The sequence below is a fragment of the Methylobacterium oryzae genome (assembly GCF_021398735.1).
GTDB lineage: Bacteria > Pseudomonadota > Alphaproteobacteria > Rhizobiales > Beijerinckiaceae > Methylobacterium.
In genome coordinates this window covers 57,672-168,718 of record NZ_CP090350.1, presented here as the reverse complement: position 1 = coordinate 168,718, position 111,047 = coordinate 57,672, and the positions used below count along the sequence as shown (strand labels likewise).

General features: G+C 71.7%; 112 protein-coding genes and 1 other RNA gene (1 of these 113 only partly in view). 63 read left to right on the top strand and 50 right to left on the bottom strand.

The features are described 5' to 3' along the window. Positions 1–250: 250 nt before the first annotated feature. Positions 251–1,948, top strand: a complete 1,698-nt coding sequence (locus tag LXM90_RS29205) for a methyl-accepting chemotaxis protein (protein ID WP_234083301.1) — start codon at positions 251–253, stop codon at positions 1,946–1,948. Between the two features lie 130 nt (positions 1,949–2,078). Next, entirely contained in the window at positions 2,079–2,381 is a 303-nt protein-coding gene (locus LXM90_RS29200) for a hypothetical protein (RefSeq protein ID WP_234083300.1), read from the top strand. A 126-nt stretch (positions 2,382–2,507) separates the two neighbouring features. Here LXM90_RS29200 and LXM90_RS29195 read toward each other — a convergent pair whose 3' ends face one another. Next, positions 2,508–2,747: a hypothetical protein gene (locus LXM90_RS29195; protein ID WP_042674370.1), complete on the bottom strand. Its 240-nt coding sequence runs from the start codon at positions 2,745–2,747 to the stop codon at positions 2,508–2,510. A gap of 104 nt (positions 2,748–2,851) precedes the next feature. After that, positions 2,852–4,774 (bottom strand): hypothetical protein, encoded by a 1,923-nt coding sequence (locus tag LXM90_RS29190; RefSeq protein ID WP_234083298.1) that lies wholly within the window; start codon positions 4,772–4,774, stop codon positions 2,852–2,854. A gap of 884 nt (positions 4,775–5,658) precedes the next feature. Between LXM90_RS29190 and LXM90_RS29185 the strand changes: the two genes are divergently transcribed. Then, a complete protein-coding gene (locus LXM90_RS29185; protein WP_091978554.1) occupies positions 5,659–6,072 on the top strand; it encodes a hypothetical protein in 414 nt (137 codons plus the stop codon). Between the two features lie 212 nt (positions 6,073–6,284). Here the strand turns inward: LXM90_RS29185 and LXM90_RS29180 are convergent, their stop codons facing one another. Next, complete coding sequence (locus LXM90_RS29180) at positions 6,285–6,986, bottom strand: TetR/AcrR family transcriptional regulator (protein WP_419149875.1); 702 nt, start codon at positions 6,984–6,986, stop codon at positions 6,285–6,287. Positions 6,987–7,067: 81 nt separating this feature from the next. Here LXM90_RS29180 and LXM90_RS29175 point away from each other — a divergent pair, with 81 nt between their 5' ends. Further along, positions 7,068–7,808: a glucose 1-dehydrogenase gene (locus LXM90_RS29175; RefSeq protein ID WP_020094818.1), complete on the top strand. Its 741-nt coding sequence runs from the start codon at positions 7,068–7,070 to the stop codon at positions 7,806–7,808. Positions 7,809–7,953: 145 nt separating this feature from the next. Here the strand turns inward: LXM90_RS29175 and LXM90_RS29170 are convergent, their stop codons facing one another. Both LXM90_RS29170 and LXM90_RS29165 read right to left on the bottom strand, forming a co-directional pair. Continuing rightward, a complete protein-coding gene (locus LXM90_RS29170) occupies positions 7,954–8,463 on the bottom strand; it encodes a lipocalin-like domain-containing protein (protein WP_042675022.1) in 510 nt (169 codons plus the stop codon). A 173-nt stretch (positions 8,464–8,636) separates the two neighbouring features. Then, on the bottom strand, positions 8,637–9,383 hold the full coding sequence (locus LXM90_RS29165; protein WP_020094820.1) for a glucose 1-dehydrogenase: 747 nt from the start codon (positions 9,381–9,383) through the stop codon (positions 8,637–8,639). 106 nt (positions 9,384–9,489) lie between these two features. Here LXM90_RS29165 and LXM90_RS29160 point away from each other — a divergent pair, with 106 nt between their 5' ends. Next, positions 9,490–9,846: an ArsR/SmtB family transcription factor gene (locus tag LXM90_RS29160; protein WP_020094821.1), complete on the top strand. Its 357-nt coding sequence runs from the start codon at positions 9,490–9,492 to the stop codon at positions 9,844–9,846. A 108-nt stretch (positions 9,847–9,954) separates the two neighbouring features. On the opposite strand, the gene LXM90_RS29155 is transcribed toward LXM90_RS29160, so the two are convergent. Together LXM90_RS29155 and LXM90_RS29150 are read right to left on the bottom strand one after the other, a co-directional pair. After that, positions 9,955–10,914 carry a UDP-glucuronic acid decarboxylase family protein gene (locus tag LXM90_RS29155; protein WP_234083296.1) on the bottom strand — a complete coding sequence of 320 codons (960 nt, stop codon included), beginning with the start codon at positions 10,912–10,914 and terminating at the stop codon, positions 9,955–9,957. Positions 10,915–10,932: 18 nt separating this feature from the next. Beyond that, positions 10,933–12,807, bottom strand: a complete 1,875-nt coding sequence (locus LXM90_RS29150) for a hypothetical protein (protein WP_020094823.1) — start codon at positions 12,805–12,807, stop codon at positions 10,933–10,935. A gap of 470 nt (positions 12,808–13,277) precedes the next feature. Here LXM90_RS29150 and LXM90_RS29145 point away from each other — a divergent pair, with 470 nt between their 5' ends. Next, positions 13,278–13,829, top strand: a complete 552-nt coding sequence (locus tag LXM90_RS29145; protein WP_234083295.1) for a PAS domain-containing protein — start codon at positions 13,278–13,280, stop codon at positions 13,827–13,829. Between the two features lie 158 nt (positions 13,830–13,987). Further along, entirely contained in the window at positions 13,988–14,194 is a 207-nt protein-coding gene (locus LXM90_RS29140; protein ID WP_020094825.1) for a hypothetical protein, read from the top strand. Positions 14,195–14,313: 119 nt separating this feature from the next. Here LXM90_RS29140 and LXM90_RS29135 read toward each other — a convergent pair whose 3' ends face one another. Together LXM90_RS29135 and LXM90_RS29130 are read right to left on the bottom strand one after the other, a co-directional pair. Continuing rightward, entirely contained in the window at positions 14,314–14,682 is a 369-nt protein-coding gene (locus tag LXM90_RS29135; RefSeq protein ID WP_020094826.1) for a response regulator, read from the bottom strand. A gap of 635 nt (positions 14,683–15,317) precedes the next feature. Continuing rightward, positions 15,318–15,536 carry a DUF6894 family protein gene (locus LXM90_RS29130; RefSeq protein ID WP_020094827.1) on the bottom strand — a complete coding sequence of 73 codons (219 nt, stop codon included), beginning with the start codon at positions 15,534–15,536 and terminating at the stop codon, positions 15,318–15,320. Positions 15,537–15,806: 270 nt separating this feature from the next. Between LXM90_RS29130 and LXM90_RS29125 the strand changes: the two genes are divergently transcribed. Then, positions 15,807–16,004 (top strand): hypothetical protein, encoded by a 198-nt coding sequence (locus LXM90_RS29125; protein WP_020094828.1) that lies wholly within the window; start codon positions 15,807–15,809, stop codon positions 16,002–16,004. A 30-nt stretch (positions 16,005–16,034) separates the two neighbouring features. Here LXM90_RS29125 and LXM90_RS29120 read toward each other — a convergent pair whose 3' ends face one another. Then, a complete protein-coding gene (locus tag LXM90_RS29120; RefSeq protein WP_020094829.1) occupies positions 16,035–16,637 on the bottom strand; it encodes a TetR/AcrR family transcriptional regulator in 603 nt (200 codons plus the stop codon). A 172-nt stretch (positions 16,638–16,809) separates the two neighbouring features. On the opposite strand from LXM90_RS29120, the gene LXM90_RS29115 reads away from it, so the two are divergent. The 8 genes from LXM90_RS29115 (at position 16,810) to LXM90_RS29080 (ending at position 28,890) form a co-directional block, all read left to right on the top strand. Then, a complete protein-coding gene (locus LXM90_RS29115) occupies positions 16,810–17,979 on the top strand; it encodes an isovaleryl-CoA dehydrogenase (RefSeq protein ID WP_234083294.1) in 1,170 nt (389 codons plus the stop codon). A gap of 16 nt (positions 17,980–17,995) precedes the next feature. Continuing rightward, positions 17,996–19,603, top strand: a complete 1,608-nt coding sequence (locus LXM90_RS29110) for a carboxyl transferase domain-containing protein (protein ID WP_132368266.1) — start codon at positions 17,996–17,998, stop codon at positions 19,601–19,603. A 10-nt stretch (positions 19,604–19,613) separates the two neighbouring features. Then, positions 19,614–20,402, top strand: a complete 789-nt coding sequence (locus LXM90_RS29105) for an enoyl-CoA hydratase-related protein (protein ID WP_091927628.1) — start codon at positions 19,614–19,616, stop codon at positions 20,400–20,402. A gap of 10 nt (positions 20,403–20,412) precedes the next feature. Continuing rightward, on the top strand, positions 20,413–22,431 hold the full coding sequence (locus LXM90_RS29100) for an acetyl/propionyl/methylcrotonyl-CoA carboxylase subunit alpha (RefSeq protein ID WP_234083293.1): 2,019 nt from the start codon (positions 20,413–20,415) through the stop codon (positions 22,429–22,431). Next, on the top strand, positions 22,428–23,342 hold the full coding sequence (locus LXM90_RS29095) for a hydroxymethylglutaryl-CoA lyase (protein ID WP_234083290.1): 915 nt from the start codon (positions 22,428–22,430) through the stop codon (positions 23,340–23,342). Before LXM90_RS29100 ends, LXM90_RS29095 begins: the two co-directional genes overlap by 4 nt. Positions 23,343–23,406: 64 nt before the next feature. Continuing rightward, complete coding sequence (locus tag LXM90_RS29090; protein ID WP_234083289.1) at positions 23,407–25,101, top strand: AMP-binding protein; 1,695 nt, start codon at positions 23,407–23,409, stop codon at positions 25,099–25,101. Positions 25,102–25,258: 157 nt separating this feature from the next. Continuing rightward, on the top strand, positions 25,259–27,412 hold the full coding sequence (locus LXM90_RS29085; RefSeq protein ID WP_234083288.1) for a PAS domain-containing sensor histidine kinase: 2,154 nt from the start codon (positions 25,259–25,261) through the stop codon (positions 27,410–27,412). A 266-nt stretch (positions 27,413–27,678) separates the two neighbouring features. Next, positions 27,679–28,890, top strand: a complete 1,212-nt coding sequence (locus LXM90_RS29080; protein WP_020094836.1) for an acyl-CoA dehydrogenase family protein — start codon at positions 27,679–27,681, stop codon at positions 28,888–28,890. Between the two features lie 93 nt (positions 28,891–28,983). On the opposite strand, the gene LXM90_RS29075 is transcribed toward LXM90_RS29080, so the two are convergent. From LXM90_RS29075 to mobB, 3 genes are all read right to left on the bottom strand, one after another. After that, a complete protein-coding gene (locus LXM90_RS29075; RefSeq protein WP_020094837.1) occupies positions 28,984–29,337 on the bottom strand; it encodes an avidin/streptavidin family protein in 354 nt (117 codons plus the stop codon). A gap of 138 nt (positions 29,338–29,475) precedes the next feature. Beyond that, positions 29,476–30,732: a gephyrin-like molybdotransferase Glp gene (glp, locus tag LXM90_RS29070; RefSeq protein ID WP_020094838.1), complete on the bottom strand. Its 1,257-nt coding sequence runs from the start codon at positions 30,730–30,732 to the stop codon at positions 29,476–29,478. Positions 30,733–30,736: 4 nt separating this feature from the next. Then, a complete protein-coding gene (gene mobB, locus LXM90_RS29065; RefSeq protein ID WP_042675035.1) occupies positions 30,737–31,255 on the bottom strand; it encodes a molybdopterin-guanine dinucleotide biosynthesis protein B in 519 nt (172 codons plus the stop codon). Between the two features lie 250 nt (positions 31,256–31,505). On the opposite strand from mobB, the gene LXM90_RS29060 reads away from it, so the two are divergent. The 3 genes from LXM90_RS29060 to fdhF all read left to right on the top strand — a co-directional run bounded on the left by LXM90_RS29060 (position 31,506) and on the right by fdhF (position 36,626). Further along, a complete protein-coding gene (locus tag LXM90_RS29060; RefSeq protein ID WP_020094840.1) occupies positions 31,506–31,820 on the top strand; it encodes a hypothetical protein in 315 nt (104 codons plus the stop codon). A 62-nt stretch (positions 31,821–31,882) separates the two neighbouring features. Beyond that, a complete protein-coding gene (locus LXM90_RS29055) occupies positions 31,883–33,601 on the top strand; it encodes an NAD(P)H-dependent oxidoreductase subunit E (RefSeq protein WP_020094841.1) in 1,719 nt (572 codons plus the stop codon). Between the two features lie 55 nt (positions 33,602–33,656). Further along, entirely contained in the window at positions 33,657–36,626 is a 2,970-nt protein-coding gene (gene fdhF, locus LXM90_RS29050) for a formate dehydrogenase subunit alpha (RefSeq protein WP_020094842.1), read from the top strand. Positions 36,627–37,023: 397 nt separating this feature from the next. Here fdhF and LXM90_RS29045 read toward each other — a convergent pair whose 3' ends face one another. The 3 genes from LXM90_RS29045 to LXM90_RS29035 all read right to left on the bottom strand — a co-directional run bounded on the left by LXM90_RS29045 (position 37,024) and on the right by LXM90_RS29035 (position 40,585). Further along, positions 37,024–37,353, bottom strand: coding sequence for a winged helix-turn-helix domain-containing protein (locus LXM90_RS29045; protein ID WP_020094843.1), 330 nt, complete (start codon positions 37,351–37,353; stop codon positions 37,024–37,026). A gap of 164 nt (positions 37,354–37,517) precedes the next feature. Next, positions 37,518–39,497: a molybdopterin biosynthesis protein gene (locus tag LXM90_RS29040; protein ID WP_020094844.1), complete on the bottom strand. Its 1,980-nt coding sequence runs from the start codon at positions 39,495–39,497 to the stop codon at positions 37,518–37,520. After that, positions 39,494–40,585, bottom strand: a complete 1,092-nt coding sequence (locus LXM90_RS29035) for a molybdopterin-binding protein (protein WP_020094845.1) — start codon at positions 40,583–40,585, stop codon at positions 39,494–39,496. The genes LXM90_RS29040 and LXM90_RS29035 overlap by 4 nt, the downstream gene beginning before the upstream one ends. A 224-nt stretch (positions 40,586–40,809) precedes the next feature. On the opposite strand from LXM90_RS29035, the gene LXM90_RS29030 reads away from it, so the two are divergent. The 5 genes from LXM90_RS29030 to LXM90_RS29010 all read left to right on the top strand — a co-directional run bounded on the left by LXM90_RS29030 (position 40,810) and on the right by LXM90_RS29010 (position 44,466). Beyond that, positions 40,810–41,505 (top strand): ABC transporter permease, encoded by a 696-nt coding sequence (locus tag LXM90_RS29030; RefSeq protein ID WP_020094847.1) that lies wholly within the window; start codon positions 40,810–40,812, stop codon positions 41,503–41,505. Then, positions 41,502–42,212, top strand: coding sequence for an ATP-binding cassette domain-containing protein (locus tag LXM90_RS29025; protein ID WP_020094848.1), 711 nt, complete (start codon positions 41,502–41,504; stop codon positions 42,210–42,212). Before LXM90_RS29030 ends, LXM90_RS29025 begins: the two co-directional genes overlap by 4 nt. Next, the gene (locus LXM90_RS29020; RefSeq protein ID WP_020094849.1) at positions 42,185–43,030 is read left to right on the top strand and encodes a substrate-binding domain-containing protein; all 846 of its coding nucleotides are present in this window, start codon (positions 42,185–42,187) and stop codon (positions 43,028–43,030) included. Before LXM90_RS29025 ends, LXM90_RS29020 begins: the two co-directional genes overlap by 28 nt. 353 nt (positions 43,031–43,383) lie before the next feature. Beyond that, on the top strand, positions 43,384–44,049 hold the full coding sequence (locus LXM90_RS29015; protein ID WP_085986774.1) for a 5-formyltetrahydrofolate cyclo-ligase: 666 nt from the start codon (positions 43,384–43,386) through the stop codon (positions 44,047–44,049). A gap of 207 nt (positions 44,050–44,256) precedes the next feature. Continuing rightward, positions 44,257–44,466, top strand: a complete 210-nt coding sequence (locus tag LXM90_RS29010; protein ID WP_020094851.1) for a cold-shock protein — start codon at positions 44,257–44,259, stop codon at positions 44,464–44,466. A 37-nt stretch (positions 44,467–44,503) separates the two neighbouring features. Here LXM90_RS29010 and LXM90_RS29005 read toward each other — a convergent pair whose 3' ends face one another. Beyond that, positions 44,504–44,755: a hypothetical protein gene (locus tag LXM90_RS29005; protein WP_020094852.1), complete on the bottom strand. Its 252-nt coding sequence runs from the start codon at positions 44,753–44,755 to the stop codon at positions 44,504–44,506. A gap of 206 nt (positions 44,756–44,961) precedes the next feature. On the opposite strand from LXM90_RS29005, the gene LXM90_RS29000 reads away from it, so the two are divergent. The 3 genes from LXM90_RS29000 (at position 44,962) to LXM90_RS28990 (ending at position 46,396) form a co-directional block, all read left to right on the top strand. Then, positions 44,962–45,582, top strand: coding sequence for a spermidine synthase (locus LXM90_RS29000; protein ID WP_020094853.1), 621 nt, complete (start codon positions 44,962–44,964; stop codon positions 45,580–45,582). Between the two features lie 190 nt (positions 45,583–45,772). Further along, the gene (locus LXM90_RS28995) at positions 45,773–46,033 is read left to right on the top strand and encodes a hypothetical protein (protein WP_020094854.1); all 261 of its coding nucleotides are present in this window, start codon (positions 45,773–45,775) and stop codon (positions 46,031–46,033) included. 87 nt (positions 46,034–46,120) lie between these two features. Further along, positions 46,121–46,396: a hypothetical protein gene (locus LXM90_RS28990; protein ID WP_020094855.1), complete on the top strand. Its 276-nt coding sequence runs from the start codon at positions 46,121–46,123 to the stop codon at positions 46,394–46,396. A 52-nt stretch (positions 46,397–46,448) separates the two neighbouring features. Here the strand turns inward: LXM90_RS28990 and LXM90_RS28985 are convergent, their stop codons facing one another. After that, positions 46,449–46,844, bottom strand: a complete 396-nt coding sequence (locus LXM90_RS28985; RefSeq protein WP_020094856.1) for a TIGR02300 family protein — start codon at positions 46,842–46,844, stop codon at positions 46,449–46,451. A gap of 373 nt (positions 46,845–47,217) precedes the next feature. Between LXM90_RS28985 and LXM90_RS28980 the strand changes: the two genes are divergently transcribed. The 6 genes from LXM90_RS28980 to LXM90_RS28955 all read left to right on the top strand — a co-directional run bounded on the left by LXM90_RS28980 (position 47,218) and on the right by LXM90_RS28955 (position 54,172). Continuing rightward, on the top strand, positions 47,218–47,601 hold the full coding sequence (locus LXM90_RS28980) for a hypothetical protein (RefSeq protein WP_042672250.1): 384 nt from the start codon (positions 47,218–47,220) through the stop codon (positions 47,599–47,601). A 796-nt stretch (positions 47,602–48,397) separates the two neighbouring features. Next, positions 48,398–48,664, top strand: coding sequence for a hypothetical protein (locus LXM90_RS28975; protein ID WP_042672249.1), 267 nt, complete (start codon positions 48,398–48,400; stop codon positions 48,662–48,664). 511 nt (positions 48,665–49,175) lie between these two features. After that, entirely contained in the window at positions 49,176–50,792 is a 1,617-nt protein-coding gene (locus LXM90_RS28970; protein ID WP_020094861.1) for a GMC family oxidoreductase, read from the top strand. A gap of 333 nt (positions 50,793–51,125) precedes the next feature. After that, entirely contained in the window at positions 51,126–52,022 is an 897-nt protein-coding gene (locus LXM90_RS28965; protein WP_043712993.1) for a class I SAM-dependent methyltransferase, read from the top strand. Between the two features lie 219 nt (positions 52,023–52,241). Next, on the top strand, positions 52,242–52,586 hold the full coding sequence (locus LXM90_RS28960; protein WP_020094863.1) for a hypothetical protein: 345 nt from the start codon (positions 52,242–52,244) through the stop codon (positions 52,584–52,586). 353 nt (positions 52,587–52,939) lie between these two features. Then, positions 52,940–54,172 (top strand): DUF3095 domain-containing protein, encoded by a 1,233-nt coding sequence (locus tag LXM90_RS28955; RefSeq protein WP_020094864.1) that lies wholly within the window; start codon positions 52,940–52,942, stop codon positions 54,170–54,172. Here the strand turns inward: LXM90_RS28955 and LXM90_RS28950 are convergent. The 9 genes from LXM90_RS28950 to LXM90_RS28910 all read right to left on the bottom strand — a co-directional run bounded on the left by LXM90_RS28950 (position 54,157) and on the right by LXM90_RS28910 (position 64,085). Further along, positions 54,157–55,983 (bottom strand): SDR family oxidoreductase, encoded by a 1,827-nt coding sequence (locus LXM90_RS28950; RefSeq protein ID WP_020094865.1) that lies wholly within the window; start codon positions 55,981–55,983, stop codon positions 54,157–54,159. The two genes, LXM90_RS28955 and LXM90_RS28950, sit on opposite strands and share 16 nt — an antisense overlap. Continuing rightward, positions 55,980–56,699, bottom strand: coding sequence for a DUF4166 domain-containing protein (locus LXM90_RS28945; protein WP_083916192.1), 720 nt, complete (start codon positions 56,697–56,699; stop codon positions 55,980–55,982). Before LXM90_RS28945 ends, LXM90_RS28950 begins: the two co-directional genes overlap by 4 nt. A gap of 56 nt (positions 56,700–56,755) precedes the next feature. Then, on the bottom strand, positions 56,756–57,313 hold the full coding sequence (locus tag LXM90_RS28940; protein ID WP_026605207.1) for a GbsR/MarR family transcriptional regulator: 558 nt from the start codon (positions 57,311–57,313) through the stop codon (positions 56,756–56,758). A 237-nt stretch (positions 57,314–57,550) separates the two neighbouring features. After that, positions 57,551–57,943, bottom strand: coding sequence for a DUF305 domain-containing protein (locus tag LXM90_RS28935; RefSeq protein ID WP_020094868.1), 393 nt, complete (start codon positions 57,941–57,943; stop codon positions 57,551–57,553). Between the two features lie 22 nt (positions 57,944–57,965). Further along, positions 57,966–58,331 carry a hypothetical protein gene (locus tag LXM90_RS28930; RefSeq protein WP_020094869.1) on the bottom strand — a complete coding sequence of 122 codons (366 nt, stop codon included), beginning with the start codon at positions 58,329–58,331 and terminating at the stop codon, positions 57,966–57,968. Between the two features lie 60 nt (positions 58,332–58,391). After that, positions 58,392–61,541, bottom strand: coding sequence for an efflux RND transporter permease subunit (locus LXM90_RS28925; RefSeq protein WP_103985129.1), 3,150 nt, complete (start codon positions 61,539–61,541; stop codon positions 58,392–58,394). A gap of 11 nt (positions 61,542–61,552) precedes the next feature. Continuing rightward, positions 61,553–63,280 carry an efflux RND transporter periplasmic adaptor subunit gene (locus LXM90_RS28920; protein WP_103985130.1) on the bottom strand — a complete coding sequence of 576 codons (1,728 nt, stop codon included), beginning with the start codon at positions 63,278–63,280 and terminating at the stop codon, positions 61,553–61,555. An 86-nt stretch (positions 63,281–63,366) separates the two neighbouring features. Next, positions 63,367–63,816: a hypothetical protein gene (locus LXM90_RS28915; protein ID WP_020094872.1), complete on the bottom strand. Its 450-nt coding sequence runs from the start codon at positions 63,814–63,816 to the stop codon at positions 63,367–63,369. After that, entirely contained in the window at positions 63,813–64,085 is a 273-nt protein-coding gene (locus LXM90_RS28910) for a hypothetical protein (protein WP_234083287.1), read from the bottom strand. Before LXM90_RS28910 ends, LXM90_RS28915 begins: the two co-directional genes overlap by 4 nt. A 442-nt stretch (positions 64,086–64,527) precedes the next feature. Between LXM90_RS28910 and chrA the strand changes: the two genes are divergently transcribed. Next, positions 64,528–65,772, top strand: coding sequence for a chromate efflux transporter (gene chrA / locus LXM90_RS28905; protein WP_419149874.1), 1,245 nt, complete (start codon positions 64,528–64,530; stop codon positions 65,770–65,772). Positions 65,773–66,179: 407 nt separating this feature from the next. On the opposite strand, the gene LXM90_RS28900 is transcribed toward chrA, so the two are convergent. Continuing rightward, complete coding sequence (locus LXM90_RS28900; protein ID WP_234083284.1) at positions 66,180–66,485, bottom strand: hypothetical protein; 306 nt, start codon at positions 66,483–66,485, stop codon at positions 66,180–66,182. A gap of 313 nt (positions 66,486–66,798) precedes the next feature. Between LXM90_RS28900 and LXM90_RS28895 the strand changes: the two genes are divergently transcribed. Then, on the top strand, positions 66,799–68,238 hold the full coding sequence (locus LXM90_RS28895; RefSeq protein WP_234083283.1) for a carotenoid oxygenase family protein: 1,440 nt from the start codon (positions 66,799–66,801) through the stop codon (positions 68,236–68,238). 41 nt (positions 68,239–68,279) lie between these two features. Here LXM90_RS28895 and LXM90_RS28890 read toward each other — a convergent pair whose 3' ends face one another. Then, on the bottom strand, positions 68,280–68,915 hold the full coding sequence (locus tag LXM90_RS28890) for a class I SAM-dependent methyltransferase (RefSeq protein WP_020094876.1): 636 nt from the start codon (positions 68,913–68,915) through the stop codon (positions 68,280–68,282). Positions 68,916–69,465: 550 nt separating this feature from the next. On the opposite strand from LXM90_RS28890, the gene LXM90_RS28885 reads away from it, so the two are divergent. The 7 genes from LXM90_RS28885 to LXM90_RS28855 all read left to right on the top strand — a co-directional run bounded on the left by LXM90_RS28885 (position 69,466) and on the right by LXM90_RS28855 (position 72,550). Next, on the top strand, positions 69,466–69,675 hold the full coding sequence (locus LXM90_RS28885) for a cold-shock protein (protein WP_012329763.1): 210 nt from the start codon (positions 69,466–69,468) through the stop codon (positions 69,673–69,675). 116 nt (positions 69,676–69,791) lie between these two features. Then, positions 69,792–70,145 (top strand): DUF6481 family protein, encoded by a 354-nt coding sequence (locus LXM90_RS28880; protein WP_234083281.1) that lies wholly within the window; start codon positions 69,792–69,794, stop codon positions 70,143–70,145. Positions 70,146–70,199: 54 nt separating this feature from the next. Beyond that, positions 70,200–70,394, top strand: coding sequence for a hypothetical protein (locus LXM90_RS28875; RefSeq protein ID WP_020094878.1), 195 nt, complete (start codon positions 70,200–70,202; stop codon positions 70,392–70,394). Positions 70,395–70,512: 118 nt separating this feature from the next. Then, positions 70,513–70,788: a hypothetical protein gene (locus LXM90_RS28870; protein WP_020094879.1), complete on the top strand. Its 276-nt coding sequence runs from the start codon at positions 70,513–70,515 to the stop codon at positions 70,786–70,788. Between the two features lie 196 nt (positions 70,789–70,984). Then, positions 70,985–71,203, top strand: coding sequence for a hypothetical protein (locus LXM90_RS28865; protein ID WP_020094880.1), 219 nt, complete (start codon positions 70,985–70,987; stop codon positions 71,201–71,203). A 430-nt stretch (positions 71,204–71,633) separates the two neighbouring features. Next, entirely contained in the window at positions 71,634–71,978 is a 345-nt protein-coding gene (locus LXM90_RS28860; protein ID WP_132368237.1) for a hypothetical protein, read from the top strand. Positions 71,979–72,181: 203 nt separating this feature from the next. After that, a complete protein-coding gene (locus tag LXM90_RS28855) occupies positions 72,182–72,550 on the top strand; it encodes a hypothetical protein (protein WP_020094882.1) in 369 nt (122 codons plus the stop codon). Positions 72,551–72,623: 73 nt separating this feature from the next. On the opposite strand, the gene LXM90_RS28850 is transcribed toward LXM90_RS28855, so the two are convergent. From LXM90_RS28850 to LXM90_RS28815, 9 genes are all read right to left on the bottom strand, one after another. Beyond that, the gene (locus LXM90_RS28850) at positions 72,624–72,896 is read right to left on the bottom strand and encodes a hypothetical protein (protein ID WP_146073997.1); all 273 of its coding nucleotides are present in this window, start codon (positions 72,894–72,896) and stop codon (positions 72,624–72,626) included. 11 nt (positions 72,897–72,907) lie between these two features. After that, positions 72,908–73,117 (bottom strand): hypothetical protein, encoded by a 210-nt coding sequence (locus LXM90_RS28845; protein WP_020094884.1) that lies wholly within the window; start codon positions 73,115–73,117, stop codon positions 72,908–72,910. A gap of 66 nt (positions 73,118–73,183) precedes the next feature. Beyond that, positions 73,184–73,315 carry a hypothetical protein gene (locus LXM90_RS31955; RefSeq protein ID WP_267965807.1) on the bottom strand — a complete coding sequence of 44 codons (132 nt, stop codon included), beginning with the start codon at positions 73,313–73,315 and terminating at the stop codon, positions 73,184–73,186. 43 nt (positions 73,316–73,358) lie between these two features. After that, positions 73,359–73,637: a hypothetical protein gene (locus tag LXM90_RS28840; RefSeq protein WP_091681675.1), complete on the bottom strand. Its 279-nt coding sequence runs from the start codon at positions 73,635–73,637 to the stop codon at positions 73,359–73,361. 278 nt (positions 73,638–73,915) lie between these two features. After that, positions 73,916–75,172 carry an alpha/beta hydrolase family esterase gene (locus LXM90_RS28835; protein WP_103985135.1) on the bottom strand — a complete coding sequence of 419 codons (1,257 nt, stop codon included), beginning with the start codon at positions 75,170–75,172 and terminating at the stop codon, positions 73,916–73,918. 72 nt (positions 75,173–75,244) lie between these two features. Continuing rightward, positions 75,245–75,664 carry a CopG family transcriptional regulator gene (locus LXM90_RS28830; RefSeq protein ID WP_020094887.1) on the bottom strand — a complete coding sequence of 140 codons (420 nt, stop codon included), beginning with the start codon at positions 75,662–75,664 and terminating at the stop codon, positions 75,245–75,247. A 229-nt stretch (positions 75,665–75,893) separates the two neighbouring features. After that, positions 75,894–76,583: a hypothetical protein gene (locus LXM90_RS28825; protein ID WP_234083280.1), complete on the bottom strand. Its 690-nt coding sequence runs from the start codon at positions 76,581–76,583 to the stop codon at positions 75,894–75,896. A gap of 154 nt (positions 76,584–76,737) precedes the next feature. Further along, entirely contained in the window at positions 76,738–76,959 is a 222-nt protein-coding gene (locus LXM90_RS28820) for a hypothetical protein (RefSeq protein WP_020094889.1), read from the bottom strand. Positions 76,960–77,063: 104 nt separating this feature from the next. Beyond that, positions 77,064–77,888, bottom strand: coding sequence for a cobalamin B12-binding domain-containing protein (locus LXM90_RS28815; protein WP_020094890.1), 825 nt, complete (start codon positions 77,886–77,888; stop codon positions 77,064–77,066). Between the two features lie 389 nt (positions 77,889–78,277). On the opposite strand from LXM90_RS28815, the gene LXM90_RS28810 reads away from it, so the two are divergent. Then, the gene (locus LXM90_RS28810) at positions 78,278–78,508 is read left to right on the top strand and encodes a DUF6894 family protein (protein WP_020094891.1); all 231 of its coding nucleotides are present in this window, start codon (positions 78,278–78,280) and stop codon (positions 78,506–78,508) included. Positions 78,509–78,807: 299 nt separating this feature from the next. Here LXM90_RS28810 and LXM90_RS28805 read toward each other — a convergent pair whose 3' ends face one another. Both LXM90_RS28805 and ssrA read right to left on the bottom strand, forming a co-directional pair. Beyond that, positions 78,808–79,101, bottom strand: a complete 294-nt coding sequence (locus tag LXM90_RS28805; RefSeq protein ID WP_020094892.1) for a hypothetical protein — start codon at positions 79,099–79,101, stop codon at positions 78,808–78,810. Positions 79,102–79,185: 84 nt separating this feature from the next. After that, positions 79,186–79,564, bottom strand: a transfer-messenger RNA (tmRNA) gene (ssrA, locus tag LXM90_RS28800). Positions 79,565–79,701: 137 nt separating this feature from the next. On the opposite strand from ssrA, the gene LXM90_RS28795 reads away from it, so the two are divergent. Together LXM90_RS28795 and msrA are read left to right on the top strand one after the other, a co-directional pair. Beyond that, positions 79,702–79,857 (top strand): hypothetical protein, encoded by a 156-nt coding sequence (locus LXM90_RS28795; protein WP_020094893.1) that lies wholly within the window; start codon positions 79,702–79,704, stop codon positions 79,855–79,857. Between the two features lie 162 nt (positions 79,858–80,019). Continuing rightward, positions 80,020–80,538 (top strand): peptide-methionine (S)-S-oxide reductase MsrA, encoded by a 519-nt coding sequence (gene msrA / locus LXM90_RS28790; protein WP_026605211.1) that lies wholly within the window; start codon positions 80,020–80,022, stop codon positions 80,536–80,538. Positions 80,539–80,759: 221 nt separating this feature from the next. Here msrA and LXM90_RS28785 read toward each other — a convergent pair whose 3' ends face one another. The 4 genes from LXM90_RS28785 to LXM90_RS28770 all read right to left on the bottom strand — a co-directional run bounded on the left by LXM90_RS28785 (position 80,760) and on the right by LXM90_RS28770 (position 85,458). Next, positions 80,760–81,515: an ABC transporter ATP-binding protein gene (locus LXM90_RS28785; protein WP_020094895.1), complete on the bottom strand. Its 756-nt coding sequence runs from the start codon at positions 81,513–81,515 to the stop codon at positions 80,760–80,762. 8 nt (positions 81,516–81,523) lie between these two features. Then, positions 81,524–83,359: an ABC transporter permease subunit gene (locus LXM90_RS28780; protein WP_020094896.1), complete on the bottom strand. Its 1,836-nt coding sequence runs from the start codon at positions 83,357–83,359 to the stop codon at positions 81,524–81,526. After that, positions 83,356–84,231 (bottom strand): branched-chain amino acid ABC transporter permease, encoded by an 876-nt coding sequence (locus tag LXM90_RS28775; protein WP_012329745.1) that lies wholly within the window; start codon positions 84,229–84,231, stop codon positions 83,356–83,358. Before LXM90_RS28775 ends, LXM90_RS28780 begins: the two co-directional genes overlap by 4 nt. Before the next feature lie 63 nt (positions 84,232–84,294). After that, the gene (locus tag LXM90_RS28770; RefSeq protein WP_020094897.1) at positions 84,295–85,458 is read right to left on the bottom strand and encodes an ABC transporter substrate-binding protein; all 1,164 of its coding nucleotides are present in this window, start codon (positions 85,456–85,458) and stop codon (positions 84,295–84,297) included. Positions 85,459–85,968: 510 nt separating this feature from the next. Here LXM90_RS28770 and LXM90_RS28765 point away from each other — a divergent pair. Continuing rightward, entirely contained in the window at positions 85,969–87,162 is a 1,194-nt protein-coding gene (locus LXM90_RS28765; protein WP_042672201.1) for an alpha-hydroxy acid oxidase, read from the top strand. 629 nt (positions 87,163–87,791) lie between these two features. On the opposite strand, the gene LXM90_RS28760 is transcribed toward LXM90_RS28765, so the two are convergent. Continuing rightward, on the bottom strand, positions 87,792–88,328 hold the full coding sequence (locus LXM90_RS28760; protein ID WP_026605212.1) for a DUF2059 domain-containing protein: 537 nt from the start codon (positions 88,326–88,328) through the stop codon (positions 87,792–87,794). 207 nt (positions 88,329–88,535) lie between these two features. On the opposite strand from LXM90_RS28760, the gene LXM90_RS28755 reads away from it, so the two are divergent. Then, on the top strand, positions 88,536–88,829 hold the full coding sequence (locus LXM90_RS28755) for a hypothetical protein (RefSeq protein ID WP_026605213.1): 294 nt from the start codon (positions 88,536–88,538) through the stop codon (positions 88,827–88,829). Between the two features lie 63 nt (positions 88,830–88,892). Here the strand turns inward: LXM90_RS28755 and LXM90_RS28750 are convergent, their stop codons facing one another. Next, entirely contained in the window at positions 88,893–89,555 is a 663-nt protein-coding gene (locus LXM90_RS28750; protein WP_020094902.1) for a ribonuclease H family protein, read from the bottom strand. 275 nt (positions 89,556–89,830) lie between these two features. On the opposite strand from LXM90_RS28750, the gene LXM90_RS28745 reads away from it, so the two are divergent. Then, on the top strand, positions 89,831–91,042 hold the full coding sequence (locus LXM90_RS28745; protein ID WP_234083279.1) for an MFS transporter: 1,212 nt from the start codon (positions 89,831–89,833) through the stop codon (positions 91,040–91,042). An 87-nt stretch (positions 91,043–91,129) separates the two neighbouring features. On the opposite strand, the gene LXM90_RS28740 is transcribed toward LXM90_RS28745, so the two are convergent. Next, a complete protein-coding gene (locus LXM90_RS28740; protein ID WP_103985139.1) occupies positions 91,130–91,540 on the bottom strand; it encodes a group III truncated hemoglobin in 411 nt (136 codons plus the stop codon). Positions 91,541–91,729: 189 nt separating this feature from the next. Between LXM90_RS28740 and LXM90_RS28735 the strand changes: the two genes are divergently transcribed. From LXM90_RS28735 to LXM90_RS28725, 3 genes are all read left to right on the top strand, one after another. Next, on the top strand, positions 91,730–92,815 hold the full coding sequence (locus tag LXM90_RS28735) for an efflux RND transporter periplasmic adaptor subunit (RefSeq protein ID WP_091978509.1): 1,086 nt from the start codon (positions 91,730–91,732) through the stop codon (positions 92,813–92,815). Then, positions 92,812–95,925: an efflux RND transporter permease subunit gene (locus tag LXM90_RS28730; protein ID WP_103985140.1), complete on the top strand. Its 3,114-nt coding sequence runs from the start codon at positions 92,812–92,814 to the stop codon at positions 95,923–95,925. The genes LXM90_RS28735 and LXM90_RS28730 overlap by 4 nt, the downstream gene beginning before the upstream one ends. A 246-nt stretch (positions 95,926–96,171) precedes the next feature. Beyond that, positions 96,172–96,714 (top strand): TetR/AcrR family transcriptional regulator, encoded by a 543-nt coding sequence (locus tag LXM90_RS28725; protein WP_020094907.1) that lies wholly within the window; start codon positions 96,172–96,174, stop codon positions 96,712–96,714. Positions 96,715–96,890: 176 nt separating this feature from the next. Here LXM90_RS28725 and LXM90_RS28720 read toward each other — a convergent pair whose 3' ends face one another. Together LXM90_RS28720 and LXM90_RS28715 are read right to left on the bottom strand one after the other, a co-directional pair. Further along, positions 96,891–98,588: an IlvD/Edd family dehydratase gene (locus LXM90_RS28720; RefSeq protein ID WP_103985141.1), complete on the bottom strand. Its 1,698-nt coding sequence runs from the start codon at positions 98,586–98,588 to the stop codon at positions 96,891–96,893. A gap of 51 nt (positions 98,589–98,639) precedes the next feature. Then, positions 98,640–98,939 carry a hypothetical protein gene (locus LXM90_RS28715; RefSeq protein WP_020094909.1) on the bottom strand — a complete coding sequence of 100 codons (300 nt, stop codon included), beginning with the start codon at positions 98,937–98,939 and terminating at the stop codon, positions 98,640–98,642. 120 nt (positions 98,940–99,059) lie between these two features. Between LXM90_RS28715 and LXM90_RS28710 the strand changes: the two genes are divergently transcribed. The 10 genes from LXM90_RS28710 (at position 99,060) to LXM90_RS28665 (ending at position 109,038) form a co-directional block, all read left to right on the top strand. Beyond that, on the top strand, positions 99,060–99,983 hold the full coding sequence (locus LXM90_RS28710) for a CDP-diacylglycerol diphosphatase (RefSeq protein WP_049961883.1): 924 nt from the start codon (positions 99,060–99,062) through the stop codon (positions 99,981–99,983). Positions 99,984–100,417: 434 nt separating this feature from the next. Next, entirely contained in the window at positions 100,418–101,440 is a 1,023-nt protein-coding gene (locus LXM90_RS28705; RefSeq protein ID WP_020094911.1) for an ABC transporter substrate-binding protein, read from the top strand. Then, a complete protein-coding gene (locus tag LXM90_RS28700; protein ID WP_020094912.1) occupies positions 101,437–102,189 on the top strand; it encodes a succinate dehydrogenase/fumarate reductase iron-sulfur subunit in 753 nt (250 codons plus the stop codon). Before LXM90_RS28705 ends, LXM90_RS28700 begins: the two co-directional genes overlap by 4 nt. Then, positions 102,186–102,515: a succinate dehydrogenase membrane anchor gene (locus LXM90_RS28695; RefSeq protein ID WP_020094913.1), complete on the top strand. Its 330-nt coding sequence runs from the start codon at positions 102,186–102,188 to the stop codon at positions 102,513–102,515. The genes LXM90_RS28700 and LXM90_RS28695 overlap by 4 nt, the downstream gene beginning before the upstream one ends. After that, on the top strand, positions 102,512–102,889 hold the full coding sequence (locus LXM90_RS28690; protein ID WP_020094914.1) for a succinate dehydrogenase, cytochrome b556 subunit: 378 nt from the start codon (positions 102,512–102,514) through the stop codon (positions 102,887–102,889). The genes LXM90_RS28695 and LXM90_RS28690 overlap by 4 nt, the downstream gene beginning before the upstream one ends. A gap of 30 nt (positions 102,890–102,919) precedes the next feature. Then, the gene (locus tag LXM90_RS28685; RefSeq protein WP_042672195.1) at positions 102,920–103,792 is read left to right on the top strand and encodes a fumarate hydratase; all 873 of its coding nucleotides are present in this window, start codon (positions 102,920–102,922) and stop codon (positions 103,790–103,792) included. Positions 103,793–103,802: 10 nt separating this feature from the next. Beyond that, positions 103,803–104,414, top strand: a complete 612-nt coding sequence (locus LXM90_RS28680; RefSeq protein ID WP_234083278.1) for a fumarate hydratase C-terminal domain-containing protein — start codon at positions 103,803–103,805, stop codon at positions 104,412–104,414. Beyond that, complete coding sequence (locus tag LXM90_RS28675) at positions 104,411–106,135, top strand: L-aspartate oxidase (RefSeq protein ID WP_234083277.1); 1,725 nt, start codon at positions 104,411–104,413, stop codon at positions 106,133–106,135. The genes LXM90_RS28680 and LXM90_RS28675 overlap by 4 nt, the downstream gene beginning before the upstream one ends. Before the next feature lie 13 nt (positions 106,136–106,148). Next, positions 106,149–107,774, top strand: coding sequence for a thiamine pyrophosphate-binding protein (locus LXM90_RS28670; RefSeq protein WP_234083275.1), 1,626 nt, complete (start codon positions 106,149–106,151; stop codon positions 107,772–107,774). A 259-nt stretch (positions 107,775–108,033) separates the two neighbouring features. Then, a complete protein-coding gene (locus LXM90_RS28665; RefSeq protein ID WP_103985144.1) occupies positions 108,034–109,038 on the top strand; it encodes an ABC transporter substrate-binding protein in 1,005 nt (334 codons plus the stop codon). A 17-nt stretch (positions 109,039–109,055) separates the two neighbouring features. Here the strand turns inward: LXM90_RS28665 and LXM90_RS28660 are convergent, their stop codons facing one another. Next, complete coding sequence (locus LXM90_RS28660) at positions 109,056–109,802, bottom strand: sulfite exporter TauE/SafE family protein (protein WP_103985145.1); 747 nt, start codon at positions 109,800–109,802, stop codon at positions 109,056–109,058. Between the two features lie 337 nt (positions 109,803–110,139). On the opposite strand from LXM90_RS28660, the gene LXM90_RS28655 reads away from it, so the two are divergent. Together LXM90_RS28655 and LXM90_RS28650 are read left to right on the top strand one after the other, a co-directional pair. After that, positions 110,140–110,457: a UxaA family hydrolase gene (locus LXM90_RS28655; RefSeq protein WP_020094921.1), complete on the top strand. Its 318-nt coding sequence runs from the start codon at positions 110,140–110,142 to the stop codon at positions 110,455–110,457. Between the two features lie 7 nt (positions 110,458–110,464). Then, positions 110,465–111,047, top strand: partial view of a UxaA family hydrolase gene (locus tag LXM90_RS28650; protein ID WP_326491911.1) — the start only. Its footprint extends 698 nt past the window's final position; only the first 583 of its 1,281 coding nucleotides appear in the window; it begins with the start codon at positions 110,465–110,467; its stop codon lies off the right edge, out of view.

The following is a 111,047-nucleotide window of genomic DNA, read 5'->3' as shown; positions in this document are numbered from 1 at the left end:
CACGCGCTCGACGGAAGTTCATCCAGTGGTTGTGAAGCACGCCGCGGAACTTTAATCCCGGACGATCGCGGTTTTTATTGATCAGACTCTGACGCCGAGCGCGCAACCTCAAATCACTATTGGATATCCCTGGCAAGAAGACCGCGATCATTAACCTGCATTTAGTTTCGCACCCGCATCTTGGCTCAACGCCTTCCGCATCGAGCAAGCTGCGGAGCTCTCTGCGATCCTGAACACTGGAGGGGATGTCATGGGTCGGTTTCGCAATTTGCGATTGGGCACCAAGATCGCGATACCGGCCGCCCTACTGCTCGCGACCGCCGTCGGCATCGTCTTCTTCGCGCGGTCGGCGATCGACGAGCTCGAGAAGAACACCCAGCAGATCGTCGACGTGGCCGCCGTTCGCGCCGTCACAGCGCTGCAGATGGCGCTGGCCATGAGCAACGCGACGATCTCCGAGAAGAACATCATCATACAGACCGATGCGGCCACGATGGCTGCCGAGCGTCAGCACTTCCAGCGCGAGCGGACGCTCGCCTACGAGGCGATCGACCGCCTCATCGCCCTCGCGGACACCCCGGCTCGGCATTCGGCGAACGCAGCCATCAAGGTCGATATGGGCGCGTATTTCGCGGCGGCCGACCGCGCCATCGCCCTGGGCATGAAGAACGATGCCGAAGGGGCCCGGACGATCTCGGTCGACGAGGGCCGCCCCGCGCGGGCCAAAGTGCTGGAAGGCGTCCAGATGCGGACCGAGACGAACGCCAGGGAGCTCAGAGCCTCCAGGGACCACGCCGTCGCCGTCGCCGAGCAGATCAAGCTGACGCTCACGGTCATCGCCGCGTCGGGCCTTCTCGTCGCATTCGGGATTCTCGGCGGGATCGTGCTGTTCGGGATCAACCGGCCGCTGGCCAGCCTCGTCGGCGTGCTGCAGCGGATGGCCAGGGGCGAGGTCGACGCCGAGATCGAGGAGGCCGCCCGCGGCGACGAGATCGGTGCCGTCGGCAAGGCGGTCGAGGGCATCAAGGCCATGGTGGCCCAGAAGGCCGCCGAGCAGGCCGAGATCCGGCGCATTGCCGACGCGGCGGCGGCCGTCGAACGCAAGCGGACGATGGTCGAGCTCGCCGACGGTTTCGAGCGCGCGGTCGGCGGGATCATCGGCATGGTCTCGTCCTCGGCCACCGAACTCCAGGCCACGGCGCAGACGATGACGGCGACGGCCACCGAGACGGCTGGCCGGTCGACCACCGTGGCGGCCGCAGCCGAGGAAGCCGCCAGCAACGTCAACACGGTCGCCGCCGCCGCCGAGGAACTCGGCTCCTCGGTTCAGGAGATCGGCCGGCAGGTCGACGGCTCCGCCGACATGGCGCGGGTGGCGGTCAACGAGGCCGACCAGACCGGCGCGCTGGTGCAGGAACTGAGCGCGTCGGTCGCGCGCATCGGCGACGTCGTCGGCATGATCTCGACCATCGCGGGACAGACCAACCTGCTCGCCCTGAATGCTACCATCGAGGCGGCCCGCGCGGGTGCCGCCGGCCGCGGCTTCGCGGTCGTGGCAACGGAGGTGAAGGCTCTGGCCGAGCAGACCGCCAAGGCCACCGAGGAGATCACCGGGCAGATCGCCCGGGTTCAGGCCTCCACCGGTCAGGCCGTATCGGCCATCGGGTCGATCACCGTGCGGATCCAGGAGATCAGCCACGTGGCCACCTCGATCGCCGCGGCCGTGGAGCAGCAGGGCGCGGCGACGCAGGAGATCGTCCGCAACGTCAGCCAGGCCGCGATGGGCACCGGCGAAGTGACCAGCAACATCGCCGGCGTGGCCGGCGCGGCCGAGGAGACGGGCGCGGCGGCGAGCCAGGTTCTGGGAGCGGCTTCCGAGCTGTCGCGCCAATCCGAGCATCTCGCTGCCGAGGTGGGGCGCTTCATGGCCACCGTCCGAGCCGCCTGATCCGGGGGCGACCCGCGAGCCCCCGTCCGGCTCATCGCCGGACGGGGCCGTTTCAGGACCGAGATCCGCGAAGGCGGCTCTCGTCCGCCCTGAACCTTCTTCCCGCATCCGGCGTTGAAGACTTCAATCCATGATTGAGGTCCCGATGAAACACCGTACTCTCTTGCGTACTCTCTCGGCCGCTGCGCCGCTGGCGGCCGTCCTCGCCGGGACGGCCTACGCGCAGGCGCCGGCCACCGCGCCGGGCGCGCCGCCGACCTCCTCGGGCGTCGTCACGCCTCAATCGGGCGCGACCGGCGCGCCGGGCGCGGTGACGGGGTCGCCGACCGGGCAAGCCGCCGACACGCGTTCCAACAGCTCCTCAGCCGCGGGCAACGCCAACCAGCCGGAGCGCCCGTCGCCGCAGGGCGGCAGCGGTGGCAGCAGCCGATAGCCGTCGACGATCAGCCGGCACGGCCCCGGTTACGGCCCCGTTGCCGGCGGCCTCTCCCTGAACCGCTCGCGCCGCGCGGCGGCTGCGACACCGGCCATCGCGCTCGGGTCGCGCCGTCGCCGCGCGTCAGGCCTCGTCCTCGGCCGAGCCGGGCCAGGCCGGACCGTGACGCTCCTCGAGTTCGGCTCGGCCGGCTTCGGTGATGCGGTACTCGACGGTCTTCGTGTCCGGATCCGTCCGACCCGTCGCGAGAACCAGTCCCAGGACCTCCATGCGCCGCATGTAGCCGCTGACCTGATAGAAGCGGGCGCCGGTCTGCGCGAGGGTGCGGAGCCGGTAGAGGCTGCCGGGCGGGAGCTTGTACATCGCCCGCCACCGTATCGGTTGTCGGCCCGGACGTCAGTGGGGACAGGTCGGTTCGGCCGGCAGCCCCGCGGGTGCTGGACCGCCGCGCGATGCGCGCGGGTCGTTCACGCGAGGCGGGACGGCGCGGCGGATCGGGCCGCGAGCGCCGGCAGGACCGTCCGCCCGTAAGCGGTGGTCGCGAGGCTCGCGCGGAGCTCGCGGTAGAGGTCGTCCCTCCCGAGGCGACAGTCGAGATCGGGGCGCGCCGCGAACCCGTCGAGTTCCTCGAGGATGAGCGCGGCGAAGTCGGCGGGCTCCAGCAGACTCTCGGCGGCATCGAGGACGCCGTACTCCTCCAGGAATCCGCCACTTAGGGTGATCAGGCCATCCCTGTACCGGATCAGCGCGAAATAGACGCCGAACCGGATCATGGCCCGGTCGCGCCAGCCCGCCTCGGCGATGTAGGTCCTCATCATCACGTCGGTGGAGTAGACCTCGTGCTCCCCGTCGCGCTGGGCGAGGTAGTCGCGGAAGACGTCGTGGGCCGTCGGATCGAGGTGGAGCAGCGCCTGCATGGCCGGTGCCAGCGCACCCTGATCGTCCTCGGGCCCCCAGAGCTGGCGATACAGCTTCCTGGCCTCCACCACCCCCGGCTGGACCGCGAGATAAGTCGTGAGGAGTGCGCGCAGCGCCGGGACCACGGCAACGCGCTCGCGGGCGATGCGCGCGAAGAAGGCCGATTCCGTCATCGCCCGCCCGCCGACCTCGAAGGTCAACGCGAGCACGTCGCCCCGCAGGAGTCCCCCCAGATCCGCTCGGATCCGGCCGGTGAGCGCGTCCAGGGCTTCGGCGATGGCGGCAGCCGAGAACGCCGCGACGGTGACCACCGGCTGCGAGCGCGCCAGGAAGCGCCGGACCGCCGACGCGCTCGGGCCTGCCGACGGCCGGGATCGATAGCCGTCCTCCTCCGGGGTGATCGTCCGGGCGGGCGCCGCGTCGGCGCACCGAGCGCGCGGGATGTAGACGGAGTCGCTGAAGAAGCGGATCTCGACCCGCTCCGCATCCGCCACGTCGGCGAAGGCGGAGACGGCCTTCGCGCCGTCGTAGCGCGCGAAGGAGAAGACGGGCGAGCGCGTGCCGTCCAGGCCGATGCGCTGGAAGTCCGTAGTCCGATCCCAGAAATACCCCGACTTGATCCAGAACGCCCGCTCGTCGGGCTCCCAGGCCACCTCGGTGATCGCGTGCGGAGGCTCGGAGCCGGGCCGCGCGACGAGCGTCGCCGCGCGGGCGACGGGCCCGGTCGTCCAGAGTTCGACGGCCTGTCCGAGGCGGGGAGGGCCGGCGTCACCCGTATCGGCTGCTGCCTCCGGTACGCCCCCGCGCGCGGGATCGGAGTGCGGCGTGACGGCGTAGCGGCCGCTGGGGCTGAACCAGTAGGGCTTCACCGCGTCCGGCAGCGGGTCGTAGCGCAGCGTCGCGCCGGCCCGTTCGAGCCGACACAGCCCGTAGGCCGACCCGCCCGGCCCGCACCGGAAGCCGATGAAGGCCAGTCGCCCTCCGGGATCCTCGAACAGGTCGCCGTGAATGGTCAGGATGGCCGGCCCGTCCGGGCGCGGCGGATAGGCCTCCTCGGGCGACAGGGACCCGACAGGGCCATCGGCATGCCAGACGAGTCCGCGCCCGTGCTGCAGGATCTCGAGATCCGACGCCCGCAGGACGACGATGTCGTCGAAGTACTGCTCGTCGTTCTTCGGGCCATGGCTCCGATAGACCGCGATCCGGTCGGCATCGCGGGTGACGAACAGTTTGTGATTGAAGGGTCCCTCGCCCGGCAGGCGGCGCCGCACGCGATCCCGGCCCGCCCGCCAGTCGATCAGGCAGAGTTCCCCGTCATCGGACAGGCAGACCAGCCCCGCAGCGCCGACCAGGGCGGCGGCCCGGATCGAGTCCTGCGGAAAAGGCAGGATCATGCGCCACCGCCCGCCGTCTTCGACGGCCGCGACCGTGTTGTATCGCTGCTCAGTGCCGGTGATCGCCAAACGGGGCATGCACGATCCTCGTCAGCGCCGGAAGGTTCGGTCGACGGGCCCGCCGCCCTCCGGGGACGCCCGATGGCCGCGGAGAGGGGAGGGCGCTGTGACCCGTATCTCCCCGTGCCTCGCACGGATCGAGGGGCGGGCGGTCGAGCCGGTCCTGCACCGTTGTCGAGATCCTGCCGACGCGTCCCGGACTCTTCCCAAAGACTTCATCCATCTCGCGCAGCGCGCCGGCAGCATCCGTGCCGTCGGCTCCGGGTCCGGCCGGTGTTGCGCCGGAAGAGCACGGAGCTCGTCCATGTCTAGCGCCCTCGTATGGTACCCCGCGCTGCAGCGAACGTCACGGCGCGGCGATGAGCTAGTCCTCTGGACAGGGCCGCCGGCTCCGACGATGCCATCGGACAGGTTTGGGCACCGTGGCTCTGTTCTGCTGGCTGCGGTTCGCATGACAGAGGGAGCGCCACCGTGAGGCAACGCCGGCGCGCAGCCGTACGGCCGCAGGGCGCGTGTGACAGGAATGAGGACGGGTTCGGCGCATTCCCGGACGCGATCGTGACGGCTCTGGCGCTCCGCGCGACCGACGGCGGCCCCCGGATCGCCCGAGGCACACGTCTTCGACCATGCGGACAAGGGCTGGCGCTCGACCCGGCGTCGACGAAGACGGTCACATGTCGGGCGACGACAGGCCGCCCGACAGCGCCGGGGGCTTCCACGGCTTCCCGGCCTGGCACGCAGCATCATCGAGCACGCGCCACCGGCCGGATACACGCACGGAACAGAATCCACCCATCATGCAGCAACTCCATGGACGAAGCGTGAGGACATCGAAGGCCATGCGTCGTGAGATCACTTTTCTTACCGTGGCAATTCTAGGGTCTTGTCTTGGAGTACCGGCGATGGCGCAGGAGATGCGCTGGCAGAAGCGGGAAGGGGACGGTCGCGTCCATCTTGCCTACGAGATTCCGGACAGCGGCGCGCAGAGCCTCGCGCTCACCTGCGACACGCGGGGCGGACAGCTGAGTGTCGACTACTACGACGACAGAGACCGCGCTCGGGACGGCACCCGGGCCGAGGTCGAGTTCGCCTCGGAGGGCGGCACGCTCTCGCTGCCGATGCGGGCGAAACAGCTGGAACTCGACGACCAGATCGTGCTCCAGACCACGACAACGTTGACGCAAGACTGGGTGCGGATCCTGTCCGGCAAGACCCTTCGCGTGACGCTCTCTGGCGACACGCAGCGGATTCCTCTGGCCGGCGCCCGGACCGGTCTCGCTGCCCTGGTCGCGGGCTGCAGCCGCCCTTCGCGATGACTTCGCGATGACGCCGGGGGTCAGATCGTAGTATAAGTGCCGATCATGCGGAATTCGTCACCGCATTCCATAATGTTTGTTATGCGAATAACTTTCAGCGGCTCGAAGCTTCTCATCGAAGACGGCATCGCCGACTTCCCGCCGGACGCCTGAGGACGCCGCGCGCCCTCCCCAGACGATCGGGCCGCCGGCGGGCCGCGCGTGCCGAACCGTCACCGGAGGGGTCGATCGCCCTCACCCCCGACCCGCGCGTCCCACCCCGCCATCGTCAGCCGGGCGACGGCCTCGAGCTCCTCCCGGGTCGCGCCGTCGCGGGCCTGGAGCGACATGCCGTTCTGCACCGTGAGCACGAAGCGGGTCAGTGCGGAGACGTCGACGGCGGCCCCGATCTCGCCCGCCGCGACCGCGCGCGCGAGCCGCTCCGCGACCCGTCGGCGTCCCTCGGCGCGGGCCGCGCGCAGCAACGCGCCGAGTTCCGCCTGTCCCTCGCTGCCGGCAGCCGAGAGCGTCACCATGCAGCCGAGCGGCTCGATGCGGCCGCAGGCGCCGGTGAGCGCGGCGGCCGAATCCATCAGGAGCGCCTCGACGGCCTCGCGCGCCGATGCGGCAGCGTCGAAGTTGGCCCAGACCATCCCGCCGTACCGGTCGCCGTAGTGGCGCAGCGCCTCGGCGTAGAGCGCCTCCTTCGAGCCGAACGCCGCGTAGAGGCTCGGCGACCCGATCCCCATGGCCGCGGTGAGATCCGAGATGGATGTCGCGGCGAAGCCGCGGCGCCAGAACAGCTGCATCGCCTGATCGAGCGCCGCCTCCCGGTCGAAGGCGCGGGGCCGGCCGCGACCGCGGGCGGGCGCGGCCTGATCCCCTGCCTGGTCCCCTGCCTGGTCCCCTGCCTGGATCGAAGCGGATTTTTGCATCGATCGTTATATAAACCGCTTGACCCGGGCCGGCAACGCATCTAGCCATTTCTGTGTTGTTCATTACAGAAAGAGGCGGACGTGAGTGAGCTGGCAGGCAAGCGCGCCCTGGTGACGGGCGCATCACGCGGCATCGGTGCGGCCATCGCCCTGGCGCTCGCGGACCGGGGCGCGGACGTCGCCATCACGTACGAGCGGTCCGCCGAGCGGGCGGCCGAGATCGTCCGCGCCATCGAGGCGAAGGGCCGCCGCGGGCGCGCCATCCAGGCCGACAGCGCCGACGCCGCGGCGGTGAAGCGCTCGGTCGACGAGGCGGCCGAGAGCCTCGGCGGGCTCGACATCCTCGTCAACAACGCCGGCATCGCCCGCGGCGGCCCCGTCGCGGAGATGAGCCTCGCCGACATCGACGCCATCCTGGACGTCAACGTCCGCTCCGTCGTGCTGGCGTCGCAGGCGGCCATCCCGCACCTGAAGGAGGGCGGCCGGATCATCTCCATCGGCTCCTGCCTCGGGGAGCGGGTCCCGTTCCCCGGGGTGACGGTCTACTCCATGTCGAAATCCGCCCTGCTCTCGTTCACGCGGGGTCTGGCGCGCGAACTCGGGCCGCGCGCCGTCACGGTGAACCTCGTGCAGCCGGGATCGACCGACACCGACATGAACCCGTCCGACGGGGCGCAGGCGGACATGCAGCGGGCGATGACCGCCCTCGGCCATTACGGAACGCCGGACGATATCGCGGCCGCGGTGGCCTTCCTGGCGAGCCCGGCCGCGCGCCAGATCACCGGCACCACCCTCACGGTCGACGGCGGCGCCAACGCGTGAACCTCCGCGGCGGATCGCCGGACGCGGGCTCCGTCGCGTCGATCCGCCGATGGCCGCCCCGCCCCCGGTCGGGGCGGCCCTCCTGCGCGGCCCTACTGCGCGGCCCTCCCGGGCCGAAGCCCCGGGTCGCGCGCACGGCTTCGGCTCAGCGGACGCGCTCCCACGTGATGGCGATCCGCGTACCGTCCGGGCGCCGGAAGCTCTCGCTCAGCCGGTCCCCCTCGACGGTCAGGCGAAGCTGCTCGGTCGTGCGCACGTCGCCGACCCAGTTCGGGAAGGTCGAGCCCTCGACGCGGTTGCCGCTGAACGCGCCGTCGGCGTCCACCGTGTAGGTGCCGAAGAACCCGATGCTGCCGGCCATGGCCGCCCGGTTCTCCTCCGCTGTCCCCTGACCGCGCGCGCTCGAGGCGAACCGGGGAATGTCGGCGTCCGTGAGCACCTCGACGAAGTGCATGTCGCGCGTGAACACCAGCAGCCCGCTCGGGCGCGCGCCGTAGGCCGGCGCGTTGCGCCCCTCCGGATCGAGCCGCGCGGACACCATGCGCCACGTCCCCAGCACTTGGTTGGCGGGCTCGGCTCTGGCGGTCGATGCCGCCGCGAGCGCTGTCACGAGCGCCGCCGCGAGCACGGCCAGTCCCCATCTCGATCGGATCATCCCTCCCCTCCCCTTCTGCCTGCGGCAGGCACCGCGACCGACATGGACGGCGCGGCGCTCCACCCTAGCCGCCCCCGTGGACGAAGGCGCCGTCGTCGTCGCGTCGTTGTCTCCGCGACGCTGCCCCGGCACGCGGTCGGGCACCGACACGCGCGCAGGGGCAGCATCGTGGATCAGCGGATGCCGCCGCTGGCCGTGATGTTCTCGCCGGTGAGCCAGCGCGCGTCGTCGGAGGCGAGGAAGGCCACGACGGTGGCGATGTCGTCCGGCTCGCCGGCCCGGCCGAGGGGCGTCTGCGCGACCATCCCGGCCTCCATCTCCGAGCCGGAGATCCCGGCCGCGTGCGTGCCCTCGGTCACCACGTAGCCCGGGCTGACGACGTTCACGCGGATCTTGCGCGGGGCCAGCTCGTTGGCGAGCACCCCCGATATGGCGTTCACCGCCCCCTTGGTCCCCGCGTAGACCGCCGCCGCCGGCGTGTGGACGTGCGTGATCGCCGAGGAGACGTTCACGATGCTCCCGCCCTCGCCGAGATGCTTCGCGGCCGCCCGCGTCGCCAGCAGGACGCCGAGCACGTTGACGTCGAACTGGCGGCGGTAGTGTTCCTCGGTGACCTCCTCGATCGCCGCGAACTCGTAGACGCCGGAATTGTTGACCAGCACGTCGAGCCGCCCGAACGCGCGGATCGCGGCCTCGATCACATCCTGCGCCTCGGACGCTCGGGACACGTCGCCCTGGGCCGCGACGGCCCTGCCGCCGGCGGACGTGATCGCGGCCACGACGGCGTCGGCCCCTGCCCTGCTGGACGCGTAGTTCACCACCACGGCGGCGCCGTCCCGCGCCAGCGCCTTGGCGATCCCCGCACCGATGCCCTTCGATGCCCCGGTCACGACGGCGACCTTGCCCGCAAGCTTCGACATGTGTCCTATCTCCGATATGGGTCGGCCGCGGGATGGCGGCCTGAGTCCCATAGTTCGGAACTTCGGAACTAACGGAGCGTCGTTCAAGACCCCATATGGACGAAAGATGAGACCGCTGTTTCACCCCGCCATCGAGGACGTGCGACCCGAGGCCATCCTGCACGCCCTCGCCGACCCGAGCCGCGCGGCCATCTTCGCCAGGATCATGCGGGCGGGATGCGTCGAGGCCTGCTCGGCCGTGTCGGCGCTCGGGGACCGCGTCATCCCGAAATCCTCGTTGTCCAACCACTTCAAGGTCCTGCGCGAGGCCGGGTTGATCCGCAGCGAGCGTCACGGCGTCGAGGTGCGCAACCATTCCCGCTGGGCCGAGGTGGAGGCGCGCTTTCCCGGCCTGCTGATGGGCATCATCAACGCCTACGCGGCGGAGGCCGGCCCCGCCGCAGAGGCTGCCGGACCGCGATAGGGGCCCGGCCCGGGTCGGCCGCCGCGGGCGCCCCGAGCGCGCACGGCCGCTCGCCCGGAGCGGCCGACGGTCGGTCAGGACCGATCCCGCCGAGACACGCGCGCCGGATCAGCGCGGCCCGATCGGCTCCGAGGCCAGCAGCGTCTCGAAATACGCGATGGTTCTCATGAGCCCGTCCCGCAACGGCACGGTCGGGCGCCAGTCGAGGAGTTGCGCGGCCAGGGCGATGTCGGGCCGCCTCTGGCGCGGGTCGTCCACCGGCAGCGGGGCGTGCACGAGCTTCGAGCGCGAGCCCGACAAGTCGACGACGAGTTCGGCGAGCTGCCGGATGGTGAACTCGTCCGAGTTTCCCAGATTGACGGGGCCGGTGATCTCCGCGTCGGTGGCCATCATCGCCTGCAGCCCCAGGACCAAGTCGTCGACGTAGCAGAACGAGCGGGTTTGATGCCCTTCGCCGAAGATCGTGATCGGCGCGCCGCGCAGGGCCTGGACGACGAAGTTGGAGACGACCCGGCCGTCGCTGGGATGCATGCGCGGGCCGTAGGTGTTGAAGATTCGCACCACCTTGATCGAGACGCGGTGCTGTCGGTGATAGTCGAAGAACAGGGTCTCGGCGCAGCGCTTGCCCTCGTCGTAGCAGGAGCGCGGGCCGAGGGGATTGACGTTCCCCCAGTAGCCCTCGGGCTGCGGGTGCACGAGCGGATCCCCGTAAACCTCCGAGGTCGAGGCCTGGAGGATCGGCACGCGGAGCCGCTTCGCCAGCCCCAGCATGTTGATCGCCCCCATGACGCTGGTCTTGGTCGTCTGGACCGGGTCGAACTGGTAGTGGATCGGGGATGCCGGGCAGGCGAGATTGTAGATCCGATCCACCTCGACGAAGAGCGGGTGCGTGACGTCGTGCCGTATGAGCTCGAAGCGCGGATTGTCGAACAGGTGGGCGATATTGCTCTTCCGGCCCGTGAAGAAATTGTCGACGCAGAGCACCTCGTGGCCCTGCTCCAGCAGGCGCTCGCTGAGGTGCGAGCCGATGAAGCCGCCGCCGCCGGTGATCAGGATCCGATCGCTCATCCGTGATGCTCCCGGCGCTCAGAGCCTGGCCGCGTCGGTGGCGGCGCGGGTCCTGAAGAGGGTGAGCCGTCTCAGCCAGTGCGGTCGCGCGGCGCGCCGCTTCGGCAGGTTCTGCTCGACGAAGCTGGCGAACTCTTCGAGGTCGAGATCGAAATCCTCGCGCTCCCGGCTGCCGGGGACATGTAGGGCGTTGGTCGAGGTGTCGAGGTCCGTCACCCGCTCGGCGGGAAAGTAGTGACAGGCCGACACGTTCTCGCGAAAGATCTCGGTGTCGTAGATGCGCAGATCGTCCTTCCCGCTGAGCACGGATCGGCTCGATATGACGCATCCGGGCGCGTTGGCGACCCACTTATACTTGGCGAGCCCGGCCCCGAAATGCGTCACGAACAGGTCGGTGTGGAGCGCGGCCACGAGGCTCGCCCCCATCGAGCAGGGCACGAGCGGCATCAACTCCACGTTGGAGACGTCGGCGACCCGTGCGCGCAGCGCCCCGATCAGCTCGAGCTCCTTCCGGACGATGGATGGCACGCTCCCTTCCGCGGGCACGAGGCTCTCGCAGTAGCTCTCGACGTAGCCGCCCTCCGCGCCCGCGAGCGTGTTGTGCCCGTCGACGATGACGAGGAACCTCTCGCCGCGCCTCCGGCCGAGGCGTCGGATCAGCGCCACGTAGCCGTCGAGCTGCCGGACCCACTGGCGGTTCTCCAGACGCAGCCCGATCAGGACGATCGTGGCCCGGCGCGCCGCGTCCGTCAGGCGGGCATCGAGAGCGGGTTCCGCGCTCCGCGCCAGGGCCGCGAGACGATCGGCCAATCGCTGGCTCACGCGGTAGGACCGGAAGGGCAGGAAGGTGGCCGCGCCGGCGACGGCAGCCTGCAGCAGGGGCAGCGGGCCTTCGATCCCGCGATACACCTGCCCGGCGAGCTCCGGGAAGACGGCGTCGACCGGAGAGATCGGCTCGTTGCAGCTCGCGAACAGGAACACCGCCGGCGCGCGACCGAGCGACAGCACGTCGTCGACCGCGGCCAGCTCGTTCCAGATGGCGTGACTGATGTGCGCGTGCTCGAAGACCACCCCGACGCGCGTCGACCGCGCCGCGCCGTCGATCAGCGCCGGCAGGAGGTACTGCCGCCACAACCGCACCTGCACCAGGGTCGCGGCGTCGAACCCGACGCTTCCCAGGTTCGGCCGGGCGTAGGCCGTGTTCGCGCGAACGTCCAGCAGGGCCGACGCGAGGCGCGAGTTCTTGCCGATCAGCGTGCACAGCGTCTCGTTCCGGTCCGCCGCGTAGCCGACAAAGCGGAAGCCCGGCATGGGCAGGTAGATCGAGAAGCGCAGATCGCCGCCGTCCGGATGGGCCGTCTCCTGGCCGCCGCGCGCGACGATCGCCTTCGTCACCAGTTCGGGCAGGTGGGGCGGAGCCCCCGCCGGTGCGGCGTTGAGGCGTGCCAGCGCCGCGTGCATCGCCTGCGCCCGCGGATCGGAACCGCCGCCCGTGACGACCCGGACAGCGTGCTCCGGGCTCGCGGCAGCCGCGCGTGCGAGGGCTTCGATCAGGAGGTGGAGATCCTCGATCATGGCCCGCGTGTTCGACGCGTCGCCGTCGTCGGTGTGGAGCGCCTCGGCCTGCCAGTCGAGCGGGCCGGCGCCGTCCCACGGCGCGGCGAGGAAGTCCGCAGCGCAGGACGCCAGCGGTGTGCCGTCCGGGTTCAGGAATCGGAACGCGCGCGCGTCGTTCGGACCCAGGAGCGCGACCACTGTGACGCGCCCGCCGAGATCGATCAGACCCAGGACATCCCAGTCGGGCTCCGTCGGGGCAGGCGCGACGAGCCGACCATCGCGGCTCGCGACCGCCTCGCCCGATCGCTGCAGCCTGCGGGTGTGGCGGATGATCATGGGCGCCCGTCCTCGATAGCTCCGTCCGGGTTTGTCGAAGTTCGGGCGTTGCCACAAGGAGGCCCTTGGGCGCGCCCCCGGAACAGGCCGATCCGATCGGATGCGCCCGACGCGCCCGCAGTGGACCCGCGTCCCGTCGACGGGGTGAAGGCGGCCCGCGATCACCTGTCCCGCCGACATAGCAGAGCGGGGTGCCGCGGCGCGCTTCGATCGATGACGGCGCTGTCGGGTCGCCGGGAGCACTGACACATTGTTGCGGCGGCGCCGAGGAGTTCTTGCCGCGCGTCGCGCCGATCCTGGCCGACACGATCTGCTGCAGAGAGTTGTATATCTGCGGGTCACGCAGATACTAGAAGTTGCCAAATTTCCGGTACGGGCGGTATGATACTGGTACCGATTATCGATTTTGGTATATCGCTACCAGAGATCGGGTTTGTGCGAACCGATTTGCGCCGGAGGAGGCCAGGCTGTTGCAGACTACGGCTGATCTTGCATTGCGCGCGGCCGGCTATGTCGGCGCCTGGACAGCGGACGTGTCGGCGGGACAATCCCTCCTCGACGAGGGGACGGCGGCGCTGCTCGCCGGGGATGCGACCCTGGCCGGGCGCCCGCTGCCCATCGAGATCGCCCTTCGATGCACCCATCCGGACGATCGCGACTGGGTCTTCGCGCGCATCGCCCGGGTGCGCCGGACCGGCGGCCCCGTCTCGGCCGAGTACCGCGTCCTCACGGACGGCGGCGAGGTTCGATGGGTTCTCGACCGTGGCAGCCTCACGCCCGATCCGGCGGGACGGATGCGCGGTCGCGGCATCATCATCGACACCACGGACAGCCACCGCGGCCCCTTCCTTCCGAGCGCGGCGGGCGATCTGCCGGCGGACGACCCAATGATCATCGCGGTCGATCACCTCCTGCAGGCGCGCGCGGCGATCGTCGCGATGGGCCACCAGCGGCTGCAACAGGTGTCGGATCTGGCGCTCTTCGAGGTCGGGCGAGCGCTGGCGCGGCGCGCTCGGGCGTAGCCGGACGGTCCTGTCCGCGGGACGCCGGCGCGGATCTCCCCGGATCGCCACGGATGCGAGTCAGTGTTCGAGGGCGTGCGCCGGAGCACGGTCGGCGGCCTCGGCCCGTGAGAGCTTACCGACAGGCCGAGAGATCAGTATTCCCGGTGGAGGCTCCGATGGCTGATGCTGCGATCCGCGAGACGATACACCTCGACGAAGGCGACGTGATCGTCCTGCTCCCCGGCAACCTGTCCCCGGCCAGCATCGGCCTGCTCCAGGCCAAGCTCGACGGTTTGGCCGCGGACCTGAACGCGCGGTGCCTGGAGGAAAGCCGCGCTTCCCTCTCGGGATTGGCCGGGCTGGCCGCCTTCCTCGCGAGCTGAGGCCGCCCAGACAGCGCAGCGCGGGCCGTTCTCGACCGTGCTGCGACGGCTGGAGGACAGGTGTCGCCGGTCGAGACAGCCGCGACATGCCCCCTCGCCCGACCCGGTCGGGAGCGGCCCTAGTGCAGGTGCAGGGCCTTGAGCGCCTTGCGCACCAGTTTCTCCCCACAGGGCTTGGCGATGAAATGGGCCTCCTCGGGCAGCGCGGTCGCCTCGCGCGGATCGCAGCCCGAGCAGACGATGATCCGGGTCTCCGGCCAGCGTGCCCGGACGGCGTGCGCGAGCGCGCGGCCGTCCATCGTGCCGGGCATGTTGATGTCGGTGTAGAGCAGGACGGCCCCGTCACATGCCTCCAGATGCTGGAGCGCGCCCTGGGCGTGTTCCGCCTCCAGCACCTCGAACCCCAACGCCGTCAGCATGTCGGCCGCGACGAGGCGGCTGAACTCTTCGTCCTCGGCGAGGACGGCGATGGGGCGAGGTCCTGACATGCAGCGGCAACTGCATCGCCGGGTCGCCTGTTTCAGCGTGGCCGGGGATTTTCCGACGCCTGCGACCCTTTCGACAAATCCGGCTCGCCGGCGGCGCTGTCGACCTCCCGACCGCGTACGCGGCGCACGAGGCCAACCCTGCGCGACCCCAGCCGGACGCTTCGGTCACCGATCCGGCAAGTCATCGCCGCGCTTGCCGGGCTTCCGGCGCCGTCGCCGAGATCAGCGTGTGCCGCCGCAGCCTCGTCCTCGACCGATGCGGCACGCGCCTCCAGTGCCGCGCCGACCTGTCCAGGCGAATACCTGACTCAGCCGGCCTCGCGGCCGCCGAAATATGTGCCTCGTCTGCGAGAGACTTCATATCCGAAAGTCGCCCATCGAGCCGGGTGCCCCTGTCGACGTAGAAGCGGCCGCGTCCTGTAGGGCGAAACCTGACTTATGATGCTTGCAACGGTTTGCTACGGCTGATGGTTACTGCTCGCGAAAAGCGTGGAGAGCTCGATGTACGCCTCGGTGCTGGGTGGTCCGGAGATAGCGGTCGAGCCTCCGGGTGCCGGTCCGCCGCCTGAGGCGATCACCCTCCGCGAACACATCCGCCTGATCCTGCGCAAGCTCCCGCGCCCCGCGCCCAGCGCTCAGTACAGCTGAAGGGAACGAAGCACGACACCGTCGGTGGTGTGGATCTCCACGCACCAGCGCTCGTCGGGATCGGGCAACTCGCCCCGTGCGTGCATCTCGGCGATCAGCTGCGTCGCCTCGGCCACGGCGATCTCGATCGAGTTTGCCAGCACGCCCTCCTCGTCCTCGATGACCTCGTCCGGCCCCCTCAGGCGGAAATGGTACCGCTCTACCATGTCGCTCCTGCTCACGCCGTCGGCACGGCATGCCGACCGCGCGAGGGTAGCATCGAATGGCCGGATAAAGCCAAGCTGGCATGCCAAGTCGGGGCCGACCGTGGCGAGATCCGCCCTGGGCGGCGCAGGTTCCCGCCTGTGATCTGCGAGGATGTCGGGGGCAAGGCCGGTGCGCGCCGACGCAGGTTGTTGCGCCAGTCAAGCTCTTAACGCGTCAGGCCTTTTCGCGGCGCATTGTGCGGGCATGTGCCATTGCCCGACGAGTTCGCCATGCATTTCGAGATCCGCGCGACCGACACCCGTCTGTGGACCTGGGTCCTCCTCGATACGACGCAGATGCCGGTCCTGACATCGGACCGCACCTTCCCCTCGGAAGCCCAGGCCTCGGCGGCGGCGCTGGCCTTCGCCAAGCTCGTCACGCGGGCCGGCAGGACTCTCACCGCCGCACCGCCGGGCGGCCTGATCTGAGGCGACCGCCGTTCCCCGGCGCGACGGGGTCTATGGCTGACGCCTGACGCAACCCCGCAGCGCCATGTCGGTGTGCAGGGCGACGATCTCCGCCTTGGTCATCCGGCCGTCGGGCCGGTACCACGTGCAGGCGCTGGTGAGCATCCCGAGGATTGCGTAGCCGGCGACCCGCGCATCCCGGACGTCCAGCTCCCCCGCCTCCGATCCCCGCTCGAGCAGCGCGACCAATCGGTCTTCGTAGGCCCGGCGCAGGGCGACGATCGCCGCGTAATGCGGCGGGTCGAGCGAGCGCAGCTCGAAATTCGCGATGAAGACTTCCTGCTTCTTCTCGAGATGGTACGTGACATGGTGCGCCACGAAGGCGCGGAGACGGTCCGTCGGGGTGCCGGTCGCCGTCGCCAGCGCCGCGTCGGTCCGCGCCAGCAGCGTCTCCATGTGGTCGCGGACGATGTCGAACAGCAGATCCTGCTTGCTGCGGATGTGGTTGTAGAGCGAGGCCGCCTGGATCCCGACCTCGGCGGCCAGGGCGCGCAGGGTCATCGCCTCGTAGCCGTGGCGATAGATGAGCCGAAGCCCGGCCCGGCGGATGGCGGCGGCCGTGCGCGGCCCGTTCGATCCGGCGGTGCGACCCACGAAGACACTCCGAAGAAAGTTCAGAGCGCAACAGACACCGGGGAATGCTCACGCCGATCCTCGCTATAGGCTAACGAACAACCGTTCGTAAATCGCCTTGCCAGCCTCGCTTAACGAACGTACGTTCGTTTCAAAGAGGCGAGTGCCCGATTCTCAGGCGAGGAGACGCGCGATGCCCATCGGCCTGCAGGATTTCGACTTCGGCCTGGGCGAGACGGCCGACGCCCTGCGCGCCGAGGTGGAGCGCTTCGCGCGCGCCGAGATCGCCCCCCGCGCGGCGGCGATCGATGCCAGCAACGCGTTTCCCGCGGACCTCTGGCGCAAGCTCGGCGCCCTCGGCGTTCTGGGCGTCACCGTCGAGGAGACCTATGGCGGCGCCGGCATGGGCTACCTCGAGCACGCCGTGGCCATGGAGGAGATCAGCCGGGCCTCGGCCTCGGTCGGGCTGTCCTACGGCGCGCATTCCAACCTCTGCGTGAACCAGATCCGCCGCAACGGCACCGAGGCGCAGAAGCGGCGCTACCTGCCGAAGCTGATCGCGGGCGAGCATGTCGGCGCGCTCGCGATGTCCGAGCCGGGCTCCGGCAGCGACGTCGTCTCCATGCGGCTGCGGGCCGACAGGCGCGGCGACCGCTACGTCCTGAACGGCACCAAGATGTGGATCACCAACGGTCCCGACGCCAACGTCCTGGTGGTCTACGCCAAGACGGATCCCGAGGCCGGTCCGCGGGGGATCACGGCGTTCCTGGTCGAGAAGGATTTTCCCGGCTTCTCCACCGCGCAGAAGCTCGACAAGCTCGGCATGCGCGGCTCGAACACCTGCGAGCTGCTGTTCCAGGACTGCGAGATACCGGAGGAGAACGTCCTGGGCGCGGTCGGGCGCGGCGTCGGCGTGCTGATGTCGGGCCTCGACTACGAGCGCGCCGTGCTGGCCGCCGGGCCGCTCGGCATCATGCGCGCCTGCCTCGACGTCGTCCTGCCCTACCTCCACGAGCGCCGGCAGTTCGGTCGGCCGATCGGCGAGTTCCAGCTCATGCAGGGCAAGATCGCCGACATGTACACGGCGACGAACGCCGCCCGGGCCTACGTCTACGCGGTGGCGCGGGCCTGCGACCGGGGGCGGGCGACGCGCCGGGACGCCGCGGGCGCGATCCTGTTCGCGGCCGAGCGCGCGACCACGGTGGCCCTCGACGCGATCCAGGCGCTCGGCGGCAACGGCTACATCAACGACTATCCGACCGGCCGCCTGCTGCGCGACGCCAAGCTCTACGAGATCGGCGCCGGCACGAGCGAGATCCGGCGGATGCTGATCGGCCGCGAATTGTTCGCCGAGACGGCCTGAGCGGGGAGCGGGCGCCGTGCCGGTGATCGAATCCGCTCTGGATCCGCGCGCGCCCGAGGCCCGTGCCAATGCCGAGGCCATGCGCGCCCTGGTGGCGGACCTGCGCGCGACCGCCGACCGCGTCCGCCTCGGCGGCGGGGAGGCCGCGCGGGAGCGCCATCGCGCCCGCGGCAAGCTCCTGCCCCGGGACCGGATCCGGGCGCTGATCGACCCGTTCTCGCCCTTCCTGGAAATCGGCCAGCTCGCCGGGCACGGCCTCTACGGCGGCGAGGTCCCCTCGGCCGGGATCGTCACCGGCATCGGCCGCGTCGCGGGGCGCGAGTGCGTGATCGTCGCCAACGACGCGACCGTGAAGGGCGGCACCTACTTCCCGATGACGGTGCAGAAGCACCTCCGGGCGCAGGAGATCGCGCAGCAGAACCGGCTGCCCTGCCTCTACCTCGTCGACAGCGGCGGCGCGCATCTGCCCAGCCAGGACGAGGTCTTCCCGGGCCGGGACCATTTCGGCCGCATCTTCTACAACCAGGCGACGATGTCGGCGCAGGGCATCGCCCAGATCGCCGTGGTGATGGGCTCCTGCACCGCCGGCGGCGCCTACGTGCCGGCGCTGTGCGACGAGTCGATCATCGTCCGCGGCCAGGGCACGATCTTCCTCGGCGGGCCGCCGCTGGTGAAGGCCGCGACCGGCGAGGTGGTCAGCGCCGAGGAACTCGGGGGCGCCGACGTGCACGCCCGGATCTCGGGCGTGACCGACCACATGGCGGAGACCGACGCCCACGCCCTCGGCATCGCCCGCCGCATCGTGGCCAACCTGAACGCGGTGAAGCGCCCCGCGCTCGCGCCGCGGCAGCCCGAGCCGCCGCGCTACGCCGCCGAGGAGATCTACGCGGCGGTGCCGGCCGACCGCCGGACGCCCTACGACGTGCGCGAGGTCATCGCCCGGCTGGTGGACGGCAGCGACTTCGACGAGTTCAAGCACCTCTACGGCCAGACCCTGGTCTGCGGCTTCGCCCATATCTGGGGCTACCCGGTGGGGATCGTCGCCAACAACGGCATCCTGTTCTCGGAGAGTGCCCTGAAGGGCGCCCACTTCGTCGAGCTCTGCGCCCAGCGCGGCGTGCCCCTGGTGTTCCTCCAGAACATCACCGGTTTCATGGTCGGCCGGCGCTACGAGGCCGGCGGCATCGCCAAGGACGGGGCCAAGATGGTCACCGCCGTCGCGACCGCGGCGGTGCCGAAATTCACCGTCCTGATCGGCGGCAGCTTCGGGGCCGGCAATTACGGCATGTGCGGGCGGGCCTACGGGCCGCGCTTCCTCTGGATGTGGCCGAACGCGAGGATCGGCGTGATGGGCGGCGAGCAGGCCGCCTCGGTCCTGGCCACGGTCCGGCGCGACGGTGTCGAGGGCCGCGGCGGCACGTGGTCGGCGGAGGACGAGGCGGCGTTCAAGGCGCCGATCCGGGCGCAGTACGAGGAGCAGGGCCACCCCTACTATTCCAGCGCCCGGCTCTGGGACGACGGGGTGATCGACCCGGCCGACACGCGCCGCGTCCTGGCGCTCGGTCTCTCGGCGAGCCTCAACGCGCCGATTCCCGAGACCCGCTTCGGCCTGTTCCGGATGTAGGAGGCGCGGGATGAGTGGCACCTTGCTGGAGACGGTCGACGAACGCGGGGTCGCCACCCTGACGCTCAACCGTCCGGAGCAGCACAACGCCTTCGACGACGGCCTGATCGCCGCCCTCACCGCGTCCCTGCACCGGCTGGGCGCCGCTCCCGGGATCCGGGCGGTCGTCCTGGCGGGCGCCGGCCAGAGCTTCTCGGCGGGCGCCGACCTCGCCTGGATGCGCCGGATCGCCGGCCAGTCCTTCGACAGCAACCTCGCCGACGCCGCCGGGCTCGCGGGGCTGATGCACAGTCTCGACCGGCTGCCGAAGCCGACGCTCGCCCTCGTGCACGGGGCGGCCTACGGCGGCGGCGTCGGGCTCGCCGCCTGCTGCGATATCGCCATCGCGGCCGAGAGCGCGCGGTTCTGCCTGAGCGAGGTGCGGCTCGGCCTGATCCCGGCGACGATCGGCCCCTACGTGGTCAACGCGATCGGCCCGCGCTGGGCCCGGCGCCTGTTCCAGACCGCGGAGGTCTTCTCCGCCGAGCGCGCCCGGGCGATCGGCCTCGTGCACGAGGTGGTGCCCGACGACCGGCTGGAGGCGGCCGGCGCGGAGGTGCTGCGCGACATCCTCCGGGGCGCCCCGGGCGCGCAGGCCGAGGCCAAGGACCTCGTCTTCCTGTGCGAGGGGCGGCCGGTGGACGCCGACCTGGGGCGCGAGACGGGCCGGCGCATCGCCCGGCGCCGAGCCTCGGACGAGGGGCAGGCCGGCATCGCCGCCTTCCTCGACAAGCGCTTAGCCCCGTGGCGGCGGGACTGAGGGGGCGGCCATGTTCGGCAAGATCCTCATCGCCAACCGCGGGGAGATCGCCTGCCGGGTGATCGCCACCGCCCGGCGCCTCGGCATCGGCACGGTCGCGGTCTATTCGGAGGCGGATGCCGGCGCCCGACACACCCGGATGGCCGACGAGGCGTGGCCGATCGGGCCCGCCCCGGCGCGCGAGAGCTACCTCGTGGCCGAGCGGATCCTCGACGTCGCCCGGCGCGCCGGGGCGGAGGCGATCCATCCGGGCTACGGCTTCCTGTCGGAGAACGCGGACTTCGCCGGCGCCTGCGCCGGGGCCGGCCTCGTGTTCGTCGGCCCGCCCCCGGCGGCGATCCGCGCCATGGGCTCCAAGGCCGAGGCCAAGGCGCTGATGGAGCGCGCCGGGGTCCCGCTGGTGCCGGGCTATCACGGCGCCGCGCAGGATGTCCGGGCGCTGAAGGAGGCGGCCGCCCGGATCGGCTACCCGGTCTTGATCAAGGCCTCGGCCGGCGGCGGCGGCAAGGGCATGCGCGTCGTCGAGGCCGCCGCGGCGTTCGAGGCCGCGCTCGCCGGCGCGCAGCGCGAGGCGCGGGCGTCCTTCGGCGACGACCGGGTGCTGATCGAGGCGTACCTGACCCGCCCCCGGCACATCGAGATCCAGGTCTTCGCCGACAGCCACGGCAACACCGTCTCGCTGTTCGAGCGCGACTGCTCGATCCAGCGGCGCCACCAGAAGGTGATCGAGGAGGCGCCCGCCCCGGGGATGGATCCGGTCCGGCGCGCGCGGATGGGCGAGGCCGCGGTCGCGGCGGCGCGGGCGGTCGGCTATGTCGGCGCCGGCACGGTGGAGTTCATCGCCGAGGGCGAGACCTTCTACTTCATGGAGATGAACACCCGGCTCCAGGTCGAGCATCCGGTGACCGAGATGGTCTTGGGCCTCGACCTGGTGGAGTGGCAGCTGCGCGTGGCCGCGGGCGAGCGGCTGCCGCTCGGCGCCGCGGATCTGGCCCTGCGCGGCCACGCCATCGAGGCGCGGGTCTACGCCGAGGATCCGGCGCGCGATTTCCTGCCGGCGGTCGGCACCCTCGCCCACCTGCGCCAGCCGCCGGAGGTGCCGGGGCGGGTGCGGGTCGAGACCGGCATCGTGCAGGGCGACCGGATCACCCCGGATTACGACCCGATGATCGCCAAGCTGGTCGTCTGGGGCGAGGACCGGGCGGCCGCGATCCGGCAGCTCGCGGCCGCGCTCGCCGCCTACGAGGTGGTCGGCGTGACGACCAATCTCAGTCTCCTGCGCGCCGTCGCCGGCCACCCCGCCTACCGCGCGGCCGACCTCGACACCGGCTTCATCGCCCGCCACGCCGACGACCTGCTGGCGCCGCGAGCGACCGGTGCGGTCGATCCCGCGCTCTGGGCCGCCGCCGCCCTGACCGTCCTGCGCGACCGGCTCGCGGCCGTCGCCGCGCAGGCGCGGGCGAGCGGCGACCCGTGGTCGCCCTGGGCCGATCCGGATGCGTGGCGGATGACCGGGGCGGGCTACCAGGACCTGCAGTTCCGCCACGGCGACGCGCCGCCCTTCACCGTGCGGGCATGCCCCCGCCCCGACGGCAGCGCCCGCCTCGACCTGCCGGGCGGCACCGTCCTGGCGGCGCTCGCCGAGGACGCCGAGGGCGAGCGGCTGATGCTGGACGGCGTCTGGCGCCGGCTGCGCACGGTCCGCCGCGGCGCGGAGCTGACGGTGATCGTCGGCGGTCGGAACGCGACGCTGGTCCACGTCGATCCCCTCGCCCCGCCCCGGACCGAGGCGTCCGGCAGCGACCGGGTGACGGCGCCCGTGCCGGGCCGCCTGACCCAGCTTTGGGTGCGGCCCGGCGATGCCGTGGAGAAGGGCGCGCCGCTCGCGGTGATCGAGGCGATGAAGATGGAGATCACCCTCCGCGCGCCGCAGGCCGGCACCGTCGCCGAGGTCCGCCACGCCGTCGACGACATGGTCGAGGAGGGCACCGAGATCGTCACCTTAGCGGCGGAGGAGCGGCCCGCATGAGCTATCCGGCCCGGGTGCAGGTGGTCGAGGTCGGGCCGCGCGACGGGCTCCAGAACGAGCCCGCGCCGGTGCCGATCGCCGCCAGGGTGGCGCTGATCGAGGCCCTGGCCGAGGCCGGGCTGACCCGCATCGAGGCCGGCAGCTTCGTGTCGCCCCGATGGGTGCCGCAGATGGCCGAGACCGCGGAGGTTCTGGCGCGGCTGCGCCCCCGGCCCGAGGTCGGCTATTCCGTTCTGGTCCCGAACCTGCAGGGTCTGGAGCGGGCCCTCGCCTCCGGCGTCCGGGAGGTCGCGGTGTTCGCCGCCGCCTCCGAGAGCTTCTCCCGGCGCAACGTCAACGGCTCGATCGCCGAGACCCTCGACCGCTTCGCCCCGGTGCTGGAGGCGGCGCGCGCGAACGACCTGCGGGTGCGGGGCTACGTCTCCTGCGTCCTGGGCTGCCCCTACGAGGGCGACGTCGCGCCGGCGGCGGTCGCCCGCGTCGCCGCGTCCCTCCACGCGATGGGCTGCCACGAGATCGCCCTCGGCGACACGATCGGGACCGGGACGCCGCGCGCGGCCCGGCGGCTGGTCGAGCGGGTGGCCGCCGACGTGCCGCTGCAGGCGATCGCCCTGCACCTCCACGACACCTACGGGCAGGCCCTGGCCAACATCCTCGCCTGCCTCGAACTCGGCGTGTCGGCCGTGGACGCCGCGGTGGCGGGCCTCGGGGGCTGCCCCTACGCGCCGGGGGCCGCCGGCAACGTCGCCACCGAGGACGTCGTTTACATGCTGCGCGGCATGGGCATCGAGACCGGGATCGATCTCGATGCCCTCGCCGCGGCCGGGCGGTCGATCGCGTCCCGGCTCGGCCGGGAGCCGGCCTCGAAGGTCGCCCGCGCGCTGGCCGCCGCGCCGCCGCCGACACCCTGATCGAAGGGCGGCCTCGGACAGCGCCGCGGCGGCGCGCGCGTTCGGAGGAACGAGGGAGGACGACATGAGCGACCGGGCGGTGAGCTATGTCCACGGGGCGATCGGCGAGCCCCTGCTCGGCCTGACCATCGGCCAGGCCCTGGATCGCGCCGCCGCGGCGTGGCCGGATCACCTGGCGCTGGTCGCGCACGCCCAGGGCGTCCGATGGACCTGGCGCGAGCTGAGGGACCAAGCCGACGCCTTCGCGGCCGGCCTGCTCGCCCTCGGCCTTCGGCCCGGCGACCGTATCGGGATCTGGTCGCTCAACCGCGCCGAGTGGGTGCTGACCCAGTTCGCCGCCGCCCGTGCGGGGCTGATCCTGGTGACGATCAACCCGGCCTACCGGCTGTCGGAGCTGGAATTCGCGCTCAACAATGTCGGCTGCACCGCTCTGGTGACGGCGACGGCGTTCAAGACCAGCGATTATCTCGGGATGCTCGACACCCTGGCCCCCGAACTCGCCGCCTCCGGGCCGGGCCGGCTGTCCGCCGCCCGCCTGCCGCACCTGCGCACGGTGATCCAGATCGGCGGACCGCCGGCCCCGGGGACGGTCCCGTTCGACGCGGTCGCGGCCCGGGGCGACGCGGCCGGCACCGGCGCCCTGCGCGACCTCGCCGACGCGATGCAGTTCGACGACGCGGCCAACATCCAGTTCACCAGCGGCACGACGGGCGCCCCGAAGGGCGTGACGCTGACCCACCACAACATCCTCAACAACGGCCACTTCGTCGGCCGCGCGATGCGGCTGACCGCCGAGGATCGGATCTGCATCCCGGTGCCGCTCTACCATTGCTTCGGCATGGTGATGGGCAATCTCGCGGCCCTGACCCACGGTTGCGCCATGGTGTTTCCGGGCGAGGGCTTCGACCCGCGCGCGACGCTGGAGACCGTGCAGGCCGAGCGCTGCACCGCGCTCTACGGCGTGCCGACCATGTTCATCGCCGAGCTCGACCATCCCGAGTTCGCGCAATTCGATCTCCGCTCCCTGCGGACCGGGATCATGGCGGGCGCGCCGTGCCCGATCGCGGTGATGCGCCGGGTCGTGGAGCAGATGAACATGCGCGACGTCACCATCGCGTACGGCATGACCGAGACCAGCCCGGTGAGCTTCCAGAGCTCGAGCGACGACCCGCTGGAGCGGCGCGTCACGACCGTCGGCCGGATCCACCCGCATCTCGAGGTCAAGATCGTGGATCCCGAGGGGCGCGTGACCCCTCGGGGGACGCGCGGCGAGCTGTGCACGCGCGGCTACTCGGTCATGCTCGGCTACTGGGGCGACGCCGCGCGGACCGCGGAGGTCCTCGACGACGCCGGATGGATGCACACAGGCGACCTCGCGACGCTGGATGCGGAGGGCTACTGCAACATCGTCGGGCGGATCAAAGACATGGTCATACGCGGCGGCGAGAACATCTATCCGCGCGAGATCGAGGAGTTCCTCTTCCGGCACCCGCAGATCCAGGATGTCCAGGTCTTCGGGGTCTCCGACCCGAAATACGGGGAGGAGCTGTGCGCCTGGATCAGGCTGCGCGACGGCGAGACCCTGTCGGAGCCGGCGGTGCGCGCGTTCTGCGCGGGGCAGATCGCGCATCAGAAGATCCCGAAATACATCCAGTTCGTCGACGCCTTCCCGATGACGGTCTCCGGAAAGATCCAGAAATTCGTGATGCGTCGGTGCGTGGAGGAGCAGCTGGGCCTCGCGCGATCCGAGACGGCCTGAGCCGGTCTCTGCGAATGCTGTCATCGCCCGGCGGAACGAAGATTTCGTCGTCCGATCGGGCCTGAACGTTGCTGCGCGCGCCGCGAGCGGACATGCTGGCGCGCGACATCACCGAGGCGGCGTATCAGTGTCGGCATGGCCACAGGGCGACGGCGAGATGGCCGCGCGCATCCGCGACTTCGGCTGGGAGCGGACGCCGCTGGGGCCGGCCGCCCGCTGGCCGGAGCGCCTCAAGGTGATGGTCGAGCAGGTGCTCGCCAGCCCGCTGGTCGCGTCCCTCGTCTGCGGGCCCGAGCGCCTCCTGATCTACAACGACGCCGCCGCCCGGCTCTACGGCGCCCGGCACCCCGAGGGTCTCGGCCGGCCGCTCGCGCGCACGTTCCCGGAGGGGGGGGCGACGGTCGCGGACTTCTACGCGCGCGCCTTCGCGGGCGAGGCCGTGCAGGTGGCCGGGCAGCCGCTGGACACCCGCGGCGAGGGCGCCGCGGAGGACGTCTTCGACGCGCTCCTCGTGCCCGTGCGCGACGCCGACGGGAAGGTCATGGCCGTCCACATGACCGGCTTCGAGATCGGTGAGCGCCTGCGCGCCGAGGCCAAGCTGCGCACGAGCGAGGCCCGGTACCGCCACCTCTTCGACGCCATCGACGAGGGCTTCTGCACCATCGAGGTCCTGTTCGACGCGGCCGGGCGGGCGGTCGACTACCGCTTCCTGTCCGTGAACGCGGCCTTCGAGCAGCAGACCGGGCTCCGCGACGCGGTGGGCCGGACGGTCCGGGCGCTGGCGCCCGACCTCGAGCCGCACTGGTTCGAGACCTACGGCCGGATCGTCCGAACCGGCAAGGCGGAACGCTTCGAGGACCGCGCCGACGCGCTCGGGCGCTGGTACGAGGTCTACGCCTTCCCCATCGGGGCGCCGGAGCGGCGGCAGGTGGCGGTCCTGTTCAAGGACATCCTCCAGCGCAAGCGCGCCGAGGATCGGCTGCGCGCGAGCGAGGAGCGGTTCCGCGCCCTCGTCACGGCCAGCTCGGACGTCATCTACCGCATGAGCCCGGACTGGAGCGAGCTGCGGGTCCTGGAGGGCCGCGGCTTCCTGGCCGACACCGTCACCCCGAACGACGACTGGCTGAGCGCCTACATCGATCCGGCCGACCAGCCGCGCCTGCGCGAGGCCATCCAGCGGGCGATCCGATCCAAGACGATGTTCGAGCTGGAGCACCCCGTCCGGCAGGCGGACGGGAGCCTGGGCTGGGCGCTGTCCCGGGCCGTGCCGCTGCTCGACGATGACGGCGAGATCCGCGAATGGTTCGGCGCCGCCAGCGACGTGACCGCGCGCAAGCGGGTGGAGGACGATCTGCGCGCGAGCGAGGAGCGGTTCCGCGGGCTGGTCGAGGGGTTCGGTCAGTTCAGCTGGGAGGCCTCGGCCGAGGGCCTCATCGAGGTCGACAGCCCGGGCTGGCGCGCGTTCACCGGGCAGCGCCCGGACGAGTGGCTCGGGCGCGGCTGGATCCACGCGATCCACGCGGACGACCGGGCGCTCACGGAAGCGAAGTGGCGGCAGGCCGTCGCGACGCGGACGGCGGTCGATCACGAGTATCGCCTGTGGCACGCCCCGAGCGCGTCCTGGCGGTGGTCGAACGTCCGCGCGGTGCCGATCACGAACCCCGACGGGTCGATCCGCAAGTGGTCGGGGGTGAACATTGACGTCACGGACCACCACAGGCTGCTGGCGCGCCAGGAAGTGCTGATCAACGAGCTGCAGCACCGCACGCGCAACCTCCTCGGCGTCGTCAGCGCCGTGGCGGGCAAGACACTGCGGCAGGGCAGCTCGGTCGAGGCGTTCGAGGCGCGGCTGCAGGCGCTCAGCCGCGCGCAGGGCCTGCTCAGCCAGTACGGCAGCGACTCGGTCGAGGTGGGCGCGCTGGTGCGCGCCGAGCTGGCCGCCTACGTCGACGGCGCGACCGACCGCATGACCGTCGCCGGCCCCGAGGTGCACCTGACCGCGCGACAGGTGCAGAACTTCGCCCTCGCCGTCCACGAGCTGACGACCAACGCGGTCAAGCACGGGGTGCTCAAGACCGGGACCGGCCATCTCAGCGTCACCTGGGAGATCGTGCGCGACCGGCGCGAGCGCCGCCGACTGGCCCTGTGCTGGATCGAGAGCGGCCTGCCCGCGCAGGCGGCGCGCGTCACCCGCCGCGGCTACGGGACCGAGTTGATCCAGGAGGCGCTGGCATATGCCCTGGGCGCCACGGTCGAGTACGCGCTGGACCGCGACGGCGTGCGCTGCCGCATCGAGATGCCGGTGTCCTAGGATGCGCGCGCGATCCGTCAACGTTGGTCAGCGGCTTCCGCGATCACGAGACCGTCCACCCGAAGCATTCGAGCATCATCATCTCGGATCCAGCGCGAGAAAATTCAACGACAACCGTTACAGCGCGATCTACCGCGTCCCGACCGGCAGATAATATCGTCTGACGGCGCCCCAGTTACGATCGTAACCAAAAACTCTTCCGACAGACACGAAAGCGGTCGATCACCGAACTTACTATGCATCTCGGACAGTCATGAGGTCTGAGAATGAACGGTGTCGCCCCCTCGATCCGCCCTGCCGCGCGAGCCGGAGATCCGGACGCGGCGTTTCTCGCGACCGTCGCGGCGCTTCGGCCCCTCATCGCGGAGCACCGGTCGGCCCTCGCTGTCGGCCCGGACCTGCCGGAGCCGGTCGCAGAGGCGCTCATCGACGCCGGTCTCGCGCAGCTCTGGCTTCCGCGGGGCCTGGGCGGTCCTGAAGCGCATCCGCTGAGCGTCCTGGCGGCGATCGAAGCTCTGGCGGAACTCGACGGTTCGGTCGCCTGGTGCGCCGCGATCTCGTCCGGGGGCGCGTCACGCTTCGCCGACCTGATCGACGCGGACGTGATGCGTTCGCTCATCCCTGCCGGCAGGAAGTTCGCGGGCAGCGGGAGCGGCCAGCCGACGGGAACAGCGGTTCGCCATGGATCCGGCTGGCGGATCAACGGACGCTGGTCCTGGGCGAGCTTCTGCCGCTACAGTTCCGTGTCCGCATTGATGTGTGTGGAGATCGAGGGCGAGCGGCCGAAGCTCGACGAGAACGGGCGGCCGTCGCTGCGCGGCGTCTTCATCGCCTCGAAGGATGTCGAGGTCGTCGGCAACTGGAATGCCGGGGGGCTCCGGGCCAGCGGGAGTCACGACGTCGCGTGCACCGACATCTGGGTGCCGAACGCGCAGACCATCGACGGCGCGAGCCTCATGATGCCTCGCGACAGAAGGCCCCTCTACATGCTGCCCATGGCATCGGCGGCCGCGATCGCCGCCATCGGTGTTCCGCTCGGGATCGCCCGGGCCTCGATCGACGCGTTCATCGATCTCGCGCAGACGAAGACGCCGCATGGCGGCAAGGTGCCCCTGAGACTTCGCGAGGATGTCCAGGTCGCGATCGCGCGTGCCGAGACGAGCCTCGAAGCCGCGCGCGCCTTCGCCCGGGACACGGTCTCCGAATTCTGGTGGGAAGCCGAGAACGGCCGTCCGATAACGCTCGCGTGGCAGGCCAAGCTTCGGCGGGCCTGCTGGTACGCGGGCCATGTCGGGAAGCAGGTGGTCACGAGCATGTACGAGGCGGCCGGCAGTTCCGCCGTCCTCGAAGACCTGCCGTTCGCGCGCCAGCTCCGCGATGTCTACGCGGCCTGCCAGCACATGCATTATCAGGACCGGCTGCTCGTGCCGACCGGCCGCATCCTTCTGGGCCTCGAAGCCGACGCGCCGTTCATCTAGAGCCGTCGCCGATCACGCATGCGCCGACCGCTCCTCGCGCCACGGTCGCCCCCGTTCCTCGGGACCCCATCGAGGAGGGACGCGACCCTGGCTTCACGAACAGGCGTTCTCGACCTTCGAGAAGATGGTCGTCTCGAGCGCGACGTGATCGGCCACGGCCTTCGGCTGCGAGGACCGTTCGACGGCGTGGAAGACCGCGTGGATCGCCTCGGCCGTCTTCTCGTCGGTCCGGACGAGGCGCCCGGTCCAGGCCGTGATCTCCTGGGGCGACGACGTGCTGGTCACGAAGCCGATGATGTCGCCCTCGGCCGTGCCGACGAGGATGCGGCTTCGATGCGTCTGCGCGAAGCCGGGATCGGCGGCGGTGTAGGTCCCGGAGACCGCCTCGCCCATCTGGAGGAGGCGGAGTTCCGCGCCGGCTTGGCTCCGCCAGACACCATCGAACATCGTTGCTCAAGCCCGCCGATCGAGCGGCCGCTCGCACGGCCCATCACAAGCGATATAGCAGATTTGATATAACGGATGCGCGAGCCCGGCAATGCTGGGGCGCGGTCCGCGTCTCGTGAGGCCCTGAGCGCGGCCCCGCTACCAGAGGGCCCCGTGCGGGTGGAACCGCACGGCGTCGCCCGGCACGACCTCGGTCCGGTCATCCTCCAGCTCCACGAGGCCGTCGGATTCGGTGAGCGATGACAGCATGCCCGCGCCGTCGCGCTGGAACTTCCGGGCCTCCCAGGCGCCGTCGGCGTCCCGGGCGAGGCTGACCCGGACGAACTCCCTGCGGCCCGCGCGCTTCCGATAGGGAAAGGCCGCCCTGACGGTGAATCCGCGCGACGGCGCGTAGGCCTCGCCGGCGAGCCGGGCGAGGAGCGGCCGCACCACGAACAGCAGGGTGACGTAGACAGCCACCGGGTTGCCCGGCAGGCCCAGGAACGGCTTGCCGTCGATCATGCCCATCGCGACCGGCCGTCCCGGCTTGATCCCCAGCCGCCAGAACACGAGGCGCCCGATGCTCTCGACGGCGGTCTTCACGTGATCCTCGTCGCCGGTCGACACGCCGCCCGAAGTCAGGATCACGTCGTGCTCGGCGGCCGCCGCCGAGAGCCTGGCCGCGAGGGCCGCCGGGTCGTCGCGGATGACGCCGAGGTCGCGCGCCGCGACGCCCATCCGCCGGAGAAGAGCGAGCAGCAGGACGCGGTTCGAGTCGTAGATCGCGCCCGGCCCCAGGGGCGACCCGGGCTCGACGAGTTCGTTGCCCGTCGAGAACACGCCGACCCGCAGGGTGCGGCGGACCTTCAGCGTGCGCAGGCCGACCGCGGTCGCCAGGGCCAGGTCCTGCGGCCGGAGACGCCGGCCGGCCGCGATGATCGTCGAGCCCTTCGCCGCGTCCTCGCCGGCGTCGCGGCTGTTGGCGCCCCGCTTCAGCCCGAGCGGCAGGGACACCCGGCCGTCGGGCAGGACCTGGACGTCCTCCTGCATGAAGACGGTGTCGGCCCCCGCCGGCATCGGGGCCCCGGTGAAGATCCGGGCGGCCGAGCCCGCCACCGACACGCCTTCGGGGGAGGCGCCGGCCGCGACGACCGCGCCGACCGGCAGGATCGTCGCATCGGAGGCGCGCAGGTCCGCGAAACGGACCGCGTAACCGTCGACGGCCGAGTTGGGGAACGGCGGGACGTCGATGGGCGCGACGCAATCCTCGGCCAGGACGCGCCCGTCGGCGTCCGGGACGGGAACGTCCTCGGTGCCGACGATCGCTGCGAGCCGCTCGCCGAACAGCGCGTGCGCGTCCTCGATGGTCATCAGAGGACCGCCGAACGCGAAGCAGTCGTCGCTGAGCTGGGCCATCCGGCTAGAGCCTCCCGAGGACGTCTTCGAAGGGAACGGCCACGTCGAGCATCAGCCCCGTCACCGCCGCCGCGTCGTTCAGATCTACGACGGGAATGCCCGAGGCCGGAAACGCGACGTCGCTCGCGATGCCCACGATGGTGGTGTCCAGCGGATGGAGGGGCGGGCGGCCGTTCTCGGCGCGATGGACCTCGATCTTGGGGATTGGCTCCCGCTTGTACCCTTCCACGACGACGAGGTCGCACGGGCTGATCCGCCGCAGGAGCTGGCCGAGGCTCGCCTCCTGCTCGTCGCGCAGCTCGTGGACCTGGGCCCAGCGGCGGCCCGACGAGATCAGAACCTCGCTCGCGCCCGCCCTGCGGTGCTCGTAGGAATCCTTCCCAGGCCAGTCCGTGTCGAAGTCGTGATGGGCGTGCTTGATGGTCGCCACCCGCACCCCGCGGGCGACGAGCAGGGGGATGGCCCGGACCAGCAGGCTGGTCTTGCCGGCCCCGCTCCACCCGGCGAGTCCGATTACGCGCATGCCGGACACCGCTGACAGCCCCTCTCGTGCCGTTCCCACTGCCCCGCGCGAGGGCTCAGGGCAAGCGTCGGCCGCGCCGCCGGGACGCGTGACCCCGGCGTCACGCAAATTGAAACGACTTCAAAAACGATATAACACCTCCGCTATAACGGCTGCCATTTGGTATGCCACGAGCGAGCGCCACGCCAACGGACCCGAACGGGCACGCCATGCACGACTTCAACCGTCCCTCGATCGCGCAGGCCTGAGCATGGGCGACGCATCCTCCGCGGCGGACTGGGCCGCCATCGTGACGGACGCCTACTGCGCCGACGCGAAGCCGCCGCTCACGCAGGAGCTCGCCGGCCGGGTCCGCGACGCGCTCGCCCAGGCGGCCGCGTCGCCGGCCGGAGACGCGCCGGGCTCCCTGATGGACCGCCTGAACGACGCCCTCGACGCGTTCGAGACCGAGCTGCGCTCCGTCGTCGGACCCAGGGTCACGTCCCTGGACGAGGCGACGGGCACGGCCACGATGAAGCCGCGGTCCGAGGCCGGCCAGCCGCTCCGGGCCTTCGGCGGCCAGTAACCTCCGACCGGCCCTCAGGACACCGCGACCACCCGTCCCAGCAGTTGGAAATCAGATACCGCATGAGTGAGGCACCGGGGACAGTCAGGACTTTCTCGCATCCCGGCCGGGGGCGGAACAAGGCGCGCAGCGTCCCCAAGGGGCGCCAGGTCGAGCCGCGGGCGAAGGTCGAGATCGAGGAGCTTCTCGGCTCCCGCTCGCGCCAGCGCGACCTGCTCATCGAGCACCTGCACCTGATCCAGGACACCTACGGCCAGATCAGCGCCGAGCACCTGGCGGCGCTCGCCGACGAGATGGCCCTGGCCTTCGCCGAGGTGTTCGAGACCGCGACCTTCTACGCGCATTTCGACGTCGTGAAGGAGGGTGACGCCTCGATCCCGCGGCTGACCGTCCGGGTCTGCGACAGCATCACCTGCGCGATGTTCGGCGCCGACGAGCTGCTGGAGACGCTCCAGCGGGAACTCGCCTCCGACGCCGTCCGCGTCGTGCGCGCGCCCTGCGTCGGCCTGTGCGACCACGCGCCCGCCGTCGAGGTCGGGCACAACTTCCTGCACAAGGCCGACCTCGCCTCCGTGCGGGCCGCGGTCGAGGCCGGCGACACGCACGCCCATATCCCGGACTACGTCGACTACGAGGCCTATCGGGCCGCCGGCGGGTACGCGACCCTCGACCGGCTCCGCAGCGGGGACCTTCCGGTCGACGACGTCCTGAAGGTGCTCGACGACGGCGGCCTGCGCGGCCTCGGCGGCGCGGGCTTCCCGACGGGGCGCAAGTGGCGCTCGGTGCGCGGCGAGCCCGGGCCCCGGCTGATGGCGGTCAACGGGGACGAGGGCGAGCCGGGCACCTTCAAGGACCAGCTCTACCTCAACACCGACCCGCACCGCTTCCTCGAGGGCATGCTGATCGGCGCCCACGTCGTCGAGGCGCCGGAGGTCTACATCTACCTGCGCGACGAGTATCCCATCTCCCGCGAGATCCTGACGCGCGAGATCGCGAAGCTCCCCGCGGGCGGCCCGCGCATAGACCTGCGCCGCGGCGCCGGCGCCTATATCTGCGGCGAGGAATCCTCGCTGATCGAGTCCCTCGAAGGCAAGCGCGGGCTGCCGCGGCACAAGCCGCCGTTCCCGTTCCAGGTCGGCCTGTTCAACCGTCCGACGCTGATCAACAACATCGAGACGCTGTTCTGGGTCCGCGACCTGATCGAGCGGGGCGGCGACTGGTGGAAGAGCCACGGCCGCAACGACCGCGTCGGCCTGCGCTCCTACTCGGTCTCGGGGCGCGTGAAGGAGCCGGGGGTGAAGCTCGCCCCGTCCGGCCTCACCATCCAGGAACTGATCGACGAGTATTGCGGCGGCATGGCGGAGGGCCACACCTTCGCGGCCTACCTGCCGGGCGGCGCGTCGGGCGGCATCCTGCCGGCGTCGATGAACGACATCCCGCTCGATTTCGGGACGCTGGAGAAGTACGGCTGCTTCATCGGCTCCGCCGCCGTCGTGATCCTGTCCGACCGGGACGATGTGCGCGGCGCCGCGTTGAACCTGATGAAGTTCTTCGAGGACGAGAGCTGCGGGCAGTGCACCCCCTGCCGTTCGGGGACCCAGAAGGCCCGCATCCTGATGGAGCAGGGCGTCTGGGACACCGAGCTCCTGGGCGAATTGTCCCAGTGCATGCGGGACGCCTCGATCTGCGGCCTCGGCCAGGCCGCCTCGAACCCGCTCAGCAGCGTCATCAAGTACTTCCCGGACCTGTTCCCCGCCCCGCGCGCCGCGGCTGCCGAGTGAGGCAACCGATGGTACCGGCGAATTCTATCCCGATGTCCGAGCCAGGAGCGGCCGCATGAGCAACGCCCCCGAACAGCGCGGCGACAAGACCGAGAAGCCCGAGATCCGGGCCGACGGGCTGCAGGATGCGGGCGGCCCCGCGCCGGGCCCGAAGCCGGGAGCCGGCGGCTCCTACTCGGAAGGGGCGAAGGCGGGCGGCCAGGCGGCCCCGGAGCCGTCGGGCTTGCACGATCTCAAGGAGCGGCCGACCGCCCCCTCGACCATCGCGTTCGAATTCGACGGCCAGCAGGTCGAGGCCGCCCCCGGCGAGACGATCTGGGCCGTCGCCAAGCGCCTCGGCACCCACATCCCGCACCTCTGCCACAAGCCCGAGCCGGGCTACCGCCCGGACGGCAATTGCCGCGCCTGCATGGTCGAGATCGAGGGCGAGCGCGTGCTGGCCGCCTCGTGCAAGCGCACGCCGGCCGTGGGCATGAAGGTCAAGTCCGCGACCGAGCGCGCCACCAAGGCCCGCGCCATGGTGCTCGAGCTGCTCGTGGCCGACCAGCCCGAGCGCGCGACCTCGCACGACCCGACATCGCACTTCTGGGTGCAGGCCGACTTCCTCGACGTGTCCGAGAGCCGCTTCCCCGCGGCCGAGCGCTGGACCGGCGACTTCAGCCACCCGGCCATGAGCGTCAATCTCGACGCCTGCATCCAGTGCAACCTCTGCGTCCGCGCCTGCCGCGAGGTCCAGGTCAACGACGTGATCGGCATGGCCTACCGCTCGGCCGACGCGAAGGTGGTGTTCGACTTCGACGACCCGATGGGCGGATCGACCTGCGTGGCCTGCGGCGAGTGCGTCCAGGCCTGCCCGACCGGCGCGCTGATGCCGTCCGCCTACCTCGACGCCGAGCACAACACCCGGACGGTCTATCCCGACCGCGAGGTGACCTCGCTGTGCCCCTATTGCGGCGTCGGCTGCCAGGTCTCCTACAAGGTGAAGGACGAGAGGATCGTCTACGCCGAGGGCGTGAACGGCCCGGCCAACCACAACCGGCTCTGCGTGAAGGGCCGCTTCGGCTTCGACTACGTCCACCACCCCCACCGCCTGACGGCGCCGCTGATCCGCCTGGACAACGTCCCGAAGGACGCCAACGACCAGGTCGACCCGGCCAACCCGTGGACGCACTTCCGCGAGGCGACCTGGGAGGAGGCGCTCGACCGCGCCGCCGGCGGCCTCAGGACGGTCCGCGACACCCATGGCCGCAAGGCGCTCGCCGGCTTCGGCTCCGCGAAGGGCTCGAACGAGGAGGCCTACCTCTTCCAGAAGCTGGTGCGGCTCGGGTTCGGCTCGAACAACGTCGACCACTGCACCCGGCTGTGCCACGCCTCGTCGGTCGCCGCCCTCATGGAGGGCCTGAACTCGGGCGCCGTGTCGGCGCCGTTCTCGGCGGCGCTCGACGCCGAGGTCATCATCGTGATCGGCGCCAACCCGACCGTGAACCACCCGGTGGCGGCGACCTTCCTCAAGAACGCCGTGAAGCAGCGCGGCGCCAAGCTGATCGTCATGGACCCGCGCCGGCAGGTGCTGTCGCGGCACGCCTACAAGCACCTCGCGTTCAAGCCCGGCTCGGACGTCGCGATGCTCAACGCGATGCTCAACGTGATCATCGAGGAGCGGCTCTACGACGAGCAGTACATCGCCGGCTACACCGAGAACTTCGAGGCGCTCAAGGAGAAGATCGTCGAGTTCACGCCGGAGAAGATGGCCTCGGTCTGCGGCATCGACGCGGAGACCCTGCGCGAGGTCGCCCGGCTCTACGCCCGGGCCAAGTCCTCGATCATCTTCTGGGGCATGGGCATCAGCCAGCACGTCCACGGCACGGACAACTCGCGCTGCCTGATCGCGCTCGCCCTCGTCACGGGGCAGATCGGGCGCCCCGGCACCGGCCTGCATCCGCTGCGCGGCCAGAACAACGTCCAGGGCGCGTCCGATGCCGGCCTGATCCCGATGGTCTACCCGGACTACCAGTCGGTCGAGAAGGCCGCGGTGCGGGAGATGTTCGAGGAGTTCTGGGGTCAGAAGCTCGACCCGCAGAAGGGCCTCACCGTCGTCGAGATCATGCGGGCGATCCACGCCGGCGAGATCAAGGGCATGTTCGTCGAGGGCGAGAACCCCGCGATGTCCGACCCGGACCTGAACCACGCCCGGCACGCCCTGGCGATGCTCGACCACCTCGTCGTGCAGGACCTGTTCCTGACGGAGACCGCCTTCCACGCCGACGTGGTGCTGCCGGCCTCCGCCTTCGCCGAGAAGGCGGGCACCTTCACCAACACCGACCGTCGCGTGCAGATCTCGCAGCCGGTGGTGTCCCCGCCGGGCGACGCGCGGCAGGATTGGTGGATCATCCAGGAACTGGGGAAGCGCCTCGGCCTGCCCTGGAACTACGGCGGCCCGGCCGACATCTTCCGCGAGATGGCCATGGTGATGCCGTCGTTCAACAACATCACCTGGGAGCGCCTGGAGCGCGAGGGCGCCGTGACCTACCCGGTCGACGCGCCGGACCAGCCCGGCAACGAGATCATCTTCTACGCCGGCTTCCCCACCGAGAGCGGGCGCGCGAAGATCGTCCCGGCCGCCGTGGTGCCCCCGGACGAGCTGCCGGACGAGGACTACCCGATGGTCTTGTCGACCGGCCGCGTGCTCGAGCACTGGCACACCGGATCGATGACCCGGCGCGCCGGCGTCCTCGACGCGCTGGAGCCCGAGGCGGTCGCCTTCATGGCCCCGAAGGAGCTCTACCGGCTCGGGCTGGAGCCCGGCGACACGATGAAGCTGGAGACGCGCCGCGGCGCGGTCCACCTGAAGGTGCGCTCCGACCGCGACGTGCCGGTCGGCATGATCTTCATGCCGTTCTGCTACGCCGAGGCCGCGGCCAACCTGCTGACGAACCCGGCGCTCGACCCGATGGGCAAGATCCCGGAGTTCAAGTTCTGCGCGGCCCGGGCCTCCGCCGTCCACACGGCCATGGCCGCCGAGTAGGCGGCGTGATCTCCGGCGGCGCGCCCAGGCGTGCCGCCGGACCCTGGCGGCGGACATCGGGCTGATCCTGTTTCCAATTGATCAGCCCGGTGCCGTCCTTGCGAGCGGAGCGAAGCAATCCAGTCGGCGCGACGCCGGCAGATGTCGCGCGGCCCTGGGTCGCTTCGCTGCGCTCGCGATGACGCAGCGGGCTGATGCTGTTTCCGGTCGATCAGCCCGGTGCCGTCCTTGCGAGCGGAGCGGAGCAATCCAGTCGGCGCGACGCTGACAGATATCACGCGGCCCTGGGTCGCTTCGCTGCGCTCGCGATGACGCAGCGGGCTGCACAGACCGAAGCCGACGCCCGACCGTCGAGAGACCGCTTCCCACGGAGGCCCACCTCTGCGCGGCCTCGCTCCTACGAATCGGCCTTCATCAGCGAGGCGAGAAGGTCGAGTTCGCCCGCCACGGCCTCCGAGGCGAGCCGCTCCATGCGCAGGTAGCTGTCGAGGATGGCGTCGCCCGTGCTGGTCAGGACCGCCCCGCCGCCCCGGCGGCCGCCCTTGCTCGCGGAGACGAGCGGCTCCTGGAACGCCTTGTTCAACGTGTCGATGAGGTACCAGGCTCGCTTGTAGCTCATGCCCATCCGGCGCCCCGCGGCGGCGATGGAGCCGGTGTCGCGGATGCCGCTCAAGAGGGCGGCCTTGCCCGGTCCCAGCAGGGTGTCCGAGCCCAGCTCGATCCGCAAACTGATGCTCGTGTCCTCGCCCAACGCACACCGCCGCTTCGCCGGAGGCCCCAGCGCCTCGCAGGCGTCCCTACGCGAAACGGTCGCGTCGATCATCCCGGCGGGCGACAGGATCGTCCGTCCCGTTCCGTCGAGGCCGGCCAACGGTGCGCACGTCACGCGGCTCACGCGGCGGGCGTGAAGCCCAGAGCGCGCAGCGCGGCGGCCGTCTCGGGCTCGCCCAGCAGGCTCAGGAAGGCCGCGAGCGCCGGCATCTCCCGCGCGTCCGCGCGATACGCGAGGTCGTAGGCCTCCTCCGTCAGCGGGCGGAAGCCCAGCCCGTAGGCATCCGCGACGCTCGCGATGGCCACGCCCCAGTCCGCCCTGCCCTGCGAGACCGCCGCGGCGACGGCGTTGTGCGAGCGCGGCTGGTTCCAGAACCCCGCCGGCCGGGCACCGTTCAGCAGCCCGTCCACGAGCAGGCGCGTGCCCGATCCGGCGTTGCGGTTGACCATCACGGCGTCGGGGTCGGCGAGCGCCGCGGCGACCGCGTCCGCGGCGTCGCGCCCTTCGAACCGGGCGTCGCCGCGGCGGAACACGACGCCCTGGAGGCGGCACCACCCGGGCGCGAGGGACAGGCCCTCGGTGAGGAACGGGGCATTGTACCGGCCCGTCTCGGGATCGAAGAGGTGCATGGCGGCGACATCGCACTCGCCGCGCCGCAGGGCGGCGAGGCCGCCGGCCGACCCGACCCAGATGGTGCGGGCGCGGTACCCTCGCTCGCCGAGCAGGCCGACCACCCGGTCCAGGCCGATGCAGTGGCTGCCGACGATCGTCAGGTCCGGCGCCCGCACGCCGGCGCCCAGGCGGACCACGGCGACGCCCTCCCCCGCCTCGACGCCGGCGCGCGCGGCCGGAACCGCGAAGAAGCCGTCCGCCTGCGAGAAGGCGGTGACCGAACCCGAGCCCTTCGGCAGCGGCAGGGCGATCGTCCCCTCGCGACCGTGGGCGAGGGAGGTCATCACGAACTCGGTGCGGCCGAGTTCGGAGGGCACCCGCTGGGACACTTGCGCCGCGATCGTCTCGTCCTCGCGCGGCGGCAACCCGGCGAGCGCCCGCACGTACGGCACGACGAAGTCGTGGAAGGTGAACATCGCGGAGGTGGGGAACCCCGGCAGGACGATGACCGGCTTTCCCTGCGCCACCGCCACGCAGAGCGGCTTCCCGGGCTTCAGGGCCACGCCGTGGAACAGGATTCCCGGCTCGCCGAGGCGGGACAGCACCCGGTGCGACACGTCGCCGGCGCCTTTGGACGTGCCGCCCGAGAGCACGACGAGGTCGCTGTCCCGGAGGGCGGACCGGAGGGCGGCCTCGAGGACGGAAGCCTCGTCGCGCACGATCCCGAGCCGGACCGGCTCCCCGCCGTTCTCGGTCACCGCGGCCGCGATGATCGCGCCGTTCGAATCGTAGATCGCGCCCTCGGGCAGGGGCTCGCCCGGTGCGACCAGCTCGTCCCCCGTGGACAGGATTGCGACCCGCGGGCGTCCTGTGACGTCGACGGCCGCCAGGCCGCACGCCGCCAGCATGCCGATCTCGCGGGCGGTGATCCGCGTTCCCGCGCGCAGCACCGTCTCGCCGCGGGCCATGTCGGCCCCGGCATAGCCCACGAACTGCGCCGGCCGCACCGCGGTCAGGACATCGACGGTAAGGCTCCGGGCGTCGAACTCCGTGTGCTCGACCATCACCACCGCGTCGGCGCCGCGGGGGATCACGCCGCCGGTGGCGATCGGCGTCGCCGTACCCGGCTGGACGACGACGGTCGGCGCGACGCCGCAGGCGAGGATCTCGCGGTTCAGCGTGAGACGCCGCGGGCTCGCCGGCCCGGCGCCTTCCGTGTCGGTCGCGCGCAGGGCGAAACCGTCGACCAGGGACCGGTCGAAGGGCGGGACGTCCATGGGCGAGGCGACGTCGCGGGCCAGAACGCGCCCGAGCGCGTCGTCCAACGACACCGTCTCGGACGGCAGGCGCGCGTGCGGGACCGCCGCCCGGAACCGCGCGAGCGCGTCGTCCCGGCTCATCACCCGGAGAAACTGCTCCTGGCTCGAGGCCGCGGCGAGGCGCGCGACGAAATCCGCCGCCCCGTCACGGTCCGCGTCGGCGCTCACAGGGCCCAAACCTCTACCTCCTCGCCGGCCCGGAAGCCTTCGCTCTCCGGCTCGACCACGACGATGCCGTCCGCCTGCACCAACCGACCGAGCGGAAGGCCGGCTCCGCCCAGCGGCTCCACGCCGTCCGACCCGCTCCGGACGAAGACGACCTCGGACAGACCGATCGACGAGACGATCTTCCGGAGGAGGACGTGCCGCCGCGGCGAGCGCTCCCGCGCGCCGGCGAGCCGCGCGATGAGCGGACGGCCGAGGGCCAGGAACGCGGCGAGCGCCGCCTCGGGAGGCCCGGGCACCAGGAGGACCGGCCTGCCGGCCGCGGAGCCGACCGCGGTGGTCTCCCCGGGCCGCAGGGCGATGCCGTGCGCGCGGACGTCTCCGGCGCGGGCGAGGGCCGCCGCGCTGTGGTCCGAGCGGCCGAAACCGCTGCCCCCGACCACCAGCACCGCGTCCGCCGTGCCGCCGCGGATCGCCTCGGCGATCTCCTCGCCCCCCCGGGCGCGAACCGCCTCGGTCGCCCCGCCCGCCCGCGCGATCAGACGCCCGAGCAGGGGCGACACGGTATCGAGGCTGGACGTCCCGGCGGTGACGACGCGCAAGCGCGGCTGACGGACGTCGACCGCCTCCAGGCCGGCCGCCTCCAGGACGAGCAGGTGAAGGGGCTCGATCCGGGTGCCGGCCTCGATCAGCCGCGCGTTGGCGGCGACGTCCTCCCCCGCTCCGCGCACGCCCTCCCGCGGGGCGATGTCCGCGACGACCATGCCGTCCGCGAATCCCTCCGGGGGCAGGACGGCATCGGTGCCCGACGGCAGCGGCTGTCCCGCCTCGACCCAGGGTGGCGGTCGCGCCGGGAAGATCGGCGCGTAGGCCGACGCGCCGCCCACCGCGGCGGCCGCGACCGCGAAGCCGTCCCGCATCGCCGTCGGGCCCGTGGGCACGGCAGCGTGCGCGACGACCGCTCGCGCGGCGACGCGTCCGAGCGCCGCTGCGAGCGGGACGGTCGCGGGTTCGACGGGAGCCGCCGCGCCGCTGAGCAGGATCGCCGCCTCCCGAAGCGGGATCAGCGCCGAGGACGCATTCCGGATCATCGTGGCGGCGATGCGCCATCCGGGTTCGATGATCAAGGGCCGGCGCGGCGGCCGACCCGCCGACACGACAATGGTCGCCCCGGGCGATATGCTCGCCGCCTATCCGCACGCGCTCCCCTGACAGGCATGACAGGTCCATTCCGCCGAACCTGCGTCACGAGGTCGGCCTCGACGGCTGATCTCGCCATCCGCCTCGTCCGATTCCCGAGGACCGGCCCGGGGGCATGATGCAGACGCTCCAGGACATCCTCTCCCGCCTGTTCAGCCTGGATCGGGACGTGCTGGCGATCGCGTGGCTGTCGCTGCGTGTCAGCCTCACCGCCGTCGGCATCGGTCTCGTGCTCGGCATACCCCTGGGTGCGTTCCTGGCCGTCGCCCGCTTCCCCGGACGCGGCGCCGCGGTCGGCCTGCTCAACGCCTTCATGGGGCTGCCGCCGGTGCTCGTCGGCCTCGCGCTCTACCTCGTCCTGTCCCGCTCCGGTCCGCTCGGACCGCTCGGCCTGCTGTTCACCCCCGCCGCGATGATCGCCGCGCAGGCGACGCTCGCGACCCCGCTCGTCGCCGCACTGACGCAGCAGGTCGTCGCCGACGCCCGGGTGCATCTCGGGGAGCAGCTGCGCTCCCTCGGGCTCTCCGCACCGCGTCAGGCCGCGGCGATGATCTACGACGTGCGCTTCTCCCTCGTGACCGCCGCGCTCGCCGCGTTCGGCCGGGCGATCTCGGAGATCGGCGCGGTCCTCGTCGTCGGCGGGAACATCGACGGGTATACCCGCACGATGACGACGGCGATCTCCCTGGAGACCCAGAAGGGCGATCTCAGCCTCGCCCTGGCGCTCGGCCTCGTGCTGATCGGCCTCGTTCTGGTGGTGAACGTCGCCGTGGCCCTGCTCCGCCGGCACGCCGCGCGGGTGTACGGATGAGCGCGACACCGGCCATCCGCCTCGAGGACGTGACCCTGGTCCTCGACGGTCGGACGGTGCTCGACCGTCTCTGCCTGGAGGTCGCTACGGGCAGCGTCACGGCCGTCATCGGCCCGAACGGGGCGGGCAAGAGCGTCACCCTGAGGGTCGTCGACGGGCTCCTGCGGCCCGACGGCGGCACGGTGCAGGTCGGCCCGCACCGGCGGGCCTTCGTGTTCCAGCGGCCGGCGCTGATCCGCGCGACCGCGGCCGCGAACGTCGCGCTGGCTCTCGGAGACCTGCCCCGTCCTGCGCGGGCCGCGCGGGTGGAGGAGGCGCTCGCCCGCGTCCGCCTCTCCGAGCGCGCCCGCGATCCCGCGACGCGGCTCTCCGGCGGCGAGCAGCAGCGGCTGGCGCTGGCCCGTGCCTGGGCGGTCGGCCCCGACCTGCTCCTCCTCGACGAGCCGACCGCGAACCTCGACCCGGCCTCGACCGAGATCGTCGAGGGATTGGTGTCCGCGATGGCGCGGGCGGGCACCACGGTCGTGCTCGTCTCACACAATCTCGGGCAGGTGGCGCGCCTCGCCGACGCGGTGATCGTGCTGGCCTCGGGCCGCGCCGTCGAGCATGGTCCCGCCCGACAGATCCTGTTCTCGCCCCGGACGTCCGAGGCGCGGGCCTACCTCGCTGGGGAATTGCCGTGGACGCCTTTCGTCGCCGCCTCCTGACCCTGGGACTGGCCGCGCTCCTGAGCGCGGCTGCCCTCCTGCCGCCGGCCGAGGCCGAACCGGTGTCGATCGTCGTCGCCTCGACGACCTCGACCGAGCAGTCCGGCCTGTTCAAGCACATCCTCCCGCTCTTCCGGGAGGCGTCCGGGATCGACGTGAAGGTCGTCGCCCTGGGCACGGGACAGGCGCTCGACGCGGCGCGCCGCGGCGATGCCGACGTGGTCCTGGTCCACGACCGTCCGGCCGAGGACAAGTTCCTCGCCGAGGGCTTCGCGAAGCGGCGGTACGACGTGATGTACAACGATTTCGTGCTGATCGGCCCGGCCTCCGATCCGGCCGGCGTGCGCGGCCTGGGCGTGCGCGAGGCCTTCGCCAAGCTCGCGGCCAGCAAGGTGGCGTTCGTGTCGCGCGGGGACCGCTCGGGCACTCACAGCGCCGAGCTGCGCAGCTGGAAGGAGGCGGGCGTCGATCTCGCGGCCGTGCGCGGCCCCTGGTACCGGGATGTCGGCCAGGGCATGGGCCCCGCGCTCAACACGGCCTCGGCCCTCGGCGCCTACATCCTCGCCGACCGGGGGACCTGGCTCGCGTTCAAGAACCGCGCCGACCTGGTCATCCTGGTTCAGGGGGACCGGAGCCTGTTCAACCCCTACGGCGCGATGCTGGTGGATCCCGACAGGCACCCCGGCGTGAAGGCGAAGCAGGGACAGGCCTTCATCGACTGGCTCGTCTCACCGGAGGGGCAGCAGGCGATCGCGGGCTACAAGGTCGGCGGCGAGCAGCTGTTCTTCCCGAGCGCCGGCGCGCCCGTGACGCGCTGAACCCGGGATCCCCGGGTCGAAGCGCCGGATCGCCGTCGACGCGCGCGCCTGCCCGTCCCGGGCATCCGCGAGGGTGGGCGGCGGATCTCGCCGGCATTCGCCATCGTGCGGCTCGGAGACCGGCCAGGGACGATGGTCGGCCGGGTCGGGGCGGCGCGGGACGTCGCGATCCGCTTCACCGAACCGGAGGTGCCGAGCGCGCGTTTGGCCGAGGTCACCCAGGACTGTGCGGGTCCACCGTCGCGAGGGAGATCATCGTGGTCGGGCATTCAACCGAGCGGCCTGAGACGCCCCCGGAACCCGCGGCGCCCGAACACTCCGCGTTCGGCGCGTACAGCTCTCCACCCTGCTTCATGCACGAGCTCGGCCCCGACTTCGTCGGCCCGGCGGCGGAGCCTCGGCCTTCCGAACCCTGCGGTCCTGAGAGCGCCGCATCCGACTGGCCGAGCGTGCGGCAATGGCGAAAGGAGACCCGCGCCGCGCTCATCGCGCGGCGGGTCGGCATCTCCGCCCAGGACCGCGCCGCCCGGAGCGAGCGGATCGAGCAGGGTCTCCGAGCCGCTCTACCTTCGGCATCGGGCCTATCGATCGGTCTCTACTGGCCCTTCAGGGGCGAGTTCGACGCCAGATCCCTCCTGACGGAGCTGCGCGGAAGCGGGGCGCGACTGGCGCTTCCGGTCGTCGTCGAGAAGGCGCGCCCGCTCCAGTTCCGGGTCTGGTCGCCGGGCGAGCGCATGATCCGCGGCGTCTGGAACATACCCGTTCCCGCAGAGGGCGAGATTGTCGACCCGGACGTCCTGATCGCGCCGCTCGTCGGCTTCGATCAGGCAGGGTACCGCCTGGGATACGGCGGCGGCTTCTATGACCGGACCATCGCGTCCAGGTCGACGAAGCCGCGGGTCATCGGCGTCGGCTTCGAGTTCGCGCGGCTCGCGACGATCCACCCGCAGGCGCACGACGTCCCCATGGACATCATCGTGACGGAAGGCGGCGTCTGGCCCCGCACGGAGCGACCCTGATCGCGCCGCGGAGCGGGCCGGTGTCCGCGCTGGCCGGCTCGGCAGGGCCTGGCCCAGGACCGTTCGGCCTGAGGTCGGCGGATGAGGGCGCGGGGGTCTCAACCGAGGCTCCTGATCGGGGGGGCCCTTGGAACAGGCGGCCGCGGCGGCTCGTTCAGGCGTCACGGCCCGCCACGTTGGCGAGCCGGTGACGACCAGGATACAGCCATGGCTACAGGCACCGTGAAGTGGTTCAACGAGACCAAGGGCTACGGTTTCATCCAGCCCGACGATGGCGGCAAGGACGTGTTCGTTCACATCTCGGCCGTCGAGCGTGCGGGCCTTCGCTCCCTCAACGAGGGTCAGAAGATCTCCTATGACGTCGAGGCGGACCGCCGCAGCGGCAAGGAGAGCGCCGCCAACCTGAAGGCTGGCTGAGCACCGCGCGACGAGTGGCCTGTATCGGGGCCGCTCGTCACAGATCGGGCTTCGAACTCGGGGCAGGAGACCGCGTCAGGCTCTCGATCTCCCGCATCGGTCTCCCCGACTTGCGGGCGATCTCCTCTTCCTGCTCGGTGATGAGAGTGCGTGCCGGCTCGTCGCCGTCGAGGCCGCCCAGGATCTCGGCTGGCACGCGCCGATTCGAGGCGCGGCTGCCGTCGGCGTAGGTGACGTCGAACAGCACGAACCCCTGCACCTTCGGCAGAGACTTGGTACGCTTGGCCATGAGGGATATGCCGGCTTCTCGGACGAGGCGAACGCCGTCGCGGCCCCTGCGTCTTGCAGGCGCGACGCGCGGTCAGGAGCGCGTCTCATAACCCATCCTTCCCGTTTGCCGGAATATCCATGGCGCCGGCCCACAGAGGGACGCCTGTGACATCTTGGAGGCACATCGACACCGGCCTCGTTCCCGGCGGGAGCCCGTTGCACCTGATGCAGCGGGGCCACGAGTTCTCCATCGTCGCCGACACGATCGAGCTGATGAACAGCACCCGCGGGGCCTCCGAGGAGGCGCTGGCGATCCTCGCTTGCGGCCGGGTGCGCGGGCGGGGCGCGGCGCGGGTGCTCGTCGGCGGCCTCGGAATGGGGTTCACCCTGCGCGCGGCCCTGCGCAACCTTGAGCCCGAGGCGCGAGTCACGGTCGCCGAGTTGGTACCGACGGTCGCGGCTTGGGCGCGCGGACCGCTCGCGGGCGTCTTCGCCGGCTGCCTCGACGACGCCCGCGTCGATCTGCGCGAAGCCGATGTCGACCACCTGATCCGGTGCGGCCCGGCCGCCTGGGACGCGATCCTGCTCGATGTCGACAACGGACCGGAAGGGTTCGTGCGCCCGGAGAACGATCGCCTCTATGGCAAGCACGGGTTGGAATCGGCGCGGCGGGCGCTGCGGCCGGGCGGCGTGCTCGGCGTCTGGTCGGCCAATCCCGACCGCAAGTTCAAGGCGCGCCTCCAGCGCTCGGGTTTCGCCGTCGAAGAGGTTCGCCCCCACGCGAACGGGCGCAGCGGCCCGCGGCACGTGGTGTGGATCGCGACCTCCGCCGGCCCGACGGTCTGACCCTTCCTGAACGTTGATTGGGCCGCGTTCCGGCCCTGATGGCCTTGCCTCGGCAGCGAGCGGGCGTCCGTCGCACTCTATCCTTCGCGTCCCGGCCCTCTTACACTCGATCTGTCGCCGGATCGGCCAGACTTCAGGTTCCGGCGGCTTGGGGGACGCGTGCCCCCTCCTACGGAGCCGTGAGCCCGCGATGGCCGACCTCATCGATTTCCCCGGAAAACGCCGAGGCTCCGGCTCGGCCTACCGGTTGCACCGGTTCGGCGCGGACGGCAGCGACCGCGGCACGGTCCTCATCCGAGCCCGCGACGACGCGGAGGCCAGGCATCAGGCCGACAGGCTGGCCGAGGGATTGTTGGCCGAGCTGTGGTCCGGGGACCGGCTCCTGGATCACTTCGCGCCGGCCGGCCACCCGGTTGCGGCCTGCATCGGTCCCCTGCGCGACGGGCCCTGATCCCGCGGACGCGCTGGCCTGCCGGCGCCGCGAGCCAGCCGTTGTTACATTGTTGCATGCTCTCGCGCGAGGTGCGATACGCCGCGGATGTCAGCTGAGGCCACGCTCTGGGATCTGGTGACCGCCGAGCGTATCGCCATCGAGGATGTCGGCGCCGCCGTCGACGCCTACCTGGCAGAACCGACCACCCAGGATCACGCCATCGGTCCGGACCACGTGCTCGATCTCGCGGCGGCCGTCGCGGCCCACCCCTCCGCGCCCGCGATCGTGGTCGACACCGAGTCCGACGAGCCGTCGCGCCGCATGGCGGTGCGGGCGGCCCTGCTCATGAGCCGCCCCACCACCCGATCAAACAGCGACTGAGATTGCGGCCACCCGCGCCCGTCCGCCGGACGACCGGCGGCGGCGTGCGGGTTTACTGGTCGTCATCGTCGTCGTTGACCTCGACGAGATCGCTGGTGTCGTCATCGTCCTCATCGACGACGAGGTTGTCGTCGTCGACCTGCTCCCCGTCGTCCTCGATGTCGAGCGCGTCGTCATCCTCAGCGTTGCTGTCCGTGTCCTTCTCGGCCTCCTCGGCCTCGACCTCGTCCAGCGAGACGAGTTCGGGGCCCTCCGTCTCGTCCTCTTCGTCGCTCGGCGCCTCTTTGCGCGCGACGACGGGAGCGCTCCCCCTGGAATACGATGTCGCGGCAGCGATCGGCACGACCTCGCCCGAGTAGGGCGAGATCACGGGATTCTTGCCGAGATCGTAGAACTTCTTCCCCGTCGTCGGGCAGATACGCTTCGTGCCGAGGTCCGGACGCGCCACTGAGACTCTCCCTGAAGGCCGTGAGACGCTGGATCGCCAGCGAGCATGCGGTGATGTCTACCACAGTCAGCAGCCCGATGCCCCGCCTCTTCGCGCCGAGCGAGGCGTGTCTGCACGACAGAGGTGCCGACACGCGATCGGCAGAGGAGGCAGAGGGGGAAAGTGCGGCGGGGCCCGACCTCCGTGATGCCGGGCGATGTCGCGGACGCTGCGGTGACGCAGCGACCGCGATGTCCGCGATGCGGGTAGGACGTCATCCAAATAGGGGTGGTGCTCCGGAGCACGTCGCGCCGTGATGTGTGGTGCTTAATCGTGTCTCGCACCGTCATCGCCGATGGGACTTGTGCGGCGCAGGTGCTGGAGGGTCTCCACCATGTTGACTCGCACCGTCATAGGCCTCGTCGCCCCCGTCTGCCTCGCCGCCGCGTGGGCCACGCCGTCCCTGGCACAGCCGGCCGCCAACGGCGGGCCGAAGTTCCTCATCCACGGCAACTACTGCGGCCCCGGCAACAACGCGCCTCTGCCGCCTATCGACGCCCTCGACGCAGCCTGCGCCCGCCACGACGCCTGCACGCCGGATATCGGACTTCCGACAAAGGCCTGTAACCTTCGACTGGAACGCGAGGCAGCCGCGGTTGCTCGGGATCCGCGGCAGCCGGACAATGTGCGCTCCCTCGCCGGATTCGTCGCGTCGTTCGCGGCGTCGAACGCGTCGAGCCCGGCGCCGACGGTGCTCCCCGCGAGACTGGCGCGCTGAGAGCCCGACGCATCCGCCACCATTCGCCCGCGCGGGCGCAGGGCGCCGGCTCGAACCGGAAGCCGGCGGGATCGCCGGCCGTGGGGGTTCATCCCGCCTGCGCCGTCTGCCGCCCCCGGTCCCGCGCGCGCGCAGGAATCCGGTGACGGCGATGGCGCGCGCGGGGCCCGCCGCGGCCGGCCGGGCGGGCCGCGTTGCGCGAGCGTGGGGGCCTACCGTCCGCTGGGCGCGGCGTAGCTGCCGGTAACGCCGTTACCCCGGCTGCTGCCGCCCGCAGAGCCGGGGGTCTTGTTCCGGACGAAGCTCGCACCCGGATAGCGCCGCTGGACCCGCGACATCGAATGTCGCCGCACGTGATGGCGCCTCATCCGGACGTCGGTGAGCATGTCGGACGGCGACGAGAGGCCGGTCGCGGGGCCCGCGGGAACGGCCGAGGCGGGGACAGCCAGGACGCCGAGGCCGACACCTGCGAGCGCGGCGAGAACGAGAATGCGCATAGAGCTCCTCCATGCCTCGGCGGAGATGGATCGCCTCGGCATGGAGGGAAGACCTGAAGCGCGCGTCTGGTTCAATGAGCGGGCCTTCGTGAGCGCAGTCTGCCGGGCGGCCGCGACGCCGGCGGCAGAGACAGCCTGGTCACGCGCGGTCACAGCTGCGCCGCCAGCGCGATTAATCCCGGACGCCGCGTGCGCAGCGGCACGTCGCTCCGAGACAATCGCCCCCATATTAGTGTCACGCAAGATGAAATGGACCGTAAGTCTCGGACTGTACTGCGTAAAGGAGCAAGAATTAGCCTATGAAGACCCGTATCGCCGCTACCGTCACCGCTCTCATGCTCGCCGTAGCTCCGATCTCGTCCGCCATGGCCTACGATCGTCCTGCCTGGACTGGCTCCACGCCCTACGATGTCGAAACCACGGGCTCGTTCGGCGCCCCGTTCGGCGGCCGCTACGACCGCGACCCCTGGACCTGCCCGCAGAGCTCGGCCGCGGAGGGCAATGCCAACCAGCAGAACTTCCCGGTCAAGCAGTACGGCCAGACCGCCGGCGGCAACCGCTGCTGAGGTCGGGGGACACGATGCTGAAGGCCTTCTCCTACGCGATGATCGGCGCCTTCCTGGGCGGCCTCATGATGACCGTCGTCGGCTCGGCCGGCGTGCTGATGGGCCTGTGAACCCGGCAGGATGCCGGCGGCCACCCGGTAACGGACAACGAGACTGACGCGAGCGGCGGGGTGCGAGCCTCGCCGCTTTCGCGTGTCCTGCCGCTCGATCCGCCGATCCGACCTGCCCGCTCGCCGGCTTGTGGCGCGGACGAGAAACCGTGTCCCATGTAACGCGCGCGGTCACGCGCCGAAATCCACCTGTAACAGAAGCATTGCGTTATCGATCCGCGCGTCGAACGCGGGGCGCGCGCCGCTTCGCGCGGCAGCCCGATCGCGGCGCCACTGATGTTCCGGCAATCCCGACGAGGCGATTGCTGGAGCGCGGAGACGTGAGCGTCGGAGTTTTCTGCCCGATCCTCGATTGACCGAGATCATTCCGATCCGCTGCTACAGGTGAGACCTTCCAGATCATGAGCACTTCAGACGCCCTCGACCGGGCCGATTTCGCGCGGCGGGCGGGGGAGAACCAGGCCCGGCTGACCGCCGACCTGAAACCGGCCTACGACTTCGTCGTCTGCGGCGCGGGCGCCTCCGGGTCGGTCGTCGCGCGGCGGCTGGCGGAGAACCCCGAGGTGCAGGTGCTCCTGCTCGAGGCGGGCGGCTCGGACGACGCCGAGGCCGTGCTCGATCCCGCCCTCTGGCCGACCAATCTCGGCGGGGCGCGGGACTGGGGCTTTCGCGCGGAGCCGAATGCCCACCTGAACGGACGCACGCTCTCCATGGCGATGGGCAAGGGCCTCGGCGGCGGCTCCAGCGTCAACGTGATGGTCTGGGCGCGCGGCCACCGGTGCGACTGGGACGCCTTCGCCGCCGAGGCCGGCGACGCGGCCTGGGGCTACGAGAGCGTCCTCGACATCTACCGGCGCATCGAGAACTGGCGCGGCGCCTCCGATCCGGCGCATCGCGGAAGCGGCGGTCCGGTCTGGGTGCAGCCCGCCTCCGATCCCAGCCCCGTGGCCCACGCCCTGCTCGACGCCGCGCGGGACCTCGGCATCCCGACCTTCGACAACCCCAACGGGCGCATGATGGAGGGGCCCGGCGGCGCGGCGATCACCGACATGCTGGTCCGCGACGGCCGGCGCGTCTCGCTGTTCCGCGCCTACGTCCATCCCTGGCTCGACCGCCCCAACCTGACCGTCCTCACGGACGCGCTCGTCCGCCGCGTGACCTTCGACGGCCGCCGCGCCACGGGGGTCGAGTTCGTCCACGCGGGCGCGGTCCGGACGGTCGGCGCGCGTGCCGAGACGGTCCTGTCGATGGGGGCGATCCACACACCCAAGGTGCTGATGCTCTCGGGGATCGGCGACCGGGACGAGCTCGGGGCGCTCGGCATCCCGTCGGCGCAGCACCTGCCCGGCGTCGGACAGAACCTTCAGGACCACGTGTCCTTCGGCTGCACCTGGGAATATGCCGACCCGATCGCGCCGCGGAACAGCGGCAGCGAGGCGACCCTGTACTGGACGAGCCGGCCCGGCCTCTCGGCGCCGGACCTGCTGTTCTGCCAGGTCGAGTTTCCGGTTCCGAGCGAGCAGACCGCGGCGCGCGGCGTTCCGGCCCAAGGCTGGACGATGTTCGCCGGCCTCGCGCAGCCCGCCAGCCGCGGCCGCCTGCGGCTGCGGAGCGCCGACATGGCGACGCCGCCGGTCATCGAGGCGAACTTCCTGTCCCACCCGGCCGACGTGACGGCGGCCGCGGCCTGCGTCGATCTCTGCCGCGCCCTCGGCAACGCGCCGGCGTTCCGCCCGTACGTGCGCGCGGAGGCCATGCCGGGTCCGCTGTCCGGCGCGGCGATGGCGGACTACATCCGCGATGCCGCCGTCACCTACTGGCACCAGAGCTGCACCGCCCGGATGGGCCGCGACGCGCTGGCGGTCGTGGACGGTGCGCTCCGGGTCTACGGCATCGACGGCCTGCGGGTCGCCGACGCCTCGATCCTGCCCCGCGTGACCACCGGCAACACCCAGGCGCCGTGCGCGGTGATCGGTGAACGGGCCGCCGAGATGCTGAAGCGCGCGCACGGCCTGTAACGCCCGTCGCCGCAGCGAGCACGATCGGCGGACCGGAGGGCTCGCTCAGGACGCCCCGTCGCGCGGACATCGCACCGGCCGAGCCGGGCGTCGAGCCCGTCCCCGGAATCGCGACGCACCGCGCGTCGCGGACGGTCCGATCAGGCCGCGTGTGACGGCCGGAAGCGCTGAGGTCCCCTGAGCCGCTGTCGAGGAGCGCCCGGGCGGAAGATCCACGGGCTCACGGCCGGGAAAGACACCGCGGATCCTTGCCCGGCCTCTTTCCGAGGATGCCGGGCCGTCCTGTTCGGGTGCCACGACGCGTCGTGGCGATCATCACTTCGGCGGTCGCGGATGGCTATCGACACGATTGAACACACGCTGCGCGCGATGGGAAACGCGGCGCGAGGCCTGGCCGCGGTCGGTGCGGCCCTGCGATTGCGGCAAGACGCGAAGGAAGGCGCGCGGGAAGGCGCGAGGGCGGTCGATCCCGAGGTGGCGCGCCGACTGCGCGATGTGGTCGCCGCCGTCATCCCGGGCGGCCTCGGTGAGCTCGAACCCGAGCAGGTGTCCGCGCTCCTGGCATCCGTCACCCACGCGCTCGAGGAGGCGCGGGATCTGCTGGATCACCCGGAGCGGCCGCCGGTCTGGCAGGTTCGCGATCCCGCGATGTTGCAGGCTCAAGGCCAGGCGTCGCGCAGCGTCGTGCGGCGCCTGGCGGCCTTGTCGACCGAGCGCCCGTCGCTCGCGGCCGCACTCACCGGGCGCTTCCTGGATGTCGGCACCGGCGTGGGCGGCATCGCGCTGGAGGCCGCGGCACGCTGGCCCTCGCTGCGGGTCGTCGGCCTGGACATCTGGGAGCCGGCCCTGGCCTTGGCGCGCGCGAACGTGGCGGCGAGCCCCTTTCACGGCCGTATCGAACTCCGTCTGCAGGATGTGACGCGGTTCGACGATTCGGCAGGCTACTCGCTGACGTGGCTTCCGGCACCCTTCCTCTCCCGGGACGCGGCCCGAGCAGCGCTCGATCGGCTCACGGCTGCGCTCGAGCCGCGGGGGTATCTGGTGGTCGGACTCTACGCTCCGCCGGCGGATCCCACGGCCGCCGCGCTCGCTGCCCTGCGGCTGGCCCGCAGCGGCGGACATCTGTGGGAAGGCGCGGCCATGGAGGCTGAACTTCGCGCACGCGCCTTCACCGCGGTCGAGACTTTCGCGGGCCAGCCGGTCACGCTCGTGATGGGGCAGCGCGCGTAGAGCGATCGCACGCGCGCGGCCAACGGCGCGGGCCGCCTGCCCGCCGCGGCGTCCGAGTTCGCGGTCGTCCCGACCGGTCGAGGTTCGGTCGAAGCCCGCACCCGAGCCCCCGCGAGGGATCCCGCGTCGAGCCCCGCGTCCGGGCTTCTGTGACCGGGATCACAGCGACCGGCCATCGGTCGGCGGCAGAGTGCCTTCACCCCAACAGGGAGACGCACGATGAAGATGATCTCGACGAAGATGTTGATGGTGGCGGGTCTCGCGGCCGCGACATTGGCCGGTGGTGCCGCCAGTGCCGACGCCCGCGGGTTTGGCCGTGGCGGTTTCGGACACGGAGGCTTCGGCCATCACGGAGGCTTCGGCCATCGCGGGTTCGGGCACGGAGGCTTCAGGCACGGCGGGTTCGGTCACCATCGCCATTTCTACCACCGTGGATTCCGTCGGCGCTTCGGCGGGTTCAGCTGGGGCTATCCCGCGAACAGCTCCTTCCTCGGCCCGAACTTCGGCGACTGCCGCGCGATCTACAATCCTGTCTTCTTCGGCCATGAGCGCGTGTGCGGCTAGCTGAGCGACCATCTTCGACGGATCGCGTTTCCGTCACGCGATCGGCCGCCGCTGCACGCGCGGCGGCGGCCGGCTGACCGACTCCATCCCGCAACCCCTCGCTCCGACGACGGGATCCGTGACGGCGACCCCAGCCCCATCCGTCCCGGGGATGCCGCCCGACTCTCGTGATCCGAGCCGCATCGGCCGCGGATCGAGCGACAGCTCGTAGCGGCCGCGAATTCGGACCTCACGTGCCGCCCTCGCTTGAGGGCGGCACGTGGGCGTGGTGAGGGTTGTCTCACCGAGGATGGTATCGGTGACGCGATCCGGGCGCGTCACGGCGCCCTGGCGCTGCGCCGAGGAGCAGGGCGATGGCGGTGGGGACATCGATGGGTGCAGGTCAGGAACGCGAACCGGCGACACGCCGCGCGGCCCCGGATTTCTACGACAGCCTGCCCCGGTTCACCGCCTTCTCCAGCCTCATGGATCCAGGCCTCTACCGGCCCCTGCCCGCGGATTGGTGGCTCGGCGTGGCCGATGTCGTCGGTTCTCGGCAGCAGATCGGGCTTGGCCGCTACAAGGCGGTGAATGCGGCCGGCGCAGCCATCATCACGGCGGTCTCCAACGCACTCGGCCGGCGCGAATTCCCCTTCGTCTTCGGCGGCGACGGGGCCAGTTTCGCCGTCGCCCCGGACAACGCGGACGCCGCGAGAGACGCGCTGGCGGCGACGGCCAGCTGGGTCCGCGAGGCGCTGCAACTGGAGCTGCGCACCGCTCTCGTGCCGGTCTCGGCCGTGCGCGATCGCGCGCTCGACGTGCGCGTGGCGCGCTACGCGCCCAGCGCCCACGTTTCCTATGCCATGTTCAGCGGAGGTGGGCTGCCCTGGGCAGAGGCGGCCATGAAGGCCGGCGACCACGCTATCGCACCGGCCGAGGCCGGCACCCAGCCCGACCTGACCGGCCTCTCCTGCCGCTGGCAGGAGATCCGTCCCCGGCACGAGCTGATGCTCTCGCTCATGCTCGTGCCCCAGCACAGCGGCGACGCGCCGGCCTTCCGGCAACTCGTGCAGGAGCTCCTGCAGAGGCTCGAGATCAGCGCCGAGGTCGCGCGCCCGATGCAGGACGCGGGACCGGAGATGCGCGGACCGTGGGCGGGACTGGACCTCGAACTGCGCGCGATGCCGGGCTCTCGCAGGAGCCGCTTCTGGGCCAAGTTCCGCCTCGCGGCGCGATCGATACCGGAATACCTGATCTACCGCACAGGCGCGCGGGTCGGCGCGTTCGATCCCGCCGTTCTGCGGCGCGAGATCGTGGGCAACACAGATTTCCGCAAGTACGATGACGCGCTGCGGATGACGCTGGATTGCACCCGCGCCTTCGCCGATCGACTCGAGGCGGAGCTCGCCGGCGCGGAGGCGCAGGGGATCTGCCATTTCGGCCTGCAGCGCCAATCGGCTGCGCAGTTGACCTGCATCAGCCCTCCGGTCCCCGGCAGCGGGCACATGCATTTCATCGACGGTGCCGGTGGCGGCTATGCCGCGGCGGCCGCGAATCTGAAGGGTCGCGCGGCCGATGGCGGTGCCTCGGCTCAGACCCGCCCGTGACGCGGCTCGGGACCGTGCCCGCTGCGGGACGGGGCGTGGGCGCGCGATGACGGGATCGGCAGGGCCGTTACCGGCCCGGGATCCCCGCCGGGTGGCCGGGATGGGCCCTGTGCCGGATGTCCGCTCCGAGGCGGCGCGGCCGGCTCTGCGCCCGGGACGAAGCCGGATCGACGGCCCGCGCGATCGTCCGTGTCGAGCCAGCCGCGGTAATGCACCACCAGCCCCACGCGTGGCAGGACGATCGAGACGTCGAAGCGGAACAACCCCGCCTCCTCCCACTCCCGGGCGGCGGTACGGGGTGCGAGCGCCAGCGGCAGGGGCAGCCGCGCAACGGACCAGCCGCGCAGCACCATGCGCAGGCCGCCGCCCTCGGGCGCGAGGTCGAACCTGAAGCGGAGCGGGCCGAACCGCTCCACGACGCAGCCGCGCTCTTCGGAGAACGCGCTCGTGAACCGGCGACCGGAGAACGCGCGCGTCCAGCGCTCCACCCCGCGCGTCTCGCTGAAGCCGACGTGGAGATCGTGCGCGCCCGCGACCGGCAATCCGAGGAGCGCCGCGAGGCCGCGCGCGACAGGGTGGCGGCCCCGTCGCACGACGGCGCGGCCGTGCGCCCCCGCCTCGCGCAGCACGCCGTGCAGGGCCGCGACGCGCGGCGCGAGTTCGGCGAAGCGCGGACCCAGGACGCGCGCGTAGAGCGCATCGGCCTGTCCCGACTCCCGCACGTCGTGGCGGATCGACAGGCGCGCGAAGCTCGGCTCGAAATCGGACAGGTCGAGCGCGGTCCCGGCGTCGCGCGCCCCGGGCGCGATCGCACCGTCCAGGATCCGCTCGGCCAGGATCGCCGCCGGCAGCACCGGGATCTCCGGGCCATGACCGTCGGCCGCCAGGAGGGTCCAGCGCCGTTCGACGCGGCGCCCTGCGGCGGTGCCGAACATCCGGACGACCATGCCGGACCGATCCGAGCCCCAGCGCGCGGTCAGCCGCTGCGCCAGGAGAAGCCCGCGCGCGAGCCCCTGCAGGGAGGGGATCCAGCCCCAGCGCACCGGCCAGCTCGCGCACCAGAGGCCGATCGTCTGCACCGCGAGTTCGGTCCCGGCCCTGAAGCTGACCGCCGGCCGGCCGGGAAGCCGATCGGGCAGGAGGTCGAGGTCCGGGACGTCCGCCAGGGCCAGCCAGCGGCGGCCGAGGGACGCGCCGTCGGACAGGGCGAAGCGCTCGCGCCGCAACGCCTGCCAGCCAACAGCCGCCGACCAGCGCTGTCCGCGCCAGAGCCGGATCGGCCGGCCCACGTAGCTCAGGATGGCCGCGGCGACCGACGTCCCGGCGGTCGCGCGGTTCGAGGCGCTGATCGCGATCTCCACGGCGGTGACCGCCTCCATCCCCTGCGCCAAGTGCCGGGCGACGGCACCGGACAGGGCGGGGACGCTCGATGCACCGGAGAGGATCGCGACGCCGGCCGCGCGTGCGGCGGCGTCGAGCTGGCCGATGCCGGTCACGAACGCCCGGCCGTCCGCGAGATCGAGGTACGGGATCGCCGCGGCGATACAGGCCCGGGGCAGAGCGTAGCCGCTGCCCTGGAAGGGGCCGGCCGCATCGATCACGAGGTCGGGACGGACGCGTTCCAGCAGCGGCGCGACGGCACCGTTGCGGTCGGCCTGAAGGGGACGGCACGGAGGATTGGCCGCGCAGAACGCCTCGGCCCGCGCCAGGCGGCGGCCGGCGACGACCACGTCGTGACCGGCCTCCGCGAGCCGCCGCGACAGGCGAGCCCCGAAGCCGCCGTACCCGCCGAAGACCAGGATCGTGCTCACGCCGCCTCTCCCTGCCCCGCCGGCTCGGCGTCCTGGAAGACCGCTTCCTGGTGGATCAGCCGCCCGAACCAGGGGTGGGCGATGTCGAGGATGAAGCGGAAGGCGCCCGGCGTCGCGTCACCGCCGGCATCGGCGTGGGTGACGGTGAGCGCGCCGGGGGTGAGCCAGCCCGGCAGGTGCAGGCGGCGCCCCAGGCAGGCGACGAAGTAGCGGTGGCTGCGAAACGTCAGCGCCCCGTCCTCGACCGCCACCGTGAGGCTCATGCCGACGCCGGCGCCGACATGCTCCTCCAGGCCGGTGGGACCGGCGAAGCGCTTGGCCGAGTGGATCACCTGCGGGAAGCCGGAGGCGCGGGCGTACAGCCGCGTCCAGACCTGACCGCCGCCATCCGGGTCCTCGGTGACGGTGACGACGCCGGCGCGGCCGGTCTGGCGTTCCAGAGGCAGCGGGCCGCCGACCAGCCGCGTCGCCTGCGCGACGAGCCAGCCGAAGCGGCTGACATCCATCGCGACGACGTGGCCGACATAGACCGCGCTCGCTCCCTGCGCGAGCCGCTTCCCGAAGCGGCGGCGCACGGCCGGCGACAGGCTCGCCCATGCGCGTTCCGGGATCAGGGCCCGGAAGCGCAGGTCCAGAAGGTCGCCCGGCTCGGTGAGCGACCGGGCGGGGGAGAACGCGCGGGACGGCCCCGCATCGGCTCGACGGACATGTCCCATCGCGGTCACCTGGGCCCCTCGATCGGTTCGGCTCCCTGAAGACGACCCTCGGATCGTCACTCAGCCTTGGCCGGCAGGAACTTCACGATCCGGCCGCCCAGCCGGATGAGCTTGGCCAGCGTGCCCCGGGGCACGTTGAGCATCTGGCCGTACCAGCGCTCCATCGACTCAGTGAAGTCGAGCATCGCGCGCAGGCGCCGCTTGGCGACCGCCCCGAGCGCCGGGTCCGCGTCCGCTTCGGCGACGCAGGCGCGCAAGGCCGCGATGGCGGGATCGATCTCGCGCTCCTTGCGGCCGGCGGCGATGCGCGTGACCATCTCCCAGAGGTCGGTCTCGGCGGCGAAGTGGTCGCGGCGCTCGCCCATCACGGGCACGCGGCGGATCAGGTTCCAGCCGAGCAGCTCGCGCAGGGAATTCGAGACGTTCGACCGCGCGATGCCGAGCATGCCGGCGATGTCCTCGGCGGCGAGAGGGCGCTCGGAGAGGTAGAGGAGCGCGTGGATCTGCGCGACCGAGCGGTTGACGCCCCACTGGCCGCCCAGATCGCCCCAGTGCAGCACGAAGCGCTCGACCGCGGCCGGCAGGGGACTCGGTATGTCTGTTATTTCTGTCATGACAGAAATAACAGACCAGAACGAACACGCTGTCAAGCGGCCGGGATCGCGGGCTGTCGACGCTCGGCCGGGTCCCGGTCGCGCCGCCAGGGCGGGACCGGGCATCCCGTCCCGCGCCTGACCGGGAACGGCGCCCGCGTCAGGCGCGGGGGCGCCTCGCCCCGCTCCGGCGCCGCGTGAGGCACCTCCATCGGGGCGGGCCGGAACCGCCCCGGTCTCCAGTCCCGGCGCGGGCGGCTACTGGCCGTGCCGCTTCAGCCACGCCTCCATGTCGGAGATCTCCTTCTCCTGATCGTCGATGATCTTCTGCGCCATCGCCTTGGTGGCCGGATCCTTGGCGTGCGTCAGCGCGACCTTGGCCATGGCGACCGCGCCCCTGTGGTGCGGGATCATGTGCCTGCGGAAGTCGACGTCGGCATCGCCGGTATAGGGGACGTCCATGTCCTTCATCATCGCCGTGTCAGCGGCCTTGAACGCCTTGGTCGAGGCGTCGTCCTTCGGGTTCGGCTTCATCGAGCCCATGTCCTTGCCGGACATGGAGCCGTGGTCGTGCATGCCCTGCGCCAGGGCCGCCCCGGCCAGCCCGGTCGACAGCAGGGCGGCGGCGAGAAGGGTGCGGAGGTGCGTCATGGATCGTTCTCTCCCGGTGGGGTCAGTTGAACTTGCCGCTGGCGGTCGCGCCGTCCGGGCCGGTGAGCTGCACCGCGCCCTTGGGGCTCGCGCCGAGCGCGGTCGCGGCCTTGCCGGTCATGCGGTTGCCGTCGGCGGGCTCGAGCGGCACGCGGGTCGGCTTGCCGCCGACGACGAGGATGGCGGTGCCCTTGAAACCGGCGGCCGGGACCGGCTTCTGGCCCTCGTCGGACAGGAACACGTCGACGGCCTCGCCCTTGGCGACGAGCTCGACGTGGAACCTGCCGGCATCCGTCACACGGCCACCGTGCTGGCCGGCGGTCTCGTGGGCGCAGACGGCGGACGCGGCGAGGAGGGCGGCGATCAGGGCCAGTCTCGGTAGGATCATCCCGGTTCTCCTGGGTTGTGCGGGTCAGTCGGGTTGTGCGGGTCAGTCGGGTTGTGCGGGTCAGTAGGCCTCGGCCGGGCGCGGGCGCGCGCCGTCCGGGGATGGGTGGGCCGGCGTGTCGGCGTGGAGGGCGCGCAGCCGCTCCAGGGGCGCGCGGCCGAAGCGCAGGAACAGGACGGGGGTCAGGACGGTGTCGAGCAGCGTCGCGCTGACGAGGCCGCCGAAGATCGTCACCGCCACCGGGTGCAGGATCTCCTTGCCCGGGCTCGCCGGGTCGTAGAGCAGCGGCACCAGCGCGACGCCGGCGGCGAGCGCCGTCATCAGCACCGGGGTGAGCCGCTCCAGGCTGCCGCGCACCACGAGGTCGGGCCCGAACGGCACGCCCTCGTGCAGCGACAGGTTCAGGTAGTGGCTGATCTTCAGGATGCCGTTGCGCGCCGTGATGCCGGTCAGCGTGATGAAGCCGATCATCGACGCCACCGACAGCGGCTGCCCGGCCAGCCACAGGGCGACCACCGAGCCGATCAGCGCCAGGGGCACGTTGCCCATGATGATCAGGGCGAGCGCCGCCGACCTGTAGCGGCTGAACAGGATGGCGAAGACGAGCGCCAAGGACACCGCGGAGAGCACCGCGATGGTCCGGCTGGCCTCCTCCTGCGCCTGGAAGGTCCCCTCCAGGCTGGTGAAGAAGCCCGGTGGCAGCGGCTCCTTCGCCACCGCCTCGCGGATGGCCGCCACGACGGTGGCCATGTCGCGCCCGCCGTCGGTGTTGGCCTGCACCACGATGCGGCGCCGGGCGTTCTCGCGCAGGATCTGGTTCGGCCCGTCCGTCTCGCGGATGTCGGCCACCTGGCGCGCCGGCACCCAGCCCGAGGGCGTCTCCAGAAGGAGGTCGCCCAGGCCCGCGGTGGTCCGGCGGTCCTCGGACAGGCGCAGCACCACGTCGAAGCGGCGCACGCCGTCGACCACCGTCGAGACCACGCGCCCGTTCGAGAGGCGGCTGATCTGCTCGACCACGGCCGCGGGCTGCACCCCGTAGAGGGCCGCCCGCGTGTAGTCGACGCGGACCTCGAGCTGCGGGATGCGGACCTGGCGCTCCACCTGCAGGTCGGCGAGGCCGGGGATCGCCGCCATCCGGTCGCGCAGGGCATTCGCGACCCGCCGCAGGGCGTCGAGATCCTCCCCGTACACCTTGAGCGCGATCTCGGCGCGCACGCCCGAGAGCATGTGGTCGAGCCGGTGCGAGATCGGCTGGGCGACGTTGACGGCGACCGGCAGGGCCGCGAGGCGCCCGCGGATATCGGCGACCAGCGCCTCCTTCGGGCGCTCGGCACCCGCGTCGAGGGCCACCTCAATCTCGGAGGCATGGACGCCCTCGGCGTGCTCGTCGAGTTCGGCCCGCCCGGTCCGGCGGCCCACCGTCCTCACGCCCGGGATGTCGAGCAGCAGCTTCTCGGCGATCAGCCCGACCCGGTTGCTCTCGGCGAGCGAGATGCCCGGGTTGAAGGTCATGTTGACCGTGAACGAGCCCTCGTTGAACGGCGGCAGGAAGGCCCGCGGCAGGGTCCAGGCCGCGACGCCGGCGGCGACCACCGCGACCGCGACCGTGCCGACGAGCAGGCCCTGGTGCCGGAACGCGACCCGCAGCAGGGCGGCGTTGCCGCGTTTGAGCCGCTTCAGGAGTCGGCTGTCGTGCTCCTCCAGCGTCTTCAGGCCGGGCAGCAGCAGGGACGCCAGCACCGGGGTCAGGGTGATGGAGGTGAGCAGGCTCGCCAGGATGGAGATGATGTAGGCCTCGCCCAGCGGGGCGAAGAGGCGACCCTCGATGCCCGAAAGGGCGAAGAGCGGCACGAACACCAGGATGATGATGAGCGTCGCGTAGACGATGCCCGAGCGAACCTCGTTCGAGGCCTCCACCACCACCTGGAGCACGCCTCTCGGGTTGCCCGCCCGCCGGTTGTCGCCGAGCCGTCGGTAGATGTTCTCCACGTCCACCACCGCGTCGTCGACGAGCTCGCCGATGGCGATGGCCAGCCCCCCGAGCGTCATCGTGTTGATGGACAGCCCGAACAGGTGGAACACCGCCGCGGTCGTCAGCACCGAGACCGGGATGGCCAGCAGCGAGATGGCCGTCGTCCGCACGTTCAGCAGGAAGGCCAACAGCACCACCGCCACCACCAGCACGGCCTCGACGAGGACGCGCGCGACGTTGCGGATCGAGGTCTCGATGAAGTCGGCTTGGCGGAACAGGACTCGGTCGGCCCTGATGCCGGACGGCAGGGTCGGGCCCATCTCCTTCAGGGCGGTCTCGATGCTGCGGGTGAGCCGCACCGTGTCGACGTCCGGCTGCTTCTCGACCGAGACGATGACCGCGGGCCTCGCCATGTAGCCGGCGTCGCCGCGCTTGACCTTCGCGGCGAAGGAGACCTCGGCGACCTGCCTCAGGTGGACGGGCGCGTCGTTGACCGTCGCGACCACCAGGCTGCGCAGGTCGTCGAGGCTCATGGTCCGGCCGATGTTCCGGATCAGGTACTCGCGCGCGTTCTGGTCGGTGAAGCCGCCGCCGGCGTTGGTGCCGAACCGGGCGAGCGCCGCCTCGAGCTGCGCGTTCGTGACGGCGAGCGCGCGCATGGCGGCCGGGTTCGGGCTGACCCGGAACTGGCGCACCTCGCCGCCGATGGGGATGACCTGCGCGACGCCCGGGATGGTCAGCAGCCGCGGCCGGATCGTGAAGTCGGCGACCTCGCGCACCTGCATGGGGGTCGCGGTGTCGCCCGTGACCGCCACCAGCAGGATCTGGCCCATGATCGAGGAGATCGGGCCCATGACCGGGGTCACGCTCCGGGGCAGTTGGTCCTGCACCAGGGCGAGGCGCTCCGCGACCTGCTGCCGGTTCCGGTAGATGTCCGTGCCCCAGTCGAACTCGACGTAGGTGATGGACAATCCCACGCCGGAGACCGAGCGCACCCGGGTAACGCCCGGCAGACCGTTCATCCGGGTCTCGATGGGGTAGGTGACGAGCTGCTCGACCTCCTGGGGCGCGTAGCCCTCGGCCTCCGTCATGATGGTGACGGTGGGCTTGTTGAGGTCGGGGAAGACGTCGACGGGCAGCTTGGTGGCGGTGAAGGCGCCGTAGAGCACGAGCACCGCGGCGAGCGCGAGGACGAGCAGGCGGTTGCGGACCGATTGTCCGACGAGGACGGTGAACATCGGCGGATTCCTCAGCGGACCTGGTCGAGGAGTTCGGCGCCCTGCGTCACGACCCGCTTGCCGGGCCCGACCCCCTCCGCCACCAGCACCCGGCCGCCGTCGAGGGGCTCGACGCGGACCGGCCGCGCCTCGAAGCGCTCGGCGGTGGTGTGCTCGTAGACGACGTCCTGCCCGTTCCCCGCGCGCACGACCGCCGCGCGCGGCAGCGCCAGCCCGGCCTGCTCGGTGTCGGTCCCGGCGAGCACGGTGACGAACTGCCCGACCCGCAGGCCCGAGGCGTCGCCCTGGACGGCGAACTGCACCGGGATGGCCTGGTTGCGGTCGGCGAGGCCCGAACCCTGGTAGGCGAGCTTGAGGGTCCGGCCGTCGGCGAGCCGTGCCGTGGCGTCCTGCGCCGCCGCGAGGGCGTCGAAGCTCAGAGCCTCGACCCAGAGGCGGCTCGGATCGACGACCTGGAAGACCATCTGCCCGGGTGTGGCCATCTGACCGGCCACCGCCGCGGCCTGCGCGACGACGCCGTCGACCGGCGCGACGAGCGGTTCCGGCTCACGCCTGATCCTGTCGAGGGCCGTCCGTCGGTCCTGCAGGCCCTTGAGCTCGGCCAGGGCGTCGTCGAGCTGGGTCTGGGCCACGGCGCCGGTCAGGGCGAGCCGCCTGTAGCGGTCGACCCGGCGCTCGACGATGGAGATCTGCTGGTCGAGATCCCCTTGCGTCTGGCGCATGTCGGAGACGTCGACCGCCTGGATCGGCGGTGTGACCGTGGCCAGGATCTCGCCCTTGCGCACCCGCGTGCCGAGGCGCGGGAACAGTCCCGAGGGCGGAGGCGACAGGCGACCGCCGACCGAGGACTGCACGACGCCGCTGGCGTTCGGGTCCGGGATGATGCGGCCGGGCAGCTCGACCGAGCGGTGGAAGCTGCCCCGCTCGGTCACCGTCGTGCGCAGGGCGAGCAGGCGCTGGGTGGGCTTCGGAACGAAGACGGATCCGTCGGGCAGGCGCTGCGCGAGGTCCGACGCGGACGGCGCGGCCGGGCGCGTCCCGGTCAGCGCGGCCCCCCGCACGGGGGCTTCGCGGTCGTCGTCGCCGTGCGCGAAGGCGGCGGTACCCAGAACGAGGGTGATGCCGACGGCGATCAGCGCCGCCGTCGGGACGCCGCGGCGGCCCCGCGCGAGGGCGGTGACGAGGACGCCGAGCAGGAAGGCGACCGCGCCGACCAGGATCGGGTCCCCGGCGCCGAGGCGCTGGCGGACGCCGCGGGCGACCTCCGAGACGCGCGCGAGCGCCGCCCGTGCCGCGGCCGGCTCGGCGGGAATTGCGGCGCCGGCATCGGCCGGCACGGTCACCGTGACCGGCAGCACGTCGACCGCATCGCCGGCGGTGACCGTCGCGACGAGGTCGTGCCGGCCGGCCCTCGACAGCCACGGAGCCGGCAACGTGTAGCCGCCCCCGGGCGTGGCGCTGGCGGTCCTCGGGCCCTCGGGGGTCTCGACCTCGATCATCGCGCCGGTCACCGGCTCGTTCGTCCGGAAGCGGTCGAGGAACAGGGTCAAGGCGCCGTCGCGCGGGATGGCGACCAGCTCGAAGGCGTCGGAGAAGGCCTCGCCGCGCGGGGCGATGGTCTTCGAGACGGGGGGCGGGGCGGCGCCGTGATCGTGGCCCTCGTGGGCGCGGGCGGGCCCCGCCGGGACGGCGGCGAGCAGCGCCACCGCGCCGAGGGCGGCGGCAAGACGGGTCGACATGGAAACGGTATCCTCGCGATGGGGATGCCGGGCGCGGCCACGGGCGGGCGCACCTCGGGCGTCGCGCGCCTCGGGCGCGCCTCATCTCACGCGCGGGTTCGTGGGGGCTCGGGCAGGGCCTCGGGGCCGCGGCCGGTGCGGCCGGCGACGTCGCCCGGGACCAGCGTGACGGCGCCGAACAGGTCCGGCGACAGGCCAGGGGGCCCCCCGAGGACGCCGGTGGCGCAGCAGGCCATCGTCCCGCAACAGCGGGTCTCGCGGCCCGGACGACAGCACCCGTCCTCGGTCGGCTCGACGCGCGCCGCCGCGACGGTGGCGCGGGCGACCTTGGACCATGCCGGCGCCGCCGACCGGGCGGCGGGCGTCACCGGTACGGACGCGGCGACCGGGGCGACCGCCCTCGGCTGCGCCGCGGCCGCGCGGTGGCCGTGGTGGGCATGGCCCTCGTGGGCCTGGGCGGCGGACGGCGCGACGTAGGCGATGATCGCGAGGATCATCGCCGCCATCAGGCGCAGGATCTGCCGGTCCGGGCTCATGGGTACGGGATTACACCGGTTCTGGCGGCGGGACCATGTCCGCGGCCGGAACGTGGACGCCGAAGTGCGATTCCGGTCGCTGCGGCGCCACCTCGGGCCGCCGCGAGCAGGGGCTCGGCCGGGAGGCCGGCCGCGGTGACGCGCTTCGTCGTCAGGTCGACCTCTATGTCGACCTCGATCCGGGCGCCGGGCGCGACGGCCTGCACGGCGCGGGTCACGGACCCGGCGCAGCCGCCGCGCCCCGTCTTCCCGACCTCGAAGCGGACCATGCGGCTCTCCTTCCGACGGCGTCTGGACGAGATGGGGCTTCCCACCGTTGGAAGGTCAAGGTCCGAGGTTTGCCCAGCTTCGCGCCCATCGAAGGCCGAGACTCGTCCGGTGCCATCCCGCCCGGCCGGGATGGTATCCTGCGCCGGTCGTCCCACGCCCGGCCTCGCCGACCTCGAGCGGAGCGGATCAGTCCCGCGAGCGCCCCTGGCCCGCTCCGCCTGTTCGCGAGGACGTGACGGATGCGTTCCTGGCACGACCTCCCGCGAACCGCGGAAACCGGTTGGGTCATCCTGGTGTGCCTGCTGGTAAGCTTGGTATTAGGCTCGGCGGTGTTCCTCCCGGACGGCATCCGGACGCTGCTCGACCCCGAGGTGCCCGGTGCCGGTCGTTGGACGCCAGCCACGCCCGCCCCTTCGCGACACGCCCGGACCCAGGCCGCCCATGACCGACGCCTCATCGTCCGCTGAGCCCGGGCGGCCCGAGTCCGCGTCCGCACGCGCGCCCGGTTCCGTGGGAGAGGTCTTCCGCGCCTTCCTCAAGCTCGGATTGACCGCGTTCGGCGGCCCCATCGCGCACCTGGGCTACTTCCGCGACGAGCTGGTCACCCGGCGCCGATGGCTGGACGAGCGCGGCTATGCCGATCTGGTGGCGCTGTGTCAGTTCCTTCCCGGGCCCGCCTCCAGCCAGGTCGGGTTCTCGCTCGGCGTGCTCCGCGGCGGCGGCCTCCTGGGGGGGCTCGCCGCCTGGGCGGGGTTCACGCTGCCCTCGGCCCTGCTGCTCCTGGCCTTCGCCTACGGCGCCGCGGCCCTGTCGGGTCCGGTCGCCGACGGCGTGATCCACGGTCTCAAGCTCGTCGCCGTGGCGGTCGTCGCGCAGGCGGTCTGGGGGATGGCCCGCTCCCTGGCACCGGACCGGCCGCGCGCCGGCATCGCGGTGGCGGCCCTGTTCCTCACGGTGTTCGTCGCGGGCTCGGTCGGGCAGCTCGGCGCCATCGCCCTCGGTGCCCTCGCCGGGCTCGTCCTCTGCCGGGCGGCACCGCAGGCGCAGGCGGGGCACCTCGCGGTCCCAGTGTCCCGGCGGGCCGGCGCCGCGGCGCTGGTCGCCTTCGCCCTGCTCCTCGTCGTGCCCCATCTGCTCGTCGCCGGCCTGCCATCCCAGGGCCTGGCGCTGTTCGACGCCTTCTACCGCTCCGGCTCCCTGGTGTTCGGCGGCGGCCACGTGGTGCTGCCGCTGCTGCAGGCCGAGGTGGTCGCGCCGGGCTGGGTCGGCCCCGGCACCTTCCTCGCCGGGTACGGCGCCGCCCAGGCCGTGCCCGGCCCGCTGTTCACGTTCGCGGCCTACCTCGGCGCGGTCGTGGGGCCGTCGCCCCACGGCGTGGTCGGCGCGGCCATCGCGTTGGTCGCGATCTTCCTGCCGGGCGTGCTCCTGGTCTACGGCACGCTGCCCTACTGGGACACGTTCCGGACGCGTCCGCTGGCCCAGGCTGCGATGCGCGGGACCAACGCGGCGGTGGTCGGAATCCTCGGTTCCGCGCTCTACGATCCCGTCTGGAGCAGCGCGGTCGGCAACCCGCGCGATTTCGCCGTGGCCGTGCTGGCGTTCGTGCTGCTGACGGTCGGTCGGGTGGCGCCGTGGATCGTCGTCGCGCTCACGGCCCTGGGCGGTGTCGCCCTCGCCTCGCTCTGACCGGAGCCGCCCTGACCCGATCGGCCCGCTCGACCCGGCCGACCTGAACCCGACCGACTTGGACCCGACCGACCTGGACCCGACCGACCTGGACCCGACCGACCTGGACCCGACCGACCTGGACCCGACCGACTTGGACCCGTCCTGGCCGGTGCGAGCGAGAGGATCGGCTTCGACCGAGGGAGCCGGACATGCGGCGCGGTCGGAAGACGAGCGCGGAGCAGGCGGTGCTGACGCTGCGCCGGATCGCGGTGCGGAACGGAACTGCCCCGTCCCCGTCGCGGAGCTTCGCTTCGGCTGCGCGCCCAGACCGGCGGCATCGCCGGCGGCCTCGGCCCCGGCCGCGACGGGCGGGCCCTGTGGGCCTGGAATGCGTCACAGGGCCCGCCACCTTCGAGGCGCCTCGGCTACGGCTTGTTGGCGGGAGCCGGATTCGTCGTCGTGGCCGGAGGCGCAGGGTTCGCCGGCGCCGTGCCGGCGGGAGGCGGAGGCGGCGGGGGGGTCTCGGCCTTCTTCTCGTCCTTGCAGGCCGTGAGCGCGAGCAAGCCGACGAGCGGCAGCAGATAGCGAATTCGCATGAGCGTTCCTCCTGTCTGGGCGATGTAGGCGATGAGGAACGTCACCCGGCCGCTGTTCGATCCAGCGCGCAGCGAGACCGGCCACGCAGCCGATGCCGATTCATCGCGGGTCTCGTCGCGGCGAGGCACGGCCACCGGCCCGATCCCGCGGGCCGGCAGGTCGGAACGACGCGGAGCGGACATCGCGAGAGCCGGCCTCGGGTCGGGAAGAGGCGCGGCGGCAACGTCCGCGACCCTGGAACACCGCGCGGAGGCGGACCGTCGCGAGACCACCCGCATGCGTCACGCGCGCCGCCGCCGGTCGCAGCGGCATCCGGCAGCACGCCGCCTCACCGCTTTCGGCTATACTGCGCCGTGAAGCGCGTGCGGCGGCCTCCGGTGGCGAGGATCCGGACGGCCTCGCGTCGATGTCGCTCCTGCCCGCCGCCCCATCCTGGAAGCGCTGCCGATGCCGAATCGAGTCCAGTCGGCCTTCCGCGCGGCCGCCGAGTTCGGCGTCGGCCTGGTGGCGGCCTGCAACCGGCTGCGGCTGCCCAGGGCGGCGAATCCCTTCGTCGTCGGTGTCCACGCGCCGATGCGCGCGGAGCTGACGCTGGAGAACCTGCCGGTCACCGGGACGATCCCGCCCGGCCTCGACGGCCTCTATCTCAAGATGGGGGCGAACCCCGTCCGCGCGGCGACGCGGGGCCACGACTGGTTCCTCGGCGACGGCATGGTGCACGGTCTCGCGCTCGAGGGCGGCAGGGCGCTGTGGTATCGCAACCGCTGGATCGGCTCGCGCACGGCCGCCGCGGCGCTCGAGCGGCCCGCGGCGCCCGGGCCGCGGCGGGGCGGCAACGACACCGTCAACACCAACGTCGTCGCGATCGGCGACCGGATCTTCGCGGTGGTGGAGGCCGGCAGCTTCCCGGTCGAACTCTCGCCCACCCTGGAGGCGCAGCGCTACAACCCGTTCGACGGGACGCTGGCCGGCTCCTTCAGCGGGCACCCGCACCGCGACCCGCTGACCGGCGAGACGCACGCCGTCGCGTACGACGGCCGCGTCTGGGACAGCGTGCGCCACGTCGTCCTCGCCCCGAGCGGGCGGGTCGTGCGCGATGTGCCGGTCGCGGTCGCGCACGGCCCCTGCATCCACGATTGCGCGATCACGGCGCGCTTCGTGATCGTGCTGGACCTGCCGGTCACGTTCTCGTTCCGGGCCCTGCTCGCCGGGTACCGCTTCCCGTTCCGCTGGAACCCCGGCCACGGGGCCCGTGTCGGCCTCCTCCCGCGTCAGGGCGACGGCGCCGACATCGTCTGGTGCGCCGTCGAGCCCTGCTTCGTGTTCCACACCGCCAACGCCTACGACGACGCGGACGGGCGGGTGATCCTCGATGTCGTCGCCTACGGGACGGTGTTCGCCTCGGCCGGCGGCGGGCTCGACGCGCCGGGCCGGCTCGAGCGCTGGATCATCGACCCGTCGACGGGTCGGGTCGAGCGGCGCGTGATCGACGCGGCGGCGCAGGAATTCCCCCGCATCGATGAGCGGCGCCTCGGGCAGCGCCACCGCTACGTCTACACGGTCAGCGTGCCGGCCGACGGCAACACGCAGCTCGCCGGTGCGACGCAGCTCTACAAGCACGACCTCGAGACGGGCGCGCGCCACATGCACGACTTCGGTCCCGGTCACGTCCCGGGGGAGTTCGTCTTCGTGCCGGCGCGGACCGGGGCCGATGAGGACGAGGGCTGGCTCGTCGGGCTCGTGATCGACACCGCCGGCGACGTGACCGACTTCACCGTCCTCGACGCGCGGGCGTTCGACGCCCCTCCCCTCGCCCGGATCCGCCTCGGGCACCGGATCCCCCCGGGCTTCCACGGCAACTGGTTCCCGGCGCGCGCGCCGGCCTGAGAGACCGGGCGCGGTCCCGGTGACGGCCGAATCCGGACCGATCAGGCCGCGGCGGTCCAGCCGACCACCGCCGTCACGGGGTCGCCGGGCCCTCCCGCGGGCTTGAGGACGCGCCGCTCGACGCGGGCGAAGCCGGCGCGCTGGAGGTACAGGCCGACGAGCTGGGCATGTCCCCCACCGTCGAGGGCACTCCAGATGGCCACCGCCTTGGTCGGGAAGCAGCGGTTCGAGAAGCTGATCACCGCCGGAGCGCCGGGGCGCAGCACGCGCGCGACCTCGGACAGGACGGAGACGGGGCGCTGGAGATACTGGACCGAGACGCAGATCAGCGCGGCGTCGACGCAGGCCGTGTCGAGCGGCAGGCGCGGCTCGGCGTTGAGGTCCTGCACGAAATGCCGGGTCAGGCGCGGGTTGGCGGCGAGTTCGGCGGCGTTCAGGCCGTGACCGGTGACGCTGGCATACGCGACCTCGTCCGGCAGGTGGCTGACCCAGCTCGACATCAGGTCGAGGACGTCGCCGCCCGCCGGCACGATCGCCCTGTAGAGGTCGGTGACCGCCGCGACCGCGGCGGCATCGATATGGGTCACGAAGCGCGGTTGCGCGTAGAAGGCGGGATCGGGATCGCGGTCGTGCTTGGCGAACGCCTCCGGGGGAAAGTCCGGCAGATCCTGGGTCATTGTAGCGCGCTTCCGGATCTGACGGCGCGCCGGCTCCCAGAGCCGGCGCGCGAACCGTGGATTGCGTGCGCGTGTAGAGAGAGCCGGGACGCCCCGCGGCCAGGTGTTCACGTCGCCGCATCCGCGCCATGGCGCGGACGGCATCACGGGTCGGAGCCGACGTTGCCGCCGCTTGTCCGCCCCGCTGGCGCGGCCCTCCTCATCACGCGCGACCGGCCGTCGACACTGCCGGAGATCGGGCGGCCGAACGCGGGACCGCACGGGAACCGGCAAGCCGCTTCGTCCGAGCCGTTCACGGGAAACGCCACGCGAAGTTTCAGGATAAATAATCGCCGCACAAATCGGCGTGAAACGCGCAATTTCTCAATGTACTTGTCATCGACACGTCGATGGCGTACAGATATGAAATCGATTTTTGGCCAGGTATCCGGCCGTATCGCCTCAACAGGGCGAGCGTTCTGCATCTCTCCCATTTTCGACATCCGGCGACCGGGCGCGTGTGATCCATGCGCCCGCCCTATCTATTTGCCTTCACTGACATGGAATACCTATGACCATCGGCACCGTTAAATGGTTCAACGACACCAAGGGCTTCGGCTTCATCCAGCCGGATGACGGCGGCAAGGACGTGTTCGTCCACATCTCGGCCGTCGAGCGCGCCGGCATGCAAGGCCTGAACGAGGGCCAGAAGGTCTCCTACGAGATGGAGACCGACCGGAGGACCGGCAAGCAGTCGGCCGGCAGCCTTCAGGCGGCCTGAGTCTCACGCGTCCACTCGTGACGCGCTTCGAAGCCGTTCCTACGCGGAGCGGCTTCATCCATGTCTCGCCACCGGGGGCTGACGTCCGGTGCGCCCACGGAGAGTTCGTGAAGCCTTTGAAAACCGATCACCTCGTCGATCGTCTCGCGGAGACGGCCAGAGCGCGGCAGGCCACACTGGCCCGGTTCCGGGCACGCCCGGCGGCCGATGATCCGGTCGTCCTCGCTCGGCAAGCCGCGCGGCGCGCGGTCGTCCAGGCCCGGGACCTGCGGGCGACCGAACGGGAAGCCGTTCGTCTGGCCGCCGAGATCGAGCGTGAGGCTGAGGTCCAGGCCGCGCAGGCCCGCGCCGAGGCCGAGTCCGACCGTCTGGCCGCCGAGAAGGCGGAGCAGCAGGTTGCCCGCGCCGCCGAACATAAGGCGGCACGCGACGCGCGATTCGCGGCCCGCAAGGCGCGTGCACGCCGCTAGCACGCCGCTAGGCCGAACCCAGCCCGCGCGCGCCATCACTCCGGAGGACGACCCATGTCTCACAAGTTCAAGATCGGCCAGCATGTCCGGCAGCTGGGGATCAGCTACGCTGGCAGTAAGAGCACCGTCGACGGCCTCTTCGAGGTGGTCCGCCTGACGCCGGACGACCGTTCCGGCGAGCCGACTTACCGCATCAAGTCCGCGAGCGGCGAGCGCGCCGTGCGGGAAGGCGAACTCACGCCCGCCTGAACCGTCTCGGGCGGGCGGGAGCGGGGGACGACGCGACGTCCCGTGACGCGCATCCGCCATGGTGCACCGGCCCGGCGGAAGGCGTCCGGATGGACCGAGATCGAGGCCCTTGCGATCCATGACGACGACGAAGGACATCCACCCGGCCGATGCGGCGATGATCGAACCCAATCAGACGGCCTTCATCCTCAAGGTGACGCGGCCCGACGACGCGGAGCTGTCGGGCCGATTGGTCATGTTCTACGCCGCGATTACCACCTCGGAGGACGAGGCGCTGGCCATCGTGCGCCGCGCGGTGAAAGCCGATGCGGAGGTCGAGCCGACGGGCGTCCGCCTCTCTCAGCAGACCGCCAGCGCACTCGATCTGGAAGCGGGCCTCGCGCGGGCGCTCTGACACGGCGGCCCCCTGGCCCGGCCACACCGCGGGATCGCGCGGAGAAGCCGAAGTGCGACCCTCGTGACCCACGAGGTCTTCCAGCCGCGCCGATCCCCCGAGCCGATCTGCGGCCGCGACCGGGGTCACGGCCGCGTTGGACCTCCGGGCAGGACAGCGCGTTGTGGCAGGCGGCGGTGAGCGGAGGACGTCTGCCATGAACATCGAACGCTTCGCGGAAACCGAGACGACGCTCGCCGTCGCGGACCGCCTCTGGCGCGCCGAGATGCGTCGCGCCTTCGGACCCGATGCGGTCCTGCTCCACGGCTTCGGCGCGGAGCGTCAGGGCGCACCGGGCACGCGGTTGCGCACGGCCTTCGAGGCGAGACGGAGCGCGATCGCGGCGTGGCGGCACGCGCGGCGCCCGGCCGCCTGAGCCACCCGCCTGCGGGATCGGGCGCCGCTTGGCACGGCCCGTCGTCGAAGCGCCCGGCACGCGCCGGGAAGACGCCGTTCCTGGCGCGCAGCACCCGCCGCCCTCTCGGTCCGGCCCGATCGCGGAGCGGCATCCCGGACGGGGGACGTGAACAGCGGCCGCCGGCACGGTATGAGGGCGATGCGGCTCCGCGGGCTGTGCAGCGACCGACGGTTGCGCAGCCCCCTCGCCTCTCCGAGATCAGCACCATCGCCGCCGCACGACGGCAATCGAGGACAGACCGATCGCAAGCGAAGCACGAGCCCGCGGCGTCCCGAGCCGGGATGCCCCGCGCGTTCCCGAGCGCACCGTCCCCGACCGGTCATGCGGTTCCTGCACGGTGTGCTGCCGTGCTCTGGCGATCCCTGCCCTCGACAAGCCGGCAGGGATCGTGTGCCGGCACAACACCGGAACGGGCTGCGGGATCTACAGCGAACGCCCGGAGGCCTGTGCCCGGTGGTACTGCCTCTGGCGCAAGATCGACGTCCTGCCCGACGCGCTCAGGCCCGATCGATCGGGCGTGATGTTCTCACTGGATATCCGCTCGCCCGCGGCCGCTGTGGCGGATGCGGTCTGCATCGTCGGGCGTGCAGTCGAGGGCGTGCACGCCTTCGACCGGCCGGACGTGATCGAGGCGTTCGCCATGTTCGTGCGCGAGGGCTCCTGGCCCGTGTGGCAGGCGACCGAACACGACACGACCCTGGTGCATCCGGGTCCGCAGATTTCTCCGCCGTGACCGTCGGCTGTGCGGGCACGGCCGGGTGCCGGGACGCGCGACGACTCGGTGGGCGCGCGGCGTCCGGCCCCCGTCCCGGCATACCGCGGCGGTAGGCCGGGGCTCCTAATTGTCTCCGAAGTCGTATTTTTAAGATCAGGGCGCGACGCGATGTGCTATGTATCCGCACGGGCACGCATTCGCCGCCCGCTCAGGAGATTCCGATGACCATCGTCCGGTGGCTGATCTCCAGAACGATCCAGTTTTTTCTTGGCAGCGCGCAGGAGCGCAGGTCCGATGCGATCGCCAAGCGAAAGGAAGCCGGGACCTTCGAGGGGGCATCGGCGAGCAAGGGCCGGGATTTCGAAGCCAACTACGCCGCGGCAGCTCAGCTCCTCAGAACGCGGATCGATCGGGAATTCCCCGACGCCTACTACGCGCGGCTGAGTTCCGGGAGAAACAGCTCCTACGATTACGGGCAGGATCGCGCGCTCGCCATCGACACCATGTCGATCGCCATAGCGATGGCGTTGCGGAACGGCGCCACCGTTCCGCAGGCGGCCGCGGCCGGGGCGGCGAGTATCGGCATCTGACGGGAGGCGCGGGACATTCGTGCCTCGGAGGACCGGGTCGCGCTTCCGCGGTCGCTCGGCCAGCGGCGGCGCGTCACGCCGTCGTGGCACCGGCCATGTCGCGGGTCCGCTCGATCATCGCGAGGAGGACCGTGTGAAAGGCTTCCTGCTCGCGCGAGCAGGAGCCCGCCCGCGTCGCGCACGCGAGTTCGGCACGGAGCCCGTCGAGGGCCGCCGCGCGTCGCTCCGCACCGTCTTCACGCAGGACGAGTCGCAGCAGGATATCTTGGGCGGCCGCGAGATCGGCCGGGTCCGCCCGGACGATGAGCGCTCCCAGAGCCTCCAAGCACGTCTCACGATCAGTCATGCGCACATCCATCAGGGAGCGAGCGGCAGAGACGACGTCGGCATCAGGCCCTCGACGCGCAGCTTCAATCGAGTGGCCCTGATCGTCTCGATGGAGCGCCACGAAATATTCCGGGCCAGGCCCTCGGTTTCCAGATCCGTGAGCTGATCGATCAGCCGCCCGCTCTCGAGGAGGCCGGGTCGCTGCGCCATACGGACGACCAACCTGGTCAGCTTTCGCATCACCGGGCACGGCCGGGGTTGGCCGGGCTCTACCAAGCGGCTTGGCCGTGACGCGCGAACATCAGGTCAGACCTTCCGGGGCGGTTTCGTGGCCGCCGCGACGGAGCCCTTGACGGAGGGCGCCGACGCGTTGGTCTTGGGCACAGACTTCTTCGGCTTCTTGGCTTCGCGATTTCCGCGCTTCTGTTCCGCTGCCATGATCTCGCTCCTGGATACGGTGACAGCCCCGACGACGTCGTCCTCACCGTTCGGGCGTCGGCTGGTCTGGAAGCAACCGGATCGCGGTCGCGACGGGGGTCTCGAACAGGCCGAAGACGGCAACGAGGCGGTCGCTTGCCCAGAGTTCGGCATGATGCCCCGCGATCAGACCCGCTGCCTGCCGCTTGGCGTCGCCGTCGTTGCGCGCCGTGATGACGCAAGTCGTGAGCACGCCACCGGTCGGGGCGAGCCGGTGGACCTGATAGGCGCGGCGCGCGTGTCGTGAGCGCGGCTTGGCGGGAAACGTGATGAGGTCTGCCACGCGCGCCTGTCCGTTGCAGGCGGGGGCATGGACCCTCAGCCACCGGAGCCTGGATCAACCGATCCGGTGATGGCAACACTCTGCGCTCTCACGGCCGACAAAGATAGCCCTGACCGGACGGGCGTCCCGCCCGGCGCGCGACGCGGCGGGCCCGCTCGAGACCTGCGCCCAGCGCCCGTTGGATGATCGGGACGGGCGCGAGCGCGCCGACCGGTTGCGATCGAAGCGGTCTGTCCCGTGATCCGGCCGGGCCGATGCGGCCGACCGGCCGGCAACATTCAGGGTCTGGCACCGGCGGCGCGCGCGTGCTCCAGGAAGAAGCGGATCATCTCCTGGCTCGCGTCCGGTCCGCGCGGGTCGGTGAACGAGCCGGCCGGGCTGCCGCCCGACCACGCGTGCCCGGCTCCGTGCAGAACCCACTGCTCCACGATGGCGCGGCCGGACGCGTCCGAACGGACGGTGCGGGTGTAGTCCACCCCGTCCGGTGTCCGGCCCTGGGTCACCGCTGTGCGGAGTTCCGGGTCCGACGGCCCCTGCGCGGCCACGCGATCGCCGTTGGCCGCGTGCACCGTGCGGTCGCGGTCGCCGTGGAACACGATCAGCGGCACGGCGTGGCGTTGTCCCGTCGCGCGCGCGCCGTCCCCCTTCATGGCCGCGAAGGCCGAGGGCACGTCCCGCGCGGAGCCGCAGGCCAGACCGGAATGGACGCCGATCGCCGCGAACAGGTCGGGGTAGGTCATCGCCAGGATCGCGGCGGCGGCCCCGCCCGCCGACAGGCCCGCCGCGTAGACCCGCCTGTCATCGGCCGAGAACTCCGCGATCACCTGCCGGACGATGCCGGCGATCAGGGCGGGCTCGCCGCCCTCCCGCTGCTGGTCACCGGGCTCGTACCAGTTCCAGCACCGCTGCATGTTGGCCGAGCGCGGCTGCTCCGGATAGACCACCAGGACGCTGCGCGCCTCCGCGACCGCGTTCATCCGCGTGCCTGCGGCGAAGTCGTCCGGGTTCTGCGTGCAGCCGTGCAGCATCACCACGACGGGCAGAGCCTGGCCGGTGTAGCCGCTCGGTACGTAGACCTTGTAGTTTCGGGTCCCGGCCGCGCCGGTGAAGGTGCGGGCCTCGAAGCGTGCCCCCTCCGGAAGCCGAGGCGCGGCCGGCGTCGCGCCGTCCCGCCCGTCGCGATCCGCACCGATGCCGGCCTTCGCCAGCGCCTCCTGGACGGTGCGCATCACGGTGCCGGCGATGTTGCCCGCGGATCCGGCGTGGGGATGGCGGCCCGGACGTTCTCCGGCCGTCTCCGGCGCGACCCAGGCTTCGCCGGGAGCGGAGGGCGCGACCATGTCGAGGATGTCGGCCGCGTCCGCGCTCGGCGCACCCGTCTCGGCGGCGCTCCGGGCCGCCCCCGACCACAGCCTGAAGGCGGCGGCCTGGCGCTCCTGAAGCCTGGCCATCGCCTCCGCGGCGCGGGCGGCACGGGCCGGGTCGACCTTTGGGAACGCGAAGCGCGTGAAGGCGGTCTTCGTGGCGTGATCCATCGGACGGGTCCTGGCTGAGTGGGAAGCGGGCGCGGCGGGGTCCGGCCGCGTCGGCGGGGAGAGGTGGCGCCGTCAGGCCGTCCGGTCGGCGAGCGCCGCCTTGACCGCGGGACTGGCCTGGAAGGCGCCGAGCACCTCGACCGAGGCGATGGCGGCGCGCGCCAGTTCGGGCGTGACGTCGAGGGCGATGCTGGCCAGCCCGAGCACCTGGATGTGCAGCGGCGCGCCCGCGTCGCGCGCCGCCTCGAGCGCCTGCTTCGTGTAGTGCGACAGGCCGAGGCTGAGCTGCTTCCGGCTGACCGATTGCCTGACGGCCTCGCCCTGGCGCTCGATCTGATTGCGCACGGCGGTGCGGATGAAATCGGCACGGTTGGCGTAGAAGCCGTCGCGCACCATCAGGTCGATATGGCCGAGGTCGACGAAACCGAGGTTGAGCGTGATCTTCTCGCTGTCCGGCAGCCTGGGTCGCAGATCGTGCACCTTGTCGGCCATGAAATCCATCCATACGCCATCCGGTTGGATGGTCTGTAGATGGTGTGGAGATACGGCGGCGCAAGGGTTGCCGGTGATGACTCCAATCGGAGGGGCCGATCGCGACGTCTTCGAGGATGCGCGGAACTGCCTCGAGGACAGGAACAGCGCCGCGTCGGATCGAACCGTGGCAGGGCGCGGCCCTGCTAGGTCTCGCCGCGAGAAATCGATTCCGGATCCGGACGGGTCGTCAGGTTTGAGGCCGGCGCGCGATCGGTGCGGCCTCGTCCCATTCGCGATCCTGCCCCGCCAGCAGGGCGGCGCGACGGGCCGCCGCGCTCGCGGCGTCGCACGACGGTGCCGCCCGGGCCTCCTCCAGGGGACGCGGAGGAACCGGATCGGGCGCCCGAGCGAGGCGGGTGAGCGTGGCGACGACGTGGTCCACGTCACCGGATGTCACGGCGCCTGTCCGGAGGAGCCCGAGACGCGAACACGTGGCGATGTCCGCACAGGATGCGTCCGCGAAGCGGAGCGCCGCGATCTGATCCGCCGCGAGGGGCAGGCATCCGGCCGGCAGCCCGCGCAGCCGGCCGAGCCGCCGCGCCCGCGTGGCCTCGGGTGTGTGCATCTCCCGCGCGCCCGGAAGCCAGCGCGCCAGCACGTCGAGGATGAAGTGCCGGACGCGCTCGACGCGGATGGGACCGAACTTCCTGATCGTGGCGATCGCGACCGGTGAAGACTGGGCCAGATGACCGAGATCCGGGAAGCCGGCCTTCCGCAGGCGGGCGCGCAGGGACGCCGTCAGCAGGCCGCGCCCGAAGCCCTCGGCCGACAGACGCCGGATCGTGTCCGGGGACAGGTCGTCGAAGAGGGGAAGGCGGGCGCCGACCTCGGCCATGAGGCTGTCGGACCAGACGGCGCGGAGGGATCGGTCGGGCATCACCGCGGCCGATAGGGCACTTGCCGGGTGTCCGCAACGAACCGTCACCGCGGGCCCGAGGGACGGGCGCCGAAACGGACCGTCGGACGCGGCATCGCTGGTCGCTCGCGACCGGCCCTGGCCCGCGCGTCGCCGCGGAAACCGTCCGATCAGACTACGATCTCACCGCGGTCAGTTCCTGGAGAGCGCAGTCGATCGCCCGGATGATCTGCTCGCTGGTTCGAACCACGGCAGCGTCTCGCGATAGAGCGACGACCGCTTGCTGCAACGCCCGAAACTGATCGAGCCGAATGGCCGGATCGAGACCGCGCGCGACGGCCGACTGTACGAGGCCGCGGACGAATTCACGCGCCAATTGCTCGTCGAACTCGTGCAAATTCTGGATCTCTGCCTCTCAACCGCGACACGTCTAACACCGTCCGGATGAGAAGGGATCCGCGCAGCAGCGAGTCGCCGAATCCGGCGCCTGGCCGCACGGCGTCATCGCGCGAGGGTGGCCTCCGCGATCCGGACGGCCGATTGCGCGTCCGCGGCGACGGCGTCCGCGCCGACGACACGGGCGCTGGCAGGCTCCCGCACGAAGAGCGGCCCGCCGACGATGACGCGCAGGTCCGGGTTGCACGACGCGGCGCGCAGTTTCGCCACGGACACCGCCATCACCGGCAGGAGGATGTCGCAGGACAGCGAGATGCCGACCAGATCGAACTGTTCGGCGCGGACCAAGCTGGCGGGGTCCTCGTCCGCTCCGTTGGTCAGGACCACGTCCCACCCCGCCTCGCGGAAGAAGCTCGCCACGAGCGCGAGGCTGAAGAGATGGGTCTCACCGGGACAGGGCATCAGCAGGACGCGGCGACCGTTCGCCGTCACGTCCACGCCCTCCAGATCCGCACACAGGGCGCGGGTCAGGTTCTGGAGGCGACCGAGCGCGAGCGCCACGTCGAGGAAGTCGGCGGCATCGTCTTCCCAGAGCTCGCCCAGATACCGCGCCGCGGGTGCGAACAGGTCGAGCAGCAGGGCATCCAGCGACAAGCCCTCTTCCAGGAGCGCGCGCACCCACTCGGCGTGCGGTTCGCCCTCCATCAGCGCTTGAGCGAGAGAGGCGACGCGCTCAGGCGTCGGTGATCGCGTCGTCGACGCGGGCGACGGCGGATCCGCCCGATGCGCGAGCGCCAGACGCGGCAGGATCTCGTCCTCGACGATCCGGGCGAGACCGGCCTGGATGATGGCCGAGTTGCGTTTGGCCGCTCCGTGAACGGACCAAGTCCGTCGGTCGACGCGGGCGCGCGCGACACCGATACCGGCCATTTCAGGCATTGGCTCCCCCGCCGACGCGGCACTATATGTTTTGTATCGGCACTAGGCAACTCGATTAGCGAACTATAATTCCGATCGCGGACGGATGATTGTGGCTACAGCCTGACGGAACACACGCGCGCCGCGACCGGTGTGGGCTGTACAGGTCGGTACCGGCACAGAACTGCCGCCTCGGATGACGGTTCCCGTCAATCCGGCACGGCGGACAGGGCGCTCCGGAGCGAACGATCTCTTCACCGAGAGAGCCGGTCGTTCCGCGCCGCGGCGATTGATCCAGGTGAGTGCCCGCGCGCCGCGTTTGTGCGAGCGTAGACGATTGTGGGCTCGGCGGCCGGTGACCGCGTGATGCGCGCTGCTATGTCCAGTCGGCGGAGAGCCCGATGCCGCGATATTTCATCGTCACATCCGATCACATCACGGTCAAGGACGACGAAGGCGTGCAACTTTCCGGTCGGGACGCGCTGCGCGACACCCTTCGCCGGCTGCTGACCGACATCCTGCGCGATGAGGGCTATCGCACCGAGGTGAACGCGTTCACCGCTCAAGCCTACGACGAAGCGGGCAAGCTCGTGATGAGCGCGAGCGCCAGCTTCTCGGCGACAGATGTGTAGGTTGCAGCCTGTCCGTCGCCGAGGCGCGCGGGCGCTCCGTGGCCGCGGAGGCAGATCGGGTTCTCGCTGATCGACGGTGCGGCGGGTACAAGATCAGGGATGACGGAAGGCCTGCCGCGCTTGGCTGGTTTCACCGGCGGTCACCCCGATTTCCTTGTCCTCGGCCGTGATCGCGGTCTCAACATTCCCGAGACGGAGCTTAGCCCAGGAAGATGGCGAGCAGTTCGCCGGGGATTGTCGCCGTGCGCGGACCGCCTGGAAGGGCCCGCGCCCGGCGGCAGGCACATCCGCGGAGTGCCTCAGTCGCGCGCCGCCTCGACGCTGGCGCGATCGACCACGGCGCGCAGCGCCTCACCGCCCTCCATGACGAACCAGGCCCGCAACATGTCCGTCGTCTCCGGCGTGTCGCCGGGCCGCTCGCGGAACAGGTCGGCGCAGCGAGCCAGCTCGCGCGCCACGAAGATCTCCAGGAAGGCCGCACCGCGGGTTCTCGCGAGTTCGGCGAGAGCGTCCTCCAGGACGCGCCGCATCATCTCGCCGACCATGGCCGAGATGTAGACGGCCTCCGCGCTGCCCTGTTCGGGCTCGTTCAAGCAAGTCTCCGATCTGCCCGGACGCGACCCCGAACGGAACAACGGGCAGACGATAAAGGCGGGTCCCGAGGCCGAAGCCTCGGGTTCTGTTGCTAGGCGTACCCACGCCCCGGAAGATTACGCCGCGAGGCGCATCTCCATGCCGACGTTGTCGTTGGCATTTAGAGTTTTGGTCAGGTGCCCGGAACGAGGGTTGCCCGCGCCGAGCCGGTCGAGTCCTTACCGAAAGCCGCATCTTACCCTGCCGAGGCAGGGCAGAACTCGCGATCCCTTTACCGCCCAGTCGAACCTGTTTCACCCCCAGCAGAAGCACCCTGGCAGCGCGCGATCCGCAACGCCGGACGCTCGCCCTCGTCCCCGCGCGGTATCCGGGGCAAGATGCTTCTGGTGGAGGCGCCGGGTACCGCCCCCGGGTCCTGAAGCGTTATTACGAACCGGTCATCAACCTCGCAGCCACCGTAACCCATCCCGGCCCGCCGGTCCATCGCGTGCACGCAGCGATCCTGGCCGGACATCGGTGGCGCCGCGGCCGCCGCGTGCCCATATGCGTGCGATCCCTCCGCGCAATCCCGTGCTCTGGGCCACGAAGCGGAGGCCGACATGGCACGCGAACTCAAGACCGGCAAAGCGCAGGGCGTCACGCCCGAGGACTTCAACGAGCGCGTGAAGCGACTCCTCGCCGACAAGCCGGATCCCCGCAAGGCCGAGCCGGCACGGAAGAATTTCAAGGTCAACAAGCCGCTCGTGCGGAGCTGACAGGCCGCTTCGGAGACGTTCGCCCGGCAGCGAACGTCTTCTCGGAACCCCGCGCGTGCTCGTGCAGGCATCGCAGGCATGGCAAGCTACGAGGCCGCAGCGCGGAGCGCCTCGGGATCCCTATATCTGCGCGATCAGTGGAACGGCTCAGGAGGAGCGACGATGGAAACCGAGAGGGCGGTGCTGGCCGGTGGTTGCTTCTGGGGCATGCAGGACCTCATCCGGCGCCAGGAGGGCGTCGTGTCGACCCGCGTCGGCTACACGGGCGGCGACGTGCCGAACGCGACCTACCGCAACCACGGCACCCATGCCGAGGCCATCGAGATCATCTACGACCCGGCGCGGACGAGTTTCCGGCGCATGCTGGAATTCTTCTTTCAGATCCACGACCCGACGACGCCGAACCGCCAGGGCAACGACAGGGGCCCGAGCTATCGCTCGGCCATCTTCTACACCGACGAGGGCCAGCGCCGCGTCGCCGAGGAGACCATCGCCGACGTCGACGCTTCCGGCCTGTGGCCGGGCAAGGTCGTGACCGAAGTGGCGCCGGCCGGCCCGTTCTGGGAGGCCGAGCCGGAGCATCAGGACTACCTGGAACGGCGTCCCGACGGATATACCTGCCACTTCATCAGGCCCAACTGGGTGCTGCCCGCGCGCGCGCCAGCCACGCAGAGCGCGTAGGCTTATCGGGCCGAGGCCGCCGGACAGTCGGCGGTCTCGGGCCTCACGGTCGCGACGGTACCGCCGGCGGCCGCCGAGACGCGCCGGTCGTGACGCTGGCGGGCTCGCGGGCCGAGGCGCGTCCGACCGCTTCCGGACCGCCGCGTCGCGGACACCGCTCCGTCCGGCGGTGGTCGCGTGCACCGCGCGAGCGACGAAGCCGCCGACCAGGCCCGGTGCGGTCAGCCCGCGAGTTCGGGCCTCGTCCGTCCGCCGAGATAGGCCGACCGGATCTCGTCGTTGGCCCAGAGGGCGTCGGGGGCGCCCTGCAGGACGAGCCGGCCCGTCTCCAGCACGTAGCCCCGATCGGCGACCGAGAGCCCCATCCGGGCGTTCTGCTCCACCAGCAGCACGGTGGTCCCGCGGCGGCGCACCTCGGCGATGATCGCGAACACCGCCTGGACGATCACGGGGGCCAGGCCGAGCGAGGGCTCGTCGAGGAGCAGGATGCGGGGCTTGGCCATCAGGCCGCGCGCGAGGGCCACCATCTGGAGTTGGCCGCCCGACAGCGTCCAGCCCAGGGCGTCGCCGAACCGGCGGATGTCCGGGAAGAGGTCGAACATCGCCTCGACCTCATCGCGCAGCGCCCGCTTGCCGAGGCCGGCGCGGTTGGACGCGCCCAGCATGATGTTCTCGCGCACCGTGAGCCCCGGGAAGACCCGGCGCCCCTCCGGGACGTGGGCGACGCCGAGCCGCACGATCGCCTCGGGCTTCAGGCCCTCCAGCGGCCGCCCCTCCAGCAGGATCGTGCCGGCGGCGGGCCGCACCAGCCCGGAGATCGCCTTGAGGGTCGTCGACTTGCCGGCGCCGTTGGACCCCAGCAGCGTCACCACCTCCCCGGCTCCGACCGAGAAGGACAGGCCGCGCACCGCCTCGATCTCGCCGTAGCGGACGACCAGGTCGCGGATCTCGAGGAGTGGCGTGGCGGGCGTCGTCATCGCTGGGGTCAGGCCGGGGCGAGGTCGGTCTTGAGGCTCGCCGCCGGACCGGCGGCGGCGTCCTCGCCGAGATAGGCCTGGATCACCGCCGGCTCGCGCAGCACGGTCGCCGTGACGCCGTCGGCGATGCGGCGGCCGAAGTTCAGCACGGTGATGTGGCTCGCCACGTCGCTCACCAGCGTCATGTCGTGGTCGATGATCAGGATGGTCAGGCCCTTGGCGGCCATCCGGCGCAGGAGCACCGTCAGGGCATTCTTCTCGCTGGAATTGAGCCCCGCGGCGGGCTCGTCGAGGAGCAGCAGCACGGGGTTGCCGGCCAGCGCCCGCGCGATCTCGATCAGGCGCTGGTGGCCGTACGAGAAGCCGGAGATCGGCTCCTGCGCCCGCCCCTCCAGCCCCACGAAGGCCAGAGCCGCCCGGGCGCGGGCCTCCAGCCCCGCCCGGTCGCGCGCGCCGAGCGGGTTGTTGGGGCGCTCGGCGCCGATGACGACGTTCTCCAGGGCGCTCATGGAGCGGAACAGGCGGATGTTCTGGAAGGTGCGGCCGATCCCGGCCGCCGCCCGCCGGTGCGGGGACAGGCGCGTGACGTCCTGCCCCGCCAGCCGCACGGTGCCCCCCGTGGGGCTGTAGAGGCCGGACAGGACGTTCAGCGTCGTGGTCTTGCCGGAACCGTTCGGGCCGATCAGCGCGTGGATGCCGCCCCGCGCCACCGTGAAGCTCACCGCGTCCACGGCCTTGAGGCCGCCGAAGTGCTTGGACAGGTCCGACACCTCCAGCATCGGCGCGGCGGACGCCTCGCCCTGGCTCAGAATCAGTTCGGCGGCGGGCGGCGGGATCGGGCGGGCGCGGCGCAGGCGCCGGACCTGGTCGCCGAGGAAGCCCCAGATCCCGTCGGGCATGAACACCACGATCAGGATCACCGCGAGCCCGTAGATCGCGAGGTAGAGCCCGGGGATCTCCTTGAGGAAGCGGAGCCATTCCGGGATCAGGATCAACAGGGCCGTGCCGATCACGGCGCCCACCGGCGAGCCGACGCCGCCGAGCAGCGCCATCGTCAGGAAGACGATCGACTCGGCGAAGGCGAACTGGTCCGGGCTGATATAGGTGAAGCTGCCGGCGAACAGCCCGCCGCCGAGCCCCGCCAGCAGCGCCCCGAGGGCGAAGGCCGCGACCTTGGTGCGGTAGATGTCGATGCCCGAGACCCCCGCCGCGAGCTCGTTGTCGCGCACCGCCCGCATGGCGCGCCCGAGCCGCGTCCGCGGCATGTGCCAGACGAGCCAGCCGACGACGGCCAGCACGAGCACGCACAGGGCGAGGTAGCTCTGCCCGTCCGCGAACAGGGCCGGGCGGCGGATGTTCGGCACGCCGTCGGGCCCGTGCGTGACGGGGATCCAGTTGGTGAGGACCAGCGTCAGGATCTGCTGGAACGAGATCGTCACCATGGCGAGGTAGTGGCCGCCGAGCCGCAGCGTGGAGGCGCCGAGCGCGGCGCCCAGAACCAGCGCGAGACCGAGGCCGGTGATCAGGCAGATCCAGAAATTCAGGCCCCCGTCGACCGTGCCGAGTCCGACCGCGTAGGCACCGATCCCGAAGAAGGCGGCCTGGGCGAGGTTGATCTGCCCGCACAGGCCGAGCACCACGGTGAGCCCGATCACCGCGATGGCGTAGGTCGCCGCCTGCATCAGGATGTTGAGGGCGTAGCCGCTGAGCGGCGTCGTCGCGGCCAGCGTCACCAGGGCGGCGGCCAGGACCGCGTAGGCGAGGCTCCCGAGGGGCAGGCGGCGCGGCGGGCGCGCCGGAGCCGCTGCGGCCGGGCCGGCGACGATGGAGGGGCGACCGCTCATGCCTTCTCCGCCACGCGCTCGCCGAACAGGCCCTGCGGGCGCACGACCAGGAACACCACCAGCACCAGGAACGCGAAGGCGTCCTTGTAGGGGACCGAGATGTAGGCCGCCCCGAAGGTCTCGATGATGCCGAGCGCGAGGCCGCCGATGATCGCCCCGGTGACGTCGCCGAAGCCGCCGATGATCGTCGCCGCGAAGGCCTTGAGGGCGATCGTGGCCCCCATCTGGATCGACACGAACAGCACCGGCGCCACCAGGATGCCGGCGATGCCGCCGAGCACCGCGCTGTACACGAAGGTCAGCATGATCATGCCGGCCACCGGGATGCCCAGGAGGGCGGCCATCTCCTTGTCCTGGGACGTCGCCTGAAGCTTCTTGCCGACCAGAGTGTGCTCGAAGAACCAGTACTGGAACGCCACCAGGGCCGCCGTCACCGCGATGATCAGCAGGTACTGGCTGTCGAGGAAGACCGGCCCGAGCAGGAACCCTTGCGTCTCGAAGACGGGCGGGAGCACCTGCGGCTGCGGCCCGTAGAGGGCGAGCGTCGTGTTCGCCAGGAAGATCGAGGCGCCGATGGTCGAGATGATCACCGGCAGGTAGCTGCGGTGCCGCAGCGGGTAGTAGACGCCGAGATTGAACAGGGCGCCGAGCAGCGCCATCCCGCCGAGGGTCAGGAGAAGGGAGAGCCAGTAGGGCCACTGGAGGTCGACGGCGAAGACCACCATCAGGAAGGCCGCCACCATCGAGAACTCGCCCTGCGCGAAGTTCACCACGTTGGTGGCGCGGAAGATCAGCACGAAGCCGAGCGCCACCAGGGCGTAGACGGAGCCGATGCCGATCCCGGTGAAGAGGAGCTGCAGGATCAGGTCCATGCGGTCCGCACTCTCGCCTCCTCCTCCGGATGTCGTTCACGCACCCCGAACACGTCGGCCGGCTCACCCTTGGTAGAAGTCGATCCGCCGGTCGAAGACGATGTTGCCCTTGTCGTTGCGCACGACGTTGTAGCCGTGCAGGCCGTCGCCGTTCTTGTCGAAGTTGTAGGTTCCCTCGGCGCCCTCGTGGCCGCGCACCGCCAGGATCGCCTCGCGGACGGCCTGCGGATCGGTCTTGCCCGCCGCGTTGATCGCCTTGGCGAGCACCGTGACCGCGTCGAAGGTCCACGAGGACTGGTTGTCGGGCGCGATCTTCATCGCGGCCCGGTAGGCCTTGCCGTAGGCGCGCGCGGCGTCGCCCGACTCCTCGGCGTAGTCGGCCACGCCGTAGGTGCCGTAGAGGGACGGCCCGGCGAGCTTCAGGGCGGTGACGTTGGTGATCGAGGGCGAGCCGACCCAGGGCGCGGTGACGCCGAGCTGGCGCAGCTGCCGGGCGAAGATGCCGATGTCGTTCTCGAAGGTGAAGTACGAGCCGATCACGTCGGCGCCCGACTGACGGATCGCCAGCACGACCGGCGTGAAGTCCTGGCTCTGGTTGGTGTAGCCCTGGTCGAGGGCGACCGTGGCACCGCCCTTGGCGAGGCTCTCGGTCAGCGCCTTGGCGCCGCTGGTGCCGAAGGCGTCGGTGGAGTGGATGATCGCCCACTTCTTCTTGCCCAGCCCGTTGACGCCGTGCTCGGCGATCACCCGGGCCGAGAAGGTGTCGTTGGGGCGGAAGCGGAACAGCCAGGGATTGCCGAGCTGCGTCAGGACCGGGTCGGTGCCGCCGAAACAGACGGGTTTCCCCGTCTTCAGGATGTCGGGCGCCATCGCGTGGTTCTGGGTCGAGCGGATCGAGCCGAGGAAGCCGACGAGGTCGCCCTGCGACGCCAGTTTCGAGAAGGCGAAGACCGCGCCGGGATTGGTGGTCTGATCGTCCTCCGTGACGATCTCCAGGGGCTTGCCGAGCACGCCGCCGGCCTTGTTGACCGTCTCCAGGGCGATCTTGGCCCCGGCGAGCGCGTAGCGGCCGGCATCCGCGCCGGGCCCCGTCACCGGGAGCACCATGCCGATCCGGACGGTCGACCCGGCGCCCTGAGCGCAGGCCGAGCGGATCACCCCCGGCGCCAGGCCGCCCGCGACTGCGGATGCGGCCCCCGTCAAGAAAACGCGGCGCGTCGTCCTCATTGGCGTATCCGCCCCACCGCCGATGCTCAGGCCCGGCGTTGGCGACGATGGTCCCTATTCCGCGCGCCGATGTCTATCCTGCAAACCTTCGACGCTCAGCTTCGATGAGAAGAAGCTCTCGGATCGTCACTCGACCGCTTTCGCTGCGGTGCGGCGAAGGAGAAGACGATGACGACGAGGCTCCGCCCGCATTCATTCTGTCCTGACGCGCGCTCGGAACGCGAAGATCCGAACAGGCGCGATCCGGAATGTGTACTATCAGGCAGAGATCCGGCGTTCCTCTGCGGCGCGGGCGAGCGCAACAGGCGCTATAGGATCGGTGTACGCGCGGGAGAGGCCTGATGCGACCGGCGCATTCGGCGAGGAGGCGCTTCCGTTTTCCAGCGAACCGTTGCACCGTCGAGCTTCCAGCACGGGGCATCGCGGCCTGAAGCGCGCGGCGTACGAGCGGGCGCGAGCCCGCCTCAACCGCGACCGGCCCCGTCATCCAGTCGCGAGGCCGAACCTCCCATGGCGCCCATCATCACGACGGTCGAGGATCTGCGGCGGGTCGCCAAGCGGCGGGTGCCGCGGATGTTCTACGATTACTGCGATTCCGGTTCGTGGACGGAGTCGACCTACCGCGCAAACGAGGCCGAGTTCGCCGGCATCAAGCTCCGCCAGCGCGTCGCGGTCGACATGACCGACCGTACCCTCGCCACGACGATGGCCGGTCAGGCCGTCGCGATGCCCGTCGCCCTGGCGCCGACGGGTCTCACGGGCATGCAGCACGCCGACGGCGAGATCCTGGCGGCACGGGCGGCGGAGGCGGCGGGGGTGCCGTTCACGCTGTCGACGATGAGCATCTGCAGCATCGAGGACGTCGCGGAGAACGTCAGCAAGCCGTTCTGGTTTCAGCTCTACTTCATGCGCGACCGCAGCTTCAACGACCGCCTCATCGACCGCGCGAAGGCGGCGGGCTGCTCGGCTCTGGTCCTAACGCTGGACCTCCAGATCCTCGGGCAGCGCCACAAGGACATCCGCAACGGCCTGTCGGCCCCGCCGCGGCTGACGCCGGGCACGGTCCTCGATCTCCTGACCAAGCCCCGCTGGTGCTGGTCCATGCTGCGCACGCAGCGCCGGACCTTCCGCAACATCGTGGGGCACGTGGACGGCGTGCGGGATACCCGCTCCATCTCGGCCTGGACGGCGGACCAGTTCGACCCGCGCCTGGACTGGGACGACGTGCGGCGGATCCGCGACCGGTGGCAGGGTCCCCTGATCCTGAAGGGCATCCTGGACGTCGAGGATGCCGAGAGGGCGACCGCGACCGGGGCCGACGCGCTCATCGTCTCGAACCATGGCGGGCGGCAGCTCGACGGCGCGCCCTCGTCCATCGCCGCGCTTCCCGGAATCGCGGACGCGGTCGGCCGGCGCGTCGAGGTGCTGATGGACGGCGGGATCCGCTCGGGCCAGGACGTGCTGAAGGCCATCGCCCTGGGCGCGAAGGGCGTGTTCATCGGCCGCGCCTTCCTCTACGGGCTCGGCGCCTACGGCCAGGCCGGCGTCGCCCGCTCCCTGGAGATCATCCGCACGGAACTCGACATGACGATGGCCCTGTGCGGCCATCGCGACATCCGCGCCGTCGACCGGTCCATCCTCTGGACGCCCTCAGCGCAGGAGACCCGGGAGGGTGCGCCGCCCGTGCGGCGCATCGGGCCCTGACGGCGGGCGACCACCGGTCCGATCCGGACCTTCACGGTGTCGCGGTTCTCGATCCGAATCCCTCGCGGATCGCGCGTCGCCGCGGCCGAGGCGTTCCAGCGCGGCACCGGGCCGGGGGCCTCGCGCCGCGCCCGAGCCACAACGACAACGGCGCAGCGACCCGTGGGGTCGCTGCGCCGCTGGATCGGGCCGCCGAGGGGGGAAAGACGGCCTGCTGAATTCAATATGCCAGAAGAGCCGTCCGGGAGGTGCGCCCGAGCACATCCAAAAGGATGTGGCGCGGCAGCGACAGAGATCGGCCATCACCTGTGGACAGCGCGAAGCGCCCTCGATCCGTCAAGGTTCAGGAGCGAGCGTGATGCCCTCACCACCGATCCGACCCAGCCATGTTCGCCAGCCCGCACGCCTTCGTCCTGCACCATCGCGAGCGCCTCGCCGTGCTCGTCTCCTCGGCCCTGTTCCTCGCGGGCGCGCTGCCGCTGTTCTGGGCCATCGGCTGACCGTTCAGGCCCGCCGCGCTGACCGAGCGTCCGGGTACGCTGTCCCAGCGCCCCGCATCGTGTCCGGCCTATCGACGCCTTCGAAGCAGGGCGCCGCTCCGCTCGGAAGACGTCGCGGCCCGGGGAGGCTCAACGCGGCTTCGCCGGTCCGCCCGGCGCCCAGCCGTGGGCCTGGATGGCCGTCGTCAGCTTGCCCTGCATCTCGGGCATCACCGACTGGATCCATTGCTGCATGCCCGCGAGCTGGATCTGAGCGAGCTGCGGCTGGGCCGCCGCGAGGCGCTTCCCGGCGGGGGTCGCGTAGAAGGCGGCGATGGCCTGCAACTCGTCCTTGTTCAGCACGGTGGCGAAACCGCGCGCCTGGATGTCGAGCAGCTCGTCGTAGTGCGCCGTGAGCGTCGGCATGACGACCTCCTGCACCAGCACCTGCGCCCTGTCGGGCTCCTTGATCCCGATCTGCTGCATCATGCCGATCATGGGGGCCGCCATCGAGCCGAGCGTCGCGGCACGATCACCCTGCATCTGCGCGACGGTCTCCCGGGCAACCTTCAGCAGGGCCGGATCCGGCGCGGTCGTGGGCGCGGGCTTCGGGGCCGGTTGTGCCAGTGCCGCACCGATCGGGAAGGAGGTCAGGCACAAACCGACGACGAGGGCAGAGAAGCGCATGGCGGTCCCGTTCACGAGCGCCGCGCGGTCCACAAGGCCGCGCGGCCGGTCCGGGTAGCTACCACAGCTCCGAACAGGATCGATGACAGCGCCGGATCGCCCGGCACCGCGTCGCGCGCGGCGGGCCCTGAACTCGGGGTGCCGATCAGCACCGAGATCCGGCGGTCGCGGGCTCATGGTGTCCGCATCGAGGAATGGGAGGACACCATGCGTCAAACGTTTCTGCGGACCGGCGGTGCGGCCGCGCTGGTCGCTCTGGCACTCTGCGCCACCCCGCCGGCCGCTCAGGCGCGCGGCATCGGCGTCGGCGGCGCCGTGGCGCTGGGCATCCTCGGCGGCGTCGTGGCCGGGAGCGCCATCGCGTCCGCCAACAGCGGGTACTACCCGGGTCGCCCCGTCTACGCCGCGCCCGACCCGTACGGCGCCTGCCACTTCGAGCGCCGCGCGTACATCGACCCGTACGGGTACGAGCACATTCGGCGGATCGAGGTCTGCGAGTAGGCCGAGCCCCGTCCCGGAGATCGCGGAACGGCGACCCGGCGTCGCCGCGCGCGGCCTCGCCCGCTAGGCCCGGCCTGATCGCAGGCGTGCGACCTCGCTCGGCCCGATCTCCAGGTAAAAGCGGATCGCATCGTCGACGAGTGCGTCGGGCGTGACACCCGCCGCCTTCGCGGCCCGAGCGACCTGGAGGCCGAGCGCGAGGTCGATCCGCAGGTCGGCGCCCCGGCTCGACGGCGCCGGTGCGGCGGTCGGGGCCGGTACGGGCGCGGCGCTGCTCCGCGACTCGAGCTTGCCGAGCTTCGCTTCGCGACGCCCCCTGTGGACGAGCGCGTCGGCGCGCTCGTTGAGGCGGTCGCCGGCATGCCCCCGGACCCAGGTCCACTTCACGTCCCGCGCCGCGTTCAGTTCGTCGAGGCGCTTCATGAGATCGACGTTCTTCACGTCACCCGTCGTCGAGCGCCAGCCCCGCGCCTTCCAGCCGCGCATCCACTCGGTCACCGACTTGACGACGTACTGGCTGTCGCACCGCATCTCGATCGCGGCCCCGGCGGGGAAATGCTCGAGGCCCTTGATCGCGGCCGTCAGTTCCATCCGGTTGTTGGTCGTGGTGCCGGGCTCCCCGCCGCACAGCTCGATCGTGCCGTCCGGGGCCGCGATGACGACGCCCCACCCCCCCGGCCCGGGGTTCGGGTCGCAACCGCCATCGGCATAAACGATCGTTCGCATCGTGGCGTCAGCCCTCTCGTACGGGTAGTCGGTGGACGGGCGCCATCGAGGCCCGACATCGGCCGACCGATGGTCGCCCCGGCCCGAGCCGGCATCGCCGGCGAGCGCGGCGGCACCTCTAGCACCGATCGCGCGCCGCGGCAGCGCCGGGTGAGGCGCGCGTCGGCAAGCGAGCGGTGTCCCGAAGGCCCGCGCCGACGGGCGGGCCCGGTGCTGGCGACGAAGGCGCATTCGTGTGAAACGCGCCGCACGGACGGAGATCGATGTGCGCCGGAATGGCTGAGGATGGGATTGCCGATTCGGGCCGCGCTTGGCGTCGGCTCGCCGCGGCGACGGCGCTCGGCACGGTCGGAGGCGTCGGCATGTGGTCGGTCGTCGTCGTGCTGCCCGCCGTTCAGGCCGAGTTCGGGGTCGATCGGGCGGCGGCCGCCCTGCCCTATACCCTCACGATGGTCGGCTTCGCGGTCGGCGGCCTCCTGATGGGCCGGCTCGCGGACCGCATCGGCATCGTGCCCCCGCTGCTCCTCGGCACCGTCTGCCTGGCCCTCGGCTACGGGCTCAGCGCCCTCGCGACGAACCTCTGGCAGTTCGCCCTCGTGCACGGCGTGCTCGTCGGGGCGCTCGGCAGCTCGGTCGCCTTCGGACCGCTGATGGCCGACGTGTCGCGCTGGTTCTCGCGCCGGCGAGGGCTCGCCGTCGCGCTGTGCGCGTCCGGCAATTACCTCGCGGGCACGCTCTGGCCGCCGGTGGTGGAGCGCGCGGTCCACGCGTACGGCTGGCGCGCGACGCAGGCCGGAATCGGCCTGTTCTGCCTCGTCGCCATGCTGCCCCTCGCGCTGGCGATGCGGGGCCGGCCGCCGCGGGCTTCGGCGACGTGCGCGGCCGGTCCGCAGGCCGTGACGACGCTGTCGCCCGCGGCGCTGCAGGGCCTCCTCGTCGTGGCCGGCACCGCGTGCTGCGTGGCGATGGCGATGCCGCAGGTCCACATCGTGGCGTACTGCAGCGATCTCGGGTACGGCGTCGCCCGCGGCGCGCAGATGCTGTCGCTGATGCTCGGCTTCGGCATCGTCAGCCGGGTCGCGTCGGGCTTCGTCGCCGACCGGATCGGCGGTCTCGCGACGCTGCTGGCCGGTGCGCTGCTGCAGGCGGCGGCGCTCGCGCTCTACCTCGCGTTCGACGACCTGACCTCGCTCTACGTGATCTCGGCTCTGTTCGGCCTGTTCCAGGGCGGCATCGTGCCGGCCTACGCGATCATCGTGCGCGAGTACCTCCCGGCCGAGGAGGCCGGGGCGCGGATCGGTGCGGTGCTGATGGCGACGCTGGCCGGCATGGCGCTCGGCGGCTGGCTCACGGGGGCGATCTTCGACGCCACCGGCTCCTACCGTGCGGCGTTCGTCAACGGGCTGGCCTGGAACGCCGTCAACGTGGCGATCGTGCTGTGGCTGATTCACTGCCGTCGGGCGCGCACGAGTCCGGCCGCGCTCTGAGGGCTCCGGACCCGCCCCCCCGGGATCTCGGGCCGTCCCGCCGGTCGCGGCTCCGCGTGCGTCTCACGCGTGCGCCTTCTCCGCGGGTCACGGCGCGGCCGATCCCGCCGCGGGCACGGGCAGCACGTCTGGCCGGAAGAACAGGCCCGCCTTCAGGCTGTCGCCGATGCGGTGCGCGCGCTCGATCAGGAGGGCGGCAGGTTCGGGCGGGAAATGGGCGGAGGCCGTCTCCCCGAACAGGTCGAGCCACCGCGCGAAGTGCTCGGGCTCGAGGCGGCCCAGCGCGAGATGCTTGCCGAACGGGTTGCCCTTGTACCGGCCTGACTTGAAGAGGACCGAGGACCAGAACGCCCGGACGGTCTCCATGTGCCGCGGCCAGTCCGGGTCGGGGATCGCGGCCGCGAAGACGGGTCCGAGCAGCGCATCGCCGCGCACGCGCCCGTAGAAGGCATCGAGAAAGCGGGCGAGGCTGGCTTCGTCGAGCGCGACATCGGGCATGATCGTGAGATGCCGGCAGACCCCGCTCTCTTCAAGGGGGATCGGACGGCCTCCGGATCGGAGCCGGAGGGGACGGCGCGCGTCAGTCCTCGGCCGACGCCGGGCGCGGCCGCCATTGACCGCGGTATCGCGCCAGAATAAATGATGGTCATAATTCTTTTGGGCGATCGGCTGCGACGGGGCTCGGTGATGGACGCGCGATGGGTGATCGGGTTCGCCGGCTTGGCACTCGCGGCATGCTCGCCGGCCGAGACCGCCGTCACGCCGGAGCCGCCGCTGGTGCAGACCGTCGCGGTCGCGCCCGCCTCGGCGGCGGTGGCGCGCTACACCGGCGTGATCCGGGCGCGCACCGAGAGCAACCTCGGCTTCCGGGTCGGCGGCAAGATCTTCGAGCGCCTCGTCGACCCGGGCGACCACGTGCGCCTCGGCCAGCCCCTGATGCGGCTCGACCGGACCGACTTCACCCTGGCGCTCAACGCGGCCCGCGCCTCGGTCGAGGCGGCCCGCGCGCAGATGATCAAGGCCAGGGCCGACGAGGAGCGCAGCCGCAAGCTCGTCGGCGACGGGTGGACCTCCAAGCAGACCTACGACCAGAACAAGGCGGCCGCCGACGCGGCCATCGCCCAGTTCGCCAACGCCGAGGCGCAGGCGAGCCAGATCGCCAACCAGGCCGGCTATTCCGAGCTCCAGGCCGATGCCGACGGGGTCGTGATGGAGGTGCCGACCGAGCCCGGCCAGGTCGTCGCCGCCGGGCAGACGGTGGTGAAGCTCGCCCGCGACGGCGCGCGCGAGGCGGAGGTGTTCCTGCCGGAGGGGAGCCGGCAACGCGCGAAGGGCACGGCGTCGGCCACCCTCTACGCCGAGGGCGAGACGACCTACCCGGCCAAGCTCCGGGAATTGTCGGCCACGGCCGATCCGGCGACCCGCACATACCGCGCCCGCTACATCCTGTCGGGCGGGGGCGAGACCGCGCCCCTCGGGGCGACTGTGACGCTCCAGCTGATCCCTGCCCAGGGGCAGGCGCGGGCTTCGGTGTCCGTGCCGCTGGGGGCCCTGTTCGACCAGGGCGGCGGCTCGGCCGTCTGGCGCTACGACGCCGAGACCCAGACCGTCGCGGCGCAGCCCGTCACCGTCGCGCGCCTGTCGGAGGAGACCGCGGAAGTCGCCTCGGGCCTGACGCCCGGTGACCGGATCGTCGCGCTCGGCGCCCATCTGCTGAGAGCGGGCGAGAAGGTCCGTCAGGCCGACGCCAGCGTCGTGGAGGCCGGCCGATGAACGCCTCCGGCTTCAATCTCTCGGCCCTGGCGGTGCGCGAGCGCGCCGTCACGCTGTTCCTCCTGCTCGCCGTCACCGCGGCCGGGATCTTCGCCTTCGAGAAGCTCGGGCGCGCCGAGGACCCGACCTTCACGGTCAAGACCATGGCGGTCTCGGCCGCCTGGCCCGGCGCGACCACCGACGAGATGCAGCGGCAGGTCGCCGACCCGCTGGAGAAGCGGCTGCAGGAGCTCGTCTACTACGACCGCGTCGAGACGACCGTCCGCCCCGGCCTGATGCTGATGAAGGTCTTCTTCAAGGACAGTATGCCGCCGGCCCGGCTCCAGTCGGAATTCTACCAAGCGCGCAAGAAGCTCTCCGACCAGGCCTCCGGCCTGCCGCGCGGCGTGCTCGGGCCGCTGTTCAACGACGAGTTCTCGGACGTCTACTTCGCCCTCTACGCGCTCCAGGCCCAGGGGCTGCCGCACCGGCATCTCGTGCTCCGCGCCGAGGACCTGCGCCAGCGGCTGCTGCGCGTGCCCGGCGTCGAGAAGATCAACATCCTCGGCGAGCAGGCGCAGAAGATCTTCGTCGAGGTCTCCTACCAGCGCCTCGCGACCCTGGGCATCACCGGCCAGCAGCTGCTGGCGGCGCTCGCCAACCAGAACGACGTGACGCCGGCCGGCTTCGTCGAGGCCGACGGCCCGCGGGTCTACCTGCGCCTCGACGGCGCCATCGACGGCCTCGACGCGATCCGCGACCTGCCGGTGGCGGCCGGCGACCGCAGCCTCAAGCTCGGCGACATCGCCGAGGTGAAACGCGGCTACGAGGACCCGAAGACCTTCGCGATCCGCAACGACGGCGCGCCGGCCCTGGTGCTCGGCCTCGTGATGAAGCCGGGCTTCAACGGACTGAGCCTGGGCGAGGCGCTGAACGCCGAGGAGGTCGCGATCCATCGCGATCTCCCGACCGGCATCACCTTCACGAAGATCACCGACCAGGCGAGGGTGATCGACGACGCCATCCACGAGTTCATGGTGAAGTTCTTCACAGCGCTCTCGGTGGTGATCTTCGTCAGCCTCGTGGCGCTCGGCTTCCGGGTCGGCATCGTGGTGGCGCTGGCGGTGCCGCTCACCCTCTCGGCCGTGTTCGTGGTGATGATGATCACCGGCCGCGACTTCGACCGCATCACGCTCGGCGCGCTCATCATCTCACTGGGCCTCCTCGTCGACGACGCCATCATCGCCATCGAGATGATGGTGGTGCGCATGGAGGAGGGCGCCGACCGGGTCTCGGCGGCGACCCATGCCTGGAGCGCCACCGCCGCGCCGATGCTGACCGGCACGCTCGTCACCATCGCGGGCTTCCTGCCGGTGGGCTTCGCCGCCTCCACGGCGGGCGAGTATGCCGGCAACATCTTCTGGGTGGTGGCCTTCTCGCTGATCGTCTCGTGGATCGTGGCCGTGACCTTCACGCCCTACCTCGGCGTCAAGCTCCTGCCCGACATCAAGAAGGTCGAGGGCGGGCACGCCGCGATCTACGCCACGCGGAACTACCAGCGCCTGCGCCGGGTCGTGCGGCTCTCGGTCGACCACAAGTGGATGGCCGCCGGCATCACCGTGGCGCTGTTCGCGGCGGCCGCGGTCGGCATGGGCAAGGTCGAGAAGCAGTTCTTCCCGAACTCGGAGCGCTCCGAGCTCATCGTCGAGGTGACGCTGCCGACCGGGTCCGCCTTCGCGACCACCGAGGCCAGCGTCCGGAAGGTCGAGGCGGCCGTGCGCGCGCTGCCCGAGGCGGGCGAGATCACGAGCTATATCGGCCAGGGCATGCCGCGCTTCGTGCTCTCGTTCGACCCGGAGCTGCCGGACCCCGCCTTCGCGCAGATCGTCGTCCAGACCGCGGATTCCCACGCCCGCGACGTGCTGCGCGGCAAGGTGCGCAAGCTCGTGGACGACGGCCGCTTCCCCGAGGCGCGGGTGCGGGTGCTGCAGATCGTGTTCGGGCCGCCGGTGCGCTTCCCCGTCGCCTTCCGGGTGGTCGGGCCCGACCTCACCGTCATCCGGGGCATCGCCGCGGAGGTGCGCGACGTCATGATGGCCAACCCCAACATGCGCCTCGTCCACCTCGACTGGGGCGACAGGACGCCGACTCTGCACCTCGCCCTCGACCAGGAGCGCCTGCGCCTGATCGGCCTGACGCCGAAGGAGGCCGGCCAGCAGCTGCAGAGCTACCTCAACGGGACGCCGGCGACCCAGGTCCGCGAGAACCTCCGCTCCGTGGACGTGCTCCTGCGCAGCCCCGGCCCCGAGCGCCGCTCGCTCGGCGACATCGGCGACCTGACGCTGGCCACGCGGGACGGGCGGCAGGTGCCGCTCTCCCAGGTCGCGCACCTGGAGAGCCGCAACGAGGACGCGGTGCTCAAGCGCTACAACCGCGAGACCTACATCCGCGTGCAGGGCGACGTGATCGACGGCAAGCAGCCGCCGGACATCCACGCGCAGATCGTCCCCGAACTCGCGGCCATCAAGGCGAGGCTGCCGCCCGGCTACCGCATCGACACGGCCGGCTCGGTGGAGGAGAGCGAGAAGGCGATGAAGGCGCTCGTCACGGTCTTCCCGCTGATGCTGATCATGACCCTGACGGTCATCATGCTGCAGGTCCGCTCGTTCACCACGATGTTCATGGTGTTCGCGACCGCGCCGCTCGGCCTCGTCGGGGCGGTCCCGACGCTGCTCGTCTTCCACCAGCCCTTCGGCTTCAACGCGATCCTCGGCCTGATCGCGCTGTCCGGCATCCTGATGCGCAACACGCTGATCCTGGTGGACCAGATCCACCACGACCGCGCGGCGGGCCTGTCGGACTACGAGGCCATCGTCGAGTCGACGGTGCGGCGGGCCCGACCGGTGATCCTGACGGCCGCTGCCGCGATGCTCGCCTTCGTCCCGCTGACCCACTCGGTGTTCTGGGGGGCGCTGGCCTACGTGCTCATCGGCGGCGTCGGCGTCGGGACCCTGCTCACCCTGCTGTTCCTGCCGGCACTCTACGCCCTCTGGTTCCGGGTGGCGCGGGACGCGCACGCGCCGCGGACCGCACCCGGCCCCGCACCGGTGCCCGTGCCGGCCGAGCCCTGACCCGGCCGCCCCCCACCGATGCCCCGCTCGGGGCATCCCGCGATCGCGCGCTCGGGTCCCGGGCGCGCGGTGCGTCGACCGGCCCGCGCTTCGCCCCCTCGCCCGGGCCGGTCGGCAGCCCTGAACGGCCGCCGCGGCGCGACCGCGACGCCGCTCTCCGCCCGGCCTCGGGCATCCGCGGCTCGCCGTCCCTTCAATAAATGACATCTCGCATCTATGTGAGGAGGCGGAGCGGAGGACGGTACGATGCCGAGGGTCTCGCAGGAGCAAGCCAAGCTGAACCGCCAGCGCGTGGTCGAGGTCGCCTCGGCCCTGTTCCGGGAGCGCGGCCTGCACGGTATCGGCGTCGTCGACATCATGGCGGCCGCGGGCCTGACCCATGGCGGCTTCTACGGTCAGTTCGCCAGCAAGGATGCCCTCGCTGCGGAGGCGTTCGACGCGGCGATCAGCGCCGAGTACCGGGCCAACCTCGACGCCTTCATCGAGAATTACCTCTCCCTGGGGCATGTCCGCACGCCGGGGAGAGGCTGCCCCGTCGCGGCGCTGGTGAACGACGTCGGGCGTGAGCCGCCCGGAAGCGCCCTGCGGGCGCGGTTCACCCAGGGGGTCAAGGGGCTCGCCGGTCTCATCGCGGACAGGCTGCCCAGAGCGTCGAAGGAACGCCGCCGGCAGCGCGCCCTGATCGCGCTGTCGACCATGGTGGGGGCGGTGGTGCTGGCCCGGGGCGTCGACGACGAGGCCCTGGCCGGGGAACTGCTCGAGGCGGCGCGCTCCACGATCCCGGGCTGAGCCGGTCCGAGGCGGCACCCCGGCTCGGGCCGCCTCACCGCCGGGACAGGCACGGGCGATGCGATGGCCTCAGATGCCGCGACGGCGCGCGGCCCGCGGTCGGGCGGGCCGCGGTTTTCGGATCGACGGTGTCCGTCACGGCCGTCCGGCGCGTCCGGACGGAGGGTTGCGGGCCGTCAGCCCTCCGCCTTGGCGAGGAAGTCGAAGTCACAGCCTTCCGGGGCCTGCGTGACGCTGCGCCGGTAGAGCGCCTTGTAGCCCCGGGCCGGGGCCGGGGGCGGGCGATGGTCGGCGAGCCGGCGGGCGATCTCGTCCTGCGCGACCAGGAGATCGACGCGCTTGTCCCGGATCGACAGGCGGATGCGGTCGCCGTCGCGCACCGCGGCCAGCGGTCCGCCCACCGCGGCCTCCGGGGCCACGTGGAGGACGATCGACCCGAAGGCCGTGCCCGACATCCGCGCGTCGGAGATGCGCACCATGTCCTTCACGCCCGCCTGCGCCAGCTTCTTGGGGATCGGCAGGTAGCCCGCCTCCGGCATGCCGGCCGCGTGCGGGCCGGCATTCTGCAGGACGAGGATGTCGCCGGGCGCCACATCGAGGTCGGGGTCGTCGATGCGCGCCGAGAGGTCCTCCAGGCCGGTGAACACCACCGCCCGGCCCTCCGACTCGAACAGCTCGGGCGTCGCCGCCGCGCGCTTGAAGATCGCCCCGTCGGGCGCGAGGCTGCCGGACAGGGCCACCAAGCCGCCGACGGGCGATACGGGATCCGCCGCGGTGCGGATCACCGCGCGGTCGACCCAGGCCTCCGGCTCGTCCAGACGCTCGGCGAGCATCCGGCCCTCCACGTCCATGGTGTCGAGGTGAAGGAGCGGGCGCAGTTCGCGCAGGAGCGCGCCCATGCCGCCGGCGGCGTGGAAATCCTCCATGTAGCCCTGGCCCACGGGCTTCAGATCGACCAGCACCGGCGTCTCGTCGGAGATCTGATTGAACCGCTCGGGCGAGATCCGGATGCCGAGCCGCCCGGCGATGGCGGTGAGGTGCACGATGGCGTTGGTCGAGCCCGACACCGCCATCAGCACGCGGATCGCGTTCTCGACCGACTTCTGCGTGATCACCTGGGAGGGCCGGATCCGCGTCTCGATCAGCCGCACCGCCGCGCGGCCGGTCTCCTCGGCGGCCACCAGCCGGTCGGAATGCACCGCCGGGATCGCCGCGGTGCCCGGCAGCGACATGCCGAGCGCCTCCGCGATGCACGCCATGGTCGAGGCCGTGCCCATCACCGCGCAGGTGCCGGCCGTGACGGAGAGCCGACCCTCGACCTCGGCGATCTCCTCGGCGTCGACGGTGCCGGCCCGGTACTTGGCCCAGAAGCCCCGGCAATCCGTGCAGGCGCCGAGCCGCTGGCCCCGGTGGCGGCCGGTCGACATCGGGCCGGTGACGAGCTGGATCGCCGGCAGGTCGGCGGAGGCCGCGCCCATGAGCTGGGCCGGCACGGTCTTGTCGCAGCCGCCGATCAGCACCACCGCGTCCATCGGCTGGGCCCCGATCATCTCCTCGGTGTCCATGGCCATGAGGTTGCGGTACATCATGCTGGTCGGGTTGAGGAAAACCTCGCCGAGCGACACGGTCGGGAACGGCCGCGGCAGGGCGCCGGCCGCCAGCACGCCGCGGGAGACCGCCTCCACCAGCTCGGGCATGCCCCGGTGGCAGTTGTTGAAGCCCGACGGCGTCATGGCGATGCCGACCACCGGCTTGTTCAGCAGGCCGACCGAGATGCCCATCGAGCGCGCGAAGGAGCGGCGCAGGTACCGGGCGAAGTCGCGGTCGCCGTAATTGGTCAGGCCGCGGTCGAAGCCGTGCGGTTCGTCGGTCATGGTCGTCTCCTCGCGTGGGCGGCCCGGGTCGCCCCGGCCGTCCGGTCTGTCTCAGCGGTCGCCGGGCTCCCGGCTCCCGGAGCGCGCGTCGAGCAGGTCCTCGCGCGCGTCGTCCCACCCCTGTCGTTCGCGCCGCGTTCCCGGCGGCGCGCCGCCGGATCGGTTGCGGCCGCCGACGGCATCGGGGTGCGGACAGGCATGTCCCAGTCCGGCGCCGATGACGAGGCCTCTCAAGGCATGGCCCATCGGATAGGTGTCCGAGAAGGGGCCGCGCGGCTTCCGGAGCGCGAAAAGCGCGGCCGCGTCACCGCGTCCGGTGCCAGCCTCCACGGCGGCGCCCGCGTTCCGCACGATCCGTCCGGCGTTGCATCCGTAGCGGGACAGAGATCGCTCAGGCGGCGGGCGATCTGTAAGACGGTTCCGGCGTCGGCGGCCCCGGCGCTTCGCGGCAACGGGCTACCGGGTCACGTCATGGATTTGCGCAGAGCCGCGGCCGAGCTCACCCGTCAGGTGCGTGACGCCGTCCGCGGCCGGCCGGGCACCGTGTCACCGCGCGGCTCGACGGGGCGCGCGAGGACCGGGCTGTCGCGGCGATCGCTGGGCATCCTGCTCGTCCTCGCGGCGACGGCCGTCTGGCTGGCCGTCGCCCTCGTGCCCAACCTCCTCGGGAAGGGCGGAGCCCTGTGGGCGATCGTGCACGGCGCGTGCGTCCCCCACGCGTTGCGCGGACAGGGCCCCGCACCGTGCAGCCTGGTCGACCTGGAGGGTGGGGTCGAGAAGGGATACGCCATCCTCAAAGACCTTCGCGGGCGGGCGCAGTTCCTCCTGATCCCGACGGCGCGCATCACCGGCATCGAGAGCCCCGTGCTCCTCCAGCCCGGCACGACGAACTACTTCGCCAAGGCGTGGCGCGCCCGAACCTTCGTAGAGGAGCGTCTCGGCCATCCGCTCGACCGGCGGGACGTCAGTCTCGCGGTGAATTCGCGGCTGCGGCGGACTCAGGGGCAGCTGCACATCCACATCGACTGCGTCCGCCAGGATGTCCGCGACACCCTCCGCCGCCTCGCACCCACGATCGGGGATCGCTGGGCCCCTCTCGCGGAGCCGCTGGTCGGTCGCCCGTACAGGGCGATGCGCGTGCTCGGCGAGGATCTCGGCACCGCGGACCCGTTCGACCTGCTGGCGCGCGACGACGGGGCGCGCTCGGCCATGGGCGAGCACGCCCTGGCTGTCGTGGGCGCCGAGTTTCCGGGCGCGAAGCCGGGCTTCGTGCTCCTGGACGGTCTGGTGACCAGCCGCTTCGGCAAGGCCTCCAACGGCGAGGTCGTGCAGGACCACACCTGCGCCGTGGCGGCGGAGCCCGCATCGAGCGGATTTCGGCCACTGGAAGACTGACGCGGGCGGATCCGGCTTCCGCCGCGGGTCGGGTTGCGCGGTGCCGGCCGCAGGCCGCATTCCGGCCGGCCCTCGCGTGAGCGACGTCGCGGCAGCCGGCAGCGGCACGCCTGCGCGCAAGTCTTATAAATGACCTTAAATCTGTGCCGACGCCCGCAGCGGGGCGGGTAGCCCGAGACAAGGGCCGACTCTGACGCGTGCCATGTCGACGATCATCGCAATGAGAGCGAGGGCGAGAGCCGGTCGCAGGCCGCCGATCCGCCGCCGGTCCCCTCGCGCACGGGGCGCCTCGGTGCAGCCACCGGGAGCTCGGCCCTCAAGTCATATATATGACACATGAATGTTGACAGGCCTTCCCGGGGGCGTATCCTCGATCCGACGCCGACGAGGTCGCGGACTTCGCAAGATCGGCGCGCGGACAGGTGAGGAGCGCCATGACGGCACGGAGCATCATCCGGCTCGTCGGGACGGTCGCGGTCCTATGGGGGGCGCTCGGCGCCGCCCGGGCCGAGGTCTCGACCGTGCGGCTCGCCAAGCAGTTCGGGATCTCCTACCTGCCGCTCACCGTGATGGAGGAGGAGGGCCTGCTCGAGAAGCAGGCCAAGCAGCGCGGGCTCGACGTCAAGGCCGAGTGGCTGCGCTTCACCGGCGGCTCGGGGATGAACGAGGCCCTGCTCTCCGGGAACCTCGACCTCGCCTCCGGCGGCGTCGGCCCGTTCCTGACGATCTGGGGCCGGACGCAGGGCAATCTCAAGGTCAAGGGCGTGGCGGCGCTGAACGCGATGCCGCTCTGGCTGGTCACCATCAACCCGGCGGTGAAGGCGATCACGGATTTCGGGCCCCAGGACAAGATCGCCCTGCCGACCGCCAAGACCTCGATCCAGGCCATCACCCTGCAGATGGCCGCCGAGAAGGCCTTCGGGCCGGGCCAGCAGGCCAAGCTCGACCCGCTCACCGTCTCGATGGGGCACCCGGACGCGCAGACCGCCATGATGGGCGGCCGCTCCGAGATCACCGCCCATTTCGGCTCTCCGCCCTTCCAGGAGATGGAGCTGAAGGACCCGCGCGCCCGCAAGGTGCTCGACAGCTACGACGTGATGGGCGGCCCCCACACCTTCAACCTCGTCTGGGCGACCAACCGCTTCGTCACCGAGAACCCCAAGGTCACGGCGGCCTTCCGGGCGGCGCTGGAGGAGAGCCTCGCGCTGATCCGCGACGACCCGGCCCGGGCCGCCGCCCTGTGGATCAAGGCCGAGGGGGCGAAGATCTCGCCCGAGGAGGCCGTGGCCATCATCCGCGCGCCGCAGAACGCCTGGACCACCAAGCCCGAGCGGATGCTCGCCTACCTCGCGTACATGAACCGGGCCGGGCTGGTCTCGGCCAAGGCCGACAGCGAGAGCGAGCTGTTCTTCCCCGATCCGAACGCTGCCGGCGCTCCGAAGGAGGCCAACCGGTGACGGCTCCCGTCGGCCACGCGGCCGTCGACCCGGGTGCAGGCGAGACGCTGCGGGTGCATGTCCGGCGCGGCGAGACCGTCGCGGACTACGCGGTGCCGCGCCGGGCCAACCAGACGGTGCTCGACGTCGTCACCGAGATCCAGCGCGACCAGGACCCGACCCTCGCCTACCGGTTCGCCTGCCGCGTCGGCATGTGCGGCTCCTGCGGCATGACGGTGAACGGGCGCCCGCGCTGGACCTGCCGGACCCGGGTCGCCGCCGTGGCGCCCGACGGAGAGCTTCTGCTGGAGCCCCTGCGCAACCTGCCGGTGGTGAAGGACCTCGCGGTCGACATGGAGCCCTTCTTCGAGAAGTGGCGCCGGGCCCACGGCTTCTTCGAGCCGGGCGAGAACCCGCCCGAGGATTTCGCGGTCGTGGAACCGGAATCCGCCGCGCGCCGGGAGGTCGATGCCGGCATCGAGTGCATCAATTGCGGCGTCTGCTACGCCGCCTGCGATCTGGTGACGTGGAACCCCGACTATCTCGGGCCGGCGGCCCTCAACCGGGCCTGGACGCTGGTCAACGACGTGCGCGACCGCGACCGGGATCGGCTCGCCGCGGTGGCGGGCGATGCCGGCTGCCACTCCTGCCACAGCCACATGAGCTGCACCGAGCACTGTCCGAAGGGCCTGAGCCCGACCTTCTCGATCGCGGGCCTCAAGCGCGAGACCGGCAAGGCGGCGCTGCGCCGGTTCTGGAGGCGCGGATGAGCCCGCTCCTGTACCTCGCCCAGCGCGGCACCGCGGCGATCCTGGCGGTCACGGTCGCGGTCCATCTCGGCACGATCCTCTACGCGGTGCGCGGCGGGCTCACGGCCGGCGAGATCCTGGGCCGGACGCAGGGCAACCTCGCCTTCCTGCTGTTCTACGCGGTCTTCGTCCTGGCCGCCGCGATCCACGCGCCGATCGGCCTGCGCAGCGTCCTGCGCGAGTGGACCGGCTGGCGCGGCCGCTCCCTCGACGTCGCCATGATCGCCCTCTCGGCCCTGCTCGCCGGGCTGGGCCTGCGGGCGGCACTCGCGGTGTACGCGGCATGAGGACCGCCCCGGGCACGGCCGGGCGGGCCGGCATCACCCGCGCGTCCCTGCGCCGGCCCGGCTTCGCCGCCGCGCTGATCCACCGGCTCTCGGGGATCGCCCTGGCGCTGTTCCTGCCGATGCACTTCATCGCGCTCGGCACCGCGCTCCAGGGTGCCGACCGGCTGGAGAGCTTCCTCGGCCTCACCCACAACGGCCTCGTCCGCACGGCCGAATGGGGACTCGTCTGCGCGCTCGCCGTCCACATGGCGCTGGGGTTGCGCGTGCTCGCCATCGAGTGGCTGCGCTTCCGCGAGCGCAATGCCGGCGTCGTGGCGGGCTGTCTCGCGGCCGCCTTCGCGGTCGGCCTGCTGTTCCTCCTGAGCGGGGCCTGATCCCCCGACCGTCACCAGCGGAGACCCGCCATGGATCTCGACATCCGCGAATTCGAGGAGGTCTGCCGCGACCTCTACGTCCGCGCCCTGAAGATCCTGCCGCCCGACATCAAGGCGGGCTTCGCCGACCTGCAGCGGGCCGAGACCAGCGCCACCGGCCGCGCCATCCTCGACACGATGGTGGAGAACGTCGCGGTCGCGGAGCGCACGAAGAATATCCTCTGCCAGGATACCGGCATCCCGATCTACAACGTCGTGATCGGCGCCGACGTGCGCTTCGACGGCGCCGCGCTCAAGGCCGCGATCCGGCGCGGCTGCGAGCGGGCGACCAAGGACTTCTCCCTGCGCTCCTCGGTGGTCCACCCGATCACCCGCAGGAACGAGCAGACCTCCTGCGGCATCCGCGTGCCGATCATCCACGTCGACTTCGACGACCGGCCCGAGACCGTGGCGGTGGAGATGATCCCGAAGGGCTCGGGCTCCGAGAACGGCTCGTTCCTGCAGATGCTGCTGCCCTCGGACGGGATCGGCGCGGCCAAGCGCTTCGTCATCGACCGGGTGATCGAGCTCGGCGGCCGGGTCTGCCCGCCGACCATCGTGGGCGTCGGGCTCGGCGGCACCTCCGACCTGTGCATGCACCTCGCCAAGGTGGCGGCGACCCGGCCGCTGCGCTCGGTCTGCTCCGATCCCGAAGGCGCCCGGATCGAGGCCGAGCTGTCGCGGGCCGTGAACGAACTCGGCATCGGCCCGCAGGGGCTCGGGGGCCGGTCCACGAGCTTCGCCGTCCATGTCGAGCTCGCCGCGACCCACATCACCCAGAACCCGGTCGCGGTGAACATCCAGTGCCACTCGGCCCGCCGCGCCCGCGCGACGCTCACGCCCGGCGGCATCGCGTTCGATTGAGGAGCAGACCGTGGCCCACCACGTCCTCGACATGCCGGCCGGCGAGGCCGAGATCCGGGCGCTCCGGATCGGCGACACCGTCACCCTGCGGCGCTGGCTGTTCGGCATCCGCGACGCGACCCTGATCCACATGTTCGACCGGGACCGCCGCACCCGGCTCGACCTCGACGGCCACGCGGTGATCCACACCGCGCCGAACGTCCACCGCGTCCCGGTCTCCAACGAGGCGCCGGTCGGCTTCGCGCCGTTCTGCATCGGCACCACCACGTCGATGCGCATGGAGCGCTTCACCGACGCGCTGATGGAGCGCGAGGGCGTGCGCCTCATCGTCGGCAAGGGCGGCATGGGGCCGGCGACCCTCGACGCCTTCGCGCGGCGCGGCGGCGCCTACCTGGCGATCGTCGGCGGCGCGGCGGCGCTGGAGACCACCTGGATCGAGACCATCGTGGACGTCGACCTCGACGATCTCCATCCCGAGAGCCTGTGGCAGTTCGCGATCCGCGATTTCGGGCCGCTGCTGGTCGGCATGGATTCGCACGGCGGCTCGCTCTTCGCCGACGTGCAGCGCGACGTGGCCGCCCGGCGCGACGCCGTCATCGCCTCCCTCGAGGAGGCCCGATGAGCCCCGAACAGGTCGAGACCGACATCCTGATCCTCGGCTCCGGCGGGGCCGGGCTGTTCGCCGCGCTCCACGCCAAGAAGGTCGCGCCGGACCTCGACGTCACCGTCGCGGTGAAGGGTCTGCTGGGGAAATGCGGCTGCACCCGCATGGTCCAGGGCGGCTACAACGTGGCGCTGGCGCCGGGCGACTCGGTCGAGCGGCACTTCATGGACACGATCGAGGGCGGCAAGTGGCTGAACGACCAGGCGCTGGCCTGGACGCTCGTGACCGAGGCGCAGGTGCGGATCCGCGAGCTGGAGACCGAGCTCGGCTGCTTCTTCGACCGCAACCCGGACGGCAGCGTCCACCAGAAGGCCTTCGCGGGCCAGACCTTCGACCGGACGGTGCACAAGGGCGACCTGACCGGCATCGAGATCATCAACCGCCTGTCCGAGCAGGTCTGGCGCCGGGACGTGCACCGCCTGGAGGACCACCGCGCCCTGGAACTGATCCCGGCCCGGGACGGCTCGGGGCTGGCGGGCGTGCTGATGCTCGACATGCGCACCGGCGAACCGAAGCTGGTGCGGGCGAAGGCCGTGCTGCTCGCCACCGGCGGCGGGCCGACCATGTACAAGTACCACACGCCGTCGGGCGACAAGTCCTGCGACGGTCTCGCCATGGCTCTGCGCGCCGGGCTGCCGTTGCGCGACATGGAGATGGTGCAGTTCCACCCGACCGGGCTGCTCGCCGGCGCCGGCACCCGCATGACCGGGACGGTGCTGGAGGAGGGCCTGCGCGGAGCCGGCGGCTGGCTCCTCGATTCCACCGGCCAGCGCTTCATGGAGGCCTACGATCCGCGGGCCGAGCGCGCGACCCGGGACGTGGTCAGCCGCTCGATCATGCGGCGGCTGCGCGACGGCTTCGCCACGCCGAGCGGGGGCGTGCACATCCAGATGAGCCATCTCGGCCCCGAGGACGTGCGCCGCCGGTTCAAGGGCATGGTCGAGCGCTGCGCCGATTGCGGCTTCGACCTCGCGGGCGGGCTCGTCGAGGTCATCCCCACGGCCCACTACATGATGGGCGGCCTCCAGTTCGCGGTCGACTGCACCACCGCGCTGCCGCGCCTTTACGCTGCCGGCGAGGATACCGGCGGCGTCCACGGGGCGAACCGGCTGGGCGGCAACGGCGTTGCGAACTCCACGGTGTTCGGGGGGCTGGCCGGCCAGTCCATGGCGCGGGCCGTGACGCGCGAGGGCCGCCTCGCCGAGCCCGATCCCGCCGCCATCGAGGCGGGCCTCGCCCGCGCCTACGGCCCGCTCGGCCGGCCGGCGGAGTCGCTGCCGGAGATCCGCGAGGCGCTCTACGAGACGATGTGGGCCGATGTCGGCATCCTGCGGGACGCGGCCGGGCTGACCCGGGCGCTCGCCACCCTCGACGGGCTCTCCGACGCGGTCGCCCGGGCCGGCGCGCCGGACGGCGACCGCCGCTACGCGCTGACCTGGATGGACCGGCTGAACCTCGAGAACCTCGTGCTGGTCTCCCAGGCGGTCGCCCGGGCGGCGCTCGCCCGCACCGACAGCCGCGGCGCCCATTTCCGCGAGGATTTCCCGGAGGCCTCGGACCTCGCGACCTCGCACTTCACCGTGGTCCGCCAGCGCGGCGGGGCGCTCGACCTCGCGATGGAGCCGGTGCACTTCACGCATGTGCGGCCCGGCGGCTCGCTCCTCGACGCCGCCGCCTGAGGAGAGCCCGTCCATGCAGACCCTGCGCGGCGCCGACATCGTGGCCCGGACCCTGGAGGCGCTCGGCGTCACCCGGATCTTCACCCTGTCGGGCAACCACATCATGCCGGTCTTCGACGCCCTGCTGGAGACCGGGATCAGCCTCATCCACACCCGCCAGGAGGCGGCCTGCGTCCACATGGCCGACGCCTGGGGCCGGCTGACCGGCGAGGTCGGCGTCGCCCTGGTGACCGGTGGGCAGGGCCACACCAACGGCGCGGCGGCGCTCACCACGGCGCTCGCGGCCGAGTCGCCCGTGCTGCTGCTCTCCGGCCATGCGGGCCTGTCGGAGCTCGGGCGCGGCGCCTTCCAGGAACTGGCCCAGGCCGACATCGCCCGGCCGATGACCAAGGCCGCCTGGACCGCCGGGTCGGTCGCCGCCCTCGGGCCGGACCTCGCCCGGGCCTTCCGGATCGCCCGGGAGGGGCGGCCCGGCCCGGTCCATCTGAGCCTGCCGGTCGACCTGCTAGAGACGGCCGTCCCCGCCGCCTCGGTGCGGATCCCGGACCGGGCCGCGGCCGCCATCCGGATCGCCGAGCCGGCGCCGGATCTCGTGGCCGATCTCCTCGCTGCCCTCGCGGGGGCGGAACGGCCGCTGATCGCCTGCGGCCCGGCCCTGTGCGACGCCTCCGGCCGGGCTGCCATGGCAACGCTGGAAGAAACTCTCGGCCTGCCGGTCGTCGGCATGGAGAGCCCGCGCGGGATCAACGATCCGGCGCTCGGCGCCTTCGCGGAGATCCTGGCGCGGACCGATCTCCTCGTGCTCCTCGGCAAGCCGCTCGACTTCACCCTGCGCTTCGGCGCGGCGCCCGCCCTCGCGCCCGACTGCCGCTTCGCCGTCGTCGATCCCGATCCGGCGCTGTTGGCCCGCGCGCCGGCCGACCGCCTCGCCGTCTCGGGCCTCGCCGATCCGCGGCCGGTGCTGGCGGCGCTGACCGCGCGCGCCACCGCCCTCCCCCGCCGGGAGGCCTGGCACCGGGAGGCGCGGGCCGCCCTCGCCTACCGGCCGCCCGCCTGGGCGGAGCTGCGCGGGGGTGGTGCGCGCCTGCACCCGGTGGAGCTGTGCCGGGCGGTCGACGCCTTCCTGGAACGCCACCCCGACGGCACGCTGATCTGCGACGGCGGCGAGATCGGGCAGTGGCCGCAGGCCCTGGTCCGCGCCGGGCGCCGGCTGATCAACGGCGTCTCGGGCACGATCGGCGCGTCGATCCCCTTCGCGATCGCCGCCGCGCTGGAGCGCCCCGGTGCCCCCGTGGTCGCGGTGCTGGGCGACGGCACCTTCGGCTTCCACATGGCCGAGTTCGACACCGCCGTGCGCTATCGAATCCCGTTCGTCGCGGTGGTCGGCAACGACGCGCGCTGGAACGCCGAGCACCAGATCCAGCTGCGCAGCTACGGCCCCGAGCGGACGCGCCACTGCGACCTGCTCCCGACCCGCTACGACGCGGTCGTCCAGGCCCTCGGCGGCTTCGGGGCGCTGGTGACCGAGGCGGCCGAGCTTCCGGCGGCGCTGGAGGCGGCCCAGGCCAGCGGCCTGCCGGCCTGCATCAACGTGATGATCGCGAGCGTGGCGGCGCCGGTGATCCGCCGCCCCGGCTGAGGGGGCGAGCACGATACATGACGGCGACGCCGTCTTGCCGAATGAGGCGCGGGTCCCCTCTCCCGGGCGGGAGAGGGACAGGGTGAGGGATGAGACCTATCCGGACGAGGCGCACCGCGTAGGCGGTTCGAGGGCGGGCTTAATCCTGAACCTTCTCATCCCTCACCCCAACCCTCTCCCGCTCGGGAGAGGGGGCAGGTCGCGCCCGCCACGTGCGCCGGCGCGACGGTCGTGGACCTTGGGCTCAAGGAGGGGAATCATGCGCAGACGCGACGTTCTGGCCGGGGCAGCGGCGTTCCTGGCGAGTCCCGTCCCGGGGCGGGCCGACGAGGTCGGCGCGGTGGCGATCGCCCGCCAGCCGAGCCTCGGCCACCTGCCGCTGATGCTGATGGAGGAGCAGGGCCTGCTCCAGAAGGCCGCGGCCGCCCGCGGCGTGGCGGGGCTCCAGGCGCGCTACCTCACCCTCGCGGGCGGGGCGGCGATGAACGACGCCCTGCTCTCCGGGACGATCCAGTTCGCGGCCGGCGGCGTGCCGCCCCTCGTGCTGCTCTGGTCGAAGACCGAGGGCACCGCCATGGCGGTGAAGGGCGTGGCGGCGATGAACAGCATGCCGCTCCTGATGAACACCAGCAATCCGAAGGTGCACCGGCTCGCCGACTTCACCGACCGGGACAAGATCGCGCTCCCCGCCGTGAAGGTCTCGGTCCAGGCGATGTTCCTGCAGATGGCCGCCGAGAAGGAGCTCGGCGCAGGCCGCCGCAACGACCTCGACCGGCTCACCGTCACCCTCTCCCATCCCGACGGCATGGCGGCGCTCCTCGGGGGCAGCGAGGTGACGGCCCATTTCACCGCCGCGCCGATCCAGGAGCTGGAGCTGCGCCGGCCCGGCATCCGCACGGTGCTGAACAGCTTCGACGTGCTGGGCGAACCCTCGACCTTCAACGTCGTCTGGGCGTCCTCGGCCTTCGCGGGCGCCAATCCCCGTGTCGTCGCGGCTTTCAACGCCGCCCTGGACGACGCGCTCGCCGCGATCACGGCCGATCCGTCGGAGGCGGCGCGCGCCTACGTGCGGCTCGCCCGCAACGGGAGCGATGTCGGGCTGATCACCGAGATCCTGAAGGACCCGCAGGTCTCCTTCACGGCGACGCCCCGGGCGGTCGGAAAGGTCGCCGACTTCATGGCCCGCACCGGCACGATCCGTCGCCGGCCGGAGAGCTGGAAGGACCTGTTCTTCGCGGGCGTCCACGACAAGGCGGGCAGCTGACGCCCCACCGGCCGCGCTCAGTTCTGCAGCAGGCCGGGCAGCGCCAGGGCCGTCGTGGTCAGGCCGATCGCGGCGAGCAGCGCGAGGACGAGCGTGCGGAAGCGGCGCTGGTCGATCCGGGCGAACAGCGAGAGCCCGGCGAGCACGCTCACCAGCACCACCGGCAGCGCCAGGGCGAGGTCGCCGAGGAGCTCGGGCGGCAGCGGATCGAGATAGACGAGGATCGTCAGGGCCCAGACCTGCATCACCAGGGTGAAGGACTGGTAGACCGCCCGCTGGGTGCGCGGATCCCAGCCGCGCACGAGGCTCCAGGCCGTCGGCAGGGCGCCGGACAGGCCGGCGATCCCGCCCAGCACGCCGCCCAGGAAGCCGATCGCGCCGTCACTCCAGCGATTGCCGAAGCCGACCCGGTAATCGGCGCGCAGCAGCGCGACGCCGCCGCTGTAGAGGACAAGGAAGGCGCCGATCGCGACCTTGATGAAGCGCGGATCGAGATCATGCAGCAGGTGGATGCCGATCGGCGCGCCGACGATGCCCGGCAGGATCATCGCGAAGGCGGTGCCCCGCGGCGGCCAGGTCCGCAGGCGCAGGATCGAGATCACCTGCGAGAGGATGCTGCAGACGAGCACCAGGGCGGTCGCCTCCACGGGCGTGCGGATCGACAGCAGCGTGCCGGAGGCGATCAGCGCGAAGGCGAAGCCCGTCAGGCCCGAGATCACGCCGGCGCAGCCGACGCACAGGATCAGGAGAAGCGTCTCGTTCACCGGGGGCGCCCGGCCCGGCCGATCCCATCCGCGCGCACACCCGCCATTCTCGTCCTCCCGGCCCGCGTCCCGCCGGGGCGGGCTCTCTTTCCATGTATCTTATATAAGACTTGTTCGACTGAGCAAGGCACATGCCTCTGCGGCGCGACAGGGTCGGCCCTCCGGATCCGGCTCGCGACCTCCCACCGCCACAGAGGAGGAGGGGGCGCTCGGTGCCGTCCCCGAACCAGTGAAATCACCCGCACCCCTCGATCACCCGTTGACGCCGGACACCTCATTGGTCTTATATAAGACCAGTCGCCGCCGAGAAGCCGACGACGCAGATCAGGAGGACCGCATGAGCAGCCACGCCGCGTCCGGCGCGGGGCGCCGCAAGCCGCATCTTCTCGCCCATTCCCCCCAGGACAACGTCGCCGTCGCGGTGATCGAGGGCCTGAGCGCGAGCACCGACGCCTTCGGGGTGGTCACCGAGAACGACAGCACCTTCGAGGTCCATGTCCGCCACGACATCCCGATCGGCCACAAGGTCGCGCTCACCGACCTGAAGGCCGGCGACACGGCCATCAAGTACGGCCAGGACATCGGCAAGGTCATCAAGGACGTCGCCAAGGGCGAGCACGTCCACGTCCACAACGTCAAGACGAAGCGCTGGTGAGGTGACGATGTTCAAGGAAGCCGCTCAGCTCGAACACGAGATCGCCACCCCCTTCGTCGGCGGTGCGCCCGATCAGTTCGCCACCAAGGCGCTCGCGACCGGGCGCGCCTCGGAGAACTACACCTCCGCCACCTTCATGGGCTGGCGCCGGGAGAACGGCCGGGTCGGCGTGCGCAACCACGTCGTGCTCCTGCCGCTGGACGACCTGTCCAACGCCGCCTGCGAGGCGGTCGCCAACAATGTGAAGGGCACGATGGCGCTGCCCCACGCCTACGGCCGGCTCCAGTTCGGCGAGGACCTGGACCTCCACTTCCGCACCCTGATCGGCATCGGCTCGAACCCGAACGTCGCCGCCGTCGTGGTGATCGGCATCGAGGACCAGTGGACCAACCGCGTGGTCGAGGGCATCGCCAAGACCGGCAAGCCGGTCGTCGGCTTCGGCATCGAGGGCCACGGCGACATCGCGATCGTCGCCAGGGCGAGCTACCAGGCCAAGCGCTTCGTGCAGTGGGCCACCGAGCTCCAACGCGAGGAATGCCCGATCGCCGACCTCTGGGTCTCGACCAAGTGCGGCGAGTCCGACACCACCA

Coding starts and splice junctions, on each gene's coding strand:
- msrA (WP_026605211.1), top strand. CDS start 80,020: ATGGAAACCGAGAGGGCGGTGCTGGCCGGTGGTTGCTTCTGGGGCATG.
- LXM90_RS29000 (WP_020094853.1), top strand. CDS start 44,962: ATGCAGCGGGGCCACGAGTTCTCCATCGTCGCCGACACGATCGAGCTG.
- LXM90_RS28780 (WP_020094896.1), bottom strand. CDS start 83,359: ATGAGCGGTCGCCCCTCCATCGTCGCCGGCCCGGCCGCAGCGGCTCCG.
- LXM90_RS28940 (WP_026605207.1), bottom strand. CDS start 57,313: ATGACAGAAATAACAGACATACCGAGTCCCCTGCCGGCCGCGGTCGAG.
- LXM90_RS28920 (WP_103985130.1), bottom strand. CDS start 63,280: ATGTCGACCCGTCTTGCCGCCGCCCTCGGCGCGGTGGCGCTGCTCGCC.
- LXM90_RS29060 (WP_020094840.1), top strand. CDS start 31,506: ATGGGCGACGCATCCTCCGCGGCGGACTGGGCCGCCATCGTGACGGAC.
- LXM90_RS29140 (WP_020094825.1), top strand. CDS start 13,988: ATGGCTGATGCTGCGATCCGCGAGACGATACACCTCGACGAAGGCGAC.
- LXM90_RS28685 (WP_042672195.1), top strand. CDS start 102,920: ATGGATCTCGACATCCGCGAATTCGAGGAGGTCTGCCGCGACCTCTAC.
- LXM90_RS28730 (WP_103985140.1), top strand. CDS start 92,812: ATGAACGCCTCCGGCTTCAATCTCTCGGCCCTGGCGGTGCGCGAGCGC.
- LXM90_RS28960 (WP_020094863.1), top strand. CDS start 52,242: ATGAAGATGATCTCGACGAAGATGTTGATGGTGGCGGGTCTCGCGGCC.
- LXM90_RS29200 (WP_234083300.1), top strand. CDS start 2,079: ATGATTGAGGTCCCGATGAAACACCGTACTCTCTTGCGTACTCTCTCG.
- LXM90_RS28930 (WP_020094869.1), bottom strand. CDS start 58,331: ATGATCCTACCGAGACTGGCCCTGATCGCCGCCCTCCTCGCCGCGTCC.
- LXM90_RS28845 (WP_020094884.1), bottom strand. CDS start 73,117: ATGCGAAAGCTGACCAGGTTGGTCGTCCGTATGGCGCAGCGACCCGGC.
- mobB (WP_042675035.1), bottom strand. CDS start 31,255: ATGCGCGTAATCGGACTCGCCGGGTGGAGCGGGGCCGGCAAGACCAGC.
- LXM90_RS29025 (WP_020094848.1), top strand. CDS start 41,502: ATGAGCGCGACACCGGCCATCCGCCTCGAGGACGTGACCCTGGTCCTC.
- LXM90_RS28875 (WP_020094878.1), top strand. CDS start 70,200: ATGTCTCACAAGTTCAAGATCGGCCAGCATGTCCGGCAGCTGGGGATC.
- LXM90_RS28770 (WP_020094897.1), bottom strand. CDS start 85,458: ATGAGGACGACGCGCCGCGTTTTCTTGACGGGGGCCGCATCCGCAGTC.
- LXM90_RS28815 (WP_020094890.1), bottom strand. CDS start 77,888: ATGGCCGGTATCGGTGTCGCGCGCGCCCGCGTCGACCGACGGACTTGG.
- LXM90_RS28915 (WP_020094872.1), bottom strand. CDS start 63,816: ATGAGCCCGGACCGGCAGATCCTGCGCCTGATGGCGGCGATGATCCTC.
- LXM90_RS29035 (WP_020094845.1), bottom strand. CDS start 40,585: ATGATCCGGAATGCGTCCTCGGCGCTGATCCCGCTTCGGGAGGCGGCG.
- LXM90_RS28970 (WP_020094861.1), top strand. CDS start 49,176: ATGAGCACTTCAGACGCCCTCGACCGGGCCGATTTCGCGCGGCGGGCG.
- LXM90_RS29160 (WP_020094821.1), top strand. CDS start 9,490: ATGAGACCGCTGTTTCACCCCGCCATCGAGGACGTGCGACCCGAGGCC.
- LXM90_RS29165 (WP_020094820.1), bottom strand. CDS start 9,383: ATGTCGAAGCTTGCGGGCAAGGTCGCCGTCGTGACCGGGGCATCGAAG.
- LXM90_RS29205 (WP_234083301.1), top strand. CDS start 251: ATGGGTCGGTTTCGCAATTTGCGATTGGGCACCAAGATCGCGATACCG.
- LXM90_RS28995 (WP_020094854.1), top strand. CDS start 45,773: ATGGCCGACCTCATCGATTTCCCCGGAAAACGCCGAGGCTCCGGCTCG.
- LXM90_RS28695 (WP_020094913.1), top strand. CDS start 102,186: ATGAGCCCGCTCCTGTACCTCGCCCAGCGCGGCACCGCGGCGATCCTG.
- LXM90_RS29190 (WP_234083298.1), bottom strand. CDS start 4,774: ATGCCCCGTTTGGCGATCACCGGCACTGAGCAGCGATACAACACGGTC.
- LXM90_RS28750 (WP_020094902.1), bottom strand. CDS start 89,555: ATGCGAACGATCGTTTATGCCGATGGCGGTTGCGACCCGAACCCCGGG.
- glp (WP_020094838.1), bottom strand. CDS start 30,732: ATGGCCCAGCTCAGCGACGACTGCTTCGCGTTCGGCGGTCCTCTGATG.
- LXM90_RS29030 (WP_020094847.1), top strand. CDS start 40,810: ATGATGCAGACGCTCCAGGACATCCTCTCCCGCCTGTTCAGCCTGGAT.
- LXM90_RS28890 (WP_020094876.1), bottom strand. CDS start 68,915: ATGACCCAGGATCTGCCGGACTTTCCCCCGGAGGCGTTCGCCAAGCAC.
- LXM90_RS28925 (WP_103985129.1), bottom strand. CDS start 61,541: ATGTTCACCGTCCTCGTCGGACAATCGGTCCGCAACCGCCTGCTCGTC.
- LXM90_RS28765 (WP_042672201.1), top strand. CDS start 85,969: ATGGCGCCCATCATCACGACGGTCGAGGATCTGCGGCGGGTCGCCAAG.
- LXM90_RS28865 (WP_020094880.1), top strand. CDS start 70,985: ATGAACATCGAACGCTTCGCGGAAACCGAGACGACGCTCGCCGTCGCG.
- LXM90_RS29135 (WP_020094826.1), bottom strand. CDS start 14,682: ATGTCAGGACCTCGCCCCATCGCCGTCCTCGCCGAGGACGAAGAGTTC.
- LXM90_RS28980 (WP_042672250.1), top strand. CDS start 47,218: ATGTTGACTCGCACCGTCATAGGCCTCGTCGCCCCCGTCTGCCTCGCC.
- LXM90_RS29100 (WP_234083293.1), top strand. CDS start 20,413: ATGTTCGGCAAGATCCTCATCGCCAACCGCGGGGAGATCGCCTGCCGG.
- LXM90_RS28725 (WP_020094907.1), top strand. CDS start 96,172: ATGCCGAGGGTCTCGCAGGAGCAAGCCAAGCTGAACCGCCAGCGCGTG.
- fdhF (WP_020094842.1), top strand. CDS start 33,657: ATGAGCAACGCCCCCGAACAGCGCGGCGACAAGACCGAGAAGCCCGAG.
- LXM90_RS28735 (WP_091978509.1), top strand. CDS start 91,730: ATGGACGCGCGATGGGTGATCGGGTTCGCCGGCTTGGCACTCGCGGCA.
- LXM90_RS28760 (WP_026605212.1), bottom strand. CDS start 88,328: ATGCGCTTCTCTGCCCTCGTCGTCGGTTTGTGCCTGACCTCCTTCCCG.
- LXM90_RS28670 (WP_234083275.1), top strand. CDS start 106,149: ATGCAGACCCTGCGCGGCGCCGACATCGTGGCCCGGACCCTGGAGGCG.
- LXM90_RS29095 (WP_234083290.1), top strand. CDS start 22,428: ATGAGCTATCCGGCCCGGGTGCAGGTGGTCGAGGTCGGGCCGCGCGAC.
- LXM90_RS29185 (WP_091978554.1), top strand. CDS start 5,659: ATGGCGCAGGAGATGCGCTGGCAGAAGCGGGAAGGGGACGGTCGCGTC.
- LXM90_RS28935 (WP_020094868.1), bottom strand. CDS start 57,943: ATGACGCACCTCCGCACCCTTCTCGCCGCCGCCCTGCTGTCGACCGGG.
- LXM90_RS29055 (WP_020094841.1), top strand. CDS start 31,883: ATGAGTGAGGCACCGGGGACAGTCAGGACTTTCTCGCATCCCGGCCGG.
- LXM90_RS28690 (WP_020094914.1), top strand. CDS start 102,512: ATGAGGACCGCCCCGGGCACGGCCGGGCGGGCCGGCATCACCCGCGCG.
- LXM90_RS28830 (WP_020094887.1), bottom strand. CDS start 75,664: ATGGCCGACAAGGTGCACGATCTGCGACCCAGGCTGCCGGACAGCGAG.
- LXM90_RS28745 (WP_234083279.1), top strand. CDS start 89,831: ATGGCTGAGGATGGGATTGCCGATTCGGGCCGCGCTTGGCGTCGGCTC.
- LXM90_RS28825 (WP_234083280.1), bottom strand. CDS start 76,583: ATGCCCGACCGATCCCTCCGCGCCGTCTGGTCCGACAGCCTCATGGCC.
- LXM90_RS29105 (WP_091927628.1), top strand. CDS start 19,614: ATGAGTGGCACCTTGCTGGAGACGGTCGACGAACGCGGGGTCGCCACC.
- LXM90_RS28705 (WP_020094911.1), top strand. CDS start 100,418: ATGACGGCACGGAGCATCATCCGGCTCGTCGGGACGGTCGCGGTCCTA.
- LXM90_RS29010 (WP_020094851.1), top strand. CDS start 44,257: ATGGCTACAGGCACCGTGAAGTGGTTCAACGAGACCAAGGGCTACGGT.
- LXM90_RS28855 (WP_020094882.1), top strand. CDS start 72,182: ATGACCATCGTCCGGTGGCTGATCTCCAGAACGATCCAGTTTTTTCTT.
- LXM90_RS28835 (WP_103985135.1), bottom strand. CDS start 75,172: ATGGATCACGCCACGAAGACCGCCTTCACGCGCTTCGCGTTCCCAAAG.
- LXM90_RS28810 (WP_020094891.1), top strand. CDS start 78,278: ATGCCGCGATATTTCATCGTCACATCCGATCACATCACGGTCAAGGAC.
- LXM90_RS29155 (WP_234083296.1), bottom strand. CDS start 10,914: ATGAGCGATCGGATCCTGATCACCGGCGGCGGCGGCTTCATCGGCTCG.
- LXM90_RS28755 (WP_026605213.1), top strand. CDS start 88,536: ATGCGTCAAACGTTTCTGCGGACCGGCGGTGCGGCCGCGCTGGTCGCT.
- LXM90_RS28910 (WP_234083287.1), bottom strand. CDS start 64,085: ATGGTCCGCTTCGAGGTCGGGAAGACGGGGCGCGGCGGCTGCGCCGGG.
- LXM90_RS29080 (WP_020094836.1), top strand. CDS start 27,679: ATGAACGGTGTCGCCCCCTCGATCCGCCCTGCCGCGCGAGCCGGAGAT.
- LXM90_RS29005 (WP_020094852.1), bottom strand. CDS start 44,755: ATGGCCAAGCGTACCAAGTCTCTGCCGAAGGTGCAGGGGTTCGTGCTG.
- chrA (WP_419149874.1), top strand. CDS start 64,528: ATGACCGACGCCTCATCGTCCGCTGAGCCCGGGCGGCCCGAGTCCGCG.
- LXM90_RS29130 (WP_020094827.1), bottom strand. CDS start 15,536: ATGGTAGAGCGGTACCATTTCCGCCTGAGGGGGCCGGACGAGGTCATC.
- LXM90_RS28945 (WP_083916192.1), bottom strand. CDS start 56,699: ATGGGACATGTCCGTCGAGCCGATGCGGGGCCGTCCCGCGCGTTCTCC.
- LXM90_RS28665 (WP_103985144.1), top strand. CDS start 108,034: ATGCGCAGACGCGACGTTCTGGCCGGGGCAGCGGCGTTCCTGGCGAGT.
- LXM90_RS29195 (WP_042674370.1), bottom strand. CDS start 2,747: ATGTACAAGCTCCCGCCCGGCAGCCTCTACCGGCTCCGCACCCTCGCG.
- LXM90_RS28870 (WP_020094879.1), top strand. CDS start 70,513: ATGACGACGACGAAGGACATCCACCCGGCCGATGCGGCGATGATCGAA.
- LXM90_RS28720 (WP_103985141.1), bottom strand. CDS start 98,588: ATGACCGACGAACCGCACGGCTTCGACCGCGGCCTGACCAATTACGGC.
- LXM90_RS29125 (WP_020094828.1), top strand. CDS start 15,807: ATGCATTTCGAGATCCGCGCGACCGACACCCGTCTGTGGACCTGGGTC.
- LXM90_RS29115 (WP_234083294.1), top strand. CDS start 16,810: ATGCCCATCGGCCTGCAGGATTTCGACTTCGGCCTGGGCGAGACGGCC.
- LXM90_RS28740 (WP_103985139.1), bottom strand. CDS start 91,540: ATGCCCGATGTCGCGCTCGACGAAGCCAGCCTCGCCCGCTTTCTCGAT.
- LXM90_RS28710 (WP_049961883.1), top strand. CDS start 99,060: ATGGATTTGCGCAGAGCCGCGGCCGAGCTCACCCGTCAGGTGCGTGAC.
- LXM90_RS28785 (WP_020094895.1), bottom strand. CDS start 81,515: ATGACGACGCCCGCCACGCCACTCCTCGAGATCCGCGACCTGGTCGTC.
- LXM90_RS28675 (WP_234083277.1), top strand. CDS start 104,411: ATGAGCCCCGAACAGGTCGAGACCGACATCCTGATCCTCGGCTCCGGC.
- LXM90_RS28795 (WP_020094893.1), top strand. CDS start 79,702: ATGGCACGCGAACTCAAGACCGGCAAAGCGCAGGGCGTCACGCCCGAG.
- LXM90_RS29150 (WP_020094823.1), bottom strand. CDS start 12,807: ATGATCATCCGCCACACCCGCAGGCTGCAGCGATCGGGCGAGGCGGTC.
- LXM90_RS29090 (WP_234083289.1), top strand. CDS start 23,407: ATGAGCGACCGGGCGGTGAGCTATGTCCACGGGGCGATCGGCGAGCCC.
- LXM90_RS29085 (WP_234083288.1), top strand. CDS start 25,259: ATGGCCGCGCGCATCCGCGACTTCGGCTGGGAGCGGACGCCGCTGGGG.
- LXM90_RS28895 (WP_234083283.1), top strand. CDS start 66,799: ATGCCGAATCGAGTCCAGTCGGCCTTCCGCGCGGCCGCCGAGTTCGGC.
- LXM90_RS29015 (WP_085986774.1), top strand. CDS start 43,384: ATGCACGAGCTCGGCCCCGACTTCGTCGGCCCGGCGGCGGAGCCTCGG.
- LXM90_RS28990 (WP_020094855.1), top strand. CDS start 46,121: ATGTCAGCTGAGGCCACGCTCTGGGATCTGGTGACCGCCGAGCGTATC.
- LXM90_RS29170 (WP_042675022.1), bottom strand. CDS start 8,463: ATGATCCGATCGAGATGGGGACTGGCCGTGCTCGCGGCGGCGCTCGTG.
- LXM90_RS28885 (WP_012329763.1), top strand. CDS start 69,466: ATGACCATCGGCACCGTTAAATGGTTCAACGACACCAAGGGCTTCGGC.
- LXM90_RS29180 (WP_419149875.1), bottom strand. CDS start 6,986: ATGCAAAAATCCGCTTCGATCCAGGCAGGGGACCAGGCAGGGGACCAG.
- LXM90_RS28850 (WP_146073997.1), bottom strand. CDS start 72,896: ATGACTGATCGTGAGACGTGCTTGGAGGCTCTGGGAGCGCTCATCGTC.
- LXM90_RS28775 (WP_012329745.1), bottom strand. CDS start 84,231: ATGGACCTGATCCTGCAGCTCCTCTTCACCGGGATCGGCATCGGCTCC.
- LXM90_RS29075 (WP_020094837.1), bottom strand. CDS start 29,337: ATGTTCGATGGTGTCTGGCGGAGCCAAGCCGGCGCGGAACTCCGCCTC.
- LXM90_RS31955 (WP_267965807.1), bottom strand. CDS start 73,315: ATGGCAGCGGAACAGAAGCGCGGAAATCGCGAAGCCAAGAAGCCGAAG.
- LXM90_RS28975 (WP_042672249.1), top strand. CDS start 48,398: ATGAAGACCCGTATCGCCGCTACCGTCACCGCTCTCATGCTCGCCGTA.
- LXM90_RS28955 (WP_020094864.1), top strand. CDS start 52,940: ATGGCGGTGGGGACATCGATGGGTGCAGGTCAGGAACGCGAACCGGCG.
- LXM90_RS28965 (WP_043712993.1), top strand. CDS start 51,126: ATGGCTATCGACACGATTGAACACACGCTGCGCGCGATGGGAAACGCG.
- LXM90_RS28655 (WP_020094921.1), top strand. CDS start 110,140: ATGAGCAGCCACGCCGCGTCCGGCGCGGGGCGCCGCAAGCCGCATCTT.